Origin of the sequence: Streptomyces pseudovenezuelae (assembly GCF_029892565.1) — a bacterium.
Classification (GTDB): Bacteria; Actinomycetota; Actinomycetes; order Streptomycetales; family Streptomycetaceae; genus Streptomyces; species Streptomyces pseudovenezuelae_A.
The window spans coordinates 1-94,098 of record NZ_JARXVH010000029.1; the positions used below are offsets into that span (position 1 = coordinate 1).

A 94,098-nucleotide genomic window follows, 5' to 3' on the forward strand; every position below is an offset into this window, starting at 1 on the left:
GTGGCGGGGGGCCACCCCCAAAACCCCTACCCCGTGCCCCCCCCCGTCATCCAACAAAACTGGGGGGGGGCCGGGGGGGGGGGGGGGGGGGGGGGGGCCCCCCCCCCCCCCCCCATGCCCGGCTGGAGCAGACCAGGTGGTCCGCTTCCGCCCAACGCGTGGGCGGCTGGACGGAAGCGGGGCGGTCCCCTTCGGTGGTTCTTGAGCACAAGGGGGCCGCGCGGCCTTCCGGACTGGAAGGTGCGACGCCGGGGGAGGCGTCCGCTTCCATGGTGCGCCATCCCGTTGGTGCCGCAATGAGAAGTACGGTTTCGCCACTAAAAGCGTTCATTCGGCCATGATTTGCCCGTGTCTGCGGCTGTCGTGCGGTAGAGGCGGGGCGTGCCGGGCGGGCGGCGCGGGGCTATTTGTTCCGTAACCCCCGAATCACGTTGAGTGGTGTGCGCCCGGCGCACCATGCTGTCGTCCACTCCTCCGGGGCGCGTTTTGAGCACCGTCCCGGAGGAGGCCGACCGGACTTCTTCATCCGTCAAGGGAAGGTGCGATGACAGGCAAGCAGGTGATGACCGTGGCCGTACTGGCGGCGGTTCTCGCATGGAGCACGGTGATGACCGTGCTGGGGCAGCTCGCGGCGGTGGCCGCGCTGCTGCCCTCGCTGGGACTCCTCATCCAGCAGATCGTCGCCGCGTACAGCGGCACGGACACACGGCAAGCCACGGCGCCGGCTTCACCGGCCGCCTCGGCGGCCGGGAGCCAGGAGCCCTCCCGGTGAAGCCGCCCCAGGTACCCGAGCAGTCCGGCGGGGACCCTCCAAGTCGCCGCGGCCGTCCTGCGGAGCCGATCTGCGAGACGGCCGGTGCGGCGCACCGCACGTGGCTGGAACCCCTCCGCAGCCGGCTCACCACGAGCGGCCTGACCCTCGACGACCTCGCCCTGCGCTCCGGGTACTCCAAGACACGGCTGTCGGAACTGCTGCGCGGCAAGGGCTACTACCCGGGCTGGCAGATCACCTACACCGTGGTGCGTGTGCTGGACATCCCGGCCCTCCCGGTACGCCGGTTATGGACGGCGGCCGCGGTGGAGGCCGAGAAGCACACCGACTGGATCACCAGCCGGCTGCAAGACGTGCAGCTGGCCACGGGCGAGGAGCCGCCCGTCGCCCATCTCGGGCTCACGCAGGCCATGTGGCGGCACTACACCGCCTACGCCGCGGCCTTCCTGCAGTCCGACAAACGTGCCCAGCAGGTGGTCACGGAGACCTTCGACATCCTCTGGCTCACCTGGGACGAAGCGACCACCAGCCCGGACATCGCCCGCCACGCCTGGCAGCTGCTGCGCAAGCGAGTCCTCGCCCGCGCCGAACAGCGGCCCGGCGGCCGCCCCGACCTGCGGGCAGCCGCGTTCTCCACCGCCGCCCAGGCAAAGCTGTCCGGCCTCGCTGAGCGGCTGGCTCGCATCGACCGGCTGGCGCGGTTCTTCGACATGATCGCCTGCCTGCCCCCGGACCAGATGGACGTGACCGTCCTGCGCTACCTGTGCGGCATCCGCGAAAGCGCCGTGCCCGCCATCGTCGGCCTGTCCCCGGCCATCACCCACACCCTGGACCATCACGCCCGCTGGGCGCTGAACGGTCTCTACCCCGACACCGACACCCGGGAGTGATCACCCCGCCATGAGCACCATCGACGACCTCCTCGCCCAGTCTCTGCTGCTGCACCGGCCCGTCCCCTCCGACGTCGTCCCCTACGACGACCTCGCCTACGCCCACCTCACCGAGGACGTCCTGCTGTGGGACGTGGGGCACGAGGTGGCCGACGACGGCGCCGCACAGAGTCTCGCCGTCCTGTGCGAGGCGGTCGTCACCCACTGCACCCCCGACCAGCTCGCTGACTTCCTCACCGATCAGGTGCCGCAGCCACGGGCCGCCTGGATCCTGGGCTGCGCCCTGCAGCTCGCCGGCGCCGACGACGGCGCCCGCTTCTGGTGGCAGTACGCCGCCGGCGCCGACGACGCGCCCGCCTCCTACTGCCTCTACCTGCAGCACCTCGCCCAGGGCGACACCCACGCCGCGGCCCTGTGGCAGGCCCAGGCCGGCCTCCACGCGCCCGGGGACGATGACGGCAACCAGCCGGAGAAGGAGAGCGAGGACGCTCCGGCCCTGCGGATGATGAACGCCGACACCAGCCTTCCCACGGTGCTGCGCATCCTCAGCCGGCTCACCCGCACCACTCTGCGCCGGCCCACGCCGATGGCACGCGCCGTCATCGAGTTCGTGTCCACGGCCGTCGCCCTCGGCTACGAATGCCACCCCGACCTCGAACTGCCCGTCCCGGGAGAGGACTTCGCCGAACGACTGGAGATCCTCGCCTACGCGGCGTCCGGCCGCGGCAAACACATCCGCGCCACCGACACGGCAGCGCAGGAGCTGCCCAACCGGCCCGTGCTGGGCACCATCTCGGCCTGGGTTCCCGAGCGAGCGCGAGCGCGAGGACCGGAAGAGCTCGTAGTGGAAGTCACCGCCGCCGGCCACGAGGAGCCCGCGTCCGTGTACTTGTTCTTCAGGGAAGCAGTCGCGGTCTGCTGGGGGGCAGCCACTGCCGCCAGCAGCGCGGACGGACACGAAACCCGCATGGCTTACCACCTCAAAGGCACCCGCAGGCGGCCGCCGTCCGGATTCAGGACCGTAGCACCGTCCAGTGATGCTTCCCCGAGCTTCCGCGGCCTATAATGGATCTTGAGCTGGTGGCCGTAACTCCGGTCGACTGATGCTGCGTTGGTGGTCCAAGGAAAGACGCCCCGCTTCCTGCGGGGAGATGCAGGTGCAAGGCCTGCCCGGCGCTCGAACAGGGGCCTCGTCCGTGCAATTGCGGACAGGGCCCCTGCGTACTTCGGATGCACCATGGTGGTCAGCGTTGCGGTATCGGCTGGTCAGCGCAGCCGGACCACCGTGACCACCGCGTGCCGTGTGGTGCGGCCACGACCTCCACCGTGACCTCGCCCGTGGTGGGCGTGTAGGCGTCGCCGGCCGTCGTGGCGGCCTGCCCGGTCCGGGGGTGCAGGTGGGGGGCGATGCGGGTGGCGAGCGCCGTGGTCAGGCGCTGGGACAGGGTGACGTGTCCGTCGGGCAGCCGTACCGCGAGCGCCCTGGGATGCCGCGCCGTGCCGGTGAAGCCGACCACGGCGACATCGACCGTGTCCGCATGGCACTGGCGAAGCTCCGTTGTTCGGAAGCTGCAGTATTCCCCTGGCGGTTGTCCGGTCTGCTGCTGGCGCTGCTCGTCCTGCGGGCGGGCCACCACACCTGGTGGGTGCGGCGGCCGTGGGTGGGATCGGCTCGCGTGCGGGGCAGTGCTCACGCGAGTGTTCTCCTTGCTGGTGGTGTGCCTGGTCGACGCGGACGCGCACCGGCAGACCAGCTGCAGCCTGCGGGCGTCAGTGGTGAATTGGGGTGTCTCATGAGTGGCTGCTGGACAGTTCCGGCTCGTGCTGCGACGTCTGGTCATGTCGAGGAAGCAGGAGCGGAGTGGTCAGGATGAGCAGTCCCGCAACCGCGAGAGCGGTGCGCGGGCTGGTGACATCGGCGAGCAGCCCGGCGAGTGCGGTGAGGATGGCGATGGACGCCTGCTGGCCGATCGACCAGGCCGTCAGGGTGCGGGCGACGAGATGCTTGGGGGTCTGTTCGAGCCGGTAGGTGGCGAGTACCGGGCTGTACAGGCTCATGTTGATGATGATCGCCAGCTCGACAGCCATCACAGTCACGAGGCCGACGGCGCCGGGACGGACGAAGGCCAGGCCGATCAGCCAGATGGCGCGCAGGGTCCCGACGGTCCGGAAGACCCAGTGCCGGCCGAAGCGGGCCACGACACGGCGGGTCAGCCGCGAGCCGATGAGCCCGCCGAGGCAGGGGGCGGCGAAGGCCAGGCCGTACTGCCAGGGCGGGAACCCGAGCTGGCGAAGCAGGAGCACCGCCAGCAGCGGCTCGGTGGCCATGATCAGCCCGCCGACGAGCATGTTGTTGAGGTAGAGCGCCCGCAGACCGGGGTGGCCCATGATGTGCCGCCAGCCGTCGAGCAATGCGCCCGCCCGAACGGGCCTCTTGTTGGTCGTCCTCGGCGCTTCCTCTTGGCCGCGGATCGCGGTGATGCCCAGCGCGGAGAGCAGGTAGCTGAGCGCGTCGGCCACCACGGTCGTGACCGGCCCGAACAGGCCGATCGCCGCCCCGCCCAGCGGTGGCCCCACTGCGATGGAGCTCCAGTTCGTGGACTCGAACCGGGCGTTGGCCACGAGCAGGTCATCCGGCCACACGAGGGCCTTGAGGTAGGCGCCGCTGGCCGCGTTGAAGGTGATCTTGGCTGCGGCGACCAGAGCCGAGACCACGAGCAGTTGGACGAAACTGAGCCATCCGAAGGCGTAGGCGACGGGGATCGTCGCCATGGCCGCGAACCGGGCCAGGTCCATCATGATCATGGCTGGACGCTTGCGCCGGAACTCCAGCCACGGCGCGAGGGGCACCGCGATGAGCGCACCCACCGCAGGCCCCACCGCGGACAGCGCGGACACCTCAGCGGGGCCGGCATGCAGCACCAGCACGGCGATCAGCGGCAAAGCCCCGAACCCCAGCCCGGACCCATATGCGCTCACCGCATATGACGCCCACAGCCAGCCGAACTGCCGCCCCAACCGTCGCGTGCCCACCATGCTCAGCGCACTCCCTTTGAGGTCCCACCCGAACAAACTGACGTTGACCATTGAGAGATAAGCGGGCAGGACAACAGCAGGTCAAACAACTGACCTGCCAGCAATCCACAACAATCAGTTGTTCACTAAGGTGGGTCGGCGTGGATCTCGAAGCAGTACGTACCTTCGTCGCCGTCGCGGAAGCGGGCCAGTTCCAGAAAGCCGCCGCCGACCTTTCGATCACCCAGCAGGCCGTCTCCAAACGCATCGCCACGCTGGAACGCACCCTCGGCGTACGGTTGTTCACCCGTGGCCCACGCGGCGCTGAACTCACCATCGACGGGCAGGCGTTCCTGCCCCACGCCCGCGAGCTGCTGCGCGTCGCCGAGCGGGCAGGCGCGTCCGTGTGCCCCGGCCACCGTCCGCTTCGCGTCGACGTGATCGCCTCGCGCAGCGCGCAGTCGGGCTTGATGCGCGGCTTCCATCACGCGCACCCCGAGATCGACCTCGACGTGATGATGCTGCTCGACATCGAGACGGCCGTCGCCGCCATTCGCTCCGGTGCGATCGACGCGTCCTTCCGCGCCGTCGCCGCGCCCGGCCGGCCCCTTCCCGAGGACATCGAGTCCGTCCGGGTGCTCGACGAGCCGCTCCAGCTCATGACCGGCCCCGCCCACGCACTTGCGGGCGCACGCTCGGTGACCCTCGCCCAGCTCACCGGGCACCGGATCTGGATGCCCGGCATCCTCCCAGGCAGCGAATGGGCCGCCTACTACGACGACCTCGTCGCCGAGTTCGGCCTCACCATCGAGGCGACCGGCCCCAACTTCGGCTCCGACGCGCTCCTCGACACCATCGCCGACACCCCGGCCCTGGCCACCTTCATGGGCGAGCCCACCCGCCTCGTGTGGCCTGCCGACCACGGGCTGCGCCGCATCCCGGTGACCGACCCGACACCCGTCTACCCGCACTCACTCCTCTGGCACCGCGACAATCCCCACCCAGCGCTGGCGACGCTGCGGGCCCACCTCGCCGCCTTAGCGGCCGGTCACGACGCCGCCGGGACTTGGACGCCGGACTGGGTGATTCCACACTGAACGGCCCGCTGCCCGCGCGGCCAGCCCCGGTCGGTCGCTACGGCCGTGATCGCTGCCGGGTGGCGAGGTATGGCGCCCAGCTGTTCCCGGCGAGCTGGGACCAGCGGTGGGCGGTTGCAGGGCTGATGCCGAAGAGGTCGGCGACGACGATGGGCGGCAGGTCCGTGATGGCCTCCATCAGGGCGGTGTTGCGTGCGGCGCGCACGGGAAGGCCGTGTTGCTTCATCTGGTCGGCCAGACCGGCGGGGTTGCGGGGGTGGCCGGGCACGGCGCCCGGCAGGAGGAGATGCCGACGGCCCTGCGGGGGCTGTGGGGCGGGGAGTTGGGCGATCTGTTCATCGAGCAGGGCGGCCAGCGCCGGTGGGAGCAGCACCGGGTGGCGGTCGAGGGTGAGGTAGGCGGCCTCGGCTTCCCGGTGGAACTGGTCGGTGGCGAGTTCGACGATCCGGGTCAGGGGCAGGGCGTAGAGGCGGACCAGGGCGCCGATGATGCGTACAGGCAGGGGGAGGCCGGTGTCGGTCAGGCAGCGCCGCAGTTCGGCCTGGTGGGTTGCCTCGTCCTGGAAGGTGCCGGGGAGCTGCCTCGGCCGGTGGTGGATCTCCAGGTCACGGACGATGTGACGGGCGTGCACCCAGCGGACGAACGGAATGAGACGAGTGCGCTGGGTCGGATGCGTGCTCGCCAAATCGTCCAGGTGCGCTTGCGTCAGGTCCCAGATGTGCAGGTCCTGGTCGTCGAGCCAGGCGAGGAAGCGGATGGTGACGCGGATGTCGGTGCAGTCGCCCTTGTAGGCACTCAGGCTGTAGCGGCCGCGGGCGGCCCGGTGCCGGGCGTCTTTGACGATGCCCCACTCGGCGAAGAGCACACCGGCCCCAGCGGCCAGAAGATCTTGACCGGCCGTAGCCGCCCGCAGATTCCGCGGTCCCGAAGAGGCCGGGGAATGCACGTGTCGCAGTGGAAGGCGCCCCGGCCGCCGTCGATGTGGTTTCCGGCCCGAACCCGGCCGCACACGCTGCACTCCTTACGCGGCTGCTGGTAGCAGCGGTAGCAGATGTCCGGCCGGCCGCCAGCGGCCCTCACCGAGATCGGGCCGACGATGCCGCAGACGCCGCATGCCCGGGGTGGACTGGTGTAGCAGCTGCCGCAGACCGATCCCGCCGGGGATATGGCGTTGACGCGGCGCTGCCGTCCACACCCCGTGCAGCGGCGGGTCGGTGTGGGCGCGCAGGTCCAGCAGACCTTCTCGCCGTCGGCCGACCGGTGTTCAAGCAGGGCCAGGCGGCCACACCCGGGACACGGCAGCTTCACGCTTGTCTCCCTGCGGTGACACGGTGCGCAGATCGCGCCCTCGGGCCGCCGCGCGTAGACGGCCCGGACCAGGCCGCACCGGGCACAGGCCCGCCGGAGGCGCCGGTGGTAACAGGACGAACACATCCTCCCCTGCGGCGTGTCCTGGGACGGCAAAGGGGGTCGTGCGGCGGCAGTCGGTACACGCCACTTTGGCCACCATGTCCCCGTGCCCCGCCTCCACCAGGAGGCAGGCAAGCCGGACCAGCGCACGTGGGCAGTTGGGCGAGGGCGCGGCCAGCGCACGTGGGCAGGCGTCGAGATACGCGGCGAGCCGGAACGCGTTGGGCCCCTTCCACGCCTTCGCCTCCTCCAGCGCCGACTGCGCAGCCTCCTCGGTCAAGGCGGGCCCGACCACGGACGACAGGTGTACCAGCAACCGGGCACGCACACGGGCGAGTTCGGCCCGCAGCCGCAGTTGGTCCGGCGTCGGCGGCCTCACCGCCGGCCCGGTCGGCGCACCACGGCACGCCGTGGCTCAAGCGGCACCGGTGAAGGAAGGGGAGCATCGCCGTCGGCCGTCTTCTTCACCTGCGCGTTGACGACCACCGGTGTGATCAGGTCGTTCGGCGTGCACTGAAGGATGTCGCACAGCGCGACCAGCGTGTCCATGCTCAACCGCTGCGGCGGCTGGGTCACCAGCCGGTAGACCTGTTCCCGCGACAAACGGATGCCGCGCTCGGCAAGCAGCGGCACCAGATCCGACGTCTGGAACAACTGCCGCGCCGCCATCAGCTGGCGCAGATGCCACTCGTAGCCCATCTTCTTGATCACGAGGTCACGTCCCAGTCGTCGCCCAGCCGCCTCTTCAACGAAGCCTCCAGCAACTGGTTGCGGTACTCGTTGGACACCCCCATGTACACGGCCGTGGTCGAGGCATGGGAGTGCCCGACCTGCTCCTGCACGAACCGTGCCGGGTAGCCGAACTCCGTCAGATGCGTGATATAGCCATGGCTTGTGTCCGCAGAGGCCGTGTGCGGATGACTCCGTGTGGCGATTGAGCAGGTTCTCTCGCAGAGGCGGCTTTCGCGACGCAGATGGTCGGCTGTGTTGTATTCCGCAGGACCTCCTGTGATGCAGGTCACTCTCTCTCGTGTTCCTCGGGCCGCGCTGTCAGTGGGGACTGAGATCGTGCCTCCGTGAGCGAATTGGTGGAACATGTGGATGAGCAGGACCGCGTCTTGGGAGTCGTCGAACGAGGCGAGGCGGAGCGTCAGCACTGGCCGCATCGCATTGCCACGACGATCTGCCGTGATCAGGCAGGGCGGATCTTGGTGCTGCGGCGGTCCGAGACGCATTCCCGGTTCCCTGGCTACTACGACGTGATGGTCGGTGGCGCCGTGAACGTGGGCGAGTCGTATGAGGAAGCCGCGGCCCGGGAACTGTCCGAAGAGCTGGGCGTTCGTGTGCCCGTGCGCTTCATGTTCAAGTTCCTTTGCCGGGAGGGGATCAGCCCCGTGTGGTTTGGGGTGCATGAGGCTGTCGTGTCGGAACACCTGGTCCCGGACCCGGGTGAGATCGGCTGGCAGGACTGGCTGACGTTGGACGAACTGCGCGACGTGATTGATCAATGGTGCTTCGTTCCGGGAGGGCGGGAAGCTCTGCGTCGATACTTGGAGTCCGGATCCGGCAGCGGTGCGGGCGAACTGGCTGGGTGATAGGCGATGCGGGTGGCCTCGGTCCAGGGCGGGCATTTCAGCTGCAGGACCCGATCACCGTGGTTCGTGGTGCTGGAAGCCGCCTGACTTGGGTGGTTCCGGCGGAGGCTTCGCGGAGCCGGACGATCTCTTCGTGTTGCGCGGCGAGGCGAGCCAGGGATTGAGAGCGGAAGTCGGTGAGCTCGTCGATCGTCTCGTCAGACTGGGCAATCCGGGCTTTGAGCTTGGCGTTCTCTGCCTTGAGGCGGGCGATCTGGGCTTCGCGGGGGTCGGGGATTTCGCCGGCATCCTGGAGGGCCCGCAGGCGTCGTTCGAACTCGACGCGGAGGTGACCGTAGGGGCGGGTGCCGTAGAACGCGGTGCGGTCGACGGCGGCCTCGTTGGCGAGGGTTTTGATGTCGCATTTTCCGCCGGGCGGGATCTCGCCGCGTAGGAGGCGGTCCATGGCGGCTCGGATGCGGTTCTCGTTCTCGGTGCGCTGGGTTGCAGAGATTCTCATGCGGACTCCTCGTCCGTGGTGGCGCTGGCGGCGTCGATCTCGGCGACGACTCGGAGGGCCCGGTCGTAGTCGGCCTGGAGCCGGGTGCGTTCGGTCTTGCGGGTGGTGCCGAGTTGGCCGATGAAGATCTTTGTTCTGTCGGCGTGCTCGGCCCAGACGGGGCGGTGACCGGGGTGGTGGGTGGCCTGCGGGCAGCGGGCTGAGTCACACATCCCGATCAGCGGACGGTCCGCGGTGGGGGTGCCCGCGAGTTTGAGGCAGAGCGCCCGGGAAGGGTCGGTGAACCAGCAGTAGTTCGCCGGTCCGAGGTGCAGGACGTTGGCGCGTTTGGTCAGGAGGTTGAGGACGTCGCGGTCGTTGCGCTGGGTTTTCGGGGCGGTGGCCGAGGCGGCATCGAGTTGGGCGTCGATGCCGGCGAAGAACTCGGTGAGGCTGCGGGCGCCGGGACCGGCGGGCAGAACGCCATCCTGGTAGTTTCGGAACTCCTCTAGTACCAGTTGGAGATTGCGCTCACTCTCGTGCTTGTTAACCTCGGCCAACAGCTCGGCCTGGGCCCCGCCAGGGCGCGAGGCATAGCCCTCCTTTGTGGCCACGGCGATATGTTTCATGTGGATCTTGGTGGCCAGGACGCCGCCGGGCCGGTAGGCCATTTCCAGCGACAAAGTGCGCCGCAGCATCCGCAAGTTGACTGGTCCCCCGGGGATTGGCGCCAGGCCAAGTCGTTGGCCGGCCTCGGAGTTAGCCCAGTTCTTGAACCACTTGAAGCGGACGTTGAAGGAGAACCTGCCGATCAGCAGGGCTCCTTCTGCCGGGGTGTCGTGCAGTTGCTCGAGGAGTTCGATCGCGCGATAGACCGGTGCGATGACGACCCACTCGTCGTCGGTGCCGCCCAGCGGCTGCCCTTTGACGATCTTGCTTGCGATTCGGTAGCGAGTCAGGCCCGGGACGGCCTCGTCGGGCGGTCGTCGGCAGCCGATGCGCAATTCCATCAGCTCACTCGCGCGCATGCCTGAGATGGCGGCAGCGGTGATGATCGCGGCGGTGCGGACGATGCCGACCAGGGCGACGGCCTGGAGCCTGGACAGTGGCAGGGTCCAGGGCAGTGACGTTGTTCCGTCGGCCGCGGGGACCGGGCCGGCATCGCGGCCGAACGGTCTCTCGACGCCGACCTGCGCGAGGGCGTCTTCCAGTGCAGGCCGCATGGTGGGCAGCCACGGGTGGCAGAACTGGCTCAGCCCAGCCCGGCGGGCGAGGGTGCCCATGGCCACCGGGAGAAGGCGATCGTCCTCGGCCCAGCCCTGTTCGAGGCGTTTCGAGATGTAATGGTCGTCCAGCATGGGCAGGGCTGTGCACGTTCGCGTGTACTCGGCGAGGATTTCGCTGAGCTCCCGGACCGGGACACGATTCTTGGGACCGACGCGCCGGATTCCTTGGGCTCGCCGTGCCGAGTGAAGGTCGGATTCGCGGACCTTGTGTGCCAGCTCGACGACGTGCGGGCCCAGTGTGGACATCAGGTAGAGGGCGGCCGCGAGCATCGGCTGCATGATCTCGTCCGAGACCGGTTGAGTCTTGTTCTCGTCTCGGCCGCTGGGCATCTCGGCGACGGCTGAGGCGGTGGCGCCGCCCCAGGGCCGCAGCTCGGCGGGGACGCGGTCGGCGGTGAACAGGTCGCGGTAGTTCACCAGGTCGACGACGACCTCGGCAGCCGAACGCCTGGTTCCGTGGCTCTGTTCACCGACGACAGCCCCGTCCTCGTCGAGAACGTAGCGGCGGTGAGCCAGGTATGCCTCGCAGTCCCGGGTGGTGATCTGCTCCAGGCTGATGGTCGCCCGCTCTCCCAGCCAGTTGAAGAAGCGGACGAGTTCGTCGAGACGGGCGCGACAACTGGTGACGTGGAGCGGGTTGCGGAAGGCCCGGGGCAACGGGGCGACCGACTGGTGGCGGGGTGCGAGCATCGCCAGGACCAGTTCCTTGGCCACCAGCCGCCAAGGCGATTCCGTGATCAGGGTGAAGTCGAAGCGCCTTACCGAGGGGCTCAGCTGGGTCGGCAAGCCGATGACGTGGGTGAAGTCCCAGATGTCGTCCTCGAACGCGGGGCGAGCGGCGTTGCCCGGAAGGGCCAGCCCGGCTTCACCGCAGACATCGGCGCCCGCAAAGACGGCAGAGCGTCCGTCGAAGGCGGGAGCAAGAGCGGTGGTCATGCGGTCATCTCCTCGGGTCGCAGGGGAAGTTCGTCGTCCCGGTCGATGACGTGGGCGGTGGCCGCGGTGACCACGGCCGGATCGAAGCGGTCCAGGACCTGCTGGATGCGGGCGGCATAGGGGCCGAAGACCGCCATGAAGTGGGCGGCAGGCATCTGCTGCCACTGCCGGGAGAAGAACGCCTTCAGCTGCAGCAGGCTGACCGCATGCCGTGGCGCGAACACCGCCAGGGGACACAACAGGCAGACCCAGGGGCGGGCTGGACAGGGCTTGCCCTTCGGGCCATGCAGTCCGGACAGCTGATCACCGCAGGCAGCGGTGAACACATCCCGCTGTCCGCCCACGAGTTCGGCGATCACCTCGTCGTCGAGGGCAAGGTCCGCCACCAGCTGCGGATAGCCCTCGGCCAGGGCGGCGGCCTCGTCCTCGGTGATCACCGTCGGCGGATGCGACCGGCGCAGCAGGTCATGCTGGGCGTCTTCGATCACGGCCTCGACCGCACGTTGCTGAGCGGCTGTCGCGGCCGTCAGATAGTGGTCGCCCTCGACGGCGGGGGTGTGGTTCGGATCGATGGTGGCCCGGCCGCTGCCGGTCCATGCGCTCTTGTCCCGCATCGCCTCGTGCGTGGTGCGGATCCGGGACCGGTGGATCTTCAAGGGCTGCCCATCGTCCCCGACCAGCTGGTGGCGCACGACCCACCGCTGAATGGCGACGCGGTCGAACTTCCTCACCCGACGGTCACCGCCGGCCCGGCTCAGCCCCAACCACAGTTTGCGGCCCTCGTCCGGCGGAACGAAGCTCCGCAGCAGCGTGGAGTGGGCCAGCCACTGCTCCAGCAGGCGCACGGCCCTGCGCGGCAGATTCAAGCTCTCGGCCGCGGTGCGGCCCTTGACGTAGGAGAGCAGGATCGTGGAGTCCCCGGCCCAGTCGACGTCCTGCGTGACCAGGTCCTCGATGCCGTCCGGCACGATCCCGGAGTAGATGCCGAACAACAGCCGGTAGGCGATGAGTACTTCCAGGTGCGGGAACAGAGCCTTTGTCGCGTCGTGGAAGCCGCCGCGGCGGTGGACCAAGGCGGCCGAGATACCGGCGTTGCGGCCGAACTCGGAGATGCTCACCGGCCCGATGGTGGCCAGCAGCCAGCGAAGATTCTGGGGAGTCCATCCGCCCTCGGCGGGATGCTGTCCGTGAGCGACAGCGGTCAGGGCCTGCCGGTGGGCCGCGTACGACTCCTCGACGAGCCGTCGGCAGAGGTCGCCCAGCCGCTGCCACTCGGTCTCCGAGTAGGGAGGCAGGGCGTGGTGGTTCGGCTGAACGTTGAAGTTCCGTCCGGCCGCGAGCTCAAGCACGCCGTCCGCCAGCGAGCCGCCGGCCTGACCGAACGCCTCGACCATCGCGCGGGTGCACGCCTCCCGGCCGCCCGAGCATCCCATCAAATACTCGGCCAGCCTGCTCCGTCTGAGCTGGTCAAGGCCGCCGGCGAAGCCCTGCTCGGCCAGTGTCCGCGCCATGCCCCGGATCGCCTGGGCGTAATGGTTGACCGTGCCCGCGGAATCCGCGGTGCCGTGCGGGTGGATCAGATCCACCAGGCCGGTTGCCAACTGCCGGGCCAGCAACGGGTTCGGCAAGCCGTCCAGCGAGAACGCCGCACGGCTTCCATCGCTGAACACGCAGGTGATGCGCAGGGGTTGGTCGATCAGCATGGTCGGCATCAGAGAGCCCCGTCCTCGACGTCGTCGTCGAACTCGGCGGCGGCTTCCCGATCGGAGCCCGCGTCGTCGGTCAGCCCGGCCTCGGCGCCGGCCCCCTCGTATGCCTCCCGGAAGATGCGGGTCGTATCCAAGCGGCGGAGGTATTTTTCCGTGGTCAGGACGGTGGAATGTCCTAGAAGATCACGAAGCACCAGCAGCGGGTCGGCCTTGCTCAGGTAGAAGACCAGAGCGGCGTCGGCATCGGTGTCCCGCACGAGCTTCGCGGCCTGCCGGTAATGCCCTGTGACCAGGTATTCCAAGGTCCTCATGGAGAAGGTGTGGCGGCATCGGTGGGGCCAGACGCGCGGGAACCGCGGTTCGAAGCGGACCCGGATCCGGTCGGAGGTCCGCTCGAAAATCGTGGCCCAGGCGGTGAACGGGCCGCCGCCGTTCTTCACCGCCAGCAGGCACGAACCGCCCTCCGGGGCCACCAGACGACGCCGCTCGGCCGGAGTCAGCGATGCCCAGGGCCGCCGGATCCCGTTGATCAGCCCGCCCCGGGCGTCCGGCTCGGTCACCATCAGCGGTTCACCCCACCGCCGTGGCGGCCGCCAGAGCGAGCCGTCCGTCGTGGCGGCCCGGTCCAACTCGACATAATCGTGCAGCCCGGCCAGGGCCTCGTAAGAGGTCCACGTGGTGCGGAACTTCTTGCCCTTGGTGATCCCGGCCGGCACCGGGAACGGGATGGGAACGGTGGTCGGCTCCGGCGGCAGGGCAGGAACCTCCCAGGGAAGCAGATAGGTGAACTCCTGCAGCCGCATCCCGGTGGCCAGCGCGTGATCCCCGACCGCCCCGTTGCGGGTCAGCTCCCGCCCATGGAATCCGGTGTCCTGCGAGCCGTCCGGGGCCAGCCCACGCAGGCCCTTGCGGAACAGCTCGGTGAAGTCCGGCTCCAAGTACTTGATCGTCACGTGCGGCTTCGGGGTGCGGCGGACCGCCAGATTCACCTTCATCTCCCGCCCGGTCCCGGCAAACAGGGCCCGCGCGGCGCGGTAGGTGAACGGCTCGGCCGTCGCGTACTCCTCATGTATCGCCCACCGGTAGAACAGCGACAAGATGCTCATGTGCTGGCCCCACGTCGTCGCCGCGAACCGGGCCTTCAACGGACCCGCCGCCCGATGCTCGGCGTACCGGCTCAACGCGGCCTTCAGCCGTACGCGCGAGTCGAACAGAGCCACCCCGTGCTTGGCCAGGAACTCCATCCACTCCTTGACCACCCGCGCGTAGTTCTCCCACGAGCTCGGCGCCGGCGCCCCGCTGGACGGGAGTTCACGCAACCAGCGGTTCACTACCGCCGTCGGACGTGGCGCGGCCGGGCCGTCCTCGAAGCGCAGATCGTTGTCGATGAGCACGGGCATCCCCTCGGGGATCAGCGGCCGATGCTCGATGTCCCAGGACTGCCAGCCCCGGGACGAGAAGAAGTTCAGGATCATGAGTGGCGACAGTAGAAACACCACACGCTTCAGCGCAAAGCCCAAACACCCAGGCCATCACCCCGGTTGATGTCAATCGCCACACGGAAACTAAGCGGAGACAATGGTGCCGGACGGTGTGTTCGGTGAGGAGAGGCACTCGGCCCGACTGATTTGTACGCGGGGGCCGGCTCTATCCGGTCCGGCCTCAGGCGGCCGTATGCCATTTCAGATAATTGCGCCGGCGCCGGGCGCGGACGAGCCGTTCGAGGAGGAGGGCGACGGCCGGAGAGTAGGGCGTCTTCGACGGCTTGCCTGCACCGAGGCGGGCGAGCTGCCGCGACGTGACAGCCTGGACGGCTGCGGATGCCACCATTTTGTTCCGGAAACGGGTGCGGGGCGGGCGGACCTGCACATCACTACCGGCCAGCCACTGCCCTGGCAGAGTGGGGTCGATTGCCAGGGCCGTGGCTATGCCTGCCATGGCGACTCCGGAGTCAATCACTTGTTGGGCGACTGCGCGTCGCCGGATCCCTCCAGTCAGCAGCAGTGGCAGCGGCGAGGTGGCGACGAGCTGCTCGGCGAGTTCAAGGAAGTACGCCTCGCGGGCAAGGGTGCGGCCGTCCGCGGGGGAACCCGCCGTGGCCATGCTCTCGATGCTGCCGCCGGACAGCTCGACCAGGTCAGTCCCCACATCGGCGAGCATCTTGATCACGTCACGTGCGTCGTCGGTGTCGAATCCGCCGCACTGGAAGTCCGCCGGGTTCAGTTTCACTCCCACTGCGAAGCCCGTGCCGACGCGCTCGCGGACCGCGCCCACGACATCGAGCAGCAGGCGGGCGCGGTTGTGCAGGCTGCCGCCCCAGCGGTCGTCGCGCCGGTTTACCAGGGGAGAGAGGAACTGCGAGAGGAGGTAGCCGTGGGCGGCGTGGATCTCGACTCCGTCGAAGCCGGCCTGTTGGGCCCGCTGCGCGGTCACGGCGAAGCGTTCCACCGTCTCGTCGATCTCCTGGGCGGTCATCGGCTGGGGTGTCGGGTACATGCTGGAGAAGCCGCCGATGTCGATCGGCACCGCGGCGGGGGCCCAGGTGGTGTCGGCAAGGTCTTTGGGGATGACGCGCCCGGGGTGGTTGATTTGCATCCAGATCTGTCCGCCTGCCTATTACCGGCCGCCGCCCAGCGCTGGAACGGCTCCAGCGGCGTGTCCTGTTCCAGGACGACATCGCCGGGCTGGGCGACTGCTCTGCGGTCGATCATGACGTTTCCGGTGATCAGAAGTCCGGCACCGCCCGCAGCCCAACGGCGGTAGAGCGTGAGGAGTTCGTCACCTGGCAGCTGCCCCGGCGCTGCGGGCAACTTTTCCATCGCGGCCTTCGCGATCCTGTTGGGCAGCTGAGCTCCGTTGCTCAGGTGCAGCGGATCGTTCAGCGTGGTCATCTCTTCTCCCATGTCATCGGCTCTGAGCGGCCTTGGTGCCGTTGTTGGTTTCGCGCCGCAGGTTCTGGCGTCACGAGGTGGCGGGGTCGAGGTCGCTGGCGTCGTCGAATCCGGCCTTGCGGTTGAGGTTGCCGATGATGCGGGCGACCGTGGTCCGGGGAAGCAGGCGCGACGCCCAGGTTCCGGCGCGGTTGGAGGCGCGTCCGGGGAAGGAGATGGACCGGCCGCGTGCGAAGTCGTCGAGTGTTCTGGCAGCGACGCTGGCGGGGGTGTCCGTGGTCTTCGGGTCCATGGACACGGTCGTACGGTCGAAGAATCCGGTGTCGGTGGCTCCCGGGTGGGCCGCCATCACGCGTACGCCGGTATTGCGGACCTCCTCGGCGAGTGCCTCGGTGAACGAAAGCACGAATGCTTTGGTGGCGGCGTAGCTGGCCTGGTACGGCATGGGCTGGAAGGCGGCGGTGGAGGCGACGTTGACGATGCCGCCGCGACCGCGTTCGACCATGCCGGTGCCCAGGAGGTGGACCAGGCCGATCAGCGCGGTGACGTTCACGTCGACGGACTGAAGGTTGGGTTCGAGGGGACGGCCGAGGAAGGGCCCCACCGACCCCATCCCGGCATTGTTGATCAGGAGGTCCACGTCCAGGCCGAGTTCCCCGATGGCGTCGACCACCGTCTGCGGGGACCGCCGGTCCGCCAGGTCCGCGGCGATCACATCGACTCGGACGGAATGCGCCTTCCGGATCTGCCCGGCAAGGGTGTGGAGTGCGTCGGCCGAGCGGGCGACAAGGATGAGGTGTGCGCCTCGGGAGGCGAGTTCCCGTGCGTAAGCCTCGCCCAGCCCCTTCGAAGCGCCGGTGACCACGGCGGTGGTGTTCGTGTAGTCGTGCATGCGTGAGTGCTTCCTGTTCGGCTGGGCGCCGGTCCGCGTCAGAGCGGACGGGCCTCGGAAAAGACGGGACGGGGGGAGCGTCTCGCTCCGGCGACGGCCTCGTGTCCACAGCGGGAGCGAGGACAAGTACTTCGAGTCTCGAATAAACATAACACTTCGAGACTCGAAGTGAAAAGCTATGATGAGGCCATGACGCGAAGCACCCTTGAGGCAGCGGTGGTGACAAACCACGAGATCTTCATGCAGACCAGCGACCGGATCGAGACCGTCCTGGCTGAACACGGTCTGACGCACGCAACCGCTCAGGCACTCTGGGCGATCGACCCGGCCGAGGCGCCGCCCTCGATGAAGGAACTGGCCGGCCGACTGTACTGCAACGCACCCAACCTCAGCTTCGTCATGAATCAGCTCACCGATCGGGGACTCGTCGAACGTTCCGCCGACCCCGCCGACCGCCGTTCACGCGTGGTAACGCTGACGGCGGACGGCCGACAGGTACGATCCGCGGTGATCGAGGCAACACTGGCCCTGAGCCCCTTCGCCCGACTGGACACCGACGACCTGCTCAACCTGGTGAGCCTCTTGGGGAAGGTGCTCGAACCGACCGCAGGTCCGGCGTGAGATTCGGCAAACGTCAAGACGTAGCATCCAGCGTTCGTGATGTGCTCATGTGCCGGCCCCATTCGGACGCGGCGCGGCCGGGCCGTCCTCGAAGCGCAGGCCGTCGTCGACGAGTACGGGCATCCCCCTCGGGGATCAATGGCCGCTGCTCAACGTCCCAGGACTCCCAGCCCCGGGACGAGAAGAAGCTGAGGATCATGAGCGCCGGGAGTGGACACACCACACGCCTCAGCGCAACGCCCAAACGCCCAGGCCATCAGCCGAGTTGAAGCTCATCGCTACACGGAAACCAAGCGGAGACAATGTGGCGCAGGCGGTGCAGGTCCAGGTCCTCGTCCAGACCGCCGTCGGTCCGCGCCACAACGAACGCCTCATTGATCGAACGAGGCGAAAGGCGCCCCACCCGCTCAGTCACCCACAGCGCCGGATGCCGGCCCGGTGAAAAAGCGGGCCGGATCTCCTCGATCCACTCGCCCAGGACGTCGATCACCCAGTCCATCTCCGGCACCAGCAGCACCGACCGACGCTTGGGCGGAGCCCCCTTGGCCGACTTTCCGTACCGGACCGCCATGCTCCCGAAGCGGTCGAAGTCCGGCGCCGAGCGGATGCGTCGCAGATCGACCAGATCGACCCGTGTCGATTCCGTCCGGCGAGTGCCATACGCATAGATGGTCTTGAGCACGGCAGCGTCCCGCAGCGCGGTGAGCGCCCCCTTCCTGCCCTGGCCACGGATCCTCTTCACCCGCGAGTCCGCCGCGTCGAACAGCGCCTGCACCTCGTCATAGTCCAGCGGGCGCCTGCGCGGATCGCCCTCATACTCCACCGCGTGCAGTACCGAGTTGCCATCATGGAAGACCTCCTGAGGTGCCTCCCCGAACCGCTCCAGGCACAACTCCACCCAGCCGTACCGTGCATCCAGCAGGTACTCGACGAACAAGGCGATCATCACCTCGTAGGTACGAGCCGTGGAAAGCTGGATCGGCTTCGGCCCGCTCCGCAGTTCCGCAATGAACGCCCCGCCGTCCACCGGCGTCCACTGCCACGGATACAGCCCCGTGAACTCGCCCATCCGCTCGACCAGTCGCAGCCGCGATCCGATCGCGTCCTTCTGCAGGACCCGAGCAGCCTGCTGCCTCGCCCACCCCTCACGCATCGCCGAGAACATCGCCGGTTCGGGATCGAGGTGGACGATGTTGGATGCCAGTGCGAGCGGTGCCGCACCGGGAGCCTCAGTGATCACCCGTCCGTTGTATCTGGTGCAACATCGATGCATCTGGTCTTTGCGAGCAGGTCACCGCTTCGAGTGACGTTGCAGCAACCTCACTGCCGAGACGCTGACCAGCACGAAACGGCGCACGGCCAGCTGTAGCGTGTTGCGCTCGATGCAATTCATCCTGTTTCGGATCTTCGACCAGATCCGGCCCGGGGCATACGAGGACCGCAGCGGCTTCGCCACGATTCCCTCGACACCCGTGCCCCTCAATGCCTCGTACCAGAGCAGGGCCTCGCTGCGGTCGGTGGTCGACCAGACCGGCTGGATCGGCGGTCCGATACCGGCGAGCACGTCCAGCAAGACCTGGCGGCGCTCCGAGTACGGGCGCGGACGCAGATCAGGTAGCCCTCCGGCGGGATAGGCCAGGACATCGAAACCCACATAGGTCGCGGGGTGCCGGTCGGCGAGTTCGCGGGCGCGGCGAGGGCGGGAGAGCGCGCGGCACTGCGCGGCTTCGAAGCTGATGCGCGCCTTGCCCTGGTCGTCGGTGACGTAGATGACGGCTTCGCCGTTTATGCGGGCTACCACACCTGTCTCATCAACAGCCCTCTCCGAGGCGGCGTGCAAGGTGGAGCAGATCTCCCAAGCGCAGCAGCCGTCCGTCGAATCCTGGGAGGGGGACGTGGAGCGGCTGGGTCCAGTGGGCGGGAATTGCATCCAGCCCGTAGTACGCCCCCGCGAAGCCTCCGGTCACCGCGGCGACGGTGTCCGTGTCACCGCCCAGGTCGATCGCCGCGCGTATCGCGTCTTCGAAGCTGGTGGTGGTGCGCAGGGCCCAGACGGCGGAGCCCAGGCAGGGCCAGACGGCGCCGTTGAACTCGGTGGCCTGATCGGGGTGCCAGTCGGGTGCGAGGACTGTGGCGTAGCGGTCGCGGTGGTCGGGGTGGACAAGAGCCAGGACGTCCGGGAGCGCGGTGAGGGGGTCGGTGTCCTCAAACGTGACGCGGATGAGTTCGTGGAAGATCGCGGTGCCTTCCCAGGCCGCGCGGTCCCCGTGGGTGAGGGCAGCGATACGGCGGGCCGCGTCCACGGTGGCTTCTTGGCCGGCAGCCGCGAAGTGGACCGCGGAGGTCGATGCCCGCATCAAGGAGCCGTTTCCCGCTGCTCGCCGGTTGACCTGGAAATGGATCGCGGCGGCGAGGTCCCAGGGCATGCCGTTGGTCAGGACGTCTTCGGTCTGCAGGCCGATGTCCTTCGGTTCTGATGCTGCCCACCGCTGGAAGCGGGCGAAGATGTCCGGCAGATCCAGTCCGCCCCGCTCCAGCAGCGACTCCGCGACCAGGACGGCCATCTGCGTGTCGTCCGTGGCCTCGCCGGGGTCCCAGCCGCCGCCTCCGCACATCTCGCCACCGGCACCAGGCGCGGGAAACCGCGCGGAGAACGCTCCCTGGGGACCGAATTCGAAGGGGGCGCCCAAGGCGTCACCCACGGCTGAGCCGACGACCGCGCCAGCGGCCCGCTGAATCCGCTTCATTCGCGCAGGTTATCTGCGTCGAACCGAGGCCGCGCGGCCCTCTTCCTTCCTCGGCTCGCCGAATCATCGGCGGCGAACGCGTCTCGTCCACGGAGGTGCGCCGCCTGAGACACCCTGGGTCTGAGACACCCGCACAGGTCACATAACGCCGTCCAGGACCGTGCCGGGCGGCAGGCGCATGGCGGCCAGCGCGAGGTCCATCCACAGCGCGGTGACGTCCCGGCCGGTCCGCGACTGCAGCCGAACCCCGTCCTCGGTGCGCCACAGCACGGTTCGGTGGCCGTCGACCTTGATCTCATAGGCATGGGGTCCGGTCGGCAGCTGGGTCACGGGTCGCGCGAGGGCGACGTCCACGGGCCATTCCACATGATCAGCCTGCGGCCGCCGGAGGCCGGCCGCCTGCCGGCCGACTCCTGCACGGTCGGCAGACAGCCGGGTGGCATGGCCGTTGCGGAACACAGCGCAAGCCCAACTGCCCAGACGGCCACCCGAGATCAGGGGCAGGGACAGCGGGCGGCCTAACCGGCCGCGGGGGCGCGGCAACCGGCTGACCAGCAGCCTAGCCAGCCGCCAGTCCCATCTCACCCCAGGTTTCCCTGTTTCCCTCCGTTGGGATCAGGGAGGGGGTTCGGCTGGGAGCGGTGGCCGTTCTTGCGGGTCCGGGCCTGTCTGAGGCGAGACGGCGCGAATGGGGAAGGACTGCTTCGACCTCCCCAGGTGTGGCAGTCCTTCCCCGTGCAAGCTCAGTCCGGCTACCCGGGTGACTGCTGTTCACGCCCCGTCTGCCGCATCTGCACGGCTGCCGCCAGGTGGTCCTTCAGGGCGGCCGGTATCGGCTGGCCGGGCGCGGTCGCCGTCACGGCCTCCGCGACCACCCGCAGTTCCACATTCGCGTGCTGGGGCCACCAGGATCGCGGCGCCAGGTCGGCGTTCCGCCCGGCTCGCGCCGTGCGGTCCACCGGTACCTGAGCGCTAATGTCAGGTCGCCTCCCACGGACCCCGAGGACATCGAGAGCCGCCCGCGACATCAGTGCGCGGTGAAGGGTTCGATGGTGAGGGTTCCAGACCCGGCTGCGTGCGTCGTTCCGGGCTTACCTCGCCTTTCAGCGTGCGCTGAAAGGTTTGTGACGCGCGGATTTGGATGGGGAGACTGGCGGCGCTCGCTGAAGGTCGGAGCGTCATAAGTCTGTGTGGAAGGACGTCATGAGTCTCAGCAGAAAGCTCAACCTCGCACTCGCCGCGAGCCTGCTGGCTGTAGGAGCGACACTCGGCACGGCGCAGGTGTCCGAAGCCAAACCTGCGACCATCGCGTGCGCTTATGGGCACGTCTGCGGCGTGGACAACCACGGCAATCGGTTCGACTTCTCCGCATGCGGAAGGAACGAACCCATCGGGCTCTCCGGGCCCGGGGAGTTCTTCAACAATCAGACACCTGGAACCTACGTGTACTGGTTGAACGCCGATGGAAGTACCTATGGAGCCGACGCCGCGGGACAGCACGGATACATCGACTGGACCCCCATCTGGTGGGTGAGGGCCTGCTGACCCAACACCCGCCTCACTCGAACCTGTGGGCCCGTCGATTCGTTGACGGGCCCTTTCCCCTGAGCGTCAGGCCACGGTGATCACCAGCGCGCATGCCGAGTTCGGCGGTCGCGGACCCCGCTCGGAGACTCCTCTGATGAACGACTTGACGTTCTACGCTTCTGCGCAGCTTCCCCCGCAGGCAGCCATGGGAGCGCAGGAGGCAGCTGCCCGGACTGCGGCGAACTGCCGTCAGGCTTTGACTCGGCTTCTTCCGGTCGCCGGACACGAGTGATCCCAGCGTGCGGAACGCCGCCGCGTGGCACAGGCCCGGCCAGGACCGGGGAGCGAGGCGGGCCCGCGGTCGGGGGCGCACCTTCCCTTGCGTCATCGGTTGCGTCTTCTCCTGCGCAGGCCGGATTCCGCGGCCGACTGCCGTTGCTGGTCAGCTGCAGCCCCTTGCTGCGGGCCTGCCCGACGAGCTGGTCGATCAGTTTCTGCTCGACCGTCGCGGCCTCCGGCGACGGATCCGCCTGGTCATCGGCGGCCACGAACTCGGTCACGGTGTCAGTCACTTGATGTCTCTTCCATGATCATCAATTACACCGGTGAGCGTACAGACCCGGGTCCTGGCGCGTGCGGCGTGGGTGTCGCCTCTTTGCTCCCATGTGGCCTGGTCCTTTTGGCCACGGTGGAAAGGTGTGGCGACGTCCTGGCGTCGGCGGCAGTTTGGATGAGGCGGGTCACAAGGACGCGTATCGGCGTCACGGTTACCGCGGTCGTCTACCGGGGTGCCGGTTTCTTAGATCGGCGAGGAAAGAGGGTTACCCATGCGCCTGTTGCGCATACGGGAAGGCAGGAAAGGCAGCATTAAGCGTGCGGGCCCGGCAAGGGCCGTGCGGGCGGCCGCTGCGGTCGTCTTTGTGACGGCGGGCCTCGGTCTGGGTGCGAGCGGCACGGCGGTGGCTGCCCCGGCAGCCGGCTGTTCTGGGGCAGGGCCCACCGTGACGGACTTCTTGGGCACCACGTACGCGACCACCTATTGCAATGCCTACGAGGGCGGCAATCTGGTGCGAGCCGGTTATCCGGTCTACGTGTACAGCGGCTATCTCTACGCCGGTCGGAGCTGGTTCGCCTGCCAGGTGAAGATGGAGGGGGTGGAGAACCCTCCGGTCGGTGAGGCCCGCAACGACTGGTGGCTTTGGACGCAAGGCGACGTTGCCGACGCTGACAACGGCTGGGGGTGGTTCCCCGCCACCAAGGTATCCGGCGGCGGCAACTACGAACCCATTCCGGGCCTTCGCACCTGCTGAACAGGATGTCCAGGCACTCCGGCGTCGGCCGTGGCGGCAGGGCCAGTCATTCTACGGATCGAGGGTGGCGCGAAGCTGCGCCGCCTCCTGCCTCAACTTGTCCACCTCTTGCGGCAGAAGCCGTCGGAACTGCATGTCCAGGAGCACTCGCGCGGCGGGCTCGGTGACGCCGAAGCGCGCGGTGATCCTGTGCACGGCCATGTCAGTCGATTCACACCCTGACACGATATCGACCAGCTCGTGTCTGCGTTCGATCGCCAGGAGCAACCCGTCGAGAACATGCAGGCGTTGCCGAAGGGAACGAGTGGAATCATTCATCTCGACCCTTTCTCGAAATCTGATGAAGCGCGGTGGCAAGAAAGCAAAGCACCGGTGGGCGCGTAGTGCCGTTCGCGCCCACCGGTGGCTCTGTCACCTGTGCATCATGACGAATACTGCCGGAATTCTTGGGAGCCGCCGCCGTCAACGTACCAGCGCCGGGACTCCCAGTTGAAGGCGAACGCCTGGTCACTTCCGGTCGGAGTGAAACGCAGACCGATCGCCAAGTAGTTCCACTCGTTCCTGCGCATCTGGGTGACGTTCCCCGGGTAGATCGTGTACCGGCTGGTCTGGTAGGCCGTGTCGCACCTGGGCCAGTCCGCGAGATTGGGGTCGATCTGCCAGCTCAGGTCGGCGTACAGAGTGCAGTCGTGGTTGTTGATGCTGAACGTCGCGCCCGCCCGGGTCGACAGTTCCCCGTCCAGGGTTGTCTCTCCGGTGAAGAAGATGTTGAGGGCGTAGTGCGCGTCCAGCGTATCCCGCTGCGTGCAGCCTTGCGGATCGCAGTAGCCGAAGATGATCGGCTGGTCCAGACGCCAGTTCCATCTGCTGGTGATCGTGCCGATTCCGTCATTCTCCGGGTCGTTGAGAATGTGGACGTCGGAGGACGCCTTTGGTGACACCACCAGCGCCCGGAGTGCCGTCTGCAGGCTGTCCTGGTGGTTCTTCGCGCGCTGTTTCACATAGCCGCGCGCCTGCGCCACGTCACCGCGCTCGACGGCGGCACGGACCGCCCCGATTTCGGGTTTCTCGCCGCCCGTCACCGCGAAAGCCAGGCAGGTTCCATCCGTGTAGTCCGATGGCGAGCATGCGACCCGGTCCTGTGCGCTCGCAGCAGCCGGAACGATACATCCGGCCAGAGCCGCGACCGCCACCAGGACGCCGGCTAAACGTCTAGACATCAGCGAACACCTCAATTCGTGTGGAACTCCAAGAACTGCGCAGGCGATTTCCCTCCTGCCCAGCCCAGGATTTCCACGCCGCACCACCACGGCAACACGTTTCGACGACAGCCAAATACTGCACCGAGATGTCGCAAATTCCGCTGATCAGAGCCCTGATCGTGTTCGGGTGATCCCTCGCTGGGGAATTCCCCATCCCGTGGCACTACCGCGGTGCGAGGGCGGCGATCACAACCTTCCCGGTCGGGCAAGCAGTGAGATGGTGTCCTGGTGCCGGTGCCCCCCACTTTCGACGAGTGCGCGGCCGAGCCGGGTAGCGCTGTGCAGAACGCGTTTTCCGTCACGCTGGCTGGCGATGAGGCCCGCGGCCCGCAGGACGGAAACCTGCTGACTCGACGTCGGCAGGGAAACCCCGACACTCCAAGCCAGTTCGGATGTCGACTTGCCGACGGCGTCCGCGAGCGACTCCAAGATCGAAGCCCTGGTCCGGCCGAGCAGTGCCGAGAGAGTCGGACCGCCCGGGTCGTCAGCAGGCGCGGCAAGCACTCCAACGGCCTGGCGTTGCACGGGGTAGACAAGGGTCGGTGTGAGCTCCTGGTCCACGAGCGTCAGGACTCTTCGCCAGCAGAAGAAAGACGGCACCAGCCGCAGCCCCCTCCCGGCGAGGTGTAGGTCCCGGTCGGCCGGATAAGGAAAAAACAGGACCGGGGGCTCCCACCGCGCCGTCGGCAACTCGCGGAGCAGCGCTTCGCTGCCGCCGTCGACCAACTGGCGTACGCGAAGGTGCACATCGGCATCGACCTGCTCGCGCAGGTCCTGCCAGACCGGGGCCAGTGTGGCGTCGAAGTAGCCGTGCAGCGCGCGTCCGAGCCGGTTAAGAGGCGCCCTCCTCCCGTCGGCCAGCTCCACCGTCCAGGAGGGCAGGGCCCTGACGCCGCTGAGCATCGTGAGGTCATGCCGCAAACGCTGCGGGGAGGTGCGCAGCACCGTATCGATCGCGCCCTCCGGATCGATCTCAGGCTCTGCGGGGGTGAGGAAGTCCGGGATGTAAGGCCCCAGCGGTACCAGGGGCCGAAGTACCGCGCGCAGGAAGTCGAAGTCCGGCCGCGACAGTTGGGTCACCGAGTGCTGGCGCCACTTCCCGAAGAAGGCCTCACCTTCACGACTTTGCAGTCGGCAGAGGCTGCAGACAACTTCCCACATGGGTTCCGGCTGGCGTGCCAGGCGTATGCGTTGCAGATCGTCAGAAGTGAAGTGAATGCGCAACATGAGGTCCCCTGATCCTCGTGCTGACAGTTTGGCCCCCGTGGGCACATAGCGGGAGGCATATTCGCGTCAGAAGACCCCCAGTCCAGCACCGCTCCCACCGGGATGCCGTGCGAGCGAGACGGGCACGGTCTCGGCGGACGTTTCCGGTTAGCTCTGACCGCCGGGCAGATTGCTCTGTGCCTGGGTCTTTGACCGGCGGTAAGAAGACTGCCGCCAGCGGTCCGTTGGGACGGGTGAGTGCCCAACAGGTCACCCCGCTCGCGGCTTTGGCAAGTCTCACACTCGCCGAACCCGACTGCGTCAAGTCCGCCTCCTGGCAGGCTGTTCAGCCCGGCCCGCGAGAGGTGCCGCTGTCTGCGGGCTAGGACTTCTCTTAGAAGCTGTTGTCTTTCCGGGCTTGAGGACCGTTTCCGCTGGTCGGGCATAGGGTCGGCGATCCCGTGGGAGTTGTGGCCTGGTGTGCTGTCGCTGCCCGGGAGGTCGTGGATGCCGTCGGTGGTTGGGCTGTTGGAACAGCGTGAGCTGGGTGCTCGCCTCGTGTTGACGAGCTGCGGGAGGAAGCCGACCGCGTCCAGGCAGAGTTGGCCGCGGCCGAGCGGGAATGGAAGGAGTGGGCCATCGCCTGCTCGCGGGGCGGCGAAGTACTGGCCCCGGCGGACGAGAGCGGGCAGGACCCCGCCCGGGCCGAGGGGACCGTGCCGGCCGCTGAGGAGCAGTCCGGAAAGACGCCGCGGGTGCCGGAGGCAGCGAAGACGAAGTCGCAGGTTCCGATGTGGTGTGAGGGGTTGGCCTGGTCGGTGCTGTCGGTGGACTACCAGCGGATCCTGGGGGGCGCTCCCGGACCGGGCGCGGCTCCATCAAGGGCCGCTGACCTGCCAGGAGATGGCCGCGGCGTTCGGCATGGATGTGGTGCCGGCGCGGGTGGAGGCACTGCGGTCGAAGGCGAAGCGCCTGGTCGCGGGGCTGGCTGGCCGAGCGGCAGCCGGGCCAGGTCACTGATTCCTAATGCTGTTTGTCAAGCCGTGTGAGCGGCGGGAGGCACGGCCTCGTAGGTCCGTCCGTCGCGTAGGAGCGCCCAGAGGACGTTGACGCGGCGGCGGGCCAGGGCGAGGACGGCCTGGATGTGGCGCTTGCCCTCGGAGCGTTTGCGGTCGTAGAACCGGCGGGAGTCCTCGCAGTGTCGGATGCTGAACAACGCCGAGATGTAGAAGACTCGCTGGAGTCGGCGGTTGTAGCGTCGTGGGCGGCGGAGGTTGCCGCTGATCTTGCCGGAGTCGCGGGGAACGGGAGCAACGCCGCCGAAGCCGGCGAGGCGGTCAGGAGTGCCGAAGAGACTCATGTCGCCGCCGGTCGCGGCAAGGAACTCGGCACCGAGGATCACGCCCAGGCCGGGCATGCTGGTGATCACTTCGAAGTCCCGATGTTCGCGAAACCGGGCCTCGATCGCCTTGTCGAGTTCGGCGACCTGCTGGTTGAGGGCCATCACTTCCCGCGCGAGTGTGTGCACCATCTGGGCGGTCAGTTGTTCGCCGGGCAGGCTGGTGTGCTGGCGTCCGGCGGCTTCCAGAGCTGTCTCGGCGAGCCGGTCAGGGCGCAGGACCTTGCGGTTGCGCAGCCAGGTCTCGAGCCTCTTCTTGCCTGTCCGGCGCAGGGAGGCCGGGGTCTGGTAGCCGGTCAGCAGCATGAGCGGGCCGGTGTTGGTGAGGTCCAGTGCCCGTTCCAGGCCCGGGAAGATGCCGGTGAGCTGGGCGCGGAGCCGGTTGACGGTGCGGGTGCGGTCGGCGACCAGGTCCGTGCGACGCCCGGTGAGGATCTTGAGGTCGGTGACGGTCTCGTCGCTGGTGCGTAAGGGGTGCAGGTCGCGGCGGATGCGGGTCTGGTCAGCGATGACGGCGGCGTTTTTGCCGTCGGTTTTGCCTTCGCCGCGGTAGCTCTCGGAGGCGCGGTGAATGGCCCGGCCGGAGATGTAGTGCACTGGCTGGTCGTGGTTGAACAGGATGGTGATGGCCAGGGCGGCTCCGCCGTCGGCCAGGTCGATGCCCCAGGTCACGTCATCACCCAGGGCCAGGACGTCGGTGAAAAGTTCCAAGAGTTCGGGTTCGTCGTTGGCGACGCGTCGGGACAGCAGCCGGTGGCCGCTCTCGTCGATCGCGACGCAGTGGTGGTGCGTCTTGCCTGCGTCGATGCCGGCCCAGATCATGGCCATGTGGTGCCTCCGCGCGGTGTGGTCCTTGTGCCTCCCGACGGACGACCTCGCTGTCGATTCCCTACTCAGCGATCATTCGCAATTCCTAATTGGCAGCCGAGTCGTCGTGGGGCACCGGGCGGCCAATCAGTGGAAGCCACAAGCGGCAGAGCTTTTTGAACCACACCCGGTGCCCCTGGGTGGGTGAACCATACGAGGGGCTCACCGCGTCCCGCAGAACAACGTAGGGAGCTTCTTCGAGTTGGCCACCGATCAGGTGACGGTCCATGAAGCGCAACGAGCGAGGCCCCCGGGCTGTTGATCGAGATGTCTGACGTCTCAACCACATTGCTCGGGGGCCTCGTTGGTCATCTATCCTGCCGCACTCGACCTGCCCCATGCGCTCGTGGAGCGGGTCACGATGCTCATCGTCACCCGTGAGGGTGACCGGCGCTGCAAGCTCCGCCCGTCCCAGCGCGCGATGGTGGCACTGGTGTACCTGCGCGAACACACCACCCTGGCGAAGATCGCTGCCGGGTTCGGGATCAGCGAGTCCACCGCCCACGCCTACACCAGCACGGTCATCCGCCTGCTCGCCGAACGTGCGCCGGGCCTGCTGAAGGTCCTGCGCGAGGCCGATGCGGACTTCGTCCTGCTGGACGGCACGCTCGCCGAGTGCGACCGGGTCGGCGACGGCCGGGCCGACTACTCCCACAAACACCGCCGGCACGGGGTGAACGTGCAGGTGGTCACCAACCCAGGCGGCCGGCTGCTGTGGCTCTCACCCGCACTGCCCGGCCGGACTCACGACCTGACCGCCGCCCGCACCCACCGGATCATCCGCATCTGCGAGCGCCAGGGCGTCCCCATCCTGGCCGACCTCGCCTACCAGGGCGGCGGCCCCTGGGTGAGCACCGGCATCAAACGCAGGCCCCTGCAGGAACTCACCCTCACCGAGAAGACCCTCAACCGGGCCCTGGCCGCGGCACGGGCACCGGTCGAGCGCGGCGTCGCACGCCTGAAGTCCTGGCGCATCTTCCGCAGATCCCGATGCAGTCCAAACCGCATGACGTCAATCGCCAAAGCCATCCTCACCCTGGAGCGGCAACGCTGAAGAAGCTCACTGAGCGAGATCGACGCGCGCGGCGCGGGCAGGGCGGCGAGTCCGGTCCGCCGGGCGTGGTCCACCAGGTCCTGGGGGGGTCAGGCCCGGCCAACGCCTTTCCGACGTGGTCGAGCATGGTGGTGGCCGCGGCCAGAACGGCTTCGTCGTCCAGTGGGCGGGCGGGGATGTTCATACCCTTGGCCGACAGCTTCTGCAGGCTGCGGAAGAGGTCACGCATGTGGATCTCGCGGATCGTCAGCGACAGGTGCACGGACAGGCCGCCGCTGCCGACGGCCTGGTGGGGGAAGCCGCGCGGAATGTAGAGGACGTCGCTGGCGTACATCGTCGTGCGCAGCACCTCGGCCGGCGGCTCTCCCTCCACTCTGCCGAGCCGCCAGTCGCCGTTCGCCGGCCCCTCGTGGACGCGCCAGTCCTTGCTGCCGTTCAGCTGCAGGACGAGCACGTCGGGGTGTCCGGCGGTGTGACGAAGCAGAACGCCACCACGGGCCACTGGAGTTCTCCTAATCTTCTCCTCGGGGGAAAGGGTCGCCCAATGAGGCCCGTCTGATCTTTCCGCTCGCTGTCCTTGGAAGAGAACCCGTTGGTGCCGTCTTGATCAAGGGAGCGACTATCCCCAGAGCCCCGGAAATTATCCTAATCTTCTCCTCGGGGGACTTTGTATGACCATTCCGAATTTCCACGAAGCACCTAGGCGTCGTGCCCCCCATCACAGCCACATCGCTGACTTCGGGAAGCAGACGAACCTCATATTCAAGACGCGCCAGGGTCACGTCATCGTCCGAGGACAGCCTCCCGACGATGAAGAGATAACCTTCCTGGTTCACGAACCCCAGATCGCCGGTGGGCAGGACGGCCGGATCGTCAGATCTGAGGTCCGCCGGACGCAAAGACACAGTGATTTCCCCCATGGCGCCGGGCGGGACCTCCTGCCTGTCGCGGCGGATCTGCACCTGAACTCCCGGCAAGGGTTTGCCGACCGAGCCGGGATACTTCAACCACTCCGCTGTTGTGATTTCCGTGATCGTGCCTCTGGATGTGCCGTAGTACTCGTGAAGCACCGGGCCCAGCAGCTCGATCGCGGACCGCTTGACAGCCGGTGGGCAGGCGGCGCCGCCATGGAAGACCGCACGTAGCCGTCGGTCGGGGGCCCGGCCCGCCTCGACGACATCGAGCAGGCAGTCTGGGGGCAGCATTGCGCTGTCGGCGCCGAACCGGTCGGCCAGGTCGGCGAAACCGTTGGGCGACCACGTACGTTGGACCACCACGGCGCTGCCTGCCTGGAGCGCGTAGAGTGCGGGGCCGAGAGTGCCCAGGTGGTACGTGGGGCCGGCCATGATGTGCGGCCCGAAGCTGATACCCGCGGCGTAGCGTTCCTCGACGGCGACTCCCTTGTATGGGCGCCAGGGATGGGCACGGGGCACACCTTGAGGCGCGCCCGTCGTACCCGACGTGGAGAACGCGAGAAAGCCGGCTCGCTGCCGGGGTGCCGGTGCGACCAGCGCAACCTGTGGAGCCGATTGCAACAGCAACGTGTCGGTCACTACGGGGCAGGGAAGTAACTTGTCCAGGCTTGCGGCTTCGACGCTCGCCACATGCATCGTGACGTTCATGTCGGCAAAGAGGGATCCGACCGTCTCGGCCGTCATTTCCCCGGTCTCGACCGGGAAGAGGCCGTATCCGTACTTGAGGGCCGCCAGCGCCAACGCGAAGAACCGCGGCCCCGTCGGTATGTCGGTAGAAATCATGCTGTCGTGGTCCATGCCAATGGTGGCCAGGCCCTCTCCCAGCCTGTCGGCCCTGTCGGTCAGCTGGCTAAAGGTGTAGGTGCCGTCGTTGCCTACTGCGGCAATTCGATCTGGATGGAGCTGCGCTGTTTGCCATGGATTCCACACATACGCTTTCAAAGCCGATCTCCTTGCGAGTCGCCGCTGCCCACGGCGGCATCCGCATGGGGCTCTCGGCCCCCGAGCACGGCCGCCAACTCCCCGAAATTCGGTGTACGCAGGACCAGTGTCGCGTCAAGCAACTTGCCTAGGCGCTGCTCTAATGCGGTCGTGATCTCGACCGCCTCGATGGAGTCTCCGCCGAGCGAGAAGAAACTGTCTGCGGAGGATACTTCGCGGCCGAAGACCTCCTCGACTGCGGCAAGGACGTGACTGAGGGCGGCGTTCGGCGGTGTAGTGCTCATACACCCATCCCTCCGAATTTCTGGACAGTCGACGGAGAAAGGCCGTCAATGAGAGATTTCGCTATGTTCTGCGCCAGCGGGCGCCCAACGCGCTGCCCGTCGAACAAAAGAGAGACCTCTATACCGTCCAGATACTCGTCACACCGCAGATGCAATGCATAGGTGTCAACCCAGGAGATGCCCATGAGTGGATAGGCGCTTGAATCGACCCGCAGGGCCTCTTCCTGACGGGTGGGGGCCATCTCCCTCTCAATCTGCCTGATGTTGATGAAGATGCCCGGATCCAGTTTGCGGCCGTCCACTTCGAACTCGCGAATCAACGTGCGCAGTCCCTGGGAGTCCATCTGCTGGAACCGCAATGCGTCGAGCATCTGCCCGCCGACCTCTGCACAGACGTCGAGAAACCCCGCGCCGGCGTCACATACTTTGAGGGGGCCCGCGCTGGCGAACATGCCAACCACATCATGCTCGGCCGACCTTCTTGAGTCCATGGAGGTCCACAGGCTCACCTCCTTGCGGCCGGAGTGCCGGTATAAGGCGCGAACGAACGCGCTCACAATGCACTGCATCACGGTGCAGCCTGCCGACCTGCTGGTCTCCCTGATCGCGTCCATGACTTCGCCGGAAAGGACCTCCTCCACCACACCGCTCTCCGTCGGCACAGCTCCTTCCGGGCACCGCCAGGAGTGGTGCGCCTCATGCGCGAGCCTGTCGCGCCAGCTGTCCCGGACACGCTCCATGTGCGCTATTCCGAAGCTCTTGCGCTGACGATGAGCCGCCTCGGCGAACGACGATGCCGTCCACGGGACGGACTCTCCCCGCACCAGTGCCGTGTAGTCCCGCCAGATCTCGCGGGAGAAGAGGTCCAGCGCCCGACTGTCGAACACGAGGTTCTGGAACGTTGCGAGGAATGCGTGGCACTCCCCGTCACGACGGAGCAGCCGAAACTTGAACGGCCGACCTCCGTCAGGCCATGGCGCCACGAAGTCGCGGGACAGCAGCAGTGAGGCATAGCGGGAGAACTGCTGGGCGGAAGATGCCTTCACGGCCTGATGGTCGACGGTCTTCTCCGTCACGCCCAAGGGACGTACACGCTGGGCACGCACCGGATCCTTACCGGCGGTCGGCAGCAGGTCCATGCACAGCGCATCGTGCCGTCTGACGAAAGAGTCCACTGCCTGCTCGAAGAGAGCGGGGTCGAACTCGCCGGTGATCTCGCATGCGTACCAGACGTTTTTGCGTGACACCCCCGGTCCGGGAGATTGCGCATAGTATCGATCTTGGCCATACGTGAACGGAACAGGCTGCTGTTCCTGTACGTCGTCCGTCATGAAAGACAAAGGAACTCACTCCCATTTTCTTTGAGCCAGGCCGGGGTGCCCTTCTCCACTATCTTTCCCTCCCGTACCACGAGGACTTGGTCCGCGTATTCCAGGACAGTCAGCCGGTGTGCTATAGCCACCACGGTGATTCCCGATTTCATCAGTCCGTGGAAGATCTCCTTCTCCATGACTGGATCCAGGGCCCCGGACGCCTCATCGAGAACAAGCAGGCGCGGCTTCCTCGCCAACGCGCGGGCAAGAATGACGCGCTGCCGTTGTCCGCCCGAGAGGCCATGTCCGCCAGGACCGACGAGGGTGTCGTATCCCATGGGGAAGGCAGTGAGCTCCTCGTGGATGCGGGCTAGTTTGACAACTTTGACCACATCATCCTCGGTAACGTCCTCGAGACCGAATGTGATGTTCTCGCGAATTGATCCGGCGAACAGATGAGCATTCTGGTTCACATAGCCGATCTTCCGTCGATAACTGGGTCGATCGACTGTGGCCAGGTCCGTGCCGTCCACCATGACGGTGCCTCCGGTGGGTACACGCAAAGCGGCTAGCAGCATCCCCAGCGTCGACTTTCCGGAACCTGAGCGCCCGAGGACGGCGACGAACTGACCGGGTTCTATCGTCACATTCACGTCGGACAACGCTGGACGATGACTTCCGGCGTACTGAAATGAAAGCCCTTCCGTCCTGATAGCAGCGGCCTCAGTGGTGGTCCTGCCGGTGGGCAGCCCGCGTGGTTCGGGCTTGGCCCGCAGGATGTCGTCCAGCCTCGCCAGCGCGGGACCCACCGAGGCGAGTTGCGCAGCCGCGTCGAATAGGCTCTCCAGCGGGGCGAACAGAGCGATCGTCAGCGTCATGAACGCGATGGTTCCGCCGAGCGAGGCATCGCCGGCCAGCGCTCGCCACGTACCGACCAGGAGGACGGCAATGGGAGCGACAAACTGAAGAGCTCGGCTCAGTGAAGTGCAAACCGAGAGTCGCAACTGGGTGGAGAGGCGTGTGTTGACCTCGCGGACGAGCACATGAGACCAGCGTTCAGCCGCCTCTCCCTCCACACCAGCAGCTTTGAGGGTCGTGATGCTCTCCAGCATGTCCATGAGCTCGTTCTGGGTACGCGTCTGCTGCTCCAGAACCTCATAGTTCATACGGGTCTGCTGGCGCCATGTGATGGAGAGGACGCCGACCTGGCCGGCGATCAGACCGATCACCAGGCAGGCCAGTACGGGGTCGACAACGAGGATGGCCACCAGATAAACGGCTATCAGGATGCTGTCGAGTGCCGCCGACACCGCCGTGATGCTCAGCACACGATTGAGATTGCTGCCGGTGCGGACCCGCATCGCGAGATCACCGGAGCTGTGGACCGTGAAGAAGTCGTATGGCAGCGCAGTGAGATGTTCGACGATGCCCCAGGTCAAACTCTTCTCGATGGCGGCCTGACGTTTCACCAGCAAGGATGAGCGGACGATTTGCAGGACGAGAAACAGCGCACAGAGAACTCCCAGCCCCACGGTGACGAGGGACAGTCGGCTGTTCAGCCGACCGGGGAGCACATGGCCGACAAGGAAGCTGATTGCAAGCGGCAGAGCGAATTCAAAGCCCAGCAGCACCATCGACACGGCGGCGATTCTGGTGAGTTCCTTCTTGGGGGGGATGAGGTGCTGCAGCCGATGCCAGGGGGTTGCCTGGAGCCGACGCCGGGAGGGCTCCTTGACCGCCTTGCTCGTGCCAGGCAGGGCTGCCGGCGCGATAGGGGCCTCGAACTCTATGGCGACGCCTGTAAAAGCCTTGGCGATGGATTCACGGCTCAGCCGTCTGTGTCCGACCGCAGGGTCGACGACGTCGGTGTAATTGCGCGTCGAACGCTCCAGCACCACGAAGTGATTGAAATTCCAGAAGAGTATGCTGCCCGGCGGCAGCAGCTGCAGACCGTCCAGATCCGCTCGCACTCCCCTGCCTTTCAGTCCATGGGACCGCGCGGCCTCAAGGAGGGAACGTGCCGAGGAACCGTTGGTTCCGGAGCTGACGAGTTCACGGATCTGGTCAAGTTCCGCATCGATACCGTGATGACGGAGTGTCATGACCAGACAAGCTGGACCGCAGTCGCTCACCTGGGTCTGGTAGCAGATCGGGATACGTGCCCGACCCCGGTTTCCGCGGTACGCACGCCACGCTTCGGGCCGCAGGAAGTGCCGCGGGCTGCGGAAGAACGAACGACCATCGAGTACGGACCCGAGTCCATCCTGTCCATGACGATGCTCAAGGGCTTCTTGGCGAAAGCGTGTATTACCCGTCATTTTTCAGTCCTTAAGGGTGCATGGAGCGGGTGCGATTGCACGCACCCGCTCCATGCACCCGATGTCCGTTCAACCGAGAATCGTGAGTCCGCTTCCCTCTGCCCTCAGGCGAGAAATCCGGTCCGCAGACGGACGGCTCCTCCTAGCAGCCGTCAAGGACGATGCAGCAGCCGTAGGGGACGGTAGCGGAGCCTCCGAAAAGGTCGTCCAGATCCTGGTCGGACAGTTCGGTGAGGTTGATCTGATTGTTTTCCATAGGATTTCCTGTCTTGGATGGTTTTCCTCAACCCGGAAGAGAGTGCTTGGCGATATGCCGTCCGTAGGCATCTTGTACTAGTAGGTGTCACCGACGGAAAGTACCCGACTCGCTTCAGGCTCTGATTTGGCGACCGTTTCTCTGCTGGCCACTCCAGCAGGGAGATTAACAGGGTGCAGATCGACTATCAAGACCGCTCATCGCCCGCAATAGATAGGGCTGGTTGAAGAGAAAATGGCAACAGAAAATCGCCCCTGCGGTGCATCTTGTTTTCTTCAAGCCTGCATTCGACATGCATCACACAGGGGTCGTTGTTGAGCAGATATAAAATCCCGGACTGCACTTCAGTGCGGTGCTCAGAGTCAGGAACCGGAGCCTCGTGTTCCAGTGCGCTGCTTTGCGGGTGAACAGAGTACCGATCCGCTGAATCGATCCCGGATTGTTCATGCAGATCCTCCTGATACAGGATGTGTGATCATGCCCCGATGGCGCCGACGGAAAGGCGTCGAAGGCGAACGAGCTGAGACGGAAACCGGCCGCCGACTGGGAAATGAATTCATAGGCGGCACGGAACCACGTGACGAGCGGTCGGGCGGGATTATCACCCGACTCGCTGATACAGGTTCGCCCGCGGGTACGTCATAGTTTGTGCGGCGGACTCGGTTAATCTCGGATCAATGATGGAGTCATGCTCTCACAGCGAAGCACTTCCCCAAAAAGCATCATGGCAAGACTAGTGGATTCCCTAGATCTTCGAGTTTCCTGGTCTGTCACGGCAGCTGTTGTTCCTTGGTCGGTAGGGTGTTGTTGCTGGTCAGGTTGTTGTGGTGGCGGTGATGTTGTTCCATCTCCGGTGGGCTTCGGCGGCTTGGTGTTGGTGGTGGCGGCGCCAGGCGGACCAGTGCAGGAGGTGGTCGCGGTCGCGTCGGGGGCGGGGCGGTGATCCGCAGGAGTCGGAGCAGTTCGCGGCCGCTGGCCGGGACGCGCTCGCTGTCGGCGGTGGTGACTGTGGTGGTGCGGGCGCGGGTGACGGCCAGGACTGCGGCGGCGAGCATGCTGATCAAAGTCCAGCGCATCCAGGAGTTCCAGCAGGTGGACTGGCCCTGGTCGAGGCCACAGACGCCCTTGGAGATCTGGAAGTCCTCCTCGACGCGCCACCTGCAGCACACCACATCGACAAGATCGGCCAGGGTGACGGGAGTGGCCGAGTGGCAGCGGTAGAAGGAGAGTTCACGGGTGTAGCGGTGACGGCGGACCAGGACGGTGGCGTGCCGGGGCCGGTGTCCGTCGGGGGTGTCGTCGGGGTGGATGTCGAGCATGGCCCAGTCGTAGTGGCGGTCGCCCTTGAGGCCGTGGCCGGTGCGCAGGCGCATCCAGCTCTTCTTCGGGACCCGGGCCGCGAGTTGGGTGACGGTCAGGCGGCCGACGGCGGTGTCCACGCGGTGGTCGGCGCGGACGGCCAGGGCGTAGCCGAAGCCGAGTGCGCGGGCGCTGTGCCGCAGTTCCCGCCGTAGACTTCGTCGCCGGCCAGCCACCGTGCCTGTGTGCCCAGGTCGCGGGCGTGGGTGAGCAAGGCGGCGGCGATCTGGGGTTTGGTGGCGAACACGACGTCGTCGGGGACATGGGTGAGCAGTCGCCGTTCCTCGTCAGCGGCCCACTCGGCGCCGAGGTACAGGGCCCGGTCGATCGGGGCGTACCCGTGCCGGCTTGCGTAGGTGAGGTGGACGGCGACCTGGCACAGACCGATACCGGCCAGCGCTCCGGAGTATTGGCGGGCCGCGCCGACACAGTCCGTGGAGGACTTCTCGTCCCCGGTTTCGTCCACGATCAACACCGCGTCCGGATCGGCGAGTTCAGCGGCCGTCCAGGCAGTGATCCGGTCCCGGGCCCGGTCGTGATGGACGACCGCGCGGGACAAGAAGTGCTGAAGCCGGTGCGGTCCTCGGTGGCCAAGGGCCTCGGCGAGCGTCCAGCAGTTACGCGTGTCCAGCTCCATCAGCATCGCTTCGGTCATCTCCCGCACCAGGGCCCGTGGTTCACGGCGCTCGAAACAGTCCGCGATCTCTTCGGTCACCGCCCCGAGCGTCGCCGCCCATGTCTGCTCGGCTATCGTGGCCTCCGCCGCCACCTGGTTCTGAAACGTCGTCACAAACGTTCATGATCACGGTGGCCGTACTCATGCCCGCAGGCACCCCACCATCCCGCTGACCAGCCTCAACTCACGACCCAGTCACATCTACAGCTGCCGTGTCTGTTTCACTGCTCAGCACGAGCGGGCTCGGCGGCCTGCGGACAGGTGCTGCCGGAAGCTGCGCGTCCTATAACCGGGTGATCCCCGGGAAGTGGGCGCGAGCCGGGTGGGCGGACGTACCGCTCCCGGCGGCCACCGGGAAGAGAAGCACGCGGCGATGAGGACGAAGTGCCGGTCTCGGCCTGCGGTTTCCGTGGTGGACGGGCGTACGATGCGCGCCGTCGGGGCGGCGGAGGAAGCACCGATCTCGAGCAACTGCTCAGTACACCCCGCATATTGACTGGCCGTCACGTGAGGCGAAATCTCCCTGATCGGTAGACTCCGGAATGCCGAGGTCTCCCGGGCGTCAGCCGGGAGGGACTCTGAACCTGCCCCGTGCCCGTGGAGGAACGATCTCAGTGTTGACGATGCAAGAAGCCCTGCTGGTGCTGAACAAGTACTGGACCGAACACGGGTGTTTGGTCGTTCAGCCCATGAACACTGAGGTGGGTGCGGGCACGCTCAACCCTTCTACGTTCCTGCGGGTCCAGGGACCGGAGCCGTGGCGCGTCGCGTACGTGGAACCGAGCGTCCGACCCGACGACTCGCGCTACGGCGAGAACCCGAACCGCCTGCAGACGCACACGCAGTTCCAGGTGATCCTCAAGCCCGAGCCCGGAAACGCTCAGGAGTTGTTCCTGGGCAGTCTCCAGGCACTGGGCATCGACACGGCGGCACACGACATTCGCTTCGTCGAGGACAACTGGGCGTCCCCCGCGCTCGGGGCCTGGGGGCTCGGCTGGGAAGTGTGGCTGGACGGGTTGGAGATCACCCAGTTCACCTACTTCCAGCAGGCGGGTGGTATCACTCTGGACCCCGTGTCCGTCGAGATGACCTACGGCATGGAACGCATCGTGATGGCCCTTCAGGACGTCAGTCACTTCAAGGATATCCAGTACGCGCCGGGCGTCACCTACGGTGAGGCGTTCGGTCAGGCCGAGTACGAGATGAGCCGCTACTACCTCGACGAGGCCGACCTGGACACCCAGCGGACTCTCTTCGAGGCTTACGCCGGCGAGGCGCGCCGCATGCTCGACGCGCGCCTTCCCGTGCCCGCGTACTCCTATGTCCTCAAGTGCTCGCACACGTTCAACGTGCTCGACGCCCGGGGTGCCATCTCCACCACGGAGAGGGCGCGTTCCTTCGCCCGGATGCGAGGGATGGCCCACGAGGTCGCCGAGTTGTGGGTCGCCCGGCGCGAGGAACTCAGCTTCCCCCTCGGAGGGGGGCCGGACACAGCTGCCGACGCCACTGTGGACGGAACGTCCGCCGACGCGGCGGCCGGGGAGTCCGCCGGGGCGGAGCAGGACGCCGCGGCCACAGCACCGGCGCTGACGGCCGAGTCGGGGCGCGCCACGCTGGCGCTGGAGATCGGCGTGGAGGAGATGCCGCCGGCCGAGGTCACCAGGACCTCGCAGGCGGTACACGACGTGCTGGCGGAGAAGCTGGCCGCCACCCGGCTGGGATACGGGGACATCCGTGTCGCCGCCGGACCCCGGCGTGTGATCGCCACCGTCGCCGACGTGGAACCCTGGGAGTCCGACTACGAACAGACGCTGAAAGGACCCCAGGTCTCGGCGGCCTACGACGCCGACGGGAATCCCACGAAGGCGGCCGTCGGCTTCGCCCGCAGCCACGGCGCCGATCCGGCGGAACTCGGCCGCGTCGTCGTGGGGGCTAACGAGCACGTCGCGCTCACCCGGCAGGTCGTCGGGCGTTCGGCCGAGGAGGTCCTCTCTTCCCTCCTCGCGGAGGTCGTCAGCGGTCTCCGGGCCGAGAAGAACATGCGGTGGAACGTTCCGCGGCTTTCCTTCACCCGCCCGATCCGCTGGATCACCGCTCTGCTGGGAGAGCGGGTCGTCCCTTTCACGGTGTCCAGCCTGGCGTCGGGACGTACGACGCAGGTGCACCGTAACGCGGTGCCTGCCGCGGTGGAGGTGCCGACGGCGGACGGGTACCTGTCCTTTCTGAAGGAGCGCGGCATCCTCGCGGACGCGGCGGAGCGGCGGCGCCTGGTGGTGGACGGCGCCACACGACTCGCCTCGAGCGTGGGCGGCCGCATTCAGGTCGAGCAGTACGGCCCGCTGATCGACGAGATCACGAATCTGGTCGAGTTCCCCACCCCGATCCTCGGGAGCTTCGACGCGAAGTACCTCCTGCTGCCCCCGGACATCCTCGTGACCGTGATGCGCAAGCACCAGCGCTACCTTCCCGTCGTGGACGCGGAGGGCACGATGCAGCCGTACTTTGTCGCGGTGGCCAACGGATCGTGCGACCACGACGTCGTCCGCCGGGGCAACGAGGCCGTCCTGCGCGCCCGGTACGAGGACGCGTCCTTCTTCTGGAAGGCGGACCTCGAAACACCGCTGAGCGAGATGATGGAGAAGATCCGGCTCCTCACGTTCGAAGAGCGGCTCGGTTCCATGGCGGACCGCGCGGACCGCATCTCGGCGGTCGCCCGCCGGCTCGCGGACGTCGTCGGCGTTTCCGGTACCGACCGCGAGGTCCTGGACCGGGCCGCGGCCCTGACCAAGTTCGACCTCGGCTCCCAGATGGTCACGGAGCTTTCGAGCCTCGCGGGCGTGATGGCCCGCGAATACGCGGTGCGCGCCGGGGAGAGTGAGGCGGTGGCACAGGCCCTCTTCGAGAACGAACTGCCGCGTTTCGGTGGTGACCGGCTGCCCGGCACCCTGCCGGGGGCCCTGCTGGCGCTGGCGGACCGTCTCGACCTGCTGGTGGGTCTTTTCGCGATCGGAGCAGAGCCCACCGGCAGCTCCGACCCCTTCGGGCTGCGGCGCTCCGCACTCGGCGTGGTCAACATCCTGCTCAGCAGGAGCGAACTCGCCGGGCTCGGATTGAGTCAGGGGCTGGCGATCGCGGTGGAGCAGCAGGCTGTCATGGTCGAACCGAAGCGCCTGGACGACGCTGCCCAGTTCGTGCTGCGCCGTCTCGAACAGCAGCTCATCGAGGTAGGGCATGCCACCACGGACGTGCGGGCGGTCCTGGTGCGGGCCGACTCACCGCTGCTGGCCGTACACACCCTGGAGGAGCTGGAGAGCCTGCAGGGCGACGACCGGTTCGTCCGGGTCCTGGCGGCATTCCAGCGGGTACGACGCATCGTGCCCGCCAGTGTGGAAGGGGCCTACGGCCCGGACCAGTTGAAGGAACCGGCCGAGCAGGCCCTGCACTCCGCGCTGACCAAGTGCCGGCAGGTCCTCGACGGGGAGACCTCGCTCGTGCGTTTGACTGCGGAGACGGGCGAGCTCGTCGACGCGGTGAACGTCTTCTTCAAAGACGTCCTGGTCATGGTCGAGGACCCCGGGGTCCGCGCCAACAGGCTGGGCCTGCTCGCCGCCGTGCGCGACCTCGCGCAGGGCATCGTTGACTGGGAGAAGCTGGGCTGACACGTTCCGTCGGGCAACGAGGCGGAGATGCACTGCCTGTCGTGGGGCGGAGCATGTCCGCCTGGTGGTGCGGCCACCGGTGGCCGCACCACGCAGGGACTCCTGCGGAAAAGGATGGTTTCGGTCGGTATCCGAGGCGAACCGATTTCCCGTTGATCAGGCATTGATCACCGTGAGCCAGTATGAGCGTGTACCGGCACATGGCACGGCTGATCGACCGGATGCGCGACCGTCATCCCCCCTCCACAGGAGCACGAATGAATCGTTCTGCGCTGACCGCGGACAGCGAGGCATTGGTCTTCCTCAACCGGAACCAACAAGTGCAGTACGCAAGTCCGGAATTCTTCCGGCAGTTCGGCGGATCGGCCGAGGAGCTGTGCGGGCGGCCATTTCGCAACCTTGTGGCACCCGATCTCCGCGAGGGCCTTGAGAGCCACCTGAAGCAACTGCTCCTCGGCGCCCGGGACAAGTACAGTCACCGGACGGCGCTGCTGCGGCGGTCGGCGTCGCCGTTGATCGCAACACTCACCGCCACTGCCCTGAAGGGCAGTTCGCCGAACCGGGCCCTGGCCATTCAGCTCGCCCGCCCGGCGGACGGATACGCCTCGCGTGCCGCGAGCCGTGGCACGAGCCTCAGTGAGATGTCAGTGAAAGTCCTGGAAGGGACCGCGGCCGGCCTGACCTCCGAGTTCCTGGCGGCGCATCTGTTCATCAGTCGCCAGGCCGTCGACTACCACATCGCCCGCATGCTGCGGCAGTTCGGCATGCCGAACCGGGCGGCGCTGATCGCACTCGCCTACTCGACGGGAATTCTGAAGACCGGTACTTGGCCACCCCGGGTGGCCGACGGTCTCGTCAAGTAGAACCCGTACGCCCGGGGCTGTTTCAAAGTCCGGTTGGTCAGCTGAAGTTGCTGGTCACAGCGTGGTGACGATGATCACGAGGACCGATACGAACAGATCGAGGATCCCGTTGTGAACGGACGACCTTGCCAGTCACCGTTCAGAACCGGAGCCTCGATGTGCCGCTGGCCTGTCACCCCCTGCCTCGTCAAGTCGCCTGTGCTGGCGGGACGTTCGGGGCTGTAGCTGGCGGCTGCGGCATCGAGTCTCTCCGACCCGGCAGCTCCCATTAGGCTGCCGGACCCCGCGCGTTCGTATGCGGGGATCGGACAGTGGGCTCGCAGTGCTTGCTTCCCAGGAGGCGCTGGCACGGTCCGGTGGTATCCGCCGGATCATCGTCTCCGCTGGTCCGGGCGGCCTTGCCGATCTGACGGGCGAATGCCCGGACGGGGTGGAGCCAGCGGCCGCGGACGGCACGAGCGCCCGCGGCTCGCGTCACCACGATGCACCGGCAGCACACCTGCCCCCGCCGTGACCGGCGACGGCCTCACCGTCACCCAGCTGCGGGTCCCGGACAAGACGAATGAAATCATCTGCTACGCCACTCTATTGGAACCGTTCGACCTGACCGGGATCGTGGTGATGGCCGATGCCCTCCACACCCAACGGGTGATAGAGAACCGGCTCCACCTCATCCGCGACACCACCTTCGCCGAGGACGCCTCCCAAGTCCGCACCGGACACGGCCCGGACAACATGGCCACCCTGCGCAACCTCGCGATCAACAAACTCCGTGAACACGGCCACCCCAACATCGCAGCTGCCCTCCGTGAGATGCCCTACCAGCCCTTCACCCGGCCACTCGACCTCCTCGGCGTGACCCCTGACCAGTAATAACGCCAAAACCCAAGGACTCTGAAGAACCCTGCCGCGACACCCAGCTCGCCAACGTGGTCTCGTTGATCCCAAGATCCTTCGCGACCTGCGCGATCGCCTTGCCGGTCCCGGCGGCGATCCGCACAGCACCCTCACGGAACTCTGCGTCGAACTTCCGCCTCTTGCTTACCGTGAACATCAACTTCGCCTGCAGTCAGGACCTCTACGCTACGAGGGGAAGGTCACTCAGGGGCGGCGACGCCAGCAGAGGTCATACTCCGGAACATCTGCGGACGACGGATCCTGTGCCGTTCCAGGGCGGTTCGCCGCCGGCCAGTTCGTGGTGCTGTGCGGAGTTGGCGGACGAACGGTCCGGTGCTCCGTTCGTTCGGGCATTTCCGGGTGGCCCGCTCAGGATGAACGTCAGTACCAGCGTGGTGAAAACAAGGCACAGGCGCAAGGACATGGCTGAGTTGCGAAAGATCACGGGTAATGTCCATTCTTGTCTGTTTCTGAGCTGTGCGCCGTTGAGAGGCCGCCACGATGCGTCATCCTGGCAGATCGTGGTCAACGCGCGATCAATACGCAGGTCGGGCGGTGCATTTGATGTCTCGTCCGGACCTGTGACCGGAGTGCGGGGGGCGGCGGTGGACCACACAGGGACGACGCGCGCGGGTCGGTCGTGCGTATCGCAGTACCGGCTGAGCTGTGAGCGGTTCTTTCCGGTACTGGTGACACCGGACGGAACCGGACGGCTTCGAGCCCGCCGTTCGGCCGGTCGATAGAATTTTCTGTGGAAACGGTGGATTCCGGACGGCGTCCGGGGTGTGTCGATTTCCCGTTGATCAGCCGTTGATCGTCGTGAGCCACTATGGCGGAGTAACCGGTTGGTGGCACGACTCATCGCATCGGGCGCTCGGTCACCGATCTCTTCTCGTGGGATTTCAGGCCGATGCCATTCATGGATTGCGCTAAGAATTGGGTGGCTGTATGGACACTCCCGCACAGCTTTTCCTCCGGCCAGATCCCCCGACCGTCCATGACGACGACGCGTTGCTGTTTCCCCGGCATGCCGCCGGTTTCAGGGAGGGAGATGGAGTGGAGTCGGCGTGCAGGACGCGACCGGACAGCGGAACGCCTCGTCCCGATGCTGACCGGTGCATGGTCCCCGAGGCCGGTCCCACGCAGCTGAACCTTCTGGGGCCGCTCGAGATCCACGTGTCGGGCGTCGCCATGTCACCGGGAGGAGTGAAGTCGCAGATCCTTTTTGCCTACCTGTGCCTCCATGCAAACCGGCACGTCTCGATCAGCAACATCATCGAGGCCGCCTGGGGGGAGCAACCACCGACAAGTGCGAGGAAGAACGTACAGCTGTACGTCAGCCGGTTGCGCAGGCAGGTCAAGGATGCGGCGGACGTACAACTGGTCACGACGGGCGACGGCTACCAGCTTTCGACCGAAGCCGGCCAGGTGGATCTGGAGCGGTGCCAGCGATTGTGGCGGCTCGGCAAGGAGAGTTTCGACAACGGCGCGCTCAGGCAGGCGTGCGGGCACTGGCGCGAAGCGATCCAGCTATGGCGGGGCAAGCCCCTCAGCGGCCTCACCGGGACCCTGGTCATGCAGGCCGAGGCCGCGAGCCTGGAACAGTTCCGGCTCGGCCTGCTGATGAAGTACTTCCAGGCACAGCTCGCGGACGGCCAGCACGTCGAAGTGATTCCCGAGCTTCTTGCCGCAGTCACCGCCCATCCCCACCAAGAGCGACTGCGTGCCGATCTCATGCTGGCCCTGTGGCAATCCGGGCAGCGCCACGCCGCGCTCGCCACGTACCGCGAGGCGTATCAGCTTCTGGCCGACGAGCTGGGAATCACTCCGGGGCGCCGGCTGGAGGCGCTGCACCAGGCGATCCTGGCCGACGACGCCGAACTGGTCAGTGACCTCACAGCGGACCGGAACATCTCCCCATGACGCCGCAGGGCGGGGGCCGGGTGCTGTCCGGCGGCTGCTCCGGCGCGGGTCGGAAACCGCGTTCCGTGCCGCCCATCCCGTACGCGCACCGGCCCGGCGCCATCTCTCAGATTGTCTTAGGTGCTCCCCGCGACCACGACGTCCTCGACGAAGCGGCCCCCGAAGTCTCCCTTCCACACCGCGCTCAGCGGCGGCAGCCCCTCCAGCACACCGTTCGCGGCGAGGGCTAGTCGGGCTTGGTCAGGTTCGTATGAGTGTGGGTATGTCGCGGTGGCAGGTGGGGCAGGCGCCGGTCCAGAGGGCGAGGAGTGTCTGCAGGTCGCGGACCACTTGGTAGAGGCTCAGGCCTGCGCGGTGTCTTTTGGGTCTGGTGCCAGTCGTTGCAGGGTGCAGAAGGCGTGGGCGGCGGAGACGAGGGTGACGTGGTGGTGCCATCCGTTCCAGGTGCGGCCTTCGAAGTGGGCCAGTCCCAGGGCCTGTTTCATCTCGCGGTAGTCGTGCTCGATGCGCCAGCGGAGTTTGGCCAGCCGCACCAAAGTCGCCAGGGGCATCCCGGAGGGCAGGTTCGAGAGCCAGAACTGCACCGGCTCGGGCTCGGTCGCGGGCCATTCCGCCAGCAGCCACCGCTCGGGCAGTTCAGGATCGTCGGTGGCCTTGCGGATGCCGCGGCCGGCCGGGCGGATGCGCAGGGCGACGAACCGGGAGTACATGCGCTTGAAGCTGCTTTGGCTCTTGCCCGGCCGGGAGCCTTCCCGCCAGGACACCGGTCTCGCCGCCGTCCTCCCGGCCGCGATGACCAGGTCTTTCATGGTCTGCGCAGGCTCGGGGTACTGCATTTTGGGTGGCCGGCCGGTGCCCGCATAGTCGGGCTGGACGGGTTGGGCGTGGGCGGGCTGTGCGGTGTGGCGGGAAGAAATGCCCACCGCATAGGGCAGCTTGCGTTCCTCCAGGCCCAGCCGGAAGGCGGCGGCATCGCCGTATCCGGCGTTCGCGACGACCAGGGGGACGTCGATGCCCCACGATCGGGTCTCGTCGATCATGTCCAGGGCCATCTGCCACTTCTCCACATGCCCCACCTGGGCGGGAATCCCGCACCGGCCGCGGCGGGCGATCTTGTCCGGGTCGGCCTCCGGCGCGTCGGGATCCCAGGATGCGGGCAGGAACAGCTAGGACCATCTCTCTCATCACCTGGCGCGTCAGCGCGGCGCCCAGACACGCGTGCCGACCGCGCCCGAACGCGACATGGCGAGCCCAGGTTCTGTCGGTGCGGAACGTGTCCGGTCCGCGAACCTCCTCGGGTCGCGGTTGGCCGCCACGAGTACGAGGACCACGCGCGACTCGGCCCGTACGGTGTGGCCGTAGAGAATCATGTCCTTCAGTGCGCGTCGCGTGGCCAGATGGAAGGGCGTGACCAGCCTCAGCGCCTCGTCCACGGCGCCGTCGATGTCCGCTTCGAAGTCGATCTCGACACCCTCCGGCCCGGTCACCGCCTCCAGCAGGCGGACGACAGCCGAGGCGGTGGGTTCCAGCGCCCCGCTGACGAGCTGGGCGTACACCGCGGTGGCGTCCAGGAGGTCCAGGGACCCGTCGGACAGGGCACGGCTCAGTGCTGTGGCGAGGACTCCTCGCGGTTCCCGACAGCGTTGCGCGACGAGCCCGGTCAGCTCGTCGAGAGCCTTCTCCGTGCGGAGTCCGATGGCAGGGTCGTACGTCTCGATTGGCCCGACCTCCAGAATGCGGCCGGCGCAGTCGGCCAGCTCCGCTAAGGCGTCCGGCCGCTCGTCGAGCAAGCGGCACAGACCCGCCGCCAGCGCCGGCCTCACCACGGCGGAAAACAGTCTGTCGGGCGCCGCCGTGGAACTGGTCGCCACGACGGATTCCGTCATCGCGGCAACCACCTGCTGAACGGCGGCGGACGTGAACAGGGGGAGGAGCAGACGTCTCATGCCCGTGTGCAGCGGCGGGTCGGAGAACACGGGCCAGCGGTCGATGAACTCCGTCACTCGCCAGTACGTGTTCTGCTGTTCCTCCGTCAGGCCGGGCGGGCAGTAGGTCTCTACCTGCGCACCGAGCCGGGGATCGCGAAGCAGTTCGTACACGTCGTCATAGCGCGTCACGTACCAGGTGCTCGTGCTCTCGTCCCAGTCCACACCGCGCGACTCGCGCAATTCGTCGAACCACTTGATCGGCGACACTTCCCGGTCCGTTCGAGCCGGTATCACCCCAGCCCCTGTCGTGGGGTCGGCCATCTCCGTCCATCCTTTCCCGTCCTTGGGTCTTTCGGTAGTCGGCCGACTACCGGGCTCCTAGAGCACCGATCGGTCGGCGAGCAGGTAGTTGCTCACTGCGGTTGAACTCGCAGTGGCGGGTGGGGATCTGACGTTTCATGATCGTTGCGGTATGCCGGAGGGATGAGGTACGCGCAGGGAGGCGGGCTGACGCCGAGGAAGCAGGCGGCTCGTGAACAGGTGAGGCTGGGGGCCGCGGAGCGGTTCGCGCGTGGGGAGAAGACCAGGGACATCGCGCGTGAGTTTCGTGTCGGGGAGCGTCAGGTGGAGAAGTGGCGCGAGGGCGGGGCCAAGGCGCTGCGGTGGAGGGGGCCGATGTGTGTGGAACTTCTGAGCCCTGTGCAATGGGAGCGTCTTGTACGGGAGTTGGAGCGCGGCACCCTGGCACACGGGTGGGACGAGGAGCAGGGCTGGACGCTGGTGCGGATCCGCGCGCTGATCATCCGGTTGTTCCTGGTGGAGTACACGGTCCAGGGGGTCTGGAAGCTGATGCGGCGGCACGGCTGGTCCCCGCAGGCGCCGGCGAGGCGGGCACTGGAGCGGGACGAGGCGAGTGTCGGGCGGTGGCGGAGCGAGGTGTGGGAGACGGTAAAGCCACCGCGGCGTCCCGGGACGCCTACATCTGCTTCGAGGACGAGGCCGGGCAGGGACTGAGGCCGCCGAAGGGACACACGTGGGCACCGCGCGGACAGACACCGCGGGTGCGGGTGCGGGTGCGCGGCTCGGACCGGGGACGGGTCTCCGTGGCGGGACTGGTCTGCTACAAGAGCGGTGAACGATCGCGTCTGATCTACCGGTTGCACGTGTACCGGGGGCGGAAGGGCGAGGCGAAGAGTTTCACCTGGCAGGACTACCGCGACCTGATCGTCGTGGCGCACAACCAGCTCCAGGCCCCCGTGGTCTGGGACTGTGAGAATGACGGTGTCCCGTTCGGATCACGGCCTGGCTCGGTCTGGGACTGACCTCGGTGTCCAGAGAATTGATCTGTCGGCCGTGGTGCGAGCGGGACGTGCTGGCAACTCGGCGAACGGACGTGTCCCCATAGGGGCTTTCGCTTCAGCATTCATCTGGTCGACGAGCTCGCGCTGTTCTTCGTGGAGAACGAGGAGTGGCTGACGGTGTTACAGTTGCCGTCTTACGCTCCTGAGCTTAATCCGCAGGAGGGCGTCTGGTCGTTGGTCAAGCGCGGCCTGGCCGACTTTGCCGCCGCCAACCTCGACCACCTGTCCCGCGTCATGAAGCGCAAGCTCAAGAAGATCCAGTACCGTCCGGAACGGATCGACGGCTGCCTCACCGAAACCGGATTGATCATGAATGCCGGATGATCACCGGGTCCGCCACTGCGAGTTCAACCGCAGCAACTCCCGACGTGTTTCGGCCGATTCCGGAGCGGCGGCATAGGTGGTGGTGGTCTGCCGCCGTCTGTCGGAACCGCCGAACGACGCGTGGTAGGAATGCGGGTCGAAGGCGATGAGGTCACCCGGGGTGGACTCGACGGCGAAAGCAGGCACCTCCGTGTTCTCCATGCCGAGGAAATGGAGCGGATTCTCCAGCTCTGCGGCGAACGTGTCCCAGCTCCCGTCCCGCCTGTGCGTGCCCGGGATGATCCGCAGCGCTCCGGTGCCGCTCCCGAGCGGTTCCAGGTACTGAACGATCTTGAGCAGCCGCAGCGCACGGTGGTTGCCGTCCCGGTGCCAGTAGGTGGCACCGTCGTACCGGACCCCGTCCCCGCCGATGTAGGTCACGTCGCTGCCCAGCAGCCGGCGTGCCAGTCGGGGGCAACGGCCGTCAGCGAGCAGAACCTTCTGGAGCACTTCGCTGCGCTCAGCGATCCGGGCGACGCCCGCGCGTCCTTGCCGGCCGACCACCGGAAAGTTCGCGAAGGCGTCGGAGATCACCGGCACGACGTCGTTCTGCACACCGCGCAGGTGCAGGAACCCGAACGTCTTGAAGCGTGCGACCTCGGCGTCCGTCACTGACAGAGGGGCGAGTCTCATCCGAAGGGCACCGATCCCGAGACGTAGCGGTTGAGGAAGTAGCGGCGGGTGTCGCGCTGTTCGGTCTCGGTCACTGAGCTTCTTCAACTGCGCCCCGGGAGAGGGAAGGTAGGTCTGTCGTTGACGTACGGGTGACCAGCAGCATTGAGCGCGCTGACTGAGACCGACACCTCAGCCACGTCACCCGATCAGTGGCCGATCTGAAGAAGCTCACTGGTTCACCGACACAGTTGAACGCCAGCTGTCGACGCACACTGCCGTGCCATGCCGCGTGCAGAACGTTCGTGTCGAAGACGATGACGTCACCGGGCCGGGACTCGACCACCACCGCGGGAACGTCACCGCCGGCGAGACCGAGATCCTCCTTGTGCCGGATGACGTGCCTGGTCGGCTCGCCGAGCCAGCCGTTGTCCGCCCGGTGCGATCCGGTACGAAGCGCAGCGCTCCCGCGTCGTGCGCGGTGGCTTCGAGATAGAGAACGAAGCGCAGGAACGGCGTCTCGTAGAACCCGTCCGAGTCGCCCACAAGGATGTTGGCGTCGCTGGTGATGATCTGATGGTCGCGTTCGAAGAACGCCTCGCAGATTCCGTGCACCAGGTCCGACCCGGAGACCAGCCCGAGTTCGGGCATCTCGGCGAGGGCATCGAACTTCGACACCCGCTCGTCCGGAAAACGCCCTCCGCCGGCAGACTCATCGTCCGGTCGAATGCGGTTCGCAGGTCGGCGACGGTTTCTGAGACGGCACTCCGCAGGTGGGCGAAGCCGAACACCCTCAGCTGGCACGCCACTTCAACCTCACGGGGCGACATGGGAACCCCCGGGCGAAGGACGCCGACCGGGGAACGACGTCCAGACCGGCCCCGGCTCGTAGTCGTGCATCTGCTCCCTGTCCCGGGGACCGATGACCACGGCCTCGGGGGCGAAGATCTCGTGTACCTCGGAGATCCTGGCGGCGATCGACTCCGCTCTTCTGCCCGGTGATGCGGCGTGCAGCCGCGAGCCGCCCGAGAAGAGGCTGCGGATCACGAGGCGGTAGTCGGCGAGCAGTTCGATCGTGCTCGTGTCTTCCGGATCCAGCTGGTCCGCCTCGCACATGACCAGGCTTCCGGCCGGCAGTCGGCCGACGATCTGAGGCAGACTCACCTCCGGCAGGAGCACACTGACGCCGATGTGGTCCGCCTGTCCCGTTTCGGAACAGTGCCTGGCGAACGCGGCGAAGCCGATGTCCGAGACCCGGGTCGGTTCGGGGTTGTGCACGAAGGCGACCTCGACATGGTCGCGCCCCAGCCGCTTCAGGCTTCCCTGCAGTGACTTGACCAGCCCCTCACGGCTGTAGTCGAGCGTGGGCAGGGGAGTGGTGATGTCGACGCCGACCTTGGTCCACACCGAGGCGTCACCGGGAAGATGGGCGCCGAGGTCTTCCTCCGCTCTCCCGCGGGCATACGCTGGGGCGGTGTCGAAGGTACGGAACCCCTGTGCGATCGCGCCTTCGACGAAGTCCCGGCTCTCGTCTGTGTCGCGGCCCAGAACCATCAGTCCGTTGAACGATCCGGAGCAGCGCATGGTGCCGACGACGACTGACGGCCCGTCCTGCGTCGTGTTCATGGGCGCCTCATCCCTCGCGAGTTTCCGGACGGCAGATCGCCATGCAGGCGAGCCCGGTGGTGGGCGGTTCGCAGAACGACCGCTCAAGTGCTTCGCCGATCTCCTGTCGCGTCGCGAAGACCGACACCTGCCGAGAACTGTCGTAGGGGCAACGGCGCAGGAACCCGTCGGCGGACAGATACAGCCGCTCGGACTCGCAGGAGCGCGCCACCTCGCCGTGCAACCACGCGTGATAGTCCGACACCACCGTGGTCAGCTGCTCCGACATGCCGAAGAACGTGGAAATCAGCGCCAGGTCGCGCTTGAGCCCGGGATTCTCGAACCGAAACGTCGGCGACGGCAGAAGCGGGCTGACCTCGACCGGAACCTCCGCGGTCTCGGCCACGGTGACGATCTCCTTCAGATCGTCCTCGTCCAAGCCGCAGGCGGTGACGTGCAGGCTCGCCCGACGATGCCCCAGCGCCTCGAAAACCGGAGGGGCCGAGGAGAGCGTCCGGCCTGTGCGGCCCCGTTCCTCCGCCTTGCGGCTGTCGGCGGAAACGGTGATGTGACTGAGCATGCCCGCCACTTCTGCGAGCGCGTCGAGCCGCGGCCCAGTCCTGGCGGCGGTGACCACCGAGGCCCGAAAGCCGAACTGGACAGCCACACGGACGAGTTGGCCGAACTCGGGGTGGTCCGTCGGTTCACCGCCCGACAGACACAGCTCCTCGACGCCGACCTCGCGCAGACGGGACAGGGCCCGGGCATAGGTGTCGAGGCTCAGCACGTCGCGTCCGATGTCGGCCCGGAAGCAGAACCGGCAGTTCACCGAGCAGTTGTCGGCCGTCGAGATCAGCACCCCGCGGAGTGCGCCATACCGGTCGGTCACTGCAACCCCGTCTGGTCGGTGAGTGCGAGTTCGAGGCCCACCTGGAAGAAGTCGCACATCTGCGGGTCGGGTTCGGGGTTGTTGCGAAGGGCGACGTCGTTGCGGGACGGACCGCCGCAGACGGCAGCGGCAGGGCACTCCCCGCACTGCCTCGCCGGCAGCAGGTTCTTGGCCGCCCCCGCCAACAGCTCCGGCTGCTCGCGGAGTTGGCTGATCGGGAAGATGAACGACTCGTCGCGCCAGTTGAGGTCGAGGATGGAGATCCGCCCGCGCGACAGCAGCGCGGCATTGAGGCCACCGTCCTGCTGGATGTGTTCGTACAGCTTCGGCAGCCGCGTATCCAGTGCCTGGTAGATGCGGTCGATCGAGGAGAACAGCATGGCGCCGCGGGACAGGGCCAGCAGCCGCGAACGGAAGACCGCGCGGCACAGGGCCTCGCCGTCGACGTGCCAGCGGCCGGAGATCGGTATCGGTGTGTTGACGTAGATGAAGTTGATGCCGAGCGACAGCACGTACTCGACGGTGTTCGGAAGATCGCTCACATTGGTCGGCGTGGGGGTGAGGTTGCACCCCACGTGCACGCCGGCCTCGCGCAACCGCTGGATGTTCCGGTGGATCCGTTCGTCGGCCGGCTTCCCCGACAGCAGGAATCGCTCGATCTTGTTGGCGTCCGGAGCGCCGTCGAAGGAGACACCGACCCCGTACTTGAACTTCTTGAAGTGCTCGATCATGGGGTCCTTGATCAGGACACCGTTGGTGACGACGGTGAACTGCACCCGTCCGACGCCGTGCTTCTCGGCGAGTTCGAGGGCGTACTCGTCGCCGTACTTCATCAGGTCGAACCGAGTGGTCGGCTCTCCGCCGAACCACTGGATGGTGACCTCGTCCTGCCCCGCGTTCTGCTCGAAGAGGTACTCGAGCCCCTCGCGCAGCTCGGGGATGGTGATGTCGTCGGCGCCGGTGTTTGTGTCGACGAAGCAGTACGTGCAGGTCATGTTGCAGCGGTCGGTCACCACGATGCGGTAACCACTGATTCGTGGCGGCGTTCCCGTCATGCCCAGTCCGCGGACTCGGTCGAGGACACGATCACGCTGCGGCGCGGTCGGCGTGTCCGGAGAGAAGCCCAGCTGATCCATCTCCGCCATGAGCTCGGGGTCGAATTCGTCGAGCCGCTTCATTTCGTCGGCGGTAAGACTTGCGCTCACCAGAGAGACAGGGTCGAAAACGATACCCTCCGCGCCCTGGGCCACAAGCAGGTACTTGTTCCAGAGTCGATCGGTATCATTTGTCATGGTGACCTCCTAAACGCACGGAACAAGCCGTGCGTCGGAAATGACCGCACGGTGAGGAGCCTGTTGCGGTGTCATCGACGATCGTCGATGACACCGCAACAGGACGAGACTCTTACTCTTCTTCCGCGATGTCCGCGGCCTTCAGGACGCCCTGAACGATCTCCGTGTAGTGCTTCTTGAGATGCTCACTGTTCTCGGACGTGGCACCGTCGGCGAGGACGATGATGCCGGGCAGCGACGGATTGGGCGCCATCAGCACGATGCCGGGCGGGTCCAGGCTGATCGCCATGACCACGTCCTCGACGGGCACCCACTCGACCTTATCCTTGATGGCGTCCATGACGCTGACCTGCTTGGTTTTGAAGTCCTCGCGCTCGCCGAACCAGACGCCCGACTTTCCGCGTGATCCCACCGCGTCGGCGTAGATCAGGTGGTTGTCCTTCTGTTCGCGTGGCTTGGGCATCCAAACTCCTCCTAAAAGCAGAGTCCGGTCTGTGCTGCCGCGGAGCTAAATTGCGGAAAGCTCTACGGCCGCTTTCTGCGTGCACACTCTGACCGCTGATAGGCAGTCTCACATGCGGGACCATAAACGCGGTTCATTCTCGGTATATTCGACGATCCCGCAGGCGCACGAACTGTCCTCGTCGCCTCTACGTACGGGTGTATCGCCGGCCTCCCCGTCCAGCTCACGGGTCTTTTTCCTGACGGGCCCAATGCTCGACGTCTAGTGAATACACTAGTTCTCCGTCGAAGCCCTACCGCAAATTACCGGGTCGTGCGAACCTAGTTTCTCAAGTGGTTCGAAACGTTTTCTCGCAGGGGCGCACGCAGGGTTCTTGGGTTTTGGCGTAGTTGCTGGTCAAGGGGTCATGCCGAGGAGGTCGAGTGGCTGGGTGAAGGTCTGGTAGGGCATCTCGTCGTCGTGTTCCCCGCGATCACCGGGACTCAGACACGGCAGCTGTAGATGTGACTGGGTCGTGAGTTGAGGCTGGTCAGCGGGATGGTGGGGTGCCTGCGGGCATGAGTACGGCCACCGTGATCTTGAACGTTTGTGACGACGTTTCAGAACCAGGTGGCGGCGGAGGCCACGATAGCCGAGCAGACATGGGCGGCGACGCTCGGGGCGGTGACCGAAGAGATCGCGGACTGTTTCGAGCGCCGCGAACCACGGACCCTGGTCCGGGAGATGACCGAAGCGATGCTGATGGAGCTGGACACGCGTAACTGCTGGACGCTCGCCGAGGCCCTTGGCCACCGCGGGCCGCACCGACTGCAGCACTTCCTGTCCCGCGCGGCCGTCGATCACGACCGGGCCCGGGACCGGATCACTGCCTGGACGGCCGCTGAACTCGCCGATCCGGACGCGGTGTTGATCGTGGACGAAACCGGGGACGAGAAGTCCTCCACGGACTGTGTCGGCGCGGCCCGCCAATACTCCGGAGCGCTGGGGGCCCGTATTTCAATAACTGTCGGCGACGGGTGTTTCCGCGGGGGTTGTTCGTGCGTGTAGCTGCTCCATTGTGCGGGCGGGCGATCCGGGTATCGGCGTGACGAGGATCCCGTGCAGGTCCAGGAGCCGTTTTCCGTCCTGGTACTGGATGGGCAGGTTGGTGCGGTTGACGCCCAGTAGTTGGGCCAGGAAGGTCATGGTCACCGCTCTGCGGCGGCGCAGGATGGCTGCCAGGAGTCGGTGGGTGTGGTCCTGAGGGGCCACGAAGTTTCCGGACAGGCACCCAATAGGGTTGTCCTGAACAAGGAAACGAGGAAGAAGTGGCGCCACCCAGCAAGTACTCACCGGAGTTCCGCGAGGAAGCCGTCCAGATCGCGCTGAGGTCGAGCAAGACGATCTCTGAAGTCGCCCGGGAGCTTGAGCTGAACTCAGAGACGCTACGCGGCTGGGTGAAGAAGCATCAGTAGCAGTAGGAACCGGCTCTCGATGCGGAGCTGACAGTGAACGAGCGGGCGCGCCTGAAGGAACTCGAACGACACAACCGCGAGCTGGAGATGGAAGTTACCTTCCTGAAAAAAGGTGTGCCACGAACGCGGGAGGCTGCTTTGGGTAGTTGAGTAGCTGAACGCGGTGCTACACGAGAGATGAAGGATTTTCGGCCCTTCGGAGTCGCCCTGCGGGGGGAGGCTCCAAACCGTCACATGCTGCGGAAGCGGTGACGCGACCGTGGTGAGCGACTGTGGAAAAGGCGTCCGTGAGGCGTCAGGTGGGGATCAGGGAGACGGAGCGCAGTCCCCTTGCAGGGGATCGCTGTTGACGCGTCGTTATTGATTAAACGGCATCAGAACCGGGTGTTACTTTTTGGCCCGGGATGAGTCTGGCGGAAACCCGTTTACTGGCCAGGTGGTGCCCGGCGTGGAGGCGACGTGAATCTGGTCTGCTGCTTTCGTGGCAGGGCTTCGGCGTAGTCGGCTGGCGTCCGGTTCATGATGGTCTGTCAGGTTGATCAGCCGGAAGAGCGGGGCAGGCACAGCATCCAAGATCATGGAGTTCTCGACGCCCCGTGACCTGCCTGGAAGACCGTGCCTACCGACGCGTCATCGCTGATCCCGCCTGCCCTTGACCGGCTCCGCCAGCATCCCGAGGTCGCACCGGAAGAGGTGCCCGGACTATTGGAGCGCCTCGCCCAGGTGCCCGATCCGCGTGATCCCCGCGGAGTGCGCCACGCTCTGGTCGTCGTCCTCGCCTTGTCCGCCTGCGCCGTGCTGGCGGGGGCAACGTCAATACTGGCGGTCGGCGAGTGGATCACCGACGCTCCGCCCCACGTGCTGGAACACGTTGGGGTGCGGCTCGACCCCCTGTTTCCCAAACGCTCCCTACCTGCGGAAACGACGGTTCGCAGGCTGCTGGCCCGGATCGACGGCGACGCATTGGACTTGGCGGTCGGTCGCTGGCTCGCTGACCGCCGCAACCCCGCAGCAGGCGGACTGCGCGGCCTGGCGGTTGACGGGAAGAGCCTTCGCGGAGCCGCCAGGGCGAAGGGACGCAAGATCCACCTAATCGCAGCCCTGGACCATGCCACGGGCCTGGTCCTGGCCCAGCTGGACGTCCGGGAGAAGACGAACGAGATGACTCTGTTGGCGATCTTGTCAGGGTGGTGACGGCGGGCGCCGCTGGTGGTTGATTGGAACGGCGGGGCGGCCTCGGTATGAGGTGGTGGATGGTGTCGCTGCATCCGGAAAGTCATCTGCGGATCCCGGTCGAGACGGTCAGGACGGCGTGGGCGGCGTGTCCCAAGGGCACGCCGGTGATGCTGATGCGGGACCGGCTGGATGTGGTGTTCGCTGATGAGGACTTCGCGGATCTGTATCCCACGGACGGCAGGCCGGCGCTGTCGCCGGGGCAGTTGGCGTTGGTGTCGGTGCTGCAGTTCGCCGAGAACCTGTCGGACCGCCGGGCTGCAGACGCGGTCCGCACGAGGATCGACTGGAAGTACGGGCTGGGCCTGGAGCCGGATGATCCGGGGTTCGACTACTCCGTGTTGTGCGAGTTCCGCGCCCGGCTTGCGGAGGGCGATGCTGCCGAGCGGCTGCTGCAGGTGATGCTGCAGCGGCTGGTGGAGGCCGGGCTGCTCAGGGCGGGAGGTCGGCAGCGTACCGATTCCACTCATGTGCTGGCCGCGGTACGGAACCTCGGTCGCCTCGAACTCGTCGGGGAGAGCCTGCGGGCTGCGCTGGAAGATCTCGCCGAGGCCGATGAGCAGTGGCTGTTACCGCTGCTCGAGCCCGAGTGGGGCAAGCGTTATGGGCGCCGGGTCGAGATCGGGAAGGTTCCGGGCGGCAAACCGGCAGTCGCCGCGCTGGGCGAGACCATCGGCCGGGACGGCGCGAAGATCCTGACCGCGCTCTGGGGCACCCAGGCACCGCCTGGGCTGCGGAGGCTGGCGCAGGTGGAGATCCTCCGCCGGATCTGGGTCCATCAGTACTACTGGGACTCCAGGGGCAAGCTGCGGTGGCGTAAGGGAAAGGCGTTGCCGCCGGCCTCGCTGCGGTTCGACTCGACCTACGACACTGACGCCCACTACTGCGTCAAGCGAGGCACAGCGTGGCGAGGCTATCGGGTTCACTTCAGTGAAACCTGTGACGATACCGAGCGGCCCGACGTGGTCGTCCATGTCGCCACCACCATCGCCACCGTCCAGGACGGCGAGTTGACCCCGCGTATCCATGACGATCTGGCCGGCCGCAACATGCTGCCGGACGAACACGTCGTCGACAGCGCCTACGTCACCGCAGGCAGGATCGAGCGAGCCCGCCGTGTCCACGGGGTGGAACTGCTCAGCCCCCTCGATCGTGATCACAGCCATCAGGCCAGGGCCGGGGAAGGCTTCGACAAGTCATGCTTCGCCATCGACTGGGACGAACAGGAGGCCGCATGCCCGCAGGGGCACGTCAGCACCGGATGGGGGCCCATGCGGTCCGGGGGATATGAGTACATCCAGATCGGCTTCGACCAGGCCACCTGCCTCGCCTGCCCGGTCCGGTCCGGTCCGGTCCGGTCCGGTCCGGTCCCAGTGCACCAACTCCCCGGCCTATCCCCGCTTGATCGCATTACTGCCCCGCCCTCTGCACGAGATCCAGACGCGCAACCGCCTCGACCAGGCCACCGAGCAATGGCAGCGCCGCTACGCGATCCGCGCTGGAATCGAATCCACGCTCTCCGAGAACGTACGGGTCCACGGCCGCGCCGGGCCCGATATCGCGGGGTGAGAAAGGTTCATGTCCAACCCGTTCTGACCGCCCTGGCCTGCAACGTCGCCCGCATCGCCGACTGGTTGAACACACCGGCGCCCGCTCGGCGCCGAGCCACCCGGCTACACACCCTCTACGCCTCCGCCGCACACCCCTGACAAGATCGCCAACAGAGTCACGAGATCACCTGTTTCCAGCAGCTGCTGGAGAACGTGGCTGACTTGACCGGCGTGGTCGTCACCAGCGACGCCATGCACACACAGCGCGAGCACGCCGACTATCTCCTGGGCCGCGAAGCCCACTACATCGTGATCGTCAAGGGCAACCAGAAGAAGCTTCGCAAGCAGATCAAATCCCTTCCCTGGAAGGACATCCCGCTCCAGGGCCGCACCACGGACGTCGGTCACGGGCGCGCGGAGATCCGACGGATCAAGGTGGCCACAGTCAGCAACCTGCTCTTCCCCGAGGCCCGGCAGGCCGTCCAGATCAAGCGCCGCCGCACTAACTAACCGGAAGACCGGCAAGACCACCATCAAAACCGTCTACGCCGTCACCAGCCTCACCGCCGAGCAGGCCACCCCGACCCAACTCGCGATCCTGATCCGTGACCACTGGCGGGTCGAGGCCCTGCACCACGTGAGAGACATGACATTCGCCGAGGACGCCTCTCAACTGCGCACCGGCAATGCGCCCCGGGCCATGGCCACCTGGCGCAACCTCGCCATCGGCGCCCTGCGGCTGGCTGGCGCGACCAACATCGCCGCCGTCCTGCGGTACAACGCCCGCAACGCGGACCGCCCGCTCGCTCTCCTCGGGCTCACATGATCGAGCCGCATACGCCATGCGACTCGCCGAAGCCCTGCCCACTGGACCACCCAGTGTGCTCTCCAAGATGAATCATCAATCGTTGAAGTAGTGGTCTTTCTTGATGTCAGCGATCAGCGTGGGACGCGTCGGCCACCATCCCAGGCGTTCCTGCGTCACTGCGCTCGACGTCGGGCTGTCGATCGACACCAGGGGGCCGAGAAAACCGAAGTGGTTGCCTGCGTCCTCGGCCGCGACGCTGACGACCGGCACCTTCAGCTGACGGCCGATAGCCTCAGCGATCTCCCGGAACGGCACCCCCTCATCGCCGACTGCGTGCAGGCGCGAGCCGGCAGGGGCGGTCTCGACAGCCAGCCGGTACAGGTGCGCCGCGTCCAGCCGGTGCACCGCAGGCCACCGGTTCGATCCGTCGCCGACATAGGCGGACACACCCTTCGCACGGGCGATGCCGATGAGAGTCGGTGTGAAACCCTTCAGGTCTCCCTCGCCGTGCACCAGCGGCGCGAGCCGTAGCGCAGCTGAGCGCACGCCGCACTCTCCCATGGCGATCACGGTGTGCTCGGTCGGAACCCGCAGGGCCCACGCCCCCAGCCTTTCTACATCGGGGGCATCCGCTTCCGTGCCCAGGCGACCGAACGTCAGGCCCAAGGTTCCCGAGGTCACCACGAATGGTTTGTCGGAGCCTTCAAGTGCTGCCCCGATCGCCTCGACGGCGCTCAGTTCGACCCGGGCTCGGGCGGCCGGATCCGTGGTCTCAGTAATGTGCTGGTTGGCCGCGTAAATGACCCCGTCCGCTGCAGTGGCGGCGGCACGCAAGCTGTCGAGGTCTTCCAGTTCGCCGCGTCGCACATCTGCGCCGACCGCTGACAACGTTGCGGCGGCCGAGTCTGAGCGGGCGAGGCCGATGACCTGATGGCCTGCTCCGAGGAGCTCGCGGACAACCGCGGATCCGATGTACCCGGTGGCACCGGTGACAAAAATGCGCACGATGACAATCCTCTTGTGGCTTCGAGTCAGCCCGGCCTCTGGAGAGGGGTGGGCTTGTGCTTCAACGCTAAGAACCGCAGGCACCCCGCGTCCAAGTCCTGTTCCACACCACGTGATGCGAAATGGGTATCACGAGTATCCTGGCGGCGTGCCCGACCATCCCTCCTCCTCGGCGGACCTCGACCTGCGCCTGGTGCGGTACTTCACGGTCGTCGCCGAGCACCGCAACTTCCACCGCGCGGCCGACGCTCTGCACCTCGCCCAGCCGTCGCTGAGCCGGCAGATTCAGCGTCTCGAAGAACGAATGGGCGTCCGCCTGCTCGATCGCACGAAACAGGGCAGCCACCTCACCGAGGCGGGCCGGATCTTCCTGCCTCAGGCGCAAGCACTCCTGCACTCCGCCCGGCAAGCCGTGGCGACGACCCGCGCCGCCGTTGGCCCCGACGAATTCACCATCGGGTACACGGGCGGCCTCATCGTGACCACCGCGGCGCGCGCACTACGCAACCGGCGTCCCGACGCCGAGGTGCGCACCCTGCATCTGGACTTCAGCCAGGTAAAAGCGGCCCTCCTGGACTACCGGGTCGACGTGGTCCTCGCCCGAGAGCCGTTCCCGACCGACCAGTTGCGCGTGACGGCCCTCTACGAGGAGCCCCGGGTGCTCGTGGTGCCCACCTTCCATCGCCTCGCCGACCGCACATCGGTCACCATTGACGACTTTGCGGACGAAGCCCTGGTCCGGTACACCGACGCGGCCTATGACGCATTCTGGCGTCTCGAACCACGCCCGAATGGACGTCCGACACCCGAAGGCCCACTCGTCGCGTCCGCGGCAGACAAGCTCGAACTCATCGCCAGCGGCCAGGCCCTCGCCCTCGCGCCGGCCGGCGGCGAGCACACCCCTCTTCGACACGACCTCACGACCATTCCCGTTGAAGGAATCGAACCGTGCCGAGTCGTGCTTGCGACCAGGGCCGAAGACCGTGGACCGCTCGTCGAGGACTTCCTCGACATTGCTGTGAACCAGCTCATCAGGAGGGGCGCGACGCGCTCCCCAAACCTCAGGAAAATGCACTGACAGAGACCGACAACGGCTTGCAACATCAACGGCTAGCGCAGTTAAGGATCAAGACGACCGGCGCAGGTGCGAAGCCTGCCCCCTCCAGCGCCGCGCACTCTTCATCGAACAATGCCTGGTGATCCACAACGGGAGCCCACCCAGGCCCACCCCGACCGCCGCGCGAGACCACCTTTGCCGAGGACGCCTCCCAACGCGGCCTGGCAGCGCCCCCGCGCGATGGCGGCCTGGTGCAACGTCGCCATCAGAGCCCTGCGCCTTGCTGGGGCGACGCTACGCCCACAACGCGGACTGCCCCTCGCCCTCCTCAGACTTACCTGATCACGAAACGGACGTCACGCTACAACGCCGAAGCCCTGACCTCGCTGGCGGCCTACCCAACGGCACGTCCGGTTCGGCGGGAGGCCGCGCGGAAAAGGACTCGCCTCGGTGAGAACCTCGCTGCGCGGCCCACCCATCGAACTGGCTGATGCGCTCGCGTCGTCTGGTGCGTGACTACGAGACGCTGCCCGCCATACACGAGGCGATGGTCCTGTGGTCGGTGACCATGCTGATGACCGGGCGACTGGCCGGACGCCGCCGCAATGCCTTCATCCCACGGCAGCCAGCGCCGTCGTCATAGCGGAGGCGAACACATTCGGCGCCACCTCGGTGGCCCACCCGCGGGCGGCCAGCCGCTTCACCCGCGAGCGCACTCCCTCGACCCGGGTCGGTGTCGCCTCCCACCCCAGCCCGGCCAGGATCTGCTTCACCCGCATCCCACCGGACGCCTCCGGCGCAGCGAGCACCCGCAGGATGTGCTGGTATTCGGGCGCGAGCACCGATGCGACGGCATTCTCACCCCGGTGCGGAACGGTCGAGCCTGCTACCGCGCTACGGGTCAACTCGCCGCTCTGGCCTGCTTGTTCACCCAGTACCTCGGCCACCGTTTCCCGGGCGCCGGCCAGCTTCACCAGGGCGCCTTCCGCCGCCACGAGCGCGGCCTGCACCCGGTCGGCCTCCTCCCGCAGCCGGGCCACCTCCTCACGGACCTTCTTCTCCCGGGCCTCCAGCAGTCCGAGCACCGACGGCACAGCCACCTCCACGGACGAGACGAGCAGACGAACCGCCCCATCTCTCCCGCTTGCAGGCGGAGTTCATGCCCACCAACCTCGCACCACACGATCGCGTTCGGAAAGCGGAAGCCTTCTCAGTAACGTGTGTTGCGCAGGTCGGTCAGCCACGCCTGCTCGGGGTGGTGGTCCCAGTGGCGGCGCAGGGCGGTTTCCCGTTCGGCATAGCGGCCCCGGTGGCACAGGCCGCCGTGGGAAAGGGTCACGCTCATGCTCAGGGGCGACTCACCGGTGACCCAGTGCGGCGTGAGGAAGTGGCTCCACAGCAGCTCGCCCGGTTCCATCCGTGCGTCCTGGCGGTCCTCGTCGGCGTGCGGCGGTGGGTCCTCGGCCGTGAAGTCGCCGCTGATCGCGGAGTCCGCCGGGACCGCGCTGTCGGGGACGACGTAGCTGTGGAAGGTCTTGGCCCCTTCGACCTGCCACACCAGACCGTGCGACTGGTCTGCGTGATATGTGGAACTGCCGCCGGGGCCGGAGATGAACAGGTCGGGCGCACAGCGCTGCCAGGTGAATCCCTGGGCCGCCAGGAACATCCGCCAGGGAATCATCACCTGCTCGTAGAAGCCGTGCAGGACGCCGTCGTACAAGCGGGAGAGGTTGAAGTGCGCGAGCCTGAACGACCAGGTGGCGACCTCCTCGACGGGTGCGCGCTTGAAGGACATCGTCTTGGCCGTCTGCACGGCAGGGCTGTCCGAGCCCAGAAGTGTCACGCGCGCTTCTTCGTCGTGCCGGACGACTTCAAGGACCTCCAGGGCACTGGGGAAGGAGAAGTCCGGCCGGTAGAACTCGTGGCTGACATAGAAGTTGGGCGGCATCGTCCAGAGTTCCTTGAACTCGCCGGTACTCGTGATGGTCTTGGGCATCGATATCCTCGGTGGTGAGTGTTCGTCCGTCACCTGTTGTCCGGCTGCCTCAGGCGTCCTGTGCGCTCACGACGTCCTGGACGAAGCGCCCTCCGAAGTCCGTGTTCCACACGGACTTCAAAGGCGGCAGCCCCTCCAGTACTCCGCTCACCGCTAGTTCGAGCACCACCTCCCGCATGACCTGACGGGTCAGCGCGGCGCCCAGACACGCGTGCCGGCCGCGCCCGAACGCGACATGACGGGCTCCGGCCCTGTCGAGGCGGAACGTGTCCGGCTCCGTGAACTTCCTCGGGTCGCGGTTCGCCGCCACGAGCACGAGGACTACGCGCGACTCGGCCCGTACGGTGTGGCCGTGGATCCGCAAGTCGGTCAGGGCTCGTCTCATGGCCAGGTGGAAGGGGGTGACCAGCCTCAGCGCCTCGTCGATGGTTGCGTCGACGTCCGCCTTGATGTCGAGCCCGACGCCCTCCGGGCCCGTCACCACCTCCAGGAGGCGTGCGACGGCCGCCGCCGTGGGTTCCAGCGCTCCGCTGACGAGCTGGGCGTACACCGCGGTGGCGTCCAGCAGATCGAGTGTCCCGTCGGACAGGGAGCGGCTCAGCGCGGAGGCGAGGACTCCGGCCGGGGTGGCACAGCGCTGCCGCACGAGCTCGGTCAGCTCGTCCAAGGCCTCCTCCGCGCGCAGGCCGGCGGCAGGGTCGTACGTCTCGATCGACCCGAAGGCCAGAATCCGGGTGGCACAGTCGCCGAGTTCCGCCAGGGCGTCGGGCGGCTCGTCGAGCAAGCTGCACAGACCGGCCGCCAACGCGGGCCTGACCACGGCGGCGAAGAGCCCGTCCGGCGCGACCGCGGGGCTTGTGACCGCGACAGAGGTCGCCGCCGCGGCGGCCGCCCGCCCCACGGCGGCGGTCGTGAACAGCGGGAGGAGCAGTCGTCGCATGCTGGTGTGCCGCGGTGGATCGGAGAACACCGGCCAGCGGTCGATGAACTCCGTCACCCGCCAGTAGGTCTTCTGCTGTCCTTCCGTCAGACCGGGTGGGCAGTACGTCTCGACCTGTGCGCCGAGACGGGGATCGCGCAGCAGTTCGTACACGTCGTCGTACCGTGTCACGTACCACGTGCCCGTGGTCTCGTCCCAGTCCATGCCGCGCGACTCGCGCAGTTCGTCGAACCACTCCAACGGCGCCACTTCCCGGTTCGCCCGGAGCGTGGCCACCCCGGTGCCCTCCGTCGCGTCGTCCATCCCCAACCACCCTTTTCTGTGCGTTCGTCAGGTGAGAGCCGGGAGATCGTCGGACTCCCGCAGTGCCGGTCGGTCGGCGAGCAGGTAGTCGCTCAGTTCCCTTCGTGCTTCGTCCGACTCCGGTACGGAGGCGTACGTGGTGGTGATCTGCCGCCGCCCGTAACAGTCGCCGAGCGACGCGTGGTAGGAGTGCGGGTCGAAGGCGACGAGATCGCCCGGGGACGACTCGACGGTGAAGGCCGGCACGTCGATCGGCTCCATACCGAGCCGTCGGAGCGGGTCGTCCAGCTCCGCGGTGAACGTGTCCCAGCTCCCGCCGCGCCGGTGAGTGCCCGGAATGATCCGTAGGGCTCCGGTGCGGCCGCGCAGCGGATCCAGGTACTGGACGATCTTGAGCAGCCGGAGCGCGCGGTGGTCGCCGTCCCGGTGCCACTCGACGGCTCCGTCGTGGCGGACCCCGTCCCCGCCGGCGTAGACCACGTCCGTGCCCAGCAGCCGGCGTGCCAGCCGCGGGCACCGGTGGTCCGCCAGCAGTACCGCCCGGAGAACGTCACTGCGCTCGGCGATGCGGGAGACGCCCGCACCTGCCTGCCGACCCGGTGAGGAACGGCCGAGGACGTCTTCGAAGGCTTCCGTGACCGCCGGCGCGACATCGTCGTGTGCGCCGCGCAGGCGCACGAATCCGAACGTCCTGAAGTGCGTGACCTCGGCGGCGGTCGCCGACAGTGGAGCGAGGCTCATCCGATCAGCACCGATCCCGAGACGTAGCGGTTGAGAAAGTAGCGGCGCGTGTCGAGCTGCTCGGCCTCGGTCACCGGCTCACCGACGCAGTTGAAGGCCAGTTGGCGCCGGACATCGCCGTTCCATGCCGCGTGCATGACGTTCGTGTCGAACACGATGACGTCACCGGGCCGGGAGTCGACCACTACCGCCGGTACGTCGTCGCCGTCGAGACCGAGGTCCTGCCGGTGCCTGATGACGTGGCGGGTCGGATCACCGAGCCAGCCGTTGTCGGCACGGTGCGACCCGGCCAGGAAGCGCAGCGCGCCGGTGTCGTGCGTGACGGCGTCGAGGTACAGAACGAAGCGCAGGAAGGGCGTGTTGTAGAAGCCGTCCGAGTGCCAGTACGAGTCGCCGACCAGCGCGTTCGCGTCGCTGGTGATGACCTGGTGGTGTCGTGCGAAGTACGTCTCGCAGATGCCGCGTACCCACGACGACCGGGAGATCCGGCCGAGTTCGGGCAGCTCGGTGAGGATGTCGAACCTGGTCACCCGTTCGCTCGACGCGCTGTCCGCCGACAGCTCGATCAGTTTCCCGAATCCGCGCTCCAGGCCCCCGACGGCGTCCGAAGCGACCTGACGGAGGTGAGCGAACCCGAACACCTCCAGTTGCCGGACCACTTCGCGAGGTTTGGGCATCTCAACGCCTCCTGAGAAAGGGTTGAATTCGGTCTATGCCGCCGCGGAACTGAATTGCCAAGAGTTCTGCGGCTCTTTCGATGCACATTCTGACTATTGATGACTACTGTTTCATGCCGGGCCATACGGGCGGTCCATTCCCGGTATATTTGGCTTTCTCCGGGATTTCTCTGGTGCTTTTTTCCGGCTTGTGTCACCCTCAGGGCTGATTCAAAGTTCTGTCGATCATGTGGCGTCGCTGGTCAGAGCAGTCCCGTAAGGTCCAGCGGACGAGTGAAGGACATGTAGGAGACCTCGCGCAGGCCGGTGGCGATGCTGCGGTGTCCGGTGGCGCGCAGGGTGCTGATCGCGAAGCTGCGCAGGGTGGCCATGTTCTCCGGGCCGTGCCCCGTGCGGATCTTCGAGGCGTCTTCGCCGAACGTGGTGTCTCTGACGTGGTGCACGGCCTCGATGTCCCAGTGTGCGCGGGAGAGTTGGCCGATGGCCTGGGGTGATGCCTCACATGCCGTCAGGTCGGTGATGGCGTAGACGGTTTCGCGGGTGATCTTGCCGGTCTTGAGGTCGGTGCGGTGCCGGTGGATCTTCGCGGCCTGCGTCACGTGCGGGAAGTTCAGTCCGAGAGCGGTGACGGTGAGCGTGCGCACGGAGCGGGTCTCTCGCCGTCCATGCCCTGCCTCGCGGTCGTAGCGGCGGGCGGTGACCTCCTTCCACGGCAGCGCGCGCAACGCGTCGTGCAGGGTTGGCTGGTTCCGCTTGATCACGAGCAGGTAGTGCGCCTTCTTCCCCTCTACCAGCCACCTGGCGTGGTCACGGTGGATGTGCAGGGCGTCGGCGGTCACCACGACACCGGTCAGGTCGAAGGGAGCCAGCAGCTTCGTGAAGCCGGTGACCTCGGTGGTCTTGTCCGGCACCCGCAGCTGGCTGACGGTCCGTCCGCCCTGAAGGACGGCGGAGAGCAGGTGGGCGGCGGGGCCGGTGTCCGTGCGCGAGCCGCGGGCGGTCTTGCCGTCCACAGCCAGGTGCCGGGTGCCCGCGGGGTCGCATCCCAGCAGGTCGGCAAGCCCGCAGGGACATACCAGAGTCAGCAGACGGCGGATGGTGGAGCCCGACGGTGCCCTGCGCACGCCCAGCGGGCCGACGGCGCGCACGCCGAGGCGGGCGAGTGTGTCCAGGGGCGCGTGGCGGGCCCACTGGCCCACGGCCAGATAGGAACGAGCCCCGGCGAGCACCGCGCAACAGGCCGTGAGCACGACCGATACCAGCGAATGGCGCCGGCCCCGCCGATCTCGCGGATCACGAAGAACGGCCAGTCGTTCGGCGACACCGCTCACGCCGCGCTGGGCGGCAGTGGGCGACTTGGTCAGGCAGACAGTGGCAGACTGGCGGCACATCGATGCTCCGGACGGGCAGGGCGACTTGGGAAGGTCACCCCGTCAACCGGAGCTTCGTTGTGTCCGTGACGGTCTTCCACCGGATCGTCACACCGCAGCGACCTGCACGTTTCCATGATCCCCAGGACTTTGAATCGACCCTGGTGTCACCCTTGGGGTGCCAAGCGGTCCAGGATCCGGCTGACGTCGTTGGCGTCAGGAAGTCCGAGACGGGTGAACAGCGTCTTCGCCTCGTCCAGCCGGACGCGGGCGCTTTCGATCTGGCCGAGATCGGCCTGGGCCTCGCCGAGCACCTTCAAGGCGTACGCGTGGTCCCGTACGGCTCCGATCTCCTGGCACAGGGCCACGGCTTCGGTGACGTACCGCACCGCCTCCTCGTACCGTCCCGTCCTGCGGAGCGTTTCGGCGAGCCGGTAGAGGGCGTGCGCCTCGCGTCCGCGGATGTCGGCCGACCGGCACACGGCGAGGCACTCGGTGTACCGGGCGACGGCGTCGTCGAACCGCTCTTCCTCATGCAGTGCCAGCGCCAGCACGTACAGCGCGTACGCCACCCCCGGAAGGTCCCCCATGGCGCGCAGTACCCCCAGCGTGGCCTCGCAGGCAGCTGCCGCCTCGACCGCCCGCCCACTGCGCAGACGGGCGAGCGCCGCGTTGATCGTGGTCGCCGCCTCGCCGGACCTGTGGCCCAGCACGCGGGCGAGCGCGATCGCCTCGTCGAAGCACACCACCGCCTCGGCGTACCGGCGCTGGAACATGACGGCCACGCCGAGGTTGTTCAGCGCCTGGCGGAGGATCACCGAATCCTTGGTGCTCCTTGAGGCGTCGACGGCCTGGCGCGCGTGCTGTTCGGTGTCGACGGGCCGGGCAGCCTGCAACGCGATGTCGCTGCACAGGAACCGCGCCCGGCCGAAGTCCCGTTGGTCGCCGCGCAGCTCGGCCTCCCCCGCCAGCTCCGACGCGGCGGACCCCAGCTCCTCGAAGCGGGCGTCGACGCAGAAGGGACTGACCGCGATGAGTATGTCCACGGCGGTCCCCAGCCATCCGTCGTCCGCCTCCGCCGGCCGGCCCACCGTGCGCAGCACCGCGCTCGTCACCACCGCGATCTCACCGGTGATCCAGGACCGCGCCTCCTGGACGTCGCGGAACCGCAGCCCCTGCGACCGCAACGGCCCGAGCGAGTCGGCGACCGGGTCTCCCGGTACGGCGTGCGCGAACGCGTTGCACGCCGTGGCCAGCAGGTGGTCGAGCAGTCTGCCGAAGGCCTGGTCGGTCTCGGCCCCGTGACCGCTCCCCGTCCGCTGAGCGAAGACGCGGAGCAGGTCGTGGTAGCGGTAGCGCCCCGGTTCGGGGGATTCCAGCATGGCGGCGTCCACCAGGGACTCCAGCAGCTCCTCCGTCGTTTCTTCCTCCGCGGCGAGCACCGCCGCGGCTGCGGGGAGGCCGAAGTCCAGCGGACCCGCGACGGCCAGAAGCCGGAAGGCACGGGCCTGCTGAGGCGGCAGTTGCCGGTATCCGACCTCGAAGGCCGCGTGGATCGACACATCACCCACGCGCAGTTCCTCGATGCGCCGCCGCTCGTTGGAGAGCCGGGCGGTCAGCGTCGCGATGGTCCACTGCGGCCTGGACGCCAGCTTGGTGGCCACGATCCGGACGGCCAGTGGCAGGAACCCGCACAGCCGCAGCAGTTCGAGCGCCGACGTCCGCTCCGCCTCCACCCGCTCGGGTCCCACGACCGCGCTCAGCAAGGACAGGCCCTCATCGGGCCGGAACGTGTCCACGCCGACCTGCTTCGTGAGCGGCAGACCGAAGAGCCGAGACCTGCTCGTGACGACGAGCCCGCAGCCGGCCGATCCGGGCAGCAGGTTCCTGACCTGCGACACATCACGTGCGTTGTCCAGGACGATCAGTACTCTGCGACCGTTCAGTATCGAGCGGAACAGCTTGCAGCGGTCGTCGAGGGCGTCGGGCACGGCCCCGGCCGCGACACCGAGCGCCAGGAGAAAGCCCGTCAGTACGATGGCGGGCTCGGCCGGACTGTCGTCGTTGCCGCGCAGATCGGCGTAGAGCTGCCCGTCCGGATAGGCGTGGCGTACCCCGTGGGCGGTGTGCAGGGCCAGCGAGGTCTTCCCGATCCCGCCCATCCCGGCGATCGCCACGATGGTCAGCGCTTGGCGTCCAGGCATCGTCAGTACGGTGCGCATGTCGCTTACGGCGTCCGTACGTCCGGCGAAGTCGGGCAGATCGGGAGGGAGATGCGCCGGCACCGGTAACGCGTCCCGGTCACGGACGGCGGCGGTGGTCGCTGCCTCGGTTCTCCCCGCCGGCTCGTCGGGCGCCGCGGATTCCTCGGCGGTCGCCATGGACAGGGCCGGACTGTTCTCCAGGACCTGCCGGTAGACGGTGGTCAGTTCGGGTCCCGGATCGATGCCCTGCTCCTCCAGCAGCAGCCTTTTGGCGCCGCCGTACACCGCGAGCGCGTCGGCCTGCCGGCCCGCCCCGTACAGCGCGCGCATCAGCAGGCCGTGCGGACGCTCGCGCAGGGGATAGGCGGCCGTGAGGTCCGTCAGGTCGGGAATGACCTGGCGATGACGGCCGAGGGCGAGGTCGAGATCGAAACGCTCCTCCAGCATGGAGATCCGTAACTCCTCCAGCCGGTCGCGCTGCCGGGTGGCGAAGGGCCCGGGGACACCTGCCAGCGTCTCTCCCTGCCACATGCCGAGTGCCCGCGCCAGCAGGTCGCTCGCCTCCCGGGTCCGTCCCGAGGTACGTGCCAGCCTGGCTTCCCGGGTGAGCAGTTCGGCCTGTCCAACGTCGAGCGCGGACGGCGGGACGACCAACCGGTAGCCGTCCCCGACCGACACGAGGACACTCGGCCTGGAGCGGTCCGGTTCCAGCAGGCTCCGCAACTGCCAGGCGTAGGTGCGGATCGTGGTCGTGGCCCTGCTGGGGGGCGTGGTACCCCACAACGCGTCGACGAGTTGTGCCTTGGACACCACATGTCCGGGCCGCAGCAGCAGGACCGCCACCACGGCCCGCAGCTGGGGCTGCCTGATATGTAGTTCGGCACTGCCACGGTGCACTCGCAATGCGCCGAGCACAGCAAAGCGAAGCTCCTCCGTCACGCTGCCCACGCCCTTCCTGCCGTGCCACCGGCACCCAGGTTCGGTGACGAAGAGGGGTAACTGCACCGGTCGGTTCCCTGTCTGGGTGTGACCGGGTGCGCCGGGACAGGAGGTGGCCGGTGAGGGGCCCCGAAGTTTCCGGACAGGCACCCAATAGGGTTGTCCTGAACAAGGAAACGAGGAAGAACCGACTCGGTCGAATCGAGCGGCACAACGGCGTGGTCCCGTATCAGTAGACGGCGAGTGTGCTGTGGGCCCTGCTGCGTGACGAACGCGTCTTCACCTCCGCCCCACCGGTCACGCAGGCGGCTTGACTTCGTCATTGAGACTCCTGGAGATGGAATCAGTCATTGGTCGTGGTTTCCCGTCCGGAGTGCGCCGGCGGCGATGTGAGATGCGTCAGACCCGCTTGGTGTAGGAGCGGACGGCGAGTGGAATGAAGATCGCGGCGACCGTGGCGCAGCCGAGCAGCGCCCATCCGACGTTGGCAGTGATGGTGCCTTTGTTCATCAGGTCCCGCATCGCGGAGACCACGTGGGAGACGGGGTTGATTGTCGTCACCGCGCGCAGCCAGGCGGGCAGGGTGCTGACCGGGACGAAGGCGTTGGAGAGGAACGCCAGCGGGAACATGATCATCATGGACATGCCCTGGACGGCGCCGGCGGTCCGGGTGATGGTGCCGATCCACAAGAAGATCCAGGCGAGGGACCAGCCGGTGATGACGGCGAGGAGAATGCCGAGGGTGACGCCGGGAAGGCCGCCGCCGGGCCGGTAGCCCATGAGGATGCCCACGAGGATGGTGACACTGGCGGCTATCGCGTAGCGGGCGAGGTCGGCCATCATCGGTCCGGCAAGCGGGGCGATCCGGGTGATGGGCAGTGACCGGAAGCGGTCGAAGACGCCTTTGTCCATGTCCTCGCGGAGTTGGACGCCGGCGGCGACGCACGCGGTGATGGTGGTCTGGGCGATGATGCCGGGGATGAGGATCGGCAGGTAGCTGGCTTGGCTGCCGGAGATGGCCCCGGCGAACATGAACCCGAACATCACGGTGAACAGCACGGGCATCGCGGTGACGTCGACGAGTTGTTCGGGGTTGCGGCGCATCTTGAGCAGGGCGCGCCAGGCCAGGGTCGTGGTCTGGGTGAACGCGTCGTGAAGGGGTACTGATGCCTGGACGGTGCGGGTGGCCGGTCGGGGCGTGGCCCAGGTGGGGTTGGTGACGGTGGCGGTCATGAGTGGCTCGTTTCGGTCGCAGGGACGCCGGTGTCGCTAGGTCGGCCGGTCAGGGCCATGAACACGTCGTCGAGGCTGGGTTGTTCGATCGCGGCGCCCGCAATGTCGAGGTGGTGGTCGCGCAGCGCGATGAGGACGTCGGCGGCTTGGTTCGCGTCGCTCAACGTGACGCTGAATCCGGAGCCGGTTGGCGTGGGGATCGGTGTGTCGCGGATCAGTTCCGCAGCCAGGGCGACTGCTCGTGCCGTGTCGGCGTCGTACGTCAGGCTGACGCGCAGGCTCGACGTGCCGATCTGGGCCTTGAGCTGGTCGGGGGTGCCTTCGGCGACTTTGCGGCCGTGGTCGATGACGGTGATCCGGTCGGCGAGTTCGTCCGCTTCGTCGAGGTACTGGGTGGTCAGCATGATGGTGGAACCCTCGGCGGCCAGGTCGCGGATCGTGTGCCACATCTGGGCACGGGTGCGGGGGTCGAGACCGGTGGTCGGCTCGTCCAGGAAGACCAGCGCCGGCCTGGTGATCAGGCTGGCCGCGAGATCGAGGCGGCGGCGCATGCCGCCGGAGAACTGGGCGATGGGTCGGTGAGCCGCGTCGGTCAGGTCGAACTTCGCCAGCAGGTCGTCGGCGGTGCCGTGGGCTCTTTTGGAGGAGAGTCCCTGCAGGCGGCCGAACAGCCACAGGTTCTCGCGACCGGTCAGGTTCTCGTCGACCGACGCGTACTGGCCCGTCACACCGATCAGTTGCCGCACCGCGTGGGCTTCCCGGCGCACGTCGTAGCCGAAGATCCTCGCCGATCCGCTGTCGATCGGCAGCAGTGTCGCCAGCATGTTGAGCACCGTGGTCTTGCCGGCACCGTTCGGGCCGAGCACCCCGAAGATCTCACCTTCGCAGACGGTGAGATCGATGCCGTCCACGGCCCGGTTCGTGCCGAACGTCTTCGTCAGGCCGCGAGCCTCGACGGCGGTCGGGCTCTGGACACGGCTCTCGCCGTCGGCTGGGCGGCCGCTGCTACTGGGCCTGCCAGGCGTTGTCGCGCTCTGCACATTCATGTCACTCCATCCGCTCAACCAAACGCGCCAAGACGGTCAGGGAGAGACCCGCCTGCATCAGCCTTCGCGGGGACCGCCACGCCGGCATTCCTGAAGTTAGGATGGTACTGAATTTAGTACCGTGTCAAGTTTAGTTCTGGTATAACTTTTTGTTATGCATGAGGGACTGCGGGAACGCAAGAAGCGGGAGGCGCGGCAGCGCATCTCCGATGTCGCGACACGTCTGTTCGCCCAGCGGGGATTCGAGGCGGTCACGGTCGCCGAGATCGCCGAGGCGGCCGGGGTCGCCAAGGCCACGGTCACCAACTACTTCCCGCGCAAGGAAGACCTGCTGCTGGATCTGCAGGCGGAGGCCGAACGACTGCTCGTCGACGCCATCCGGGCGCGTCCGCCCGGTCAGAGTGTTGTCGAGGCGGTCCGGGCGCTGATGCACCGGTTGCTGGCCCAGCAGCATCCGCTGTCCGCCGTCGAGCCGGCCATGGCGTGGTTCGGACACCTGATAGCGCAGAGCCCCGCACTGCTCTCGCGGGCCCGGGAACAACGGGAGTACCTGGAATCCGCGGTCGCCCGCCAGCTGACCGAGGAAACCGGCGACCCGGTCCGCGCCGACCTGGTCGCCCGGCTGCTCCTGGCCACGGCGACCACCGCCGTGGTCACCCCGATCCGGCGGCTCATCGCCGGAGAACCGGCCACCACCATCGCCACGGATCAGCCACAGGTAATAGACCAGGCATTCGACCTGCTGGCCACAGGCATCCGCACCTTCGGCAGCGACACCTGACCACGCCCGTCAGCCCCGACATCCACGTTACGTTTGGCCGGTTCCTCCGGTCAGACTCTCGCGCGCACCGTACAGCGGTAGAGCTGGACCATCCGAGGACAGATCGCGATCCACGACCATCAGCCAAGAGCTGCCTACCCGCAGGCATCCACCAGAAACGAGAACACCCCTGACAACGACACCGCATCACCCGATCGCGATCATCGGCGGCGGCCTCGGGGATCTGGCGGGGGTCGAGGCCTGCTCGCCGAAGGGGTCGTTCGAGGGCGTCGATGACGGCTGACCGCAGACGCATCGCGGTTTCGGGCGTGTCGTCGATCGCCCAGAAGATCCAGCCGATCCAGCTGATGCTGCGGCCAGAAGTGGAGGCGTGTGCCAGCCACGCGGCCCGGTGCACGATCTCGTCCCGGATCTTTCCGGTCGTGGAATCGGTCCAGTCCGCGGACCGGCGAAGACACCGTTGCGAGCGCCATCGCTCCAACTGGGTCGGGCTGATGGTGTATCCGATGCTGTGGGACCGCTCCAGCGACTTGGCAGGACGAGGCATTCTCCGGGCATGGCGAGTGGTCGATGCTCGGTGCCGGCGCGTGCGGTGCCGCGCCCGTGCACGTGGACGCGACGCCTGTGCGTTTCGACCTGCCTGTCCCCGCTGACCTCCTGGCACAGGTCACCTGGCGCAACCGGCGGGGCCAGATCCGCGGTCTGAAACACGTGGTCGATGGGCGTCTTGAGCGCGCGATCAGTCTCCAGGGGTTTTACCGTCTGACACCCCAGTCGGCCGGAGAGTTGGCGCAAGTCGCCGGCACCACTGTTCCTTCCGTGGCCGTTGGCACCAGGCCGATGAGGTGACCGCTCGTTCGGTCCGGATCAGAGGGTCAGGAGCCCGTTGGTAGCCAGGTTGAGGGTGGACGGAGTGTGTCCGGCACAGATGATCCGTTCGACGGCACGAGGCCAGTTGGCGTTGAGCCGACGGCTCCAGCGAAGTTGGCCGTGCCTCCGGTGAACTCCGCTCCGGCGAAGTCCACCATGCCTCCGGCGAACTCCACCTCGCGGAAGTCTGCCCTGCTGCCGGAGAACCGCACCCCGTGGAAGCTCACCCTGCCGCCGGCGAACCGCGCGCCGCGGAGTTCGATCCGGCCGCCGGAGAACTCCGACAGGTTGAAGATCACTGGGCTGTCGGAGAAGTGAGCCCCGCTGAAGTCGGCCCTGCCGTCGGTGAATCGAGCCCGATGGAAGTCGACGGCGCCGCCGGAGAACTGCGCCCCGCTGAAGTCGACCCAGCCGCCGGAGATCCGTGTCTCGCGGAAGTCGGCTCTGCCGTCGGTGAAGTGTGCCCTACGGAAGTCAACTGCCCCGCCGGAGAATCGAGTTCCGCGGAGGTCGACCGTGCCACCGACGAACCGAGCCATGCGGGAGCTCACTGTGCCGTTGGAGAACCGTGCCCGTGAGAGGTCTCCGCCGTCGAAGGTGACGTGGGTGAGGTCGAAGTCGTGGCCGTGCCAGGAGTGCGGGTGCTCGGGTGGCAGGCGGAGGTGGTCGCGGATGACGCGGATGACGGTGTGCCGGACTTCCCGCAGGGCCTGGTAGGTCTGCCGGGCGGCGGTGTCGTCAGGGGGAAGGTCGGTCTCGGCGGTGTAGGGCAGCCGGAGGTAGGCGCACAGGACGTCGATGCAGGTCTGGCGCAGGTCGCGGGTGGGGGCGTCGTCGGCGAGGCCGGCCAGGGCGTGCACGCCGCCGAGGCGCACGGCGGCCGAGTCCGCCGAGTTGGGAGACGGCGGTGGTGAAGCGGTCGGTGTGCAGGCGGGTGGCCTCGCGCAGGGCGCCGTCTTCGTCGATGCGCTGGCGTCGGTAGGCCACCACCAGGGCGACCAGGGCGCCGGCCCCGGCGACTACGCCGAAGGACAGCTTCACGAGGTCGAAGAGCGTCGTGGATTCGAGCTGGTGCTCGGGCCTGAGCCCTCGGGCGTCCAGCAGGTGCCACCCCATGTAGAAGACCGCGAAAGCCACCAAGACCGCGGTGGCGAACATCAGCGCAAGGACCAGGCCGACCGGCCACAGGCGCAGCCCGCGCTCGGTCCGACGCCGGACAAAGGTGTTCCCATACCCCGTCAAGACCCCTACCGGAGCGCAGCGGTTGCAGCGGCATCCTGTGGCCCCCGAAGGACACCGTCGTTCGTTCAACCAGGTCCCTCCGGCCGCGATGCCCGTCTTCGTGCATCCGCCCCGGGCCCTGCCCTTACTGCGGCGGTTCGTCCCCCAGGTAGCGGACGGCCGGGATGTGTCTGGCCAGCCGCATGTGGACGGTGGTGTGCCCGTGAGCGGCAAGTTCGGTGCGGGCCTCGCTCATGTTGAGGATCTCGTCCATGGTGTAGGCCTCGGTACACGGTCCGAGGTCGATCTGGTGCTCGCCGAGGGCGAAGACCAACGACGCGTAGCCGACGGTGACGCGGGACAACGAGGCGGCCGCTTCGGCCAGCTGGTCCAGGGCCTCGGCGCTCTCGATGCCCACGGACACGGTGTCGCCCGTGAGGACGTTCTCATCCCCGTCGAGTAGCGCAATCATCTCCCTGACGTCACGCACATCCTGGCGGCTGAAGTCCTCGGGAAGCGGAAAGTAGTGCCCGGTGCGGCTTTGCAAGCGGCCCAGGTCGTCGAACGCGTCGGCCCAGAACTGCGCCTCGTTGTCCTTCCAGCCGGGCGGGGCCATACCCGCCGAGATCAGGGCCTGCACCCCGGGTGTGTTGGCGCCGGCCAGGACGAGTTCCATGACGTTACCCGGGAGGCTGTGGGCGATCAGCCGGAGCACCGGCACCACGGTCTGCGGCAGGACGGGCTGGTCCAGCTCGAAGCTGAACGTCAGCGCGCCACTCCGGTCGCGCAGGTGGTAGCGCAACCTCACCCTCATCACCCCGGTGACGTCGTGCCCGTGCAGGGTCCCGCCCTCCGTGCCGGTGACCTTCTCGGTGAAGGTGACCGGCAGGGAGGTGAGCGGGACACCGGACTGTCGTTTCAAGACCAGCTGTCCGTGGAGCGGCGGCGTCACCTCCTGGCGCGGCGAGGTGATGCGCACGCCGCCAAGCGACAGCTGCTCCAGTCCGAGACCCGCAGGCCCGGTCAGACGCATCCCGGTGAGGTTGTCCGCCGCCAGCTCCACCTCGCCGCCGAAGCGCATCGTCTCCTCGAACAGGCGCCGCCGCTCCTCCTCCCGATCGTCGCCGGCCGGGAACCGGATTCGGCCCACGAAGCGGATCGCCGCCTGCTCGCCGGGGGAGGGTGCCTTGGGCGTCAGGTGCACGGCTGTCTGGCCGCTGGAGCCCAGCGTGGAGCGCACCGCGTAGTGCGGGCAGATCTCCTGGGCCCGCGCGTGCAGCGCGCTCGCCCGCTCCAGGTAGTCGGGCAGGCCGCCCAGCAGGACATCCCGCTCGGCGCGAGCTTCGGCGATCCGCTCCAGAATGTAGTCGCCGGACTCCTGCAGCGCGTAGCGCACCAGGTCTGGATGGGCGGCGAACTTCCCATCCAGCCAGCTGCGCCCGCGCCAGTGCCGTACGAACGGGAACTCTTCGCGCAGGCCCTCAAACCACCGCAGCTCGGCGGGATTGTGATCGATCGGCACCAACAGGTCCCAATGGTCGGGCTGATGACGGGCCGCGGACACCAGCGAGCGCACGACCTGCCGGCGGCGTACCTGGTTCATGCGCCCGGTGAACGACTTCTCCTCGTAGATGAGGAGTTCACCGTTCTCGGTGTGCTCGCACAGGTCCTGGCCGCCGTCCCCGCCGCTGCCGTCGATCGCCCGTGCCCTCTCGCGCAGCCGCAGCATCAGCATCGTCACCAGCGCCTCGGACACCTTCGGGCTCTCGGCCGCCAGTTTGTCCCATGGAACCCTCACCACACCCCCACCCTACGAACCAGCACCGACATCACTGTCAGACTCTTCTGGGACCATCCGGGCATGCTCATCAGCCCACAGCTGGCCCGGGACACCCTGGCGGATCTGATCAAGGACTGCGGCCTGCCCCTCGAGGCCGGTGAACTGATCCCCGGTAAGGGCGAGTTCCTTGCTCACGGCCATGTGTTCGTCGGCGACGTTGCCGTGCGCGGCTACAAGGACAAGGGACGGTGGAGGTACGACGACCGAGACATCCGCCGAGCCGGGCGGCACCTCGCCTCCGTGGTGATCGACAGCGCTGACCTCGCGGAAGCCGGGTTCCCCGATCGTCGCTGGTTCGACGTTCGAGGAACCTTCGATGACATGAGGGGGGCCGACTGGCGCGGCACGCTGAACCATTGGGCCTACGCTGCGGCGCACCGGTCCCTACTGCTTGAACGCGATGGCCCGGCCACCGTCGGGTTCAACCCTGCCGACGACTTCGATCTCCTCGATCCAGAGCTCAGCATCGACATCGACGTCGACATCTGGAGCAGCAGCAGGTACGAGATCGGTCCTCACGGCCTTCCCGGTCAGCTCACCTTCGACGAGTTCGTCTCCTACTACGGCAAGCGCACGATCGCCGGCACCCGCCCGCTCGACGTGCTGGCGTGGTCGGGAACGCACTGGGTGTTCCCCCGCGCGTACAGGGACATGCTGGATCACTGGCAAGCCCAGGACCGGGAACTCTCCGAGCGTGCTCGGATCTGCAGTGGCTGCGGACGGCGGGGAAGCGGCTGGTCATGGCGCACGCCCACCGCAGGCGGCTACGTCACCATGTGCCCGTCCTGCTCCGGCGAGCCCTTCCAGGCCTACACCGGACACCTGCACGGTGTCGCCTACACCTCCCTGCGCCGTACGCACCGTGCCGATGCCTACTTGTGCTGTTTGTGCCGCGAGAGCCGGGCGTTCATCTGGGATCACTGCCACGAGCACGGTTTCGTGCGCGGTCCGGTGTGCGCGAGCTGCAACACCTTCGAGGGCAAGGGCGTGGCTTTCCTCCGCCGGGACGGCAGCCTCGAGCATCTGCTCGCGTGCCGAGGATGCAGGGACGCGAGCACCTTGCCGCGCCGTTTCCACCTCGACGTCGCCCTCGCTCACTTGGAAGCCGACAAGGGGCACGGCCACTGTCGCCCTCGGCCGTACGCCGAACTCAGGGAAACAGACGGCGTGCACCACATCACCCTGTCCTGCCCCGCGCACGCCTCAACAGCGAAATGGACAACGGAGGTGACGGTGGCCGAGGTCGTCGGCATCGTCCGCGCCTTCGTGGACAGCACGCTCACCAGTCCAGGACGCCACACGGCGCTTCAGGCAGGACTGCAAACGGGACCGTGAGCCGGACGACCTGGTACAGACGGTACGGTGGACGATGGGGCAGGGTGGTGTGGGGCGGTCAAGTGAGGACATACAGCGGCCGCAATCGTCGCCGTCAAGTTCCCGTCGACCAGGGCTCCCACCCGGCTGACAGCCTGGCCTGCCCCGACTGTCACCCGTACCCCGCCGCCCGGCACGCACCCTCACCACCCTGACATCTGTCAGGGACGCGACGTCCCAGGCACGGTCTACGGTTCGATGTCGGCGGCGGCTGAATCGTGGCTCAGTCAAGATTTCCGGATGCTGTTGGTGATCTTCGCTCGGTGGGGTGAAACTCGTCGTCGTTGTCCCTGTTGATCTCGCTGTGGTGGTCCGCTGAGGAGAGCGGGGCGGATCGAGCGGTCGGAGGGGTGACCGCGATGGCGATGGGTTCGGGCACGGGGCGGGGGATTCCGCCGTTGACGGTGCGGATAGCGAGGGCGAGCAACCCGCGGGGCACCACGGCGATGTGGATGCGGGACCGGCTGGACGAGGTGTTCACGGACGACGACTTCGTCGACTGGTATCCGGCCGACGGGCGGCGGGGCCTGTCGCTGGCCCGGCTGGCCATGGTGTCGGTCCTGCAGTACGCGGAGAACCTGACCGACCGCCAGGCCGCCGAAGCAGTGCGCTGCAGGATGGACTGGAAGTACTGCCTGGGCCTTGCCTTGGATGATCCCGGCTTCGACCACTCCGTCCTCTGCGAGTTCCGCGACCGGATGGCCCAGCATGACCGCGCGGACCGGTTGCTCGCCTTGATGGTCGACCGCTTGGCCGCGGCGGGCCTGGTCAAGCGGCATGGGCGGATGCGCACCGACTCCACTCATGTCCTGGGCGCGGTGCGGAAGTTGAACCGGGTGGAGCTGGTCACTGAGACGCTCCGCGTTGCCCTGGAAGAACTTGCCCGGGTGAACGAGGAGTGGCTGGCGCCGCTGGTCACGGTGGGGTGGGCGGAACGCTACGGACGCCCGGTCCGCTACGACCGGCTGCCCCGGTCCAAGGAGAAACTGGCTGCCCATGTGCTGCAGGTCGGCGAGGACGGCATGAGCCTGCTCCGCGCGGTCCACCAGGAGGATGCTCCGCCCCGGCTGCGGCTGCTGCCGCAGGTCCAGGTGTTGCGGCAGGTGTGGGTCCAGCAGTTCTGGTACGACGCGGCGGGGCAGTTGGGCTGGCGCGGTCCGAAGGACAGCCATGACCGGCTCAGCCGGCGCGATGCCCCGCGCCGTTCCGACGGCCCCGGTGAGGGCAGCCCTGGCATCGGCACCGAACGACGCCGCCCTCGCGCAGCACCCGCACGGTGTCAAGGAATGGGCGCTCGATCCCACCACCGCCAAGCGCCTCTGGACCGTCTCGACCAACCTGCTCCGCGTCTGACCTCAGCTCGGAGCGCCGACCGACTCGCCCTGTGGACTGCGCGGGCCTGGCACCGTGGCCCCGGTGGCCCCGGTGGCCCCGGTGGCCCCGGTGGCCCCGGTGGCCGCGAGGTCCAGGTCGAGACGGCTGTTCATATCCAGTTCGAACCGGCCATATGGGTTCACGTGGGTCCACAGCAGCGGTGACAGCCCTCGCCGGTCCGCCTCGGTAAGCGTGTCCGCCCACTCCGGGTCGGCCAGAACCTGCTGGACGAGCAAGGTATTGGCATGCACGAGACTGCTCTGCAAAAGGTGCAGGGCAAGCATGCGCCCGGTTCACGAACAGGTGGCGCACTCGGCGAAGCGTCGCCTCCGCCTCACATGAGCACCAAGACCTTGAAACCGCCCTGGCGTACCCGAGGTCAATGACCGGCCTCTCGTCCTCCGGCTGGTTCCTGTGCCGCCGACACCCGGCCGCGTATGCCGCCCAGTAGGAGGGCTCCCTGCGTATCGCCCCTGCGCAGGTCGTCTTCCACCACGGAGGCGTTCACCTTCCCGCTGGGCAGGCGAGGCAATTTGGCGACGGCGAGGACTGCATCCGGCATCGACGGTCCCAGGGCTGCCCGCAGCGCGTTGACTAGTTCGCGGTCACCGACGACCGCATCGGTCTCCAGCGCCAGGACGAGATCGCCGTCGATGTCCCGGTCGACCTGCAGGCAGCAGGCCGCCCGTACGCCTGGTTCACTCAGCGCGGCGGCCGTGATCGAGGCGAGGTCCACAGCCACGCCCCGCCGCTTCACCACCGAGTCCAGCCGTCCTTCCACAACCAGCGCCCCCTGCGGGGTCAGTCTCCCTCTGTCCTGGGTCTCGAACGCCGTCACCCCATCTCGCCGTGACAGCGTGGCAGCTGCGTCGGGGTGCAGTTCCGGGTCGAGATACCCCAGTGATCCATCCGGGGTCTCGATGACAGTCCGGAAGGTTTGCCCCGTCTGGGACGTGGCGTCAGGCAGTTGGCGCAGCACCGTGCCGGGCAGCGGGTGCCCCACCGGCCAGAGACCTGCGTCGGGGCCGTCTCCGGTGAACCAGAACTTGGCCAGGGTGGTCTCCGAGGGGCCGTAGAGGTTACCGATCCGCGTGCGCGGCGCCGCCTGCCGCCACTGCCGGACATGCCTGGCGTACAGCGGCTCGCCCGCGAATAGCGACCAGCGCAGCCCCGGTGCGGTGGTCGTGTTGCCCGCCAGCCATCGGGTGCTGAGGCTGGGCACCAGGTGGACGAGGTCAATGTCCTCGGCACGGAGCCAGGCGAGTACGGAACGCGCGTCGGTACGCACACCCGGGCCCGCCACGTGGAGGCGGCCGCCCCGCACCAGGGGAACCAGCATCTCCCTGAGCACCACGTCGAAGGACGGGGATGTGAGCATCGCGGCGCGGAAGCCGGGTTCGAGATCCAGCTCGTCATTCTCCCAGTCCAGGAAGGCGGCCAGTCCCCGGGCATTGCCGATGATGCCCTTCGGTGCGCCCTGGCTTCCCGAGGTGAACGTCACGTAGCCCGCTTCGTCCGGCAGGATCCGCGCGTTCGCCACACCGGTGGAGATCCGGGGCTCGGATGCTTCGTGGATCACGGCGGCCGGCCGGACCGCGGCAAGCAGGTTCTCGGCGCGTTCGCGGGGGAGGTAGCTGTCGAGCAGGAACGGTACCGCCCCGGCCGCGCGCACACCGAGGAAGAGGCCGGGCAGGTCGACGCCACCGCGGGCCCTGATCGCCACGACACTGTTCGGTGCCAGGCGCTCGCCCAACGCGACGCCCGTCCGTTCGACAGTCGACCACAGCTCTTCATAGGTGATGGTCCGGTCGATACCGACGACCGCCGGCTCACTTGCGTGCTTGGAGACCGTGGTCCTCACCTGGTCCAGCACCGGGCACTCCATCAGCGGTACCATTTCCACTCGATTTTCACTTGATTTCTCACTCGATTCGAGACGCAGGGGTCAGATTCCGGACTTTGTCCCAGGACTCACGTTCCTCAGCGGCAGCACGGCCGGCCGCAACACGGCGATGATCAGAGTGACTTGACGGACTGTGTCACCGGCCTTCTCCGGCGTGCCCGGTGAACGTCAGTTCGCTCTCGATTCGGCGGAACTCTTCATGGTCGCGCTCGACCTGGTCGAGATCGCGATGGGCGAGCAGTGCCCAGCCCCGCGTCATGGTGGACATCAGCCCGCCGGTCGGGGACACGACGTCGCCGTCGCGTACGGACAGCTCGGCGTGCCGACAACTGCGCAGCGTCCGTATCCGTTCCAGGGCGGCTGTGTTCGTCACCGTGCCATGGCGGCGGAAGACCAGATAGACGCCGCGTACGCGCCGCTGGAGCCTGTAGTCCCCTCCGTCCGTAGCCCCTTCGGCCAGTCGCTGGACGTATCGGGAGATGCCGCTGCCGCCAGTCGCCAGTTCGGCCGCACCCACCAGGCCGGAGCCGGCGAGTCGCGCTCCGGTCTCCATCAGCAGGGGGCCGTCTTCCGTGAGCATCACCTCGTTGTGGCAGGCGCCGAACCGGATGCCCAGGGCGTTCAGCACCCGTTTCACATAGGGGACGAGTGCCGCGATCTCCGGAGAGTCCTCGGGCAGGAAATCGGTGCTCTCGTAGACCGCGAAGCTGTCGCCGAAGGCGACCTTGTTGTAGCGGCAGACGTTCGTCACGACGTGATGACCCCGGTCGCTGAACGTGTCCACGACATATTCGGTTCCGTGGACCCGTTCCTGGACGAGCACGGTGTCGTTGACAGAGCCCATCACGTTGCGTGTACCCAGCACCTCCCGGACCGTCGCTTCCAGGTCACTGCCTCGACGGGCGAGCCTGAGGCCGTCTGACATGGCGCTCCTGGTCGGCTTGACGACCAGGTCACCTGTCTCCGTCGACAGCCCGTGGGCCGCCACAGTCTGCGCGGATCCGCGCCAGTCGGTAACGGGCATGGACCTGATGACCGGCACCCCGGCGTCCTGGAGTGTGCGCATCATGGCGGCCTTGTCCCGGCGTGCGCGGGAGAGGGCCGGGTCGTTCGCCAGGGTGAGACCGAGTTCGGCGGACAGGGAGTCGGCCAGTTCCACCCCGGTCTCGATACCCGCAATCACCGCCAGAGGACCGAGGTTCCTGACGAAGTCCACGACACGGGAGAAGCCCTTTTCCGCGGATATCACGTCGGTGTGGTCGCCCGCCTCGAAAGTCCGGGTGAGCCGCGGGTCGGGGGGAGGATAACTGAGGACCGCGTAAGTGGTCAGACCGGCCCGTCGCAGAGCCTTTCCCAAGGCCACGCCCGATGAGTAGGGATCCACCAGGACCACAGCACCGCCGGTCCCGGGCCCTGGCGTCACAGGGTTCTGGTCACTCGGCACGGGAGACCCCCCGTACCCCGTCGTACAGTTCGCGGACGTTCGCGGCGGTATAGACGTCGAGGATGTTGATCTGGATTCCCCAGCGTTCGTCCAGTTCGACGGCCAGTCGGGCAACCAGGAGCGAATCCCCGCCGTTGTCCAAAATGCTGACCTCGGGACTCAGGTCAGGCACTTTGAAGATCTGGGCACACAGGTTCACGAATTCGGTAAAAGTTGGTGCGCTCGGCGTTGACATCGTTTTCTCTCCACCTCGATCGGTCGGTCTCACAATGCTGGGACCGCTTCGGAATCGCCCTGGATGTTTGCCAGCTGGTTTCGATCAGCCAGGCAGCCGGCTATGGCGTGGAAGGTCTCCTCCATGCTGAAGAACTCACTGTGAAGCGGACTCGTGACGGTGTGCCGCGCCGGACAGTCCGCCGGGCACGGGTGGTCCTGTGCCAGGACATGCAGTTCCTGTTCGTCAGCCTCCCGTCCCGCCGGATCGCAGGCGGCGGTCTCATGTGCCAGCCAGTCCGCCTGCATGGCGGCCAGTTGGCGGGCCGTCGACCCCAGCCCCAGAGGGGGTCTCGTGTACGACTCGGTCAGCAGCGCCTCCACGACGGGCAAGGAGGCCGCCATGACCTCCCGGACGGTGTCGGCGGCCGGGGTGAGGCCGTCCTTGAGGTCTTCCGGTACCCGGGCCTTGGACAGCATGCCTGCGAGCAGTCGGGAGACCACCTCGGCCGGGGTGTCCTCAGGATTCAGCGCGACGATCCCCGGCCGTCTCGCGGTCTCCTGCCAGCAGTGATCTGCCAAGTGACGGGCGATCGAGGTGGCTCCGCAGTAGGCCACGATCAGTTCGATGTCGTCCTGGTCGAGCGCGTCGTGGCGGAACAGTTCGCGTGCGTACGCGCCGATCTCCGTGGACCGCGGTCGGACCTCGTCGAAAAGGTAGCGAGTACGACGCCCCAGTCGTTCAAGTCTCAGACTGCGGGTCCGGCCCGCCGTACCGACGCCCGGAAACTCCAGGACGATCAGCGTCCCCCGGTCCTTCGTCATGTGCTGCTCCTCGCCCGGTCGTGCCCTCATACGGTGTTTCGTCATGGCTACGGCCTCAGCTCCATCTGTTCATCAGTGCCGGACGGGAGGCGGTCGTCGACGTGATCGCCTCCACTCCCAACGGACGGCTGAGGTCCGCGGTGTGATCCGCCAGGGCGGCGCACGTCCGTTCCGTGCGTGGTGCCGGGGGATCGGGCGTACGCCGCGCGAGGAACCTCAGCGCGGGCCGACACCGCCCGGTCCCTCTGGTCCTGCAGGGCGTCGGCGTCGTCCTGCAGGGCTTCGAGGTCCCTGCCGACGGTCGCTCCCGCGTGGATGTCGGGCAGGAGGTCCTCCATGCGGCGCAGCGGGTGGTACCGCAGTCCCAGAAGCCCCCAGCCGGCGAGGAGCAGACCACCGGTCACCATGAGGAGCCCCATGCCCCGGCCGCTTCCTGTGCCGAGTACCGGGCCCAGCACGTCGACGAGGGCACCGCCCGGCGCCATCAGCGGTTCGAAGACGTGCTCGGTGAGGACCGGCGTCAGCAGGAACCCGACCGGCATCATCGCCATGGCGAGCATCTGGTTGGTTGCGAGCACCCGGCCCTGTAGTTCCAGGCCGACCTTCGCCTGGATGATGGCGAGCCAGTGGGCATTGAGGAGGGTGTTGCACGCCCACCACAGGAACAATCCGATGGCGATGAGTACGGGGGAAGGGCTCAGCCCGATCACGGCCATGGCCAGCCCCACTCCGACGACCAGCCCGACCATGCCGTCTGCGCGTCGCCGGGTGCCGCCCCACAGCGCCATCGTCACACCACCGGCCACGGCTCCCAGGCCGCCCGCCGCGGTCACCAGACCCAGGACGGCCGGGGAGTGGCCGGACAGCACGAGGGGGGCGGTGAGCACGGTGGCCATCGACGTCACGAGGTTGACGACGACGAAGAACACCACCATGACCACCAGCGGCCTGCGCCGGACGATGAACCGCCATCCGCCGAGGATCGCCGCGCGGAACGTCTCACGCCGCTTGCGGAACAGCCGGTCGGGGAAGCGGACCGAGAGCAGAACGCCGATGCCGACGAGCAGAGCGCCGAGGTCGGTCCAGATCAGCCCCCGCAGGCCGATCAGCCCAATCAGGACGCCGCCGGCCAGCGGAGCGACCAGAGTGCTGACGGCGTTCCCCATCTGGGCGAGACCGGCAGCCTGCGCCAGATACGGCTTGGGGACGAGTCGTGACACGGAGGCTAGATAGGCTGGCCGGTGGAAAGCGTTCGCCAGGGAGACGGTCGTCGCGAAGACGGCGATCTCCCACACCTGGAGCCGGCCGGTCAGCACCAGGCCGATCAGCCCGGTCAGGACCACGCCGTAGACGATGTTGCAGTAGAGCATGACGGTGCGCTGCTCGTACCGGTCGGCCACGGCGCCGCCGAGAGGTGAGGCGAACACCGCCGGCAGCACGGCCAGCATGGTGATCAGCGCGTAGTACCCGACCTCTCCCGTGCGTTGGAAGACCCAGATGCCCAGGCCGAAGGTGGTGAGCGCGGAACCCGTGAGGGCGATGACCTGGCTGAGGGCGAGCCGGTAGAAAGCGAGGAGGTCACGGCGCGCCGCCTGCGCGGAGAAGCGAGGACGGCGACCGCCGTGCACCGGCCGGACGGTCTTCTTGTCGCGGCCGGCCGCCGGGATGTCCCCGTCCGTCGTGCCGGCAGCCCGCTGCCAGGACGTGAGCGTGTCGGTCACGATCGTGGCGAGCTCCGCGGCCTGGTGCTTCATGAAGTAGTGGCCCGCGTCGGGGATGACGGCGAGTTCCACCCGGTCGGCGAACTCGTACCACTCCTCGTAGCGCTCGGTGAACAGTTCGGTGGTGCGGTCGCCTTCGCCGATCACGCACAGGAGCGGAGCACGCAGTCGCCGGTGACCGGGGTCGGAGAGCTGAGAGCTGAACCAGTCGATGGCCTCGCGCACGTCGTGCCGCAGGCCGCGCATGATCGCGGTCTCGGTCTCCTCCTCCAGTTGCCCGCCCAGCGCCTGCAGGCCCTCCCGGTAGCGGCGGTTCGATATCCAGCGGTCGCTGGGCAGCCGCCGGCTCATCGCCGTGGCCAGCCGTCCCGGCAGGCGGGCGGCGGGGAACGCGGCTGCCAGCACGACTCCGGTCAGTTCGCGGCCACCGGCCTCCAGTTCGAGGGCGAGCGCCGCCGCGGCCGCCGTGCCCATGCAGTGGCCGTAGACCAGGAGGTCTCCGGTCGTCCGCGCGTCGAGTTCCGCCCTGCATCTGCCGATGAGTTCGGTCAACGCCAGCAGTGGTTCCTCGGGGCGGGCGGGATCATGGCCGGGCAGTTCGACCGCCAGGACCTCCACACCGGGTGCCCACGTGGCCAGTCGCTCGGCGAGGGGCAGGTACGAGGCGGAGGAGCCGCCCGCGTAGGGGAGACAGACCACCGTCAATGCCGGCGTTGCGCCTGCGGGCGGGCCTGCAAGTCGTTGCAGCAGCCGGTCGTCCGCCTCCGTGTGTTCGTCCAGGAACGCGGCGAGTTCACGGACCGTGGGCCGGGCGAACAAGTCGATCACGCGCAGTGCGGGATCGATGGCACGGGCCGCGCGCAGCGCGCTGAAGGAGTCGCCACCGAGGTTGAAGAAGTCCTCGTCGACACCGGGGGCGTTCTCCTCGAGTCCCAGGATCGAGTTCCAGACCCGGGCCACGTGCCGCTCCGTCGGCGTGCCGGGCGCGATCCGTTCCTCGTGCTGTTCGGCGCCGGGCTCGGGCAGTGCCGCTCGGTCGACCTTCCCGTTGGGGGTGAGGGGGATCTCCCTGACCGGCACCAGTGCGGCGGGCACCATGTGTTCGGGCAGTGCTTCGCGCAACGCGCTCCGTGCCGTCCGCAGGTCCAGCGTCTCGCCGCCCTGGGGCACCAGCCAGGCGACCAGCCGGGAGCGGTGGGCCTCCCCGCTGGCAAGCACCACGGCGTCGCGTACGGTCGGCAGTTTCCGGCAGACGGCTGCCACCTCGCCCGGTTCCACCCGGTGGCCGCGGACCTTGATCTGGTCGTCGAGCCTGCCGAGGAACTCGATGAGTCCGTCCGCGCGTACGCGCACCCGGTCGCCGGTGCGGTAGCAGCGGTCCTCGCCGGTGAGGGGGTCGGGGACATAGGCCCGGCCGGTCGCGGCCGGGTCGCCGAGGTAGCCGCGGGCGACGCCGGGGCCGGCGAGGAGGAGTTCACCGGCGACGGTGGGCGGGAGGATCCGTCCGGCGGGGTCCACCACGTAGCAGACCGCGTTGGGGAAGGGTCGGCCGAGCGGGGCCACCGCCCCGCAGCCGGGTGGGACCTGTGCGAGGTCGCAGCCGAGTACGGAAACCGTGGTCTCCGTCGGCCCGTAGTGGTTGTGCAGGACGAGATCGGGGCGTGCCGCCCGGATCCGGTCGGCCAGTGACCAGGGGCAGGCCTCGCCGGCGAGGATCAGTGTCTGGCGGGGCAGCACGGTGGCGAGGTCGCCGTGCGCAGCCAGCAGTTCCAGATGGCTCGGCACCATCTTGACGACGTCGACACGGTGCCGCCGGAGGTAGTCGGCCAGGGCACCGGGGTCCGTGGCCGTCTCCCGCGCCACGAGGTGCAGGGTGCCACCGCTGATCAACGGGCCGAACAGCGAGACGAAGCCCAGGTCGGCCGCTGCTGTCGACAGCAGCGCGAAGGACCTGCCGTGCCCGTCGACGCGCTCCAGAACGGCGTGCAGGTAGTGCACGATGCTGCGGTGCTGAACCGCGACGCCTTTGGGGACTCCGGTGGAGCCCGAGGTGAAGACGACGTACGCGAGGTGTTCGGGCCGCACGTCCGCGACGGGCCGCTCGCGCCGAAGTCCGGGATCCGTGACGAGGTCCTCGACGACGAGCACATGCTCGGCCCGCACGCGGGAGTCCAGAGCGCGTTCGGCGAGGACGATCCTGGCGCCCGCCGTCTGCACGGTCCGGTTCAGACGGTCGTCCGGGTAGGACGGTTCGAGGGTGACGAAGGCGGCTCCGGCCTTGAGCACACCGAGCAGCGCCGCCTGCAGGGCCAGGCCTCGCTCGGACAGGATCGCGACGGGTTCGTCGGCACGGACTCCGAGAGACAGCAGCCGGCGGGCGATCCGGTTGGCCTGTTCCTCCAGTTCCCGGTAGGTGAGCGAACCGTCGGAGGCGACCACCGCGACGGTGTCGGGAACGGCGTCCGCCCAGTCCTCGAAGAGTGCGGCGAGCGGACGCCCGAGGGGGTAGTCGCGTACCGGTCCGCGCACCACCGAGGTCTCCGGGTCGGCGAGGGCGACCGCGCTGAGCACGCGGTCGGGGTCGTTGAGGAGTCCCTGGAGCAGGCGCGTGTACCAGTCGGCGATCCGTTCCGCCGTCGCCGGGTCGAAGAGCGCCGAGCGGTACTCCAGCACTCCCCGGAGCAGGCCGCCCTCCTCCTCGACGAAGCGCAGGGTGAGATCGGTCTTTGCGTAGCCGGTGCCGGCCTCAGCGAGCTCGGCCTCCACGCCCGGAAACCGCGTGCCGACGTCCGGGCGCCTGTAGAGGTTGACCATGGTGTCGAAAAGGCCGTTGGATCCGGGGATCCGCTGCGGGCGCAGCCGTTCCACGACCCGGTCGAACGGCGCGTCGGCGTGATCGAGCGCGTCCAGTGTGTCCGTCCGTACCCGCTCCAGCAGCTCACGTCCCGTGGGGTCGCCGGACAGATTGGTACGGACCACCACGGTGTTGACGAACAGGCCGACAGCGGCCGTGCTGCCCGGGGCTCGCCGGCCTCCTTCCGGGACGCCCACCGCGATGTCGTGGCTGCCCGAGATCCGGGAGAGCAGTGTCTGCCACACGGCGAGGAAGACCACGAACGGGGTGCAGCCGACGCCCTGGGCCAGCGCCCGCACGCGTGCGGGAACGTCCTCCGGCCAGGTCAGTGGGGCCTTCCCGCCCATGTCATCGCCGGTGCCGCGGGGGTGGTCCGTGGGCAGGTCCAGGCCGCTCTCAAGACCCTTCAGCCGCTCCTCCCACCACTGCAGGCGGCGTTCAGCCAGCGGGCCGGTGGCGTCGTCCGGTATGTCGGCGTACTGCGTCGGCGCGGGCGGAGGCGCGGCATGGGCCGTCCTTGCCGCGTACAACGCGGCAAGGTCGTCGATCAGTAGTTCGTTGGAGTGCGCGTCGGTGGCGATGTGGTGCAGCACGAGGAGCAGTGCGTGGTCGTCCGGCGCGAGCGTGAAGCAGGAGACCCGCAGCGGGACCTCCCGGTCCAGGGCGAACGGACGCCGTACCGACTCCCGCACTCTTCGGTCGAATTCGCCGGCGGAATCCGGGTGCGCCGTCAGGTCGACCAGGTCCACCAGGACCTCGCCCGCCGGGCGCAGGACCAGTACCGGGCGCTCCTCGCGCGCGTCGACGACGCCGCGCAGCACGCGGTGCCGGTCGGCGAGATCGACGACGGCGTCAAGCAGCGCCTCGCGGTCCAGCGGGCCGCGCAGCCGCAGCAGTACCGGCACGTTGTAGGCGGGACTCTCCGGGTGCAGCTGGGCCTCGAACCAGAAGCGCCGCTGGACGGACCGGAGGGGGACGGGCGCGTCGCCCGCCGTGGTGGGGCGGGCGACGCGGGTGGTTCTGGCCGCGAGCAGGGCGCGCAGCCGTTCCTCGTTCTGATCGCGGGGGCGGGCGGTGGGGACGCTCATCGGGCACTGTCCTCCTGGTCCAGCGCGGCCAGTGCCCGCTGTTCGACGACCTCGGCCAGGTCGGACAGGACCGGCAGCTCGAAGACGGTGCGGACGGACAGCTCGACGCCGAGCGCCTCCCAGACCTCGCTCGTGAGCCGCATCGCGGCCAACGAGGTCCCGCCGAGGTCGAAGAACGAGTCCGAGGCGGCGACCCGTTCGACGCCGAGCAGGTCGCACCAGGAGCCGGCGAGGAACTCCTCGATCACCGTGGCAGGTTCGCGGTGGGGCCGCGAGGGCGCCGACGGCTCCTCTCCGACCGGCACGGCAGCCGGGGGTTCGGGCACCGCCAGGTCGCCGCACGCGGTGCCGGGAGCGGCCACACCCTCGGTGAGTACGCCGACGAATCCGTCCAGCAGCGTCGTCGCTGTCGTCTCGTCGAACCGTTCGGTGTTGTAGCAGAGCTGTATCTCAGTGCTGAAGGCTGTCTCGTTCACCAGGAAGGTCGCCTCGTTCTGCGCGGCGCCGCCGTCCAGTCCGCCGAGGGAGCGGATCTCCACCTTCTCCCCGGTGGCACGCACGGGCGCTCCCGCGGGGCGCAGGGACAGGACCACGGGTGTCAGCGCCACGCCGTACGGACGGCTCACACCTGCGGCGAGCGCCGCGTCGGCGATCTGTGCTGCAGGCAGGTCGGCGTGGCCGAGCGCGCGGCCGGAGGCCAGCGCGGCCACGGCGGTCAGAGACTGGAAGGTCATGTCCGGGGTGGACCTGATCCGTACCGGGAGCATCGTGAGCAACGGGGCGACGACCCGCTCGAGTGCCGCCAGGTCGCGCCGGGCGGCCGGGACGCCCACCACGACGTCCGGCTGTCCGGTCCACCGGGCGATCACTACGTGGAGTGCCGCGAGGCAGACCGCGGCGGGGCTGGAGCCCGCGCTGTCGCCGAAGACGCGCAGCGCCTTCGCGAGCGCGGGCTCCAGCGGCCGGACCACGCGTGCCCCACGGTGTCCGGGAACTGCCGTGCGCGGTGCCGGTGACAGCGCGTACGGCGGTACGGCGCCTTCGAGTTCGGACTGCCAAAAGGCCCTGTCGGCTCTGGCCGTGACGGCGAACAGCTCCTGTTCGTACCGTGCGACGTCGCCCGGCTGGACCTGCGGTTCCGGCAGGAGGTGTGCGGATCCGTCCAGCGTGGCGGCGAGCTCGTTCACGAAGATGCCGCTTGACCAGCCGTCGAAGGCGAGATGGTCGACGGCGATGGCGAGTTCAGCCCTGTCGGGGCCGGTGCGCAGGAGCGCTGCGCGCATCAAGGGTACGTCGCGGGCAGGGTCGAAGGCCTGCTGTGCCGCCTGCTGGACCACGCTGTCGCGCTCGGCCGCGGACAGCTCTCGCACGTCGTGTTCCGTCAGGGGAACGGGGGCCGCCGGGGCCACCACGCCGTAGGGGCCATCGGCGTTCTCGCGGATCAGGGTGCGGAGTGCCTCGTGGCGGGCGACGAATCCGTCGAGCGCCGCGCGGACCGCGGCCGTGTCGGCGGAACCGTCGATCCCCACCCGGAACGCCTCGGTGGTCACGCCGGGGAACGAACTGACCTGACGCAGTGCCCACAACTGCCGCTGCATGTCGGTGAGCTGTACCGTGCCGTCGCCCTGCATCCGGGACACGGTCGGCCACCGCCGCGTCCCGGCGGTCTCCACCTGGCGGGCGAGGGCCGCCGCCGTGGGTTCCGCGATGAAGTCCGCCAGGCTCACGTCGGCGGTCGTCTCGGTCCTGACCAGGGCGACGACCCGGGCCGCAGCCAGGGAATCACCGCCCAGCAGGTCGAACCTGTCCAGCGGACCGACGGGGTGTCCCAGGACGTCCGACATCAGGGCGGCGATACGCCGTGCCGTCCCGCCGCCCTCCCCACCCGCGGAGGCGATGTGGTCCCGCGCGGGTGCTCCGGCGGTGGCCGGCACCGGGGGCAGAGAGGTCCGGTCGGGTTCTCCGCCTCCGGTGAGCGGCAGCCGGTCGACGGCCGGCAGGGCGGCGGGCTCCAGGTGGTGCGGCAGTACCTCCTTGGGATACCCGCTCAGTTCGGCGGTGGTGACGTCGCCGCCTGTGGCCGCCTCGGCGGGTTCCACGTGGGCGGACAGCGCCGGAGCGCCGTGGCCTCGGGGGCCCGACGGGCCCGCGTCCGGAACATTTCGTAAACCGTGGGTCATGCCGTTTCCTCCGTGTGCTGTTCTCGTACCGTCACCGCTGTCGTCGTCGCGCCGCTCCGGCCCTCCGCGTCGAGCAACGCTGCGGGAGGTCCGGCGGGCGGGTGACTGTCGGGCTCCGCGGAAAGGGCCGGCGCCGCGTCGTGCAGCCCGCCGTAGCTGAGCATCTCGCTGTCCGTCGAGCGCGACGCGGGGGTCTCGGGCTCCCGGCCGGCGTGGGCGGGCACATGCTCGGCCACTTCTTCCCGCGCGGTTGCGCCGCCGCGGCGCGCGGGCACCAACTCGGGTGCGATTTCGTTACCGGACCCGGTCACCGGCCGGTCGGGATGCCGGCGGTTCCGCATCTCGCTGCCGGCGGCATTGGCCGCCGCTCGGGGTGACACCGAAGCATCACGCTCCCGGCGCAGCAGGTCCAGCAGCCGCCTGCCGCCCGCCGCTGCCGAGGAGCCGGTCCGGGGCGTGCGGACGGCCACCTGTTCCTCCGCGCGCTGCCTGAGCAGTGTGCGGTCCTGCTTGCCGCTGGTGGTCATCGGGACCGTGTCGGTGAGCAGGAATCTGCTGGGCACGTAGGCGGCGGGCACCTGGCCGGACAGGTGCTCCCGCAGCTGTGCCCTCAACTGCTGGGCGTCCGCCCGTGGATCGGTGGGGCGTATCCAGGCGACCAGCTGGACGTCCTCGCCGATGCGGGCGGCCACCACGACTGCCTCGGCCACCTGGGGCGGGGTGGTCAAGTGGTGCTCCACCTCATGGGGTTCGATGCGCTGACCACGGATCTTCACCTGGTCGTCGATCCGTCCCAGGTACTCGAGTTCGCCGTGGACCAGCCTGACCCGGTCCCCGGTGCGGTACCAGGTCGGTACCGGGTCGGAGGGCGCAGCCGGCACGAACGCCTGGGCGGTCAGGTCGGGCCGGTTGAGGTAGCCGGTGGCCAGTGGCACACCGCCGATGTAGAGCTCGCCCTCCTCGCCAGCCGGCACCGGCGCTCCGTCGGGATTCATCACGCCGAGTACGCAGTTGTGGACCGGCCGGCCGATGAACACGCGGTCGATGGCGTCGGGGTCACGGGGACAGTCCCAGTACGTCACCTCGATAGCGGCCTCGGTGGGACCGTATAAGTTGTGGAGCCGGGCAGGCAGCGTGGCAGCGAACCGTCGCGCGACGGCGGCAGGCAGGGCCTCTCCGCTGCAGAACACGTCCCTCAGGCTGGTGCAGTGCGCGGCGTCGGACCAGCGCAGGAACTCGTTGAGCATCGACGGCACGAAGTGACAGATCGTGATCCCCGCCGCGACCACGGTGCGCGCGACCTGTACGGGCTCGCGGTGCTCCTCGGGTGCGAGGAAGACGCATCGCGCTCCGCTGACCAGCGGCATCCACAGCTCCCACCCGGACACGTCGAAAGTGACCGGGGTCTTCTGCAGGATCCGGTCGGTGGGTCCGATTCCGTACTCGTCCCGCATCCACAGCAGCCGGTTGCAGAGCGCCTGACTCGGCAGCAGCACGCCCTTGGGGGTGCCCGTGGATCCTGAGGTGAAGAGCACATAGACCGGCTGGACGGCGGCGACGGGCAACAGCGCGTCGAGAAGGGAGACCGGGGTCGTGGGCCGCAGCGATTCGGGGCCGGCGATGGGGGCTGTGGGGCGCAGTGTCTCCACGTCCAGGGCGTGGAGTTCCTGTGCCGCCATGGTCTGATGGGTCGCCGTCGAGGTCAGCGCGATCGAGGTGCCCGCTGTCGAAAGGACACGGCGGAGCCGGTCGGCAGGGTCCGCGGCGTCGACAGGAAGGTAGGGAAGTCCCGCTTTGAGGACGCCGAGCAGCGCTGCGAGCAGCCCCGCACTGCGGGGAACCGCCACCGCGACGGGGTCGCTGGACACGTCGTGTTCACGCAGCCTGCGTGCGACGGCGTCGGACCATAATTCCAGTTCGAGGTAGGTGAGTTCCTGCGTGTCGTCCACGACCGCGATCGCGTCCGGTGTGCGGACGGTGACCGCTCTGATCAGGCCGGGCAGCCCCGCCGGGCAGTGGTACTCCACCGTCCTGCCGGTCAGCTCGTCTGGGAAAGCGACGGGGTGCTCCTGCACGTTCCCAGCTCCTTGGTGCTCGTATCGCCGTTCGAATTCTTGTTGGCGCCCAGTCCCGTCGTGGTCTTCGGGACATCCGCGGCCGCGCGGACAGACTGGGTGTCGATGATCGCCAGGGACGGGTCCTCTACTGACCTTTTCGGGTTGCCTTCGGGTGGTGACGTTGGGTGATCCCTGCGGTATGCCGGTGTTATGCGGTACGCGGATGGTGGGGGTCTGACTGCTGAGCGGCGGGCTGCGCGTGAAGGGATCCGGCTGGAGGCCGGGCAGAGGTTCGAATGAGGTGACAGGACTTCGGACATCGCCAAGGACCTGCGGGTGAGCGAGCGTTCGGTGGAGCAATGGCGCCGGGACTGGCGTGAAGGCGGTATCGAGGGTCTGAGGTCGAAGGGACGAAACTGCCGAAGCTGTCGGACGAACGGTTCGCCCTGCTGGAAAAGGAGCTGGCCAAAGGGCTGGCCGCGCAAGGCTGGGAAGATCAGCGGTGGACCCTGGAACGCCTCGGAACGCTGATCGGCCGCCAGTTCAAGGGCAGTTGCTCGATCACGGGAGTGTGGCGACTTCTGCACCGCCACGGCTGGTCCTGGCATCGCCCGGCCCGTCGCGCGATGGAACGTGACGAACACGAGGTCGGGCTCTGGAAGAAGGACGTGTGGCCGCAGGTGGAAGCACCGCGGCGGCGCTCGGGGCCTACATCGTCTTCGAGGACGAGGCCGGGTTCGCGATGGGTGTGGCTCTTCTGTAGGGAGCTTTGGCCTGCGTGGTTGCTGACCGGGGGGGGGGGGGGGGGGGGCCGGAGACGACTGGTGGACGGGTGCCGGCCTCCGGGTGGGGACCC

Annotated in this window: 73 protein-coding genes and 11 pseudogenes; 27 read left to right on the plus strand and 57 right to left on the minus strand. The window is 67.7% G+C overall.

Annotated features, from left to right (window positions below):
• The first annotated feature begins 544 nt into the window (after nucleotides 1-544).
• From M2283_RS46830 to M2283_RS46840, 3 genes are read left to right on the plus strand one after another with little or no spacing between them, the layout of a single operon-like run.
• The gene (locus M2283_RS46830) at nucleotides 545-772 is read left to right on the plus strand and encodes a hypothetical protein (protein WP_280882721.1); all 228 of its coding nucleotides are present in this window, start codon (nucleotides 545-547) and stop codon (nucleotides 770-772) included.
• Entirely contained in the window at nucleotides 769-1,662 is an 894-nt protein-coding gene (locus M2283_RS46835) for a helix-turn-helix domain-containing protein (protein ID WP_280882722.1), read from the plus strand. The genes M2283_RS46830 and M2283_RS46835 overlap by 4 nt, the downstream gene beginning before the upstream one ends.
• A 10-nt stretch (nucleotides 1,663-1,672) precedes the next feature.
• Nucleotides 1,673-2,728: a hypothetical protein gene (locus M2283_RS46840; protein WP_280882723.1), complete on the plus strand. Its 1,056-nt coding sequence runs from the start codon at nucleotides 1,673-1,675 to the stop codon at nucleotides 2,726-2,728.
• Nucleotides 2,729-2,906: 178 nt separating this feature from the next.
• On the opposite strand, the gene M2283_RS46845 is transcribed toward M2283_RS46840, so the two are convergent.
• On the minus strand, nucleotides 2,907-3,356 hold the full coding sequence (locus M2283_RS46845) for a hypothetical protein (RefSeq protein ID WP_280882724.1): 450 nt from the start codon (nucleotides 3,354-3,356) through the stop codon (nucleotides 2,907-2,909).
• A 97-nt stretch (nucleotides 3,357-3,453) separates the two neighbouring features.
• Entirely contained in the window at nucleotides 3,454-4,698 is a 1,245-nt protein-coding gene (locus tag M2283_RS46850) for an MFS transporter (RefSeq protein WP_280882725.1), read from the minus strand.
• 140 nt (nucleotides 4,699-4,838) lie between these two features.
• On the opposite strand from M2283_RS46850, the gene M2283_RS46855 reads away from it, so the two are divergent.
• Nucleotides 4,839-5,774 carry a LysR family transcriptional regulator gene (locus M2283_RS46855; protein WP_280882726.1) on the plus strand — a complete coding sequence of 312 codons (936 nt, stop codon included), beginning with the start codon at nucleotides 4,839-4,841 and terminating at the stop codon, nucleotides 5,772-5,774.
• A gap of 37 nt (nucleotides 5,775-5,811) precedes the next feature.
• Here the strand turns inward: M2283_RS46855 and M2283_RS46860 are convergent, their stop codons facing one another.
• The 3 genes and pseudogenes from M2283_RS46860 to M2283_RS46870 all read right to left on the minus strand — a co-directional run.
• Nucleotides 5,812-6,639 carry a hypothetical protein gene (locus tag M2283_RS46860; RefSeq protein ID WP_280882727.1) on the minus strand — a complete coding sequence of 276 codons (828 nt, stop codon included), beginning with the start codon at nucleotides 6,637-6,639 and terminating at the stop codon, nucleotides 5,812-5,814.
• A gap of 920 nt (nucleotides 6,640-7,559) precedes the next feature.
• On the minus strand, nucleotides 7,560-7,895 hold the full coding sequence (locus tag M2283_RS46865; RefSeq protein WP_280882728.1) for a helix-turn-helix domain-containing protein: 336 nt from the start codon (nucleotides 7,893-7,895) through the stop codon (nucleotides 7,560-7,562).
• Nucleotides 7,892-8,074 (minus strand): annotated as a pseudogene (locus M2283_RS46870) (tyrosine-type recombinase/integrase); the annotation flags it as partial. The gene M2283_RS46865 and the pseudogene M2283_RS46870, both read right to left, overlap by 4 nt.
• Nucleotides 8,075-8,260: 186 nt before the next feature.
• Between M2283_RS46870 and M2283_RS46875 the strand changes: the two are divergent.
• The gene (locus tag M2283_RS46875; protein WP_280882729.1) at nucleotides 8,261-8,779 is read left to right on the plus strand and encodes an NUDIX hydrolase; all 519 of its coding nucleotides are present in this window, start codon (nucleotides 8,261-8,263) and stop codon (nucleotides 8,777-8,779) included.
• A 37-nt stretch (nucleotides 8,780-8,816) separates the two neighbouring features.
• Here M2283_RS46875 and M2283_RS46880 read toward each other — a convergent pair whose 3' ends face one another.
• The 6 genes from M2283_RS46880 to M2283_RS46905 all read right to left on the minus strand — a co-directional run bounded on the left by M2283_RS46880 (nucleotide 8,817) and on the right by M2283_RS46905 (nucleotide 16,971).
• Entirely contained in the window at nucleotides 8,817-9,278 is a 462-nt protein-coding gene (locus M2283_RS46880; protein ID WP_280882730.1) for a hypothetical protein, read from the minus strand.
• The gene (locus M2283_RS46885; protein WP_280882731.1) at nucleotides 9,275-11,479 is read right to left on the minus strand and encodes a site-specific integrase; all 2,205 of its coding nucleotides are present in this window, start codon (nucleotides 11,477-11,479) and stop codon (nucleotides 9,275-9,277) included. The genes M2283_RS46880 and M2283_RS46885 overlap by 4 nt, the downstream gene beginning before the upstream one ends.
• Entirely contained in the window at nucleotides 11,476-13,191 is a 1,716-nt protein-coding gene (locus tag M2283_RS46890; protein WP_280882732.1) for a hypothetical protein, read from the minus strand. Before M2283_RS46890 ends, M2283_RS46885 begins: the two co-directional genes overlap by 4 nt.
• A complete protein-coding gene (locus tag M2283_RS46895; RefSeq protein WP_280882733.1) occupies nucleotides 13,191-14,663 on the minus strand; it encodes a site-specific integrase in 1,473 nt (490 codons plus the stop codon). The genes M2283_RS46890 and M2283_RS46895 overlap by 1 nt, the downstream gene beginning before the upstream one ends.
• Nucleotides 14,664-14,850: 187 nt before the next feature.
• Nucleotides 14,851-15,783, minus strand: a complete 933-nt coding sequence (locus tag M2283_RS46900) for a 2,4-dienoyl-CoA reductase (protein WP_348538987.1) — start codon at nucleotides 15,781-15,783, stop codon at nucleotides 14,851-14,853.
• A 366-nt stretch (nucleotides 15,784-16,149) separates the two neighbouring features.
• Complete coding sequence (locus M2283_RS46905; RefSeq protein ID WP_280882734.1) at nucleotides 16,150-16,971, minus strand: SDR family NAD(P)-dependent oxidoreductase; 822 nt, start codon at nucleotides 16,969-16,971, stop codon at nucleotides 16,150-16,152.
• 189 nt (nucleotides 16,972-17,160) lie between these two features.
• Here M2283_RS46905 and M2283_RS46910 point away from each other — a divergent pair, with 189 nt between their 5' ends.
• Nucleotides 17,161-17,592, plus strand: coding sequence for a MarR family winged helix-turn-helix transcriptional regulator (locus tag M2283_RS46910; protein ID WP_280882735.1), 432 nt, complete (start codon nucleotides 17,161-17,163; stop codon nucleotides 17,590-17,592).
• A 256-nt stretch (nucleotides 17,593-17,848) separates the two neighbouring features.
• On the opposite strand, the gene M2283_RS46915 is transcribed toward M2283_RS46910, so the two are convergent.
• The 5 genes from M2283_RS46915 to M2283_RS46935 all read right to left on the minus strand — a co-directional run bounded on the left by M2283_RS46915 (nucleotide 17,849) and on the right by M2283_RS46935 (nucleotide 21,226).
• Nucleotides 17,849-18,832 (minus strand): tyrosine-type recombinase/integrase, encoded by a 984-nt coding sequence (locus M2283_RS46915; protein WP_280882736.1) that lies wholly within the window; start codon nucleotides 18,830-18,832, stop codon nucleotides 17,849-17,851.
• Between the two features lie 51 nt (nucleotides 18,833-18,883).
• Nucleotides 18,884-19,393, minus strand: a complete 510-nt coding sequence (locus M2283_RS46920) for a hypothetical protein (RefSeq protein WP_280882737.1) — start codon at nucleotides 19,391-19,393, stop codon at nucleotides 18,884-18,886.
• A 10-nt stretch (nucleotides 19,394-19,403) separates the two neighbouring features.
• Nucleotides 19,404-20,339, minus strand: a complete 936-nt coding sequence (locus tag M2283_RS46925; protein ID WP_280882738.1) for an ADP-ribosylglycohydrolase family protein — start codon at nucleotides 20,337-20,339, stop codon at nucleotides 19,404-19,406.
• 138 nt (nucleotides 20,340-20,477) lie between these two features.
• A complete protein-coding gene (locus tag M2283_RS46930; protein WP_280882739.1) occupies nucleotides 20,478-20,693 on the minus strand; it encodes a hypothetical protein in 216 nt (71 codons plus the stop codon).
• A gap of 398 nt (nucleotides 20,694-21,091) precedes the next feature.
• Nucleotides 21,092-21,226 (minus strand): hypothetical protein, encoded by a 135-nt coding sequence (locus M2283_RS46935; protein WP_280882740.1) that lies wholly within the window; start codon nucleotides 21,224-21,226, stop codon nucleotides 21,092-21,094.
• 316 nt (nucleotides 21,227-21,542) lie between these two features.
• On the opposite strand from M2283_RS46935, the gene M2283_RS46940 reads away from it, so the two are divergent.
• Together M2283_RS46940 and M2283_RS46945 are read left to right on the plus strand one after the other, a co-directional pair.
• A complete protein-coding gene (locus tag M2283_RS46940) occupies nucleotides 21,543-21,884 on the plus strand; it encodes a hypothetical protein (RefSeq protein WP_280882741.1) in 342 nt (113 codons plus the stop codon).
• Between the two features lie 809 nt (nucleotides 21,885-22,693).
• The gene (locus M2283_RS46945; protein WP_280882742.1) at nucleotides 22,694-23,176 is read left to right on the plus strand and encodes a hypothetical protein; all 483 of its coding nucleotides are present in this window, start codon (nucleotides 22,694-22,696) and stop codon (nucleotides 23,174-23,176) included.
• Nucleotides 23,177-23,227: 51 nt separating this feature from the next.
• Here M2283_RS46945 and M2283_RS46950 read toward each other — a convergent pair whose 3' ends face one another.
• From M2283_RS46950 to M2283_RS46960, 3 genes are all read right to left on the minus strand, one after another.
• Nucleotides 23,228-23,494: a DNA gyrase subunit A gene (locus M2283_RS46950; protein WP_280882743.1), complete on the minus strand. Its 267-nt coding sequence runs from the start codon at nucleotides 23,492-23,494 to the stop codon at nucleotides 23,228-23,230.
• A gap of 104 nt (nucleotides 23,495-23,598) precedes the next feature.
• Entirely contained in the window at nucleotides 23,599-24,369 is a 771-nt protein-coding gene (locus M2283_RS46955) for a hypothetical protein (RefSeq protein WP_280882744.1), read from the minus strand.
• Nucleotides 24,370-24,624: 255 nt separating this feature from the next.
• Nucleotides 24,625-25,665: a winged helix-turn-helix domain-containing protein gene (locus tag M2283_RS46960; protein ID WP_280882745.1), complete on the minus strand. Its 1,041-nt coding sequence runs from the start codon at nucleotides 25,663-25,665 to the stop codon at nucleotides 24,625-24,627.
• Between the two features lie 486 nt (nucleotides 25,666-26,151).
• Here M2283_RS46960 and M2283_RS51815 point away from each other — a divergent pair.
• Nucleotides 26,152-26,671 (plus strand): annotated as a pseudogene (locus M2283_RS51815) (hypothetical protein).
• A 9-nt stretch (nucleotides 26,672-26,680) separates the two neighbouring features.
• On the opposite strand, the gene M2283_RS46965 reads toward M2283_RS51815, so the two are convergent.
• Nucleotides 26,681-27,871: an IS110 family transposase gene (locus M2283_RS46965; protein ID WP_280882746.1), complete on the minus strand. Its 1,191-nt coding sequence runs from the start codon at nucleotides 27,869-27,871 to the stop codon at nucleotides 26,681-26,683.
• A gap of 343 nt (nucleotides 27,872-28,214) precedes the next feature.
• On the opposite strand from M2283_RS46965, the gene M2283_RS46970 reads away from it, so the two are divergent.
• Nucleotides 28,215-28,964 carry a transposase gene (locus tag M2283_RS46970; protein WP_280882747.1) on the plus strand — a complete coding sequence of 250 codons (750 nt, stop codon included), beginning with the start codon at nucleotides 28,215-28,217 and terminating at the stop codon, nucleotides 28,962-28,964.
• Here M2283_RS46970 and M2283_RS46975 read toward each other — a convergent pair.
• The 6 genes and pseudogenes from M2283_RS46975 to M2283_RS52165 form a co-directional block, all read right to left on the minus strand.
• Nucleotides 28,942-29,466 carry a JmjC domain-containing protein gene (locus tag M2283_RS46975; protein ID WP_280882748.1) on the minus strand — a complete coding sequence of 175 codons (525 nt, stop codon included), beginning with the start codon at nucleotides 29,464-29,466 and terminating at the stop codon, nucleotides 28,942-28,944. The two genes, M2283_RS46970 and M2283_RS46975, sit on opposite strands and share 23 nt — an antisense overlap.
• Before the next feature lie 10 nt (nucleotides 29,467-29,476).
• Nucleotides 29,477-30,880: a class I adenylate-forming enzyme family protein gene (locus M2283_RS46980; protein ID WP_280882749.1), complete on the minus strand. Its 1,404-nt coding sequence runs from the start codon at nucleotides 30,878-30,880 to the stop codon at nucleotides 29,477-29,479.
• A complete protein-coding gene (locus tag M2283_RS46985; protein ID WP_280882750.1) occupies nucleotides 30,877-31,164 on the minus strand; it encodes an acyl carrier protein in 288 nt (95 codons plus the stop codon). Before M2283_RS46985 ends, M2283_RS46980 begins: the two co-directional genes overlap by 4 nt.
• Complete coding sequence (locus tag M2283_RS46990; protein WP_280882751.1) at nucleotides 31,161-32,495, minus strand: condensation domain-containing protein; 1,335 nt, start codon at nucleotides 32,493-32,495, stop codon at nucleotides 31,161-31,163. Before M2283_RS46990 ends, M2283_RS46985 begins: the two co-directional genes overlap by 4 nt.
• Nucleotides 32,492-34,795 carry a peptidase domain-containing ABC transporter gene (locus M2283_RS46995; RefSeq protein ID WP_280882752.1) on the minus strand — a complete coding sequence of 768 codons (2,304 nt, stop codon included), beginning with the start codon at nucleotides 34,793-34,795 and terminating at the stop codon, nucleotides 32,492-32,494. The genes M2283_RS46990 and M2283_RS46995 overlap by 4 nt, the downstream gene beginning before the upstream one ends.
• Before the next feature lie 1,070 nt (nucleotides 34,796-35,865).
• Nucleotides 35,866-37,200: pseudogene (locus M2283_RS52165) on the minus strand (IS701 family transposase).
• 509 nt (nucleotides 37,201-37,709) lie between these two features.
• On the opposite strand from M2283_RS52165, the gene M2283_RS47010 reads away from it, so the two are divergent.
• The 3 genes from M2283_RS47010 to M2283_RS52170 all read left to right on the plus strand — a co-directional run bounded on the left by M2283_RS47010 (nucleotide 37,710) and on the right by M2283_RS52170 (nucleotide 42,481).
• Nucleotides 37,710-40,745 (plus strand): glycine--tRNA ligase, encoded by a 3,036-nt coding sequence (locus tag M2283_RS47010; RefSeq protein ID WP_280882790.1) that lies wholly within the window; start codon nucleotides 37,710-37,712, stop codon nucleotides 40,743-40,745.
• Between the two features lie 182 nt (nucleotides 40,746-40,927).
• Nucleotides 40,928-41,608 carry a LuxR C-terminal-related transcriptional regulator gene (locus M2283_RS47015; RefSeq protein WP_280882755.1) on the plus strand — a complete coding sequence of 227 codons (681 nt, stop codon included), beginning with the start codon at nucleotides 40,928-40,930 and terminating at the stop codon, nucleotides 41,606-41,608.
• A 510-nt stretch (nucleotides 41,609-42,118) separates the two neighbouring features.
• The gene (locus M2283_RS52170) at nucleotides 42,119-42,481 is read left to right on the plus strand and encodes a hypothetical protein (RefSeq protein ID WP_432423236.1); all 363 of its coding nucleotides are present in this window, start codon (nucleotides 42,119-42,121) and stop codon (nucleotides 42,479-42,481) included.
• On the opposite strand, the gene M2283_RS47025 is transcribed toward M2283_RS52170, so the two are convergent.
• Nucleotides 42,438-42,662, minus strand: a complete 225-nt coding sequence (locus tag M2283_RS47025; RefSeq protein WP_280882756.1) for a transposase — start codon at nucleotides 42,660-42,662, stop codon at nucleotides 42,438-42,440. The two genes, M2283_RS52170 and M2283_RS47025, sit on opposite strands and share 44 nt — an antisense overlap.
• 962 nt (nucleotides 42,663-43,624) lie before the next feature.
• On the opposite strand from M2283_RS47025, the gene M2283_RS47030 reads away from it, so the two are divergent.
• A complete protein-coding gene (locus tag M2283_RS47030; RefSeq protein WP_280882757.1) occupies nucleotides 43,625-44,428 on the plus strand; it encodes an AfsR/SARP family transcriptional regulator in 804 nt (267 codons plus the stop codon).
• A 341-nt stretch (nucleotides 44,429-44,769) separates the two neighbouring features.
• Here M2283_RS47030 and M2283_RS47035 read toward each other — a convergent pair.
• Both M2283_RS47035 and M2283_RS47040 read right to left on the minus strand, forming a co-directional pair.
• Nucleotides 44,770-45,594, minus strand: a pseudogene (locus tag M2283_RS47035) (IS701 family transposase); the annotation flags it as partial.
• Nucleotides 45,595-45,624: 30 nt separating this feature from the next.
• Nucleotides 45,625-46,623, minus strand: a complete 999-nt coding sequence (locus tag M2283_RS47040) for a cytochrome P450 (protein WP_280882758.1) — start codon at nucleotides 46,621-46,623, stop codon at nucleotides 45,625-45,627.
• Nucleotides 46,624-46,839: 216 nt separating this feature from the next.
• Between M2283_RS47040 and M2283_RS52175 the strand changes: the two are divergent.
• A pseudogene (locus tag M2283_RS52175) lies at nucleotides 46,840-48,041 on the plus strand (winged helix-turn-helix domain-containing protein).
• Here the strand turns inward: M2283_RS52175 and M2283_RS47060 are convergent.
• The 6 genes from M2283_RS47060 to M2283_RS47085 form a co-directional block, all read right to left on the minus strand.
• On the minus strand, nucleotides 48,042-48,713 hold the full coding sequence (locus tag M2283_RS47060) for a phytanoyl-CoA dioxygenase family protein (protein WP_280882761.1): 672 nt from the start codon (nucleotides 48,711-48,713) through the stop codon (nucleotides 48,042-48,044).
• A gap of 210 nt (nucleotides 48,714-48,923) precedes the next feature.
• Complete coding sequence (locus tag M2283_RS47065; protein ID WP_280882762.1) at nucleotides 48,924-49,370, minus strand: hypothetical protein; 447 nt, start codon at nucleotides 49,368-49,370, stop codon at nucleotides 48,924-48,926.
• 138 nt (nucleotides 49,371-49,508) lie between these two features.
• On the minus strand, nucleotides 49,509-50,318 hold the full coding sequence (locus M2283_RS47070) for an aldo/keto reductase (protein WP_280882763.1): 810 nt from the start codon (nucleotides 50,316-50,318) through the stop codon (nucleotides 49,509-49,511).
• Nucleotides 50,319-50,325: 7 nt separating this feature from the next.
• Entirely contained in the window at nucleotides 50,326-51,243 is a 918-nt protein-coding gene (locus tag M2283_RS47075; RefSeq protein ID WP_348538988.1) for a radical SAM protein, read from the minus strand.
• The gene (locus M2283_RS47080) at nucleotides 51,183-52,364 is read right to left on the minus strand and encodes a radical SAM protein (protein ID WP_280882764.1); all 1,182 of its coding nucleotides are present in this window, start codon (nucleotides 52,362-52,364) and stop codon (nucleotides 51,183-51,185) included. Before M2283_RS47080 ends, M2283_RS47075 begins: the two co-directional genes overlap by 61 nt.
• Before the next feature lie 226 nt (nucleotides 52,365-52,590).
• Entirely contained in the window at nucleotides 52,591-52,941 is a 351-nt protein-coding gene (locus M2283_RS47085) for a hypothetical protein (RefSeq protein ID WP_280882765.1), read from the minus strand.
• Nucleotides 52,942-53,529: 588 nt separating this feature from the next.
• On the opposite strand from M2283_RS47085, the pseudogene M2283_RS52180 reads away from it, so the two are divergent.
• Nucleotides 53,530-53,928, plus strand: a pseudogene (locus M2283_RS52180) (transposase); the annotation flags it as partial.
• 9 nt (nucleotides 53,929-53,937) lie between these two features.
• Here M2283_RS52180 and M2283_RS47095 read toward each other — a convergent pair.
• Nucleotides 53,938-54,192 carry a hypothetical protein gene (locus tag M2283_RS47095; protein ID WP_432423237.1) on the minus strand — a complete coding sequence of 85 codons (255 nt, stop codon included), beginning with the start codon at nucleotides 54,190-54,192 and terminating at the stop codon, nucleotides 53,938-53,940.
• A gap of 56 nt (nucleotides 54,193-54,248) precedes the next feature.
• Here M2283_RS47095 and M2283_RS52185 point away from each other — a divergent pair, with 56 nt between their 5' ends.
• The 5 genes and pseudogenes from M2283_RS52185 to M2283_RS52195 form a co-directional block, all read left to right on the plus strand.
• The gene (locus tag M2283_RS52185) at nucleotides 54,249-54,395 is read left to right on the plus strand and encodes a transposase (protein WP_432423238.1); all 147 of its coding nucleotides are present in this window, start codon (nucleotides 54,249-54,251) and stop codon (nucleotides 54,393-54,395) included.
• A 615-nt stretch (nucleotides 54,396-55,010) separates the two neighbouring features.
• Nucleotides 55,011-55,589, plus strand: coding sequence for a transposase family protein (locus M2283_RS47100; RefSeq protein WP_280882766.1), 579 nt, complete (start codon nucleotides 55,011-55,013; stop codon nucleotides 55,587-55,589).
• Between the two features lie 59 nt (nucleotides 55,590-55,648).
• Nucleotides 55,649-57,337, plus strand: a complete 1,689-nt coding sequence (locus tag M2283_RS52190; RefSeq protein WP_432423239.1) for a transposase — start codon at nucleotides 55,649-55,651, stop codon at nucleotides 57,335-57,337.
• A 54-nt stretch (nucleotides 57,338-57,391) separates the two neighbouring features.
• Complete coding sequence (locus tag M2283_RS47115) at nucleotides 57,392-57,688, plus strand: hypothetical protein (protein ID WP_280882767.1); 297 nt, start codon at nucleotides 57,392-57,394, stop codon at nucleotides 57,686-57,688.
• Nucleotides 57,689-57,710: 22 nt separating this feature from the next.
• Nucleotides 57,711-57,845 (plus strand): annotated as a pseudogene (locus M2283_RS52195) (ISAs1 family transposase); the annotation flags it as partial.
• A gap of 234 nt (nucleotides 57,846-58,079) precedes the next feature.
• Here M2283_RS52195 and M2283_RS47125 read toward each other — a convergent pair.
• Nucleotides 58,080-58,991, minus strand: coding sequence for an SDR family oxidoreductase (locus tag M2283_RS47125; RefSeq protein WP_280882768.1), 912 nt, complete (start codon nucleotides 58,989-58,991; stop codon nucleotides 58,080-58,082).
• Between the two features lie 148 nt (nucleotides 58,992-59,139).
• On the opposite strand from M2283_RS47125, the gene M2283_RS47130 reads away from it, so the two are divergent.
• The gene (locus M2283_RS47130) at nucleotides 59,140-60,069 is read left to right on the plus strand and encodes a LysR family transcriptional regulator (RefSeq protein WP_280882769.1); all 930 of its coding nucleotides are present in this window, start codon (nucleotides 59,140-59,142) and stop codon (nucleotides 60,067-60,069) included.
• A 590-nt stretch (nucleotides 60,070-60,659) separates the two neighbouring features.
• On the opposite strand, the gene M2283_RS47135 is transcribed toward M2283_RS47130, so the two are convergent.
• From M2283_RS47135 to M2283_RS47175, 9 genes are all read right to left on the minus strand, one after another.
• Nucleotides 60,660-61,142: a hypothetical protein gene (locus tag M2283_RS47135; RefSeq protein WP_280882770.1), complete on the minus strand. Its 483-nt coding sequence runs from the start codon at nucleotides 61,140-61,142 to the stop codon at nucleotides 60,660-60,662.
• Nucleotides 61,143-61,258: 116 nt separating this feature from the next.
• A complete protein-coding gene (locus tag M2283_RS47140; protein WP_280882771.1) occupies nucleotides 61,259-62,044 on the minus strand; it encodes a hypothetical protein in 786 nt (261 codons plus the stop codon).
• Nucleotides 62,045-62,093: 49 nt separating this feature from the next.
• Nucleotides 62,094-63,287: a cytochrome P450 gene (locus M2283_RS47145; protein ID WP_280882772.1), complete on the minus strand. Its 1,194-nt coding sequence runs from the start codon at nucleotides 63,285-63,287 to the stop codon at nucleotides 62,094-62,096.
• A 27-nt stretch (nucleotides 63,288-63,314) separates the two neighbouring features.
• The gene (locus M2283_RS47150; protein WP_280882773.1) at nucleotides 63,315-64,028 is read right to left on the minus strand and encodes a phytanoyl-CoA dioxygenase family protein; all 714 of its coding nucleotides are present in this window, start codon (nucleotides 64,026-64,028) and stop codon (nucleotides 63,315-63,317) included.
• Nucleotides 64,025-64,705, minus strand: coding sequence for a phytanoyl-CoA dioxygenase family protein (locus M2283_RS47155; RefSeq protein ID WP_280882774.1), 681 nt, complete (start codon nucleotides 64,703-64,705; stop codon nucleotides 64,025-64,027). Before M2283_RS47155 ends, M2283_RS47150 begins: the two co-directional genes overlap by 4 nt.
• A 242-nt stretch (nucleotides 64,706-64,947) precedes the next feature.
• A complete protein-coding gene (locus tag M2283_RS47160) occupies nucleotides 64,948-66,096 on the minus strand; it encodes an ISAs1 family transposase (RefSeq protein ID WP_280882775.1) in 1,149 nt (382 codons plus the stop codon).
• Between the two features lie 146 nt (nucleotides 66,097-66,242).
• Nucleotides 66,243-69,218 carry an AfsR/SARP family transcriptional regulator gene (locus M2283_RS47165; RefSeq protein ID WP_280882776.1) on the minus strand — a complete coding sequence of 992 codons (2,976 nt, stop codon included), beginning with the start codon at nucleotides 69,216-69,218 and terminating at the stop codon, nucleotides 66,243-66,245.
• Between the two features lie 399 nt (nucleotides 69,219-69,617).
• Nucleotides 69,618-70,451 carry an ABC transporter permease gene (locus M2283_RS47170; RefSeq protein ID WP_280882777.1) on the minus strand — a complete coding sequence of 278 codons (834 nt, stop codon included), beginning with the start codon at nucleotides 70,449-70,451 and terminating at the stop codon, nucleotides 69,618-69,620.
• Nucleotides 70,448-71,497 carry an ATP-binding cassette domain-containing protein gene (locus tag M2283_RS47175; RefSeq protein ID WP_280882778.1) on the minus strand — a complete coding sequence of 350 codons (1,050 nt, stop codon included), beginning with the start codon at nucleotides 71,495-71,497 and terminating at the stop codon, nucleotides 70,448-70,450. The genes M2283_RS47170 and M2283_RS47175 overlap by 4 nt, the downstream gene beginning before the upstream one ends.
• Nucleotides 71,498-71,651: 154 nt before the next feature.
• On the opposite strand from M2283_RS47175, the gene M2283_RS47180 reads away from it, so the two are divergent.
• On the plus strand, nucleotides 71,652-72,278 hold the full coding sequence (locus M2283_RS47180) for a TetR/AcrR family transcriptional regulator (protein ID WP_280882779.1): 627 nt from the start codon (nucleotides 71,652-71,654) through the stop codon (nucleotides 72,276-72,278).
• Between the two features lie 875 nt (nucleotides 72,279-73,153).
• Here the strand turns inward: M2283_RS47180 and M2283_RS47185 are convergent.
• Both M2283_RS47185 and M2283_RS47190 read right to left on the minus strand, forming a co-directional pair.
• Complete coding sequence (locus tag M2283_RS47185; RefSeq protein ID WP_280882780.1) at nucleotides 73,154-74,023, minus strand: pentapeptide repeat-containing protein; 870 nt, start codon at nucleotides 74,021-74,023, stop codon at nucleotides 73,154-73,156.
• A gap of 491 nt (nucleotides 74,024-74,514) precedes the next feature.
• The gene (locus M2283_RS47190) at nucleotides 74,515-76,104 is read right to left on the minus strand and encodes a hypothetical protein (RefSeq protein ID WP_280882795.1); all 1,590 of its coding nucleotides are present in this window, start codon (nucleotides 76,102-76,104) and stop codon (nucleotides 74,515-74,517) included.
• Here M2283_RS47190 and M2283_RS47195 point away from each other — a divergent pair.
• Nucleotides 76,024-77,544, plus strand: a complete 1,521-nt coding sequence (locus M2283_RS47195) for an endonuclease domain-containing protein (protein ID WP_280882781.1) — start codon at nucleotides 76,024-76,026, stop codon at nucleotides 77,542-77,544. The genes M2283_RS47190 and M2283_RS47195 overlap by 81 nt on opposite strands.
• A 262-nt stretch (nucleotides 77,545-77,806) precedes the next feature.
• Here M2283_RS47195 and M2283_RS47200 read toward each other — a convergent pair whose 3' ends face one another.
• Nucleotides 77,807-78,133, minus strand: coding sequence for a hypothetical protein (locus M2283_RS47200; protein WP_280882782.1), 327 nt, complete (start codon nucleotides 78,131-78,133; stop codon nucleotides 77,807-77,809).
• On the opposite strand from M2283_RS47200, the pseudogene M2283_RS47205 reads away from it, so the two are divergent.
• Nucleotides 78,036-78,305, plus strand: a pseudogene (locus M2283_RS47205) (transposase); the annotation flags it as partial. The gene M2283_RS47200 and the pseudogene M2283_RS47205 overlap by 98 nt on opposite strands.
• Before the next feature lie 514 nt (nucleotides 78,306-78,819).
• Nucleotides 78,820-78,936, plus strand: a pseudogene (locus M2283_RS47210) (SDR family NAD(P)-dependent oxidoreductase); the annotation flags it as partial.
• 2 nt (nucleotides 78,937-78,938) lie between these two features.
• Here the strand turns inward: M2283_RS47210 and M2283_RS47215 are convergent.
• The 8 genes and pseudogenes from M2283_RS47215 to M2283_RS47250 all read right to left on the minus strand — a co-directional run.
• A pseudogene (locus M2283_RS47215) lies at nucleotides 78,939-79,241 on the minus strand (Tn3 family transposase); the annotation flags it as partial.
• Nucleotides 79,242-79,336: 95 nt separating this feature from the next.
• Entirely contained in the window at nucleotides 79,337-80,830 is a 1,494-nt protein-coding gene (locus M2283_RS47220; RefSeq protein ID WP_280882783.1) for an AMP-binding protein, read from the minus strand.
• A 166-nt stretch (nucleotides 80,831-80,996) separates the two neighbouring features.
• Nucleotides 80,997-82,304, minus strand: a complete 1,308-nt coding sequence (locus M2283_RS47225; RefSeq protein ID WP_348538989.1) for an ATP-grasp domain-containing protein — start codon at nucleotides 82,302-82,304, stop codon at nucleotides 80,997-80,999.
• The gene (locus M2283_RS47230) at nucleotides 82,294-82,539 is read right to left on the minus strand and encodes an acyl carrier protein (RefSeq protein ID WP_280882785.1); all 246 of its coding nucleotides are present in this window, start codon (nucleotides 82,537-82,539) and stop codon (nucleotides 82,294-82,296) included. The genes M2283_RS47225 and M2283_RS47230 overlap by 11 nt, the downstream gene beginning before the upstream one ends.
• A 29-nt stretch (nucleotides 82,540-82,568) precedes the next feature.
• On the minus strand, nucleotides 82,569-83,342 hold the full coding sequence (locus M2283_RS47235) for a hypothetical protein (protein ID WP_280882786.1): 774 nt from the start codon (nucleotides 83,340-83,342) through the stop codon (nucleotides 82,569-82,571).
• A gap of 47 nt (nucleotides 83,343-83,389) precedes the next feature.
• Nucleotides 83,390-89,005, minus strand: coding sequence for a non-ribosomal peptide synthetase (locus M2283_RS47240; RefSeq protein ID WP_280882787.1), 5,616 nt, complete (start codon nucleotides 89,003-89,005; stop codon nucleotides 83,390-83,392).
• Nucleotides 89,002-91,185 carry a condensation domain-containing protein gene (locus tag M2283_RS47245; RefSeq protein WP_280882788.1) on the minus strand — a complete coding sequence of 728 codons (2,184 nt, stop codon included), beginning with the start codon at nucleotides 91,183-91,185 and terminating at the stop codon, nucleotides 89,002-89,004. Before M2283_RS47245 ends, M2283_RS47240 begins: the two co-directional genes overlap by 4 nt.
• Nucleotides 91,182-93,260: an amino acid adenylation domain-containing protein gene (locus M2283_RS47250; protein ID WP_280882789.1), complete on the minus strand. Its 2,079-nt coding sequence runs from the start codon at nucleotides 93,258-93,260 to the stop codon at nucleotides 91,182-91,184. Before M2283_RS47250 ends, M2283_RS47245 begins: the two co-directional genes overlap by 4 nt.
• A 192-nt stretch (nucleotides 93,261-93,452) precedes the next feature.
• Between M2283_RS47250 and M2283_RS52200 the strand changes: the two are divergent.
• Nucleotides 93,453-93,987: pseudogene (locus tag M2283_RS52200) on the plus strand (winged helix-turn-helix domain-containing protein); the annotation flags it as partial.
• Between the last annotated feature and the right edge of the window lie 111 nt (nucleotides 93,988-94,098).

What these genes read in the sequence shown, in the direction of transcription:
- M2283_RS47180 (WP_280882779.1), top strand. Translation starts at nt 71,652, where the DNA reads ATGCATGAGGGACTGCGGGAACGCAAGAAGCGGGAGGCGCGGCAGCGC.
- M2283_RS47085 (WP_280882765.1), bottom strand. Translation starts at nt 52,941, where the DNA reads ATGCCCAAGCCACGCGAACAGAAGGACAACCACCTGATCTACGCCGAC.
- M2283_RS47230 (WP_280882785.1), bottom strand. Translation starts at nt 82,539, where the DNA reads ATGTCAACGCCGAGCGCACCAACTTTTACCGAATTCGTGAACCTGTGT.
- M2283_RS47070 (WP_280882763.1), bottom strand. Translation starts at nt 50,318, where the DNA reads ATGAACACGACGCAGGACGGGCCGTCAGTCGTCGTCGGCACCATGCGC.
- M2283_RS46990 (WP_280882751.1), bottom strand. Translation starts at nt 32,495, where the DNA reads ATGACGGACGACGTACAGGAACAGCAGCCTGTTCCGTTCACGTATGGC.
- M2283_RS47240 (WP_280882787.1), bottom strand. Translation starts at nt 89,005, where the DNA reads ATGAGCGTCCCCACCGCCCGCCCCCGCGATCAGAACGAGGAACGGCTG.
- M2283_RS46880 (WP_280882730.1), bottom strand. Translation starts at nt 9,278, where the DNA reads ATGAGAATCTCTGCAACCCAGCGCACCGAGAACGAGAACCGCATCCGA.
- M2283_RS47150 (WP_280882773.1), bottom strand. Translation starts at nt 64,028, where the DNA reads ATGAGCCTCGCTCCACTGTCGGCGACCGCCGCCGAGGTCACGCACTTC.
- M2283_RS47145 (WP_280882772.1), bottom strand. Translation starts at nt 63,287, where the DNA reads ATGGACGACGCGACGGAGGGCACCGGGGTGGCCACGCTCCGGGCGAAC.
- M2283_RS47170 (WP_280882777.1), bottom strand. Translation starts at nt 70,451, where the DNA reads ATGACCGCCACCGTCACCAACCCCACCTGGGCCACGCCCCGACCGGCC.
- M2283_RS47175 (WP_280882778.1), bottom strand. Translation starts at nt 71,497, where the DNA reads ATGAATGTGCAGAGCGCGACAACGCCTGGCAGGCCCAGTAGCAGCGGC.
- M2283_RS46940 (WP_280882741.1), top strand. Translation starts at nt 21,543, where the DNA reads ATGAGTCTCAGCAGAAAGCTCAACCTCGCACTCGCCGCGAGCCTGCTG.
- M2283_RS46840 (WP_280882723.1), top strand. Translation starts at nt 1,673, where the DNA reads ATGAGCACCATCGACGACCTCCTCGCCCAGTCTCTGCTGCTGCACCGG.
- M2283_RS46895 (WP_280882733.1), bottom strand. Translation starts at nt 14,663, where the DNA reads ATGATCCTGAACTTCTTCTCGTCCCGGGGCTGGCAGTCCTGGGACATC.
- M2283_RS46905 (WP_280882734.1), bottom strand. Translation starts at nt 16,971, where the DNA reads ATGCACGACTACACGAACACCACCGCCGTGGTCACCGGCGCTTCGAAG.
- M2283_RS47060 (WP_280882761.1), bottom strand. Translation starts at nt 48,713, where the DNA reads ATGAGACTCGCCCCTCTGTCAGTGACGGACGCCGAGGTCGCACGCTTC.
- M2283_RS46995 (WP_280882752.1), bottom strand. Translation starts at nt 34,795, where the DNA reads ATGACGGGTAATACACGCTTTCGCCAAGAAGCCCTTGAGCATCGTCAT.
- M2283_RS47030 (WP_280882757.1), top strand. Translation starts at nt 43,625, where the DNA reads ATGGTCCCCGAGGCCGGTCCCACGCAGCTGAACCTTCTGGGGCCGCTC.
- M2283_RS47025 (WP_280882756.1), bottom strand. Translation starts at nt 42,662, where the DNA reads ATGTTCACGGTAAGCAAGAGGCGGAAGTTCGACGCAGAGTTCCGTGAG.
- M2283_RS47160 (WP_280882775.1), bottom strand. Translation starts at nt 66,096, where the DNA reads ATGTGCCGCCAGTCTGCCACTGTCTGCCTGACCAAGTCGCCCACTGCC.
- M2283_RS46830 (WP_280882721.1), top strand. Translation starts at nt 545, where the DNA reads ATGACAGGCAAGCAGGTGATGACCGTGGCCGTACTGGCGGCGGTTCTC.
- M2283_RS46890 (WP_280882732.1), bottom strand. Translation starts at nt 13,191, where the DNA reads ATGCCGACCATGCTGATCGACCAACCCCTGCGCATCACCTGCGTGTTC.
- M2283_RS46850 (WP_280882725.1), bottom strand. Translation starts at nt 4,698, where the DNA reads ATGGTGGGCACGCGACGGTTGGGGCGGCAGTTCGGCTGGCTGTGGGCG.
- M2283_RS47245 (WP_280882788.1), bottom strand. Translation starts at nt 91,185, where the DNA reads ATGACCCACGGTTTACGAAATGTTCCGGACGCGGGCCCGTCGGGCCCC.
- M2283_RS47080 (WP_280882764.1), bottom strand. Translation starts at nt 52,364, where the DNA reads ATGAAGCGGCTCGACGAATTCGACCCCGAGCTCATGGCGGAGATGGAT.
- M2283_RS47190 (WP_280882795.1), bottom strand. Translation starts at nt 76,104, where the DNA reads ATGCTGATGCTGCGGCTGCGCGAGAGGGCACGGGCGATCGACGGCAGC.
- M2283_RS52190 (WP_432423239.1), top strand. Translation starts at nt 55,649, where the DNA reads ATGGTGTCGCTGCATCCGGAAAGTCATCTGCGGATCCCGGTCGAGACG.
- M2283_RS46965 (WP_280882746.1), bottom strand. Translation starts at nt 27,871, where the DNA reads ATGGCCATGATCTGGGCCGGCATCGACGCAGGCAAGACGCACCACCAC.
- M2283_RS47015 (WP_280882755.1), top strand. Translation starts at nt 40,928, where the DNA reads ATGAGCGTGTACCGGCACATGGCACGGCTGATCGACCGGATGCGCGAC.
- M2283_RS47010 (WP_280882790.1), top strand. Translation starts at nt 37,710, where the DNA reads ATGCAAGAAGCCCTGCTGGTGCTGAACAAGTACTGGACCGAACACGGG.
- M2283_RS46910 (WP_280882735.1), top strand. Translation starts at nt 17,161, where the DNA reads ATGACGCGAAGCACCCTTGAGGCAGCGGTGGTGACAAACCACGAGATC.
- M2283_RS46960 (WP_280882745.1), bottom strand. Translation starts at nt 25,665, where the DNA reads ATGTTGCGCATTCACTTCACTTCTGACGATCTGCAACGCATACGCCTG.
- M2283_RS46925 (WP_280882738.1), bottom strand. Translation starts at nt 20,339, where the DNA reads ATGAAGCGGATTCAGCGGGCCGCTGGCGCGGTCGTCGGCTCAGCCGTG.
- M2283_RS47235 (WP_280882786.1), bottom strand. Translation starts at nt 83,342, where the DNA reads ATGACGAAGGACCGGGGGACGCTGATCGTCCTGGAGTTTCCGGGCGTC.
- M2283_RS46950 (WP_280882743.1), bottom strand. Translation starts at nt 23,494, where the DNA reads ATGAATGATTCCACTCGTTCCCTTCGGCAACGCCTGCATGTTCTCGAC.
- M2283_RS46945 (WP_280882742.1), top strand. Translation starts at nt 22,694, where the DNA reads ATGCGCCTGTTGCGCATACGGGAAGGCAGGAAAGGCAGCATTAAGCGT.
- M2283_RS46900 (WP_348538987.1), bottom strand. Translation starts at nt 15,783, where the DNA reads ATGCAAATCAACCACCCCGGGCGCGTCATCCCCAAAGACCTTGCCGAC.
- M2283_RS46885 (WP_280882731.1), bottom strand. Translation starts at nt 11,479, where the DNA reads ATGACCACCGCTCTTGCTCCCGCCTTCGACGGACGCTCTGCCGTCTTT.
- M2283_RS47140 (WP_280882771.1), bottom strand. Translation starts at nt 62,044, where the DNA reads ATGCCCAAGACCATCACGAGTACCGGCGAGTTCAAGGAACTCTGGACG.
- M2283_RS47200 (WP_280882782.1), bottom strand. Translation starts at nt 78,133, where the DNA reads ATGGCCAGCCGGGCCAGCGACAGGCCCCGCCGCCCGTCGGCCGGATAC.
- M2283_RS47155 (WP_280882774.1), bottom strand. Translation starts at nt 64,705, where the DNA reads ATGCCCAAACCTCGCGAAGTGGTCCGGCAACTGGAGGTGTTCGGGTTC.
- M2283_RS46985 (WP_280882750.1), bottom strand. Translation starts at nt 31,164, where the DNA reads ATGAGCACTACACCGCCGAACGCCGCCCTCAGTCACGTCCTTGCCGCA.